This is a genomic window from Streptomyces sp. NPDC048644, from assembly GCF_043199105.1.
Classification (GTDB): Bacteria; Actinomycetota; Actinomycetes; order Streptomycetales; family Streptomycetaceae; genus Streptomyces.
The window spans coordinates 1-115,343 of sequence record NZ_JBICVO010000012.1 but is presented as its reverse complement, the minus strand read 5'-3'; the positions used below and the strand labels follow the sequence as shown (position 1 = coordinate 115,343).

The following is a 115,343-nucleotide window of genomic DNA, read 5'->3' as shown; positions in this document are numbered from 1 at the left end:
CGCGGAGTGCGGCTCGGTGGCGACGCGGTAGACCAGCAGCACTTCCCAGGTGCCGTCGTCCCGGCGCCAGGAGTCCCACTGGGCACTGTCCTTGTCGGCGCCGCGCAGCAGCATGCGCTCGGCGACCGCCTCGCCGAGCTGCGGCCCGGTGTTCTCGCCGGGGCGTCGTACGGGGGTCTTGCGGGCACGCTCGGCCATGAAGGCGCGCTCGGCGAGTACCGGGCCCTCGAAGCGGCGCACCCGCTCGACCGGGATGCCGGCGAGCTGGGCGACTTCCTCCGCGGAAGAGCCGGCTCTTATACGCGCCTGGATGTCCCGCGGCCTGAGGTGGCTCTCGACCTCGATCTCGATCTGGCCGAGACGCGCACGGTCGTTGCGGACGGCGGCGCGCAGCCGCTCGTCGATCGGAAGCGTGTACTCGGTGCTGTCCGCAGCTTTGAGCACCAGCCGTGTGCCGTCGTTGGAGACGGCCACGACACGCAGTTCGGGCATGGGGACCTCCCGGGTGGTGCCTGCCGACGTCACGTGCGTCGCTGCTTCCGCTAGTCGAGTGTGGCCTGCCCGGGTGCAGCCTGCCACAACATTGCCGAGTTGCCCGGCGTGTCGGACCTTGGCCCGTAAACGCCGTGGTGACACGGTTACCTGTTCGCAACGCTCGGTGACCGTACCGCCTGCCCTGGGACCGATCACCCGTGCCGAGCAGCGGCGCCCCAGGGCGGGTGCCGCCTGTAGGGCCCCTTCCCGTGAGTCCGGGCAGCCGGACGGGATCCCGGGGCCAGGGCTCGCCACAGTACTCCATTCGGGCCACTGAGGTGCACCGCCGCGCCGCTGAAGTTCTGGTGCGGAAACGGAGTTGGGTCGCCTTGTCGATCTCTCTACCGCGACCACAGGTGGCAAGGTTCACAGAATCTCCAGATCCGGAACTAATCACTTCGCCTAAAAGTTCCTTACCTGCGCAAGGTGGAGCGAAAATGTCGATCAAGGGCTGGAGATGGACGAAAAAACCGAAAGCGACGCGAAGAAAAAGGAGAAACGGATCGACCTGAGCGTGCCTCAGGTTGCGGGCAGTGCTCTCGCGGCGGCGATCGCCGCCTTCCTCGCGGGTCAGCTCGGCGTCTACGGAACCATCATCGGCGCGGGTGTGGTCAGCGTTGTGGCCACGACCGGCGGCTCGGTCTTCCAGCATCTGTTCCGGCGGACGGGGGAGCAGCTCAAGGAGGCGAAGGTCACCACCCGGCCCAGGCCGCGGCGCACGGCCGACGCCAGCCCCGCCACCCGGGGAGCGCCTCAGGCCGACGCGACGACGGTGCTCCCGACGTTCGACAGGCAGGGCGCCGAGGACGAGGTCACCTCCGTCGCCGCCCGCCGGTCCGGCTCCGGTGCGGCTCCCGGCAACGACCGTACGCAGCTGCTGCGACGCCCCGACGCCACCCGGCCGTCCGCCGAGGACGACGCGGCGACCCGGATGCTGCGGGCCGCCGGCACGGACGCGACCCGCGCGCTGCGGAAGACGGACGGCGCCGACGCGGGCCGCGCCACCGACCGTACGCAGCTGGTGCCGCGGCTCGACGACCACACCATGGCGCTCGGCCGGGCGGACGCCCCGGACGTGCGCGGCGGCGCGGGCCCGGCGGTTTTGGGGGCGACCGATGAGGTCAGCACCGCGACGTACGGCACCCGGCTGCGGGGCTGGCGGCGGCCGGCGCTCGCCACGCTCGGCATCTTCGTGCTCTCCATGGGTGTGGTCACCGGCGTCGAACTGATCACGGGGGAGACCCCGAGCGGCGGTCAGGGCACCACCCTGGGCAACCTCACCCGCACCGGTGGCTCCCACCGGCAGGCCCCCGAAACGCCGCAGACGCCCGACCCGGGACAGTCCGACGGCACCGACACCGGCACCGGACACGGCAGCAGCGGCCCCACCCCGGACCCCAGCAGCTCCGGCGACACCGGCAAGGGAACGGGAACGGGCAGCGGCACCGGCAAGGAGACGCCGACGCCGACCGCCACCCCATCCGACGGCGGCACGCCCTCGACGGGCCCCACCACAAACCCGGACCCCAGCGCATCGACGGGCGACGGCAGTGGCACCGGCGACGGATCCACCGGCCAGAGCGAGCAGGACCGGCAGAGCGACCAGTCCGCCACGCAACCGCCGGCGCCCGACGCCTCCTGACCCGCACCTCTCTGCACTACGGCCGCGGTCCGGCACCCTCTCCGGGTGCCGGACCGCGGCCGTACCGCGTCAGGAACCGAGCACCCGCCGCAGGTAGCTGTTGCCGAACCGGCGCTCCGGATCCAGCCGGTCGCGCACCGCGGTGAACGCGTCGAACCGCGGATAGACGCCCGCCAGGTAGTCGGCGTCGCGGGTGTGCAGCTTGCCCCAGTGCGGGCGACCCGCGTGCGCCGTCATGATCCGCTCGACGGCCGCGAAGTACGCCTGGTGCGGCGTGCCGCGGTACATGTGCACCGCGATGTAGACGGTGTCGCGGCCGGACGCTGTCGACAGCGGCAGGTCGTCGGCCGGCGCGGTCCGCACCTCCACCGGGAAGCTGACCTTGAAGGGGGACCGTTCGACGAGCGTCTTCAGCTCCCGCAGCGCCTCGGCCGCGGCGGACCGGGGCAGCGCGTACTCCATCTCAAGGAACCGCACCCGCCGCGGCGAGGTGAAGACCTTGTACGGGATGTCGGTGTACGTACGGGCCGACAGGGCGCGGCTGGAGACCTTCGCGATACCGGGGACCGCCGCGGGCACGGCCCGTCCGACGGAGCAGGCGACCTGGAAGACCCCGTTGGACAGCAGCTCGTCCTCGATCCAGCCGCTGATCCTGCCGGGCGGTGCGGCCGGGCCCTGGCTGCGGTTGTTGCGCTTGGTGTTGCAGCTGCCGGTGTGCGGGAACCAGTAGAACTCGAAGTGCTCGTTCTCGGCGACCAGTTCGTCGAAGCGGCCGGTCACCTCGTCGAAGCCCATCGGCTCCTCGCGGGCGGTCAGCAGGAACTCCGGCTCCACGGCGAACGTCAGCTCGCTGACCACGCCCAGGGCGCCGAGGCCCAGCCGGGCCGCGTCGAAGACGTCCGGGTTCTCCTTCGCGGAGCAGCGGAGCACCGAGCCGTCGGCAGTGACCAGTTCCAGGGCGGTGATCTGGGCGGCGAGCGAGGCGGAGTCGCGTCCGGTGCCGTGGGTGCCGGTGCTGGTGGCGCCGGAGACGGTCTGCTCCATGATGTCGCCCATGTTGGTCAGCGACAGTCCGTGCGCGGCCAGAGTCCGGTTGAGATGCACGAGGGGTGTGCCCGCGGCGACGGTCACCGTTCCTGCCGTCCGGTCGATCGTGCGCACACCGGTCAGCCGGTCCGGGCGCACCAGCAGTCCGTCGGTGGCGGCGGCCGAGGTGAAGGAGTGGCCGGTGCCGACGGCCTTGACGGTCAGTCCGTCGTCGACGGCGGTGCGGACGGCGGTCGCCAACTCCTCGGTGCTGGAGGGGGTCACGGTGCGGGCGGGGCGGGTGGTGACGTTGCCCGCCCAGTTGCGCCACGGCCCTCCCGAGCCGCGTCCTCCCGAGCCGACGGCGGCGTTGCTGGCTGCCATGGTGACGTCCCCTCCCTCCGCGCGGGCGGTCCCACGGACCGCCGTTGGTGTGAGCTGAGCGCATGATGCCAGTCACCGCAGGCCCGTCCCGGTGAGGTGACGGGAATCACATGATCAAGGAATCGGTGGTAATCGCCCGGCTCCGGGACATGTCACACCGACTGCGCGGCGATTGCGTCCGCCAGGAGGTGGGTGGGTTCACACGGGCTGCCAGGAGGTGGGTTGGTTCACATGGGCCGCAAGGAGGCGGGTCGGGGTGTCGGCGGCTGCGGCGACTGTGATGCCGCGGTGACTGTCGCGTCTCGGGCGGACGTGAGTCCGCAGGAGCCGCAAGGGGGCGGCTGGTTGCTGTCGTCCGCCCGGGGCGGCCGGGTGTGGGCGGTCCGTAACAGTGGCCCGCAAGGAGACTGTTGGTTTACGTGAGCCTCCTGAGGGCGGCTTACTTCCGGTGGTTCTCCAGGAGGCGGCTTGGTTCACGTGGTCCACGCAGCGTGGACCACAAGGAGCAGCTCGGTTCGGGTGGGCCACAAGGAGGCGGCTGGTTTCATGAGGCCGCCCGGGGGCGGGCGGCTCGCGCGCGTGATTACCGCACCCGCTCCCCGTCGGGCCGTTCGTCCTGCGGGGCGGGGCCGCCCCGTTCCGCGATGATGGTGACCGCCGGCTGCGCACCCGCGGCCCCCGGGCGGAGCCTGCGGAATCCGACGAGCGCCACCACCGCGGCGAGCACACCCGCCACGCACGGCACCAGGTAGCCCCGGCCCGCGCCCGCGGCGTCCACGACCCAGCCGCCCGCCGAAGAGCCCAGCGCGACACCCACCGCGAGGCCGGTGCTCGTCCACGTCATGCCTTCGGTCAGCTTCGCCCGCGGTACGTGTTCCTCGACCAGCGCCATCGTCGTCACCATCGTCGGCGCGACCGACAGACCCGCCACGAACAACGCCACCGCCAACAGCGGCAGCGACCCCACCAGTTGCAGCGGCACCATGCTCACCGCCATCACGCACAGCCCCGCCACCCACCGGCGGGACGGATGTCCCTTGAGGTGCAGCAGCCCGAACACGGCGCCCGCCAGGCACGAGCCGAGCGCGTAGACCGACAGCACCAGACTGGCGGCCCCCTTGTGGCCCTTCTCCTCCGCGAACGCGACGGTCACCACGTCGATCGCCCCGAAGATCGCACCGGTGGACACGAACGTCGCCACCAGCACCTGCAGCCCCTTGGACCGCAGCGCCGACCCCTTGGCGTGCTGCTCACGCGGCTGCGGCACCGGTTCCGTCGCCCGCTGGGCCGTCAGCCAGAACACCCCGGCCACCAGGAAGAGGGCTGCCAGCAGCGGCCCGGACTCCGGGAACCACACCGTGCACAGCCCGATCGACAGGATCGGGCCGAAGATGAAGCAGCACTCGTCGACGATCGATTCCCAGGAGTACGCGGTGTGCAGCTCGCGCGGTGAGCCGCGGTAGAGCTCCGCCCAGCGCGCCCGGATCATCGACCCCACACTCGGCACACAGCCCGCGGCGGCTGCGAAGACGAACAGCGTCCAGTCCGCCCACCGTTGCTGCGCGCTGACCAGCAGTCCGGCGACCGCGGCGACTGACACCAGCGTCGCCGGACGCAGCACCGGACGCTGGCCGTACCGGTCCACCAGCCGGGAGATCTGCGGCCCGAACAGCGCGGCGGACAGCGCGAGGGTCGCGGAGAGCGCGCCCGCCAGGCCGTAACGGCCGGTCAGCTGGGACACCATCGTGACCACGCCGATGCCCAGCATCGACAGCGGCATCCGCCCCAGGAGCCCGGCGGCGGAGAAGGACTTGGTACCGGGCGGGCCGAAGATGGCGCGGTAGGGACTGGGCAACGGGGGGCGCTCCGCCGGATGAGGACCGAAGATCGGTAAGGAACGAACAGGGCCGATACAGCTTACGGGGACCGGAGAGCGCCCGCCTCCGATTTTCCGGCCGTCCGCGTACGGCCCGCGACGCCCGCGCAGGCAGCTGCCCCTGCGCCCCGTTCGCACACTCCCGGCCGACGGGGAGCGGGACCTGCCCGCCGTTCCCGGGGGAAGAGTGGGAGGATCGATGGCATGCCCGAACAGTACGATTCCCGTCCTTACGACGCCCTGCTGCTGCTCTCCTTCGGCGGCCCCGAAGGCCCCGACGACGTCGTCCCGTTCCTGGAGAACGTCACCCGCGGGCGCGGCATCCCCCGCGAGCGGCTCAAGGAGGTGGGGCAGCACTACTTCCTGTTCGGGGGAGTCAGCCCCATCAACGCCCAGAACCGGCAGCTGCTCGACGCGCTGCGCAAGGACTTCGCCGGGCACGGCCTGGACCTGCCCGTCTACTGGGGCAACCGCAACTGGGCGCCCTACCTGACGGACACCCTGCGCGCCATGGTGCGCGACGGCCACCGCCGCATCGCCGTCCTGGCGACCAGCGCCTACGCCTCGTACTCGGGCTGCCGCCAGTACCGCGAGAACCTCGCCGACGCGCTCACCACCCTGAAGACGGAGGGCCTGCCCGTCCCGCAGGTCGACAAGCTCCGGCACTACTTCAACCACCCGGGTTTCATCCGGCCGATGGTCGACGGCATCCTCGCCTCCCTCGCCGACCTGCCCGAGGAAGCGCGCCCCGGCGCCCACCTCGCCTTCACCACACACTCCATCCCCACCGCGGCTGCCGACACCTCGGGCCCCCCCGCGGACCACACCAGCGACGGCGAAGGCGGCGCCTACGTCGCCCAGCACCTGGCCGTGGCCCGGGTGATCGCGGACGCGGTGCGCGAGGAGACCGGTATCGACCACCCCTGGCAGCTCGTCTACCAGTCGCGCAGCGGCGCCCCGCACATCCCGTGGCTGGAACCCGACATCTGCGACCACCTCGAAGAGCTGCACGGCTCCGGTGTCCCGGCCGTCGTGATGGCCCCCATCGGCTTCGTCTCCGACCACATGGAGGTCAAGTACGACCTCGACACCGAGGCCACCGCCAAGGCCGCGGAGCTGGGCCTGCCGGTCGCCAGGTCGGCGACCGTCGGTGCCGACCCGCGCTTCGCCGCCGCCGTCCGTGACCTCGTCCTGGAACGCGCCGCCGCCGAGCGCGGTCGCACGCCGGAGCGCTGCGCCCTGGGCGCCCTCGCCGCCTCGCACGACCTGTGCCCGGTCGGCTGCTGCCCGGCGCGCGCCCCCCGCCCGGCCGCCGCCGGCGCCGACTGGCGGGGCCCCGCCGAAGCCCCGGCATAACGGCGCCCTCCCCGGCACCGCACCGCTCAGCCCGAACCCCGCCCGACCACCGCTCGCCCGAGCAAGGAGCACCGTGTCCGACCCGCTGTACGACGAACTTCTCCAGCTGGCACTCGAAGCCGCCCGCCGCGCCGGGCAGTTGCTGCGCGACGGCCGGCCCGCCGACCTCGGCGTGGCCGCCACGAAGACCAGCCCCATCGACGTCGTCACCGAGATGGACCTCGCCTCCGAGAAGCTGATCACCGAATTCCTCGCCGAGCGCCGCCCGCACGACGGTTTCCTGGGCGAGGAGGGCGCCAGCGTCGAGGGCAGCAGCGGCGTGCGCTGGGTCATCGACCCCGTCGACGGCACCGTCAACTACCTGTACGGGCTGCCCTCCTGGGCGGTGTCCATCGCCGCGGAGAAGGACGGCGAGTCCGTCGCGGGAGTGGTCGCGGCGCCCCTGCGCGGCGAGACCTACCACGCCGTGCTCGGCGGCGGCGCGTTCAACAACGGCGAGCGCATCCGCCACCGGCCCGCGCCGCCGCTCTCCCAGGCGCTGGTCGGTACCGGCTTCGGCTACCTCGCCGAGCGCCGCGCCGCCCAGGCCGATGTGGTGCGCACCCTGGTGCCGCAGGTCCGCGACATCCGCCGGGGCGGCTCGGCGGCGATCGACCTGTGCGACGTGGCCTGCGGTCGTCTGGACGCCTACTACGAGCGTGGCCTGAACCCGTGGGACCTGGCGGCCGGCGACCTCATCGCCCGCGAGGCGGGGGCGCTCACCGGAGGCCGGCCGGGCGACCCTCCCTCCCACGAGCTGACCGTCGCCGCGTCGCCGGAACTGTTCGGGACGCTCCAGCCGCTGCTGGAGGACCTGGGCGCCTGGCACGACTGACCGGCACGCGGCACGGCGGCGCCCCGGCACCCTTCACGGGTACCGGGGCGCACTTCCGTATACGGGCCTGTCGTCAGGCGCTCGCGGCGCTGACCTCCACGCCGTGCTCGGTGGCCAGGCGCTGGAGGTCCTCGAGTTCCGCCTGCTCGACCTCCGCGAGGAAGTCGTCGCCCGCCGCGCGAGCACGGTCCAGGTCGGCTTCGGTGTTCCTTATGCGCTGCAGAATTCCTGCGGTGAACGCGTCCATGGTGCGCCCCCTCGTCGTGGGTCGGGTGGCACGGGGTGTGCCGACGGGTGGGTCGATCACGGCATGGTCCCTGCGGACGGGTCGGTGGTGGACGCCGTCCAGGGCGTGATCGCGGGTGTGCAGTCGTCCTCCCCGCGGGCAACCTCAGGGAAACCTCAACCGGCCCGGGAATCCTGCCCATCGGGCCTTCGGCGCCCCTCCGCATCCCCCTTACCGCCGGTTTATGGCTCTTCGGGGCAGGATGGAAGGGCTCTGAGACATTGTTGTGCCCTGCCTGGCGGGGCCCCTGGGGAAGGAATTGCGACGTGCGTGTTCTCGTCGTCGAGGACGAGCAGCTGCTCGCCGATGCGGTGGCCACCGGACTACGCCGGGAGGCCATGGCCGTCGACGTGGTCTACGACGGCGCTGCCGCCTTGGAGAGAATCGCGGTCAACGACTACGACGTCGTCGTTCTGGACCGCGATCTTCCGCTCGTGCACGGCGATGACGTCTGCCGCCGGATCGTCGAGCTGGGGATCGCCACCCGCGTCCTGATGCTCACCGCGTCCGGGGACGTCAGCGACCGCGTCGAGGGCCTGGAGATCGGCGCGGACGACTACCTTCCGAAGCCGTTCGCCTTCACCGAGCTGACCGCCCGGGTGCGGGCCCTGGGACGCCGTACGACCGTCGCCCTGCCGCCCGTCCTGGAGCGGGCCGGAATCAAGCTCGACCCCAATCGCCGCGAGGTCTTCCGCGACGGCAGGGAGGTCCAGCTCGCCCCGAAGGAATTCGCGGTGCTGGAGGTGCTGATGCGCAGCGAGGGCACGGTCGTCTCGGCCGAACAGCTCCTGGAGAAGGCATGGGACGAGAACACCGATCCCTTCACCAACGTCGTCCGCGTCACCGTCATGACGCTGCGCCGCAAGCTCGGTGAACCCGCGGTGATCGTCACCGTCCCCGGCTCGGGATACCGGATCTGACCGCCGATGCCCTCGATGCCTTCCTTCTCGAAAGCGGCGCCCCAGCAGCCGCCCACACCGCCCAAGCCCACCTGGGATCCCAAACCGGTCAACGTCCGGCCCTTCCCCTGGCTGCGCCCCACCATCCGGATACGGCTCACGCTGCTGTACGGCGGCATGTTCCTGATGGCCGGAATCGTGCTGCTGACGATCATCTACATCCTGGCGGCCGACGCCCTGGGCACGGGCAACCAACTGCCCTTCAAGATCGACGGGGCGCGCGATCTGAGCGTCTCCAGCGCCACCTGCCCCGGGCTGTCCGCCGTGGGCACCATCGACCAGCTCAACCACGCGACCGCCGAATGCCTCCAGCACCAGCGCGCGCTCGCCCTCAACACCCTGCTCAACCGTTCTCTGCTGGCGTTGCTGGGGTTGACGATTGTGGCGTTCGCGTTCGGTTATGCGATGGCGGGGCGGGTGCTGTCGCCGTTGGGGCGGATTACGCGGACTGCGCAGCGGGTGGCTGGTTCGGATCTGCATCGTCGGATCGAGCTGGGTGGTCCTGATGATGAGTTGAAGGAGCTTTCGGACACGTTCGACGAGATGTTGGACCGTCTGGATCGTGCTTTTGAGTCGCAGCGGCGTTTTGTTGCCAATGCTTCGCATGAGTTGCGTACGCCGTTGGCGATCAATCGGACGTTGCTGGAGGTGCAGCTTGCGGATCCGGGTGCGTCGCCTGAGCTGACGCAGTTGGGCAAGACGCTGCTGGCGACGAATGAGCGCAGTGAGCAGTTGGTTGAGGGGTTGCTGCTGCTGGCTCGTAGCGAGAACAAGATCGTGGACAAGAAGCCGGTGGATCTGTCGGAGGTGGCGTCGCAGGCGGTGGAGCAGTCGCGGGGGGAGGCGCAGTCCCGGGGTGTGGAGTTCCGTGGGGTGCGTCAGCAGGTCTTCGTGCAGGGCAATGGTGTGCTGCTGGAGCGGATTGCGCTGAATCTGGTGCAGAACGCGGTGCGGTACAACGTGTCGCGTGAGGGTTGGGTGGAGGTTGCCACCGAGCCGCAGCCGGGGTGTGCGGTGCTGGTGGTCTCCAATACGGGGCCGGTGGTTCCGGCGTATGAGGTGGAGAACCTTTTCGAGCCGTTCCGCAGGTTGCGTACGGAGCGGACCGGTAGTGACAAGGGTGTGGGGCTGGGGTTGTCCATCGTGCGTTCCGTGGTGCGTGCTCATGACGGCAGCATTACGGCGGAGCCGCGTGAGGGCGGCGGGCTCACGATGCGGGTCGTCCTCCCGCTGTGACCGCCCTGCCGCTGTGACGGCGGTGCCCCGAGGGGCCCGCCGTGGCGGCTGTGCGGCTGCTGGAGGCGCGGAGCGGCGGCCCCGGCCTCCTCGGACGTTTGTGCGGCCGATCGCCCGCTGAGCGGCCGTACAGCCCTTCGGGGCCGGGTCACGGTTTGACGGGACGGTGGCGCGGCGGTCATCCTTCGCCGAGTTCGCTTTGCGCGGAATTCAGACGCCTTTCCCAGCCGTTCTCCTGTGTGTGATCGCTCACAGGAGCCGCATTCCGGGCATCAACTCTCCGTGATCAAAACACCCGGTGGAAAGCCGGGAAAATCCGGGTTTCCCGGGGCCCTGATCACGGGAAGTACACGTGATGGCATCCGCGCGATGCGACATTCGGACCGTGTACGGTCCTGTTCGCCATCCAAACCGATCACCTCGCCAGGGGTGCGGTTGGGTGTCGATTGAGTAACAGACCTTGATGTGAGGCAAAATCTCCGCCTCAGGTCGGGCACAAGTCCGGCCTCTCACGCGTTACGAGCGCTGAGACACCGCAGACACCCAGAGGGGGAGAGCGACATGGCTACGGATTACGACACCCCACGCAAGACAGATGATGACCTCAACGAGGACAGCATCGAGGAACTGAAGTCGCGGCGGAACGACAAGTCCGCCTCGGCCGTCGACGTCGACGAGTTCGAGCAGGCCGAGGGCCTGGAACTCCCCGGCGCCGACCTGTCCAACGAAGAGCTCGCCGTACGGGTCCTGCCCAAGCAGCAGGACGAATTCACGTGCATGAGCTGCTTCCTGGTCCACCACCGCAGCCAGCTCGCGGCGGAGGACAAGAACGGCAACCCGATCTGCCGCGACTGCGCGGCCTGAGGACCGGTCGACGCCGTGGCAGGCGTGAACCCGTTCCGTAAGGGCCACAAGGGCGTAAGAGGTCCGGCGGCCGGCGCACGATCACGCGAGGAAACCGCGCCCGTGCCCGCCGACCCGACCGCCCTTCCCGCGGAGCGGACGACCGGTGCACCGCAGGAGCGGGGCCGTGTGGCCTCGCTCGCGGTCAGGGTCGGCCGTGGCGCCCGAAAGGGCGGCGGGAGCGCGCGGGCCTCACTCGCCGCCATCGCCGACCGGCTGATCGCCACCGCCCCGCGCATCCCGGTCCGCGACCTCGCCACCCTGCGCGCCCAGTTCCCCGGACTGACCCACGAGGAACTCGCCGACAAGCTCGTCGCGGGCGCCACCAGGGCCACCGCAACGGTCGGCGCCGGTGTGGGCGCCGCCGCGATGCTGCCGGTGCCGCCCGCCATGCCGGCCGAGCTGGCCGCCGAAGTCGTCGGCGTGGCCTCGGTCGAGATCAAGCTCATCGCCGAACTCCACGAGGTCTACGGCCTGCGACCGCAGGGCACCCGCAAGCAGCGGGCCATGGCCTACCTCACGTCCTGGACCGGGGAACGCGGCATCGAGGTCACGAGACCGGCCACGGTGAACGTCGCGCTCGGCGGGCAGATGAAGCGCGAACTGCGCCAGCAGATCATGAAGCGGACGCTGCGCAATCTGCCCAACCTCACCCCGTTCCTGGTCGGCGCCGCGGTCGGCGCGTTCCTGAACCGCCGGGACACCGGAAAGCTCGCGGCGACCATCCGCAAGGACCTGCGCGCCCGGCAGGTGCCGTGGGACGCCCTTCCGGCCGCCCCGCGCACCCCCTGACCGGCCCGCAGGCACAGGACCGGCCGGGATCCGCTCCGCAGGCCGCCGCCCCCGTCCCGGCCCCCGTCCCGCAGGTCAGGCGCGAACGGCTGCCAGGGCCGCCACCAGACGCTCCGGCTCACGCGTCGACAGATACGCGTACGGCGTCGGGTCCGACGGATCATCGATCTCCACCCGCACCGCGGTACGGATGTAGCTGCGCAGCAGCATGAACGCACGGGCGTCGGCCTTGTGCGTACGCCAGGCCGCCGCCTCTTCCGCGTCCAGCGCCTCGGCCGCGCCCAGCGCCGTCAGCGGGATCTTCGCGTCGCCGGCGATCAGCGCGTCACCGACCACCCGGATCCGTGCCGAGCCGTACGTGCTCACCGCCACCGCGGACAGCGCCGCCCCGCCGATCAGCCCGCCGAGCATCGGCAGCGTCCCCACGGGGAGCAGCATCAGGGCGCAGGCGACACCGATCAGGGCGGCGATCACCCACCAGGAGCGGGGCGCGGTGAGACGTTCTTCGTACGGCTGCATGGCACCAGCTTGGCACGGCGGCACGGGCCCCTGACGCGCGCGGGTAGGGTCTGCACTCGTGAGTGGAACTGACGAACCCAGGACGCGGCTGACGCCACCCGAGGACGCCGTCGCCCCGGTCCGGCACCCCGAGGCGCCGGCGCCCGGAGAACTTCTCGGCGCGCACTACGACCGCTGCTTCGGCTGCGGCACAGGACAGCCGCACGGCCTGCACCTGGAGGCACGGGCCGGCGAGGACGTGAGCGTCCGCGCCGAATTCACGGTCAGGGAAGCCCACCAGGGCGCCCCCGGCCTCGCGCACGGCGGCGTACTGGCCACCGCGCTCGACGAGACGCTGGGCGCGCTGAACTGGCTGCTGCGGGTGATCGCGGTGACCGGCAGGCTGGAGACCGACTTTCTGCGCCCGGTGCCGCTCGGCACCGTGCTGTACCTGGACGCACGGGTCACCGCGGTGCACGGCCGGAAGATCTACTCGACCGCCGTCGGCCGGATAGGCGGCCCCGACGGACCGGCCGCGGTGCGGGCCGACGCCGTCTTCATCGAGGTGAAGGTCGACCACTTCATCGACAATGGCAGGACCGAGGAGATCCAGGCGGCGATGGCCGACCCGGACCAGGTCAAGCGCGCACGTGCCTTCGAGGTGAACCCGTGAGCCAGGGACGCAATCCCGTCGACGTACTGCTGCGACGGCTCGACCCCGACGTACCCGTCCCCTCGTACGGGCATCCCGGCGACGCCGGCGTCGATCTGGTGACCTGTGAGGCCGCCGAACTCGCGCCGGGTGAGCGCACGGTGCTGCCCACCGGTGTGTCGATCGCGCTGCCCGACGGCTACGCCGCCTTCGTGCACCCGCGTTCCGGCCTCGCCGCCCGCTGCGGACTGGCGTTGGTGAATGCCCCTGGGACGGTGGATGCCGGGTACCGTGGGGAGATCAAGGTGATCGTGGTCAATCTGGATCCGCGCGAGAGCGTGCGGTTCGAGAGGTTCGACCGGATCGCCCAATTGGTCGTCCAGCAGGTCGAGAAGGTGCGCTTCCACGAGGTGGCGGAACTTCCCGGCTCGGCGCGGGCCGAGGGGGGATTCGGATCCACCGGCGGCCATGCGGCGGTGGGCGGCTCCACGGGCGGGAATGGCTACGCATCGGTCGGTGCCGACCGGGAAGGACAGTGACGTGTTCGGACGTCGCAAGAAGAACGAGGCTGCGCACGAGCCGGCGGAGGACACGGAGCTCGCCGACGGGACGGCGGTGAGCGACGAGGCCGACGGGGAGGACGCGGCTGACGACCAGCGGCTCGCCCTGCCGCCCGCGCCGCGTCCCGACGGGCCCTGGGACGTGTCGGAGGTCAAGGACCCCGCCGAGGGCCGCGTCGACCTCGGCGGCCTGTTCGTGCCCGGCGTCGAGGGCATGGAGCTGCGGGTGGAGGTCGCCGGTGACGCGATCGTCGCCGCGACGGTGGTGCTGCAGGACAGCGCCGTGCAGCTCCAGGCGTTCGCCGCCCCCAAGAACGAGGGGATCTGGGGCGAGGTCCGCGAGGAGATCGCCTCCGGCATCACCCAGCAGGGCGGCGTCATCGACGAGGTCGAGGGCCCCCTCGGGTGGGAACTGCGCGCCCAGGTGCCCGTACAGCTCCCGGACGGGACGAACGGCGTGCAGGTCGTGCGCTTCGTCGGCGTCGACGGGCCGCGGTGGTTCCTGCGCGGCGTCATCTCCGGGCAGGGCGCGGTGCAGCCGCAGGCCGCCGGGGTACTGGAGCACATCTTCCTGGACACCGTCGTGATCCGCGGTGACGCCCCGATGGCGCCGCGTGACCCGATCGTCCTGAAGCTGCCGGACGACGCGCAGATGGTGCCCGACGGCGTGCAGCAGGAGCCGGCCGAAGGGTCGCGCTTCGGCGGCGGCGTCGAGCGCCTGGAGCGCGGACCGGAGACCACCGAGATCCGCTGAACCAGGGCCGCCGAGCGGGACCTGCCGGCCGGCGCGTGGCGCCGCGGGTTCCGATGGCGGGCCGTATCGCACCACGGTCACAGGGGCCGTACTCCCCACGCGGGGGTACGGCCCCTGTTGCTGTTCACGCCTGTTCGTGTCGGCTGGAATTCCCCCTGTGACGACGGCCCGTGCGCCGCCCGCGTGCCGCCGTGAGCCCCTTGTGCGCAGGCGTCCGCGACGGTGTCGGCGCAGGTGGGAGCGGGGGCGTAGGGAAACCGTCAAGGGAACGCCGACCGCCGTATGGGAGGCGTCAACGATGGTCGTGCGCCGACGTCACGGGGGTTTGCTCTAAGGGTCCGAATCCCGCCGTTCCTAGGAGCAAGCGATGGCCGACGTGGCCTTCGTCGTCGTCACGATCGCGGTCTTCGCGTTGGTGGCTCTCGTCGCCAAGGGGGTGACGAAGCTGTGACCGTGGAGAACATTGTCGGCCTTGTCGTGGCCGTCGCCCTGCTCGGCTATCTGGTTCTCGCCCTCGTTTTCCCGGAGAGGTTCTGAGCACCGTATGAGCCCCGTTCTTGCCGGCGTGCTTCAGCTGACAGCGCTCATCGCGGCGTTGGCCCTGGCGTACCGCCCTCTCGGCGACCACATGGCCGCCGTCTACAGCTCCCCGAAACACCTGCGCGTCGAGAAGGTGATCTACCGCTGCATAGGCGCCGACCCGAACGCCGGGATGCGCTGGCCCGCCTACCTGCGGTCGGTGCTGGCGTTCTCCGCGGCGGGACTGCTCTTCCTCTACCTGCTCCAGCGCCTCCAGGGCGTCCTGCCGCTGTCACTCGGCTTCTCGTCGATCAGCCCGGACCAGGCGTTCAACACCGCGGCGTCCTTCGTCGCGAACACCAACTGGCAGTCCTACAGCGGCGAACAGGCCATGGGCCACGTCGTGCAGACCGCCGGCCTCGCGGTGCAGAACTTCGTATCGGCCGCCACCGGGATGGCCGTCGCCGTCGCCCTGATCCGCGGCTTCGCCGGAGTCCGGGCGCGCGTCCGGGGCGGCGCAGCGGACGCCGACGGACGCACCGGTGACCTCGGCAACTTCTGGACCGACCTGGTGCGCGGCGTCACCCGCGTGCTCATACCGATCGCCGTCGTCGGCGCGATCGTGCTCGTCGCGTGCGGCGCCATCCAGAACTTCTCCGGCATCCACGGGCTCGGACAGTTCATGGGCGGCACCCAGCAGACCAACGGCGGCGCGGTGGCCTCCCAGGAAGTCATCAAGGAACTCGGCACCAACGGCGGCGGCTACTTCAACGCCAACTCCGCCCACCCGTTCGAGAACCCCAACGGCTTCACCAACCTCTTCGAGGTCTTCCTGATCCTCGTCATCCCCTTCTCGCTGACCCGCACCTTCGGCCGGCTCATCGGGAACCTCCGGCAGGGCTACGCCATCCTTGCCGCGATGGGCATCATCTGGCTCGGCTTCACCGCGCTGATGATGTGGACCGAGTTCGCGCACGGCGGCCCGGCCCTTCAGGCCGCGGGCGCAGCCATGGAAGGCAAGGAGAACCGCTTCGGCGTCGGCGGCTCGGCGATCTTCTCGGTCGCCACCACTCTCACGTCCACCGGAGCCGTCGACTCCTTCCACTCCTCGTTCACCGCGTTCGGCGGCGGCATCCAACTGCTCGGCATGATGCTCGGTGAAATCGCCCCCGGCGGCGTCGGATCCGGCCTCTACGGCATGCTCATCATGGCGATCATCGCGGTGTTCATCGCCGGCCTGATGGTCGGCAGGACACCCGAGTACCTCGGCAAGAAGATCGGCACCCGCGAAATCAAACTCGCCGCGTGCTACCTCCTGGTCACCCCCACCCTGGTACTCGGCTTCACCGCCGCTTCGATGGTGCTGCCCGACGCCCTGGGCTCGATCCTCAACACCAAGGCGCTGGGCGCAGGACCGCACGGATTCTCCGAAGTCCTCTACGCGTTCACCTCCGGAGCCAACAACAACGGCTCCGCGTTCGCCGGACTCAACGCCAACACCCCCTGGTACAACACCACGATCGGCCTCGCCATGCTGCTCGGCCGCTTCCTGCCGATGGTGTTCGTCCTGGCACTCGCCGGCTCGCTCGCCGGGCAGCGGCCCGTCCCCGAGACCGCCGGCACCCTCCGTACCGAGAAGCCGCTCTTCGCGGGGCTGCTCGTCGGCACGATCTTGATCATCAGCGGTCTGACCTACTTCCCCGCGCTGGCCCTCGGGCCGCTCGCCGAGGGGCTGTCATGACCGCACCCGTGAAACCGGAGGAGCCCGGCTCCATGTCCACCGCAACCCCGACCCGCGCCCCGCACCAGGACGTCTCCGGCGGAAACCGGCCAGGCGGCGGCCCTGTGGGCGGCGGCCTGTTCGACCCCCGACAGCTCATCGCCTCCCTCCCGGACGCGCTGCGCAAGCTCGACCCGCGCGTGATGGTCAGCTCGCCGGTGATGTTCGTCGTCGAGGTCGGTGCCCTGCTGACCACCGTCTTCGCCTGCCTGGCGCCCTCGGACGGCTTCGGCTGGGCCATCGCCGCCTGGCTCTGGCTCACCGTGATCTTCGCGAACCTCGCCGAAGCGGTGGCCGAAGGACGCGGCAAGGCGCAGGCCGACACCCTGCGCAAGGCCAAGACCGACACCGTGGCGCGCCGGCTCAACGGCACGACGGAGGAATCGGTGCCCGGCACCGACCTGCGCATCGGTGACCTCGTGGTCTGCGAGGCAGGCGACATCATCCCCGGCGACGGAGACGTCGTCGAAGGCGTCGCATCCGTCGACGAATCCGCCATCACGGGCGAGTCCGCGCCGGTCATCCGCGAATCCGGCGGCGACCGCTCCGCGGTGACCGGCGGCACGAAGGTGCTGTCCGACCGGGTCGTCGTCAAGATCACGACGAAGCCGGGCGAGACCTTCATCGACCGGATGATCAACCTCGTCGAGGGCGCCGCACGGCAGAAGACCCCCAACGAGATCGCGCTGAACATCCTTCTCGCGTCCCTCACCATCATCTTCCTGCTCGCGGTCGTCACCCTGCAGCCGTTCGCCGTCTACGCGGGCGCACGGCAGTCGATGACCGTGCTGCTGGCCCTGCTGGTGTGCCTCATCCCGACGACGATCGGTGCGCTGCTGTCGGCCATCGGCATCGCGGGCATGGACCGCCTCGTGCAGCGCAACGTGCTGGCGATGTCGGGCCGGGCCGTCGAAGCAGCGGGAGACATATCGACATTGCTGCTCGACAAGACCGGCACCATCACCCTCGGCAACCGTCAGGCCGCCGAATTCGTCCCCGTACGCGGAGCGACAGCCGCCGAAGTCGCGGACGCCGCCCAACTCTCCTCACTCGCCGACGAGACACCCGAAGGACGCTCGGTCGTCGTCCTCGCCAAAGAGGCATACGGTCTGCGCGAGCGACACCAGGGCGAGCTGGTGGACGCCGAGTGGGTGCCGTTCACCGCACAGACCCGGATGTCCGGAGTGGACGTGGACGGCCGCAAGGTCCGCAAGGGCGCGAGCGGTTCGGTCATCGCCTGGGTCCGCGAACGCGGCGGCACCGTCGCCGAGGACGCCGCCCAACTCACCGACACCATCTCGCAGGCCGGCGGCACACCGCTGCTGGTCGCCATGGAGGACGAGAACGGCGCACGGCTGCTGGGCGTCATCCACCTCAAGGACGTCGTCAAGGAGGGCATGCGCGAACGGTTCGACGCTCTGCGCTCCATGGGCATCAAGACCGTCATGATCACCGGCGACAACCCGCTGACGGCCAAGGCCATCGCCGAAGAGGCGGGTGTCGACGACTTCCTCGCGGAAGCCACACCCGAGGACAAGATGGCGCTCATCAAGCGGGAACAGTCCGGCGGCAAGCTCGTCGCGATGACCGGCGACGGCACCAACGACGCGCCCGCACTCGCCCAGGCGGACGTCGGCGTGGCCATGAACACCGGCACCTCGGCCGCCAAGGAGGCCGGGAACATGGTGGACCTGGACTCCAACCCGACCAAGCTCATCGAGATCGTCGAGATCGGCAAGCAACTCCTCATCACCCGGGGCGCGCTGACGACCTTCTCCATCGCCAACGACGTCGCGAAGTACTTCGCGATCATCCCGGCGATGTTCGCCGCGGCCTACCCGGGCCTGGACACCCTCAACATCATGCGGCTGTCAGGACCGCACTCCGCGATCCTCTCCGCGATCATCTTCAACGCCCTGATCATCATCGCCCTGGTGCCACTGGCCCTCAAGGGAGTGCGATACCGCCCGGTCAGCGCCGACCGGATGCTCCGCCGCAACCTGGCCGTCTACGGACTCGGCGGCCTCATCGCACCGTTCCTCGGCATCAAGGCCATCGACCTGCTGCTGTCCCTCATCCCCGGAATCGGGTGACCGTCGTGAACAACTCCGTACGCAGCACCGCACGGTTGGCAGCCGCGGGCCTGCGCGCCCTCCTCGTCCTGACCGTCATCTGCGGGGTGCTCTACCCCCTGGCCGTCACCGGCGTCGCCCAGGCCGCGTTCTCCGAAAAGGCCAACGGATCCGAGGTGCGCTCCGAGGGCAAGGTCGTCGGCTCGTCACTGCTCGGCCAGCGCTACGACAAGGGCCACGACAAGCACGGCAACCCGGTCCCGGACCTCAAGTTCTTCCAGCCGCGCCCCTCAGCAGGGCTGGGCAGCAACAAGGACAACGGCGTCAACACCCGCTACGACCTCCAGGTCTCCGGCGCCACGAACCAGGCCGCCGGCAACACCGAACTGGTCAAGGCGGTCAAGGAACGCAAGCACTGGGTCTCCGTGACCTACGGAGTGCCGGAGGCGAAGGTTCCGGCGGACGCCGTGACGTCCTCCGGATCCGGCCTCGACCCGGACATCTCCCCGGCGTACGCACAGTTGCAGGTGGACCGTGTCGCCAAGGAAAACCACCTCGACGACGCGGCGGTGCGCCGGCTGGTGGCCGACCACACCACGGGACGCGTCCTGGGCTTCATGGGAGAACCGCGCGTCAACGTCCTGGAGTTGAACACCGCGCTGAGGGAGATGGCGCACCAGAAGGGATGACCGGTTCGGCCGGTGCACACCATGGCACGTCGGCTGCGGGGGCAGCCGACTGTCGCCTCCGTGCGGTGAAGCGAACTGCGTTGGAGGGTGAGGGGTGACTTCCCTTGTTGAAAGTTGACGTCGAGGGTTGACGCTGCGGTGGCTTGCGCTTGTGTGCGCTGGCCACCGCAGGCGTTTGGGGCAGGGCTCTGCTGTTACGCCTTTGTTGGTGCTCGTGCGGTGCTCGTGCGGTGCTCCCGTGGTGCTCTCCGGGAGGCGTCTCTGGTCGGCGGTGCGTTCTCGGCCCGCGCTGAGGTGGCTGATCCGGGGGAAAACGATCGGGATTCAGGAGTTATCCACAGGCGTTGCCTGCCGGATCGCGTCGTACGCATACTGACGCAACCAGCAGACGACGCACGGCGATCCGGGACCGCGGGCGACCATCACGGACACCGCCGGAGTGGTTGACGGCTGGTGGCAGGGGAGGGGAGAGCGGCGCGAGCAGGCCGCCGCGCCGGCAGCTGAGGAAAGCGGGGGAGCGGGGATGACGGACGAGAGCAGCGGTAGGGGTGGCGGGCGGCGGGACGGTGGCACCGCCGGGGAGGGGAAGCGCGACGTGGCGGTGGGCTCGGTGGGGGCGGTGTTGGAGGAAGAGGAAGCGGCGGTGTCCGGGCCCATGGTCGTCGTTGAGGATGTGCACCGCAGCTATGGGGGCGCCGCCGGAGCTGTCCATGCCCTGCGTGGTGTCAACTGCCGCGTTCCGAGGGGGGAACTCGTCGCCCTGCGGGGCAGATCGGGCTCCGGAAAGACCACACTCCTCAACCTCGTCGGCGGCCTGGACACCCCCGATTCCGGACGGATCACGGTCGACGGGACGTGCCTGGCGGACCTCGACGAGAGCGGTGTCCTGGAGATGCGGCGCGACCGCATCGGATTCGTCTTCCAGTCCTTCGGGTTGATACCGATCCTCAGCGCCGCCGAGAACGTCGGGGTGCCCCTGCGGCTGAACAAAGTGGCGCCGCGCGAGCGGGAGGAACGCGTCGCCCTGCTGCTCTCGCTGGTCGGGCTCGCCGATCACACGGAACAGCGGCCCGGTGAACTGTCCGGCGGGCAGCAGCAACGCGTCGCCATCGCCCGTGCTCTCGCCAACCGCCCCGCCCTGCTCATAGCGGACGAGCCCACCGGACAGCTGGACGCCGAGACGGGACGCGAGGTGATGGAACTGCTGCGCGCGGTCGTCCGCAGCGAGGGCGTCACGGCGCTGGTCGCCACCCATGACCCCCACCTCATCGTTCTCGCCGACCGTGTCCTGGAACTGAGCGATGGCGTGATCACGGAAGAGGTGGAAGAGGCGGAAGAGATGGGTTGATCACGGGGGAGGGAGGAGGGGTGTGGGGAGGGGGAGCGGAGGGTGAGGGGGTGGGGGAGGGAGGGGGCGGGGCCCCGTGGCCCGTAGCCGTGATGGATATCGGGGAGAATAGGGCGTTCCCAGCGCGCTATACGGCGGCGCTCGTTTTTGTGGCAGGAGATGGCACGCGGTGTCCGAGAAGTGTGAAGCCCCCGTGTCCGGTGGGGGCCGCAGTGAGGTGCAGGCGGACTGCGCGAACTGTTTCGGGCTGTGCTGTGTCGCGCTGCCCTTCGCGGCCTCGTCCGGCTTCGCCGTGGACAAGCCGGCGGGCACGCCGTGCGGAAATCTGCAGACCGACTTCCGTTGCGGCATCCACAGCAGCCTCCGCGAGCGGGGCTTCTCCGGCTGCACGGTCTTCGACTGTTTCGGCGCGGGACAGAAGGTCTCGCAGACGACGTACGGGGGTCAGGACTGGCGGCAGGCGCCGCACACCGCCCGCCAGATGTTCGACGTCTTTCCCGTGATGCGGCAACTCCACGAACTGCTCTGGTACTTGACCGAGTCGCTGGCGCTGCCGCAGGCCCGTACGCTCCACGGTGAGCTGCGGCGGGCGTTCGACGGCATCGATGCCCTCACCCGCAGCAGCGCCGAGACGCTCATCGGGACGGACGTGGCGGAGATCCGTCACGAGATCAGCGGGCTGCTGCTGCGGGTCAGCGAGCTGGTGCGGGCCGGGGTGCCGGGGCGTAAGAAGAACCACCGGGGTGCCGACCTGATGGGGGCCAGGCTGCGGGGCGCGGCGTTGCGGGGGGCCAATCTCCGGGGCGCGTATCTGATCGCGGCCGACCTCAAGGGCGCCGATCTGCGGTCGGCGGATCTCATCGGGGTGGACTTCCGGGACGCCGACCTCAGCGGCGCCGACCTCACCGGTTGCCTCTTCCTGACCCAGTCGCAGCTCAACGCAGCCAAGGGGGACGCGGTGACGAAGCTGCCGTCGGGGCTGAGCCGCCCCGGGCACTGGTCGCGGTGACGGTGCGGTGAGCCGCTGCGGCTGCCACGGACCGCGGCCCGCCGCGCGGTAACGGGGCGCGGGGAAGCGGGGGCGCCGAGGTGGCCGTCACCAGACGTCGCCGTCGCGCCAGTCGTAGGTCAGGCGGGTGTCGAGGTCGGGCGGGACGGCGGTCGGCAGGACGTAGAGGCTGCCGTCCTCGTCGGGGGTGGGGCGGATGCCGTCCGGCGTGAAGGTGGTGGACGGGCCGCGCCACAGTTGCCAGCCGCGGGCGGCGTAGAAGGCGGTGGCTTCGTCGGACGCGCAGCGGGCTCCCAGGTCGTAGCCGCCGCGTACCACTCGTTCCAGGGCTGCCATCAGGGCCGCGCCGTGGCCCCGTCCGCGCCGGTCCGCGCGGACGCCGACGCCCTCCACGTAGCCGCAGCGCGGGGCCCGGCCGTCGTGCAGCAGCCGGCGTTGGACGACGGAGGCGTGTCCGATCAGCTCGCCGTTCTCGTGGATCCTCGCCGTTCTCGTGGATCAGGGCGTGCAGGCCGCCGCAGGCGTGTTCCCAGTCGTCGGCGGTCATGGTGTCGAAGACGTCGTGGAGGAGGGCGCGTGCGGTGCGGAGGGTGGCCGCGTCGAGGTTGGCGGTGTGGGCGATGCGCAGGGTGGCCGTGTTGCCGGGAGACGTGGGGCAGCCGGTGGCCTGCGGACCGACCTGCGGGGATGCCGCTGCTGCGCTCCTCCCCGTCTCCCGCACTTCGACGCCATCCTGAGCGCCCTCGCTCACGGCGGTTCCCTCCGGCTTCATGGTTCTCCCGTCCGTAGCGGCCGGTCGTCGCCGTCGCCTCCGTGGCTGTCCCGACGGCCTGGCGGCGCCCATCGTCCCAGCTCCCCACCCCACCAGGTAGGGCCGCTTCCCACGGACGTGCCCGGTGCGGAGCGGAGCTTCGGCGGCCCCCGGGGCAGCGATGCGTCGCGCTCTCCGTCAAGGGCGCGTCACACATCAGGGTCGCGTCAAAACCCGTCCCCGCCCCGGCCTCCTGGGCGTTTGTCCGCTCCGGGGATAGGTACTGTCGGATCAGGTCCAGCCCGGTGGGGGCGGCCTTCACGTAAGACAATGAGGCCATGGCACGCGGCAAGCTACGGATATATCTCGGCGCGGCACCTGGCGTCGGCAAGACGTACGCGATGCTGTCGGAGGCGCACCGCCGCGTGGAGCGGGGGACGGACCTCGTGGTGGCGTTCGTCGAGCACCACGGCAGGCCGCGTACGGAAGTGATGCTGCACGGGCTTGAGCAGGTGCGGCGCCGTGAGATGGAGTACCGGGGCGCGACGTTCACCGAGATGGACGTCGACGCGGTTCTGGAGCGCAGGCCGGCCGTCGCTCTCGTCGACGAGCTGGCGCACACCAACGTTCCCGGTTCGCGCAACGGCAAGCGGTGGCAGGACATCGAGGAGCTGCTGGAAGCCGGCATCGATGTGATTTCCACGGTCAACATCCAGCATCTGGAGTCGCTGGGGGACGTGGTCGAGGCGATAACCGGCGTCCGGCAGCAGGAGACCGTTCCGGATGAGGTGGTGCGGCGGGCCGGGCAGCTCGAACTGGTCGACATGTCGCCACAGGCGCTGCGTCGCCGGATGGCGCACGGCAACATCTACCAGCCCGACAAGGTGGATGCCGCGCTGTCGAACTACTTTCGCCCGGGGAATCTCACGGCGCTGCGCGAGCTGGCGCTGCTGTGGGTCGCCGACCGGGTGGACGAATATCTTCAGCAGTACCGCGCCGAGCATTCCATCCGTTCGACCTGGCAGGCGCGCGAGCGGATAGTGGTCGGGCTGACGGGTGGCCCGGAGGGCCGTACCCTCATCCGTCGTGCCGCGCGGATGGCGGCCAAGGGCTCGGGCAGCGAGGTGCTCGCCGTGTACATAGCGCGCAGCGACGGGCTGACGTCCGCCTCGCCCAAGGAACTGGCCGTCCAGCGGACTCTGGTGGAGGACCTGGGCGGGACGTTTCACCACGTCATCGGGGATGACATACCGGCCGCGTTGCTGGAGTTCGCGCGGGGGGTGAACGCCACTCAGATCGTGCTGGGTTCCAGCCGCCGCAAGGCGTGGCAGTACGTGTTCGGTCCGGGGGTCGGTGCCACGGTCGCCCGGGAGTCGGGTCCTGATCTGGACGTGCACATCGTCACGCACGACGAGGTCGCCAAGGGGCGTGGGCTGCCGGTCGCGCGCGGTGCCCGGCTCGGCCGGGCACGGATCATCGCCGGCTGGCTGGTGGGGGTGGTCGCTCCGATGCTGCTGTCGCTGCTGCTTGCCAGTGTCGAGGAGGGGCCGGGGCTGGCCAATGACGTGCTGCTGTACCTGTTCCTGACGGTGGTCGCGGCGCTGCTCGGCGGGCAGTTGCCCGCGCTGGCGTCGGCGGCCGTCGGGTCGTTGCTGCTGAACTTCTACTTCACGCCGCCGACGCACACCCTCACGGTCAGCGATCCGGAGAATCTCGTCGCCATCGTGATCTTCTTCGCGGTGGCGGTCTCGGTCGCTTCGGTCGTGGACCTGGCGGCTCGCCGTACGCACCAGGCGGCCCGGCTGCGGGCCGAGTCGGAGATCCTGTCGTTCCTGGCGGGCAGTGTGCTGCGGGGCGAGACGAGTCTGGACGCGCTGCTGGAGCGGGTGCGGGAGACGTTCGCGATGGACGCGGTGGCGCTGCTGGAGCGGCAGAGCGATGTGGATCCGTGGACCTGCGCGGGCCGGGTGGGGGAGACGCCGGACGACAGGGCGCTGCTGCGGCCCGAGGACGCGGATGTCGACATGCCGGTCGGTGACCACATGGCGCTGGCGTTGAGCGGGCGGGTGCTGCCGGCCGAGGACCGCAGGGTGCTGGCGGCGTTCGCCGCGCAGGCCGCCGTGGTCCTGGACCGGCAGCGGCTGGTGGGGGAGGCGGCGCAGGCCAGGGAGCTGGCGGAGGGCAACCGGATCAGGACGGCGCTGCTGGCCGCGGTCAGTCACGATCTGCGGACGCCGCTCGCCGGTATCAAGGCGTCGGTCACGTCGCTGCGCTCCGATGACGTCGCCTGGTCGCCGGAGGACGAGGCGGAGCTGCTGGCCGGTATCGAGGCGGGCGCCGACCGGCTCGATCACCTGGTCGGCAACCTCTTGGACATGTCGCGGCTGCAGACCGGCACGGTGACCCCGCTGATCCGGGAGATCGACCTCGACGAGGTGGTGCCGATGGCGCTGGGCGGGGTGCCGGAGGGCAGCGTGACGCTGGACATCCCGGAGGAGCTGCCGATCATCGCCGTCGATCCGGGGCTGCTGGAGCGTGCGGTGGCCAACTTGGTGGAGAACGCGGTGAAGTACAGCCCGGATGCCACGGGGGTGCTGGTCGCGGCGAGCGCGCTGGGGGACCGGGTGGAGGTGCGGATCGTCGACCGTGGCCCGGGTGTCCCGGATGAGGCCAAGGACCGGATTTTTGAGCCGTTCCAGCGTCATGGTGACGCGCCGCGTGGTGCGGGGGTGGGCCTGGGGCTTGCCGTGGCGCGTGGGTTCGCCGAGGCGATGGGCGGCACGCTCGTCGCGGAGGACACCCCGGGCGGCGGGATGACGATGGTGCTCACGTTGCGGGCGGCGCCGGGCCGCCCGCCGGTCAGGCCGGATCTGCCGGCGCAGGCCGTCACATGAGCCGGGAGGCGGGGCCGGCCGCCGTCTGTTGCGCCGCGGCCGTTGTGGCCGTTCCCATTCTTCGTTCCGCGGGCCGGGCCCCGTGGACACCGATACCGCGAGGAGAACTCCAGTGAACCGGGTGCTTGTGGTCGATGACGAGCCGCAGATCGTCCGCGCCCTCGTGATCAACCTGAAGGCGCGCAAGTACGAGGTCGATGCGGCTGCCGACGGGGCCAGTGCCCTGAAACTGGCTGCCGCCCGCCATCCCGACGTCGTGGTGCTCGACCTCGGACTGCCCGACATGGACGGCGTCGAGGTGATCAAGGGGCTGCGGGGCTGGACGCGGGTGCCGATTCTGGTGCTGTCCGCCCGGCAGACGTCCGACGAGAAGGTCGAGGCGCTGGACGCCGGGGCGGACGACTACGTGACCAAGCCGTTCGGCATGGATGAGCTGCTGGCCAGACTGCGGGCGGCGGTGCGAAGAGCGGAGCCGACGGGTTCCGCGGGGGCCGACGTGATCGTCGAGACGGAGGGTTTCACCGTCGATCTCGCGGCGAAGAAGGTCAACCGGGACGGCCGGGACATCCGGCTGACGCCGACCGAGTGGCACCTCCTGGAGGTGCTGGTGCGCAACGCGGGCCGCCTGGTGAGCCAGAAGCAGCTGCTCCAGGAGGTGTGGGGGCCTTCGTACGGCAAGGAGACCAACTACCTGCGGGTCTACATGGCCCAGCTCCGCCGGAAGCTGGAGAGTGACCCCTCGCATCCGCGGCACTTCGTCACGGAACCGGGTATGGGGTACCGGTTCGAGCAGTGAGGGGCGGCCGTCCGCGGGGTGCTGTGCGCCGCGGGGCCGGGTGGAGCGGGCGTCCGGGCAGTGATCGGGGGCCCGGCGCACCGGTACGCTGGAGTTATGAGTGCTGGGATCCGATCCGAGAAGCCGGCCGGCCGCTTCCGCCGGATGCTCGACAGGCTGTCGTCCTCCGAGGAGGAGCTGCAGACCGCCGAGCTGCGGGAGGATACGCAGGCGACGGGCTGCACCCGTATATGTGACTGCGACGACCGGCAGATCGTGAAGGTCACCGGCACCTTGCGGCATGTGACGCTGCGGCCACGTGCCGGTGTGCCCGCGCTGGAGGCGGAGCTGTTCGACGGCTCGGCCGCGCTCGATGTGGTGTGGCTCGGCCGCCGCTCCATCGTCGGCATAGAGCCGGGCCGCAAGCTCATCGCATCGGGCCGTCTCTCCATGAGCCACGGACGCCGGGTGCTCTTCAATCCGAAGTACGAACTCCGACCGCTCGGACAGGAGTAGCCGGTGACGTCTCACGACCGACCGACCACTGACGCTTTCGCAGAATCCCCGCCCGCCGCCGCTGCGCACACGGATTCCTCCGCAGACCCGGCCGCGGGCGCGGGCACGGCAGGAGCGGACGCCGACGGCAAGGCCGTCACCGAGGCGGCCCTGTTCGAGGCGTTCGGCGGTGTCCGGGGCATGGTGGAGACCGTGCTGCCCGGCCTGCTGTTCGTCACGATCTTCACGGTGAACAAGGACCTGCACGTCTCGGCGATCGCGGCGCTCGCGGTCTCGCTGGTGCTGGCCGCGGTGCGGCTGGTCCGCAGGGACACCATCAAGCACGCCTTCGGCGGGGTCTTCGGTGTCGCGTTCGGCGTCGTCTTCGCGATGATGACCGGCAACGCCAAGGACTTCTACCTGCCGGGCATGCTGTACACGCTGGGTCTGGCGCTGGCGTACATGGTGACGACCGTCGCGGGTGTCCCGTTGATCGGGCTGATCCTGGGCCCGGTGTTCAAGGAGAACCTGTCCTGGCGCACCCGTAATCCCGGCCGCAAGAAGGCGTATGCGAAGGCCAGCTGGGCGTGGGGGCTGATCCTGTTCGCGAAGTGCGCGATTCTCTTCCCGCTGTACTGGTGGGCGGACACCGCTCAGCTCGGCTGGGTGCTGATCGCGTTGAAGATCCCGCCGTTCCTTCTCGCCGTCTACCTGACCTGGGTGTTCCTGGCGAAGGCGCCGCCGCCGATCGACGTGTTCGCGGAGATGGAAGCGGCGGAGAAGGCGGAGCAGGAGGCGAAGGAGCGCGCGAAGCGTGGTCCGGCCGTGGACGGGCTGGTGCAGGGCGCCGCGCCCGGAGCCGCCGATGCGGGGGCCAGCGGGCCGTCGAAGGACGGGCCGCGGCACCGCCGCTGACCGCTCACCACAGTGCCGAAGGGCCCGGGAACCATGAGGTTCCCGGGCCCTTCGGCTTGCCGGGCGGGCGCTGCGCGGTGCGCGCGGGCCCGCCCGTGGCGGTCAGCTTTCCTTGCGGCGGACCGACAGGAGGTCCTCCAGCTGCTCCTCGCGTGACTGGGCCGCGACGAACAGCAGCTCGTCGCCGGCCTCCAGCGCGTCCTCGTTGTTGGGGGTGAGCACCCGCGTGCCGCGGATGATCGTCACCAGGGAGGTGTCCTCGGGCCACTCCACGTCGCCGACCCGGGTGCCGGCCAGGGCCGCCTCCGGGGGCAGCGTCAGCTCGACGAGGTTGGCGTCGCCGTGGCTGAAGCGCAGCAGCCGTACGAGGTCGCCGACGCTCACCGCCTCTTCGACCAGGGCGGACATCAGGCGCGGGGTGGAGACGGCGACGTCGACGCCCCAGGACTCGTTGAAGAGCCACTCGTTCTTCGGGTTGTTGACCCGGGCGACCACCCGCGGTACGCCGTACTCGGTCTTGGCGAGCAGTGAGACGACGAGGTTGACCTTGTCGTCGCCGGTCGCCGCGATGACGACGTTGCAGCGTTGCAGCGCCGCCTCGTCCAGCGAGGTGATCTCGCAGGCGTCGGCCAGCAGCCACTCGGCGAGCGGTACCCGCTCGACGGAGATGGCGGTCGGCGCCTTGTCGATGAGCAGGATCTCGTGCCCGTTCTCCAGCAGTTCGCCGGCGATGGACCGTCCCACCGCGCCCGCGCCCGCAATCGCGACCCTCATGCGTGGGCCTCCTCAGGTCCTTCGGCGAATGCCGCTTCGACGGTCTCGACGTCGTCGACGCGCATCATCACGTGCACCAGGTCGCCTTCCTGCAGGACCGTCCGGGAGGTCGGCAGCATCGCCTCGCCCAGCCGGGTCAGGAAGGCGACGCGGACGCCGGTCTCTTCCTGGAGCTTGCCGATGGTGTGGCCGACCCAGGAGGCGGAGGTGTGCACCTCGGCGAGCTGGACGCCGCCGCTGGGGTCGCGCCACAGGGGTTCGGCGCCGGATGGCAGCAGCCGGCGCAGCATCTGGTCCGCGGTCCAGCGGACGGTGGCGACGGTGGGGATGCCCAGGCGCTGGTAGACCTCGGCGCGGCGCGGGTCGTAGATCCGGGCCGCGACGTTCTCGACGCCGAACATCTCGCGGGCCACCCGGGCGGCGATGATGTTGGAGTTGTCGCCGCTGGAGACGGCGGCGAACGCGCCCGCCTCCTCGATGCCGGCTTCGCGCAGGGTGTCCTGGTCGAAGCCGACGCCGGTCACTCTGCGTCCGCCGAAGGAGGAGCCCAGGCGGCGGAAGGCGGTCGGGTCCTGGTCGACGACGGCGATGGTGTGGCCCTGGCTCTCCAGGGTCTGTGCGAGCGCGGAGCCGACGCGCCCGCATCCCATGATGACGATGTGCACCTTCACCTACCCCGCAGTCCTGATCGTCCCGCTGACCTGCACAAACACCCTGCTCACTCTTCTCTCTCCGGCTGCCGGGCACCAACGGGGCAACGGCGTTCGGCGTTGCCCGGGGGACGAGCTTATGCCGCATCCCCCGTGCCGCCCTCATCCGCGGGGGCGTTCCGTCTCGCGGAAGGGTGGTGTGTGCGGTCGGTGACGTGAGGGACACCCACCGAAGTGATGACGCGGGTTCCGTTTCGGGGTGTCCGGAGGGGGAGGCGGGCCGGGCCTGCGGCGGTGTGTGCGGCGGGCCGGTGCGCGAGGGGGCGGGGGCCATCCGGAGGGCCCGCCGCCGGATGCGCCGCCCGGTGATCATGAGGCAACCTACGCGGTGTGCCCAACCTGCCTCAACAATCCCACCAGCCCCCGCCACCACCGCACATGGTGGTCTGCGGCGACGACGCCCTCGCCCACCGGATCGCCGCGGAGCTGCGGGAGGTCTACCGCGAGCGGGTGACCCTGGTCCTGCCCTCGGGCCGGGAACCGCAGCGCCCGCGCGTGCTGCCCGCGCTGCCGGGACTGGGCCGGGCCACCGCCCTGCTGGGACGCGTCTCGGCGGCGATGGCCCGGACCTCGCTGCTGTCGTCCGACGGGCCGGGGGCCGACGGGGACGAGCCGCCCGAGGAAGCCGTGCGCATCCTGGAGTCGGCGGAGGCGGACGACGAGACGCTGATCGAGGCGCGGATTCCCGAAGCCGGTGCGCTGGCGCTGGTCTACGACGACGACGAGACCAACATCCACGCCGCGCTGCGCGCCCGCCGCCTCAACCCCCGCCTGCGGCTGGTGATCAGGCTCTACAACCGCAAGCTCGGCCAGCAGCTGGAAGAGCTGCTCGACCAGGCCGCTGCGGTGGCCGCTCGGGACGACCCGGAGGGCGCCGGGGCGGTGGACGCCTCCACCACCGTGCTCTCCGACGCCGACACCGTGGCGCCCGCCCTCACGGCCACCGCCGTCGCCGGGACCAGCAAGGTCATCGAGGCGGACGGGCTGCTGCTGCGCGCCGTGGAGCGTCCGCCGGGCAGGCCGGGCCGTTCGGGGCCCGCCCTGTGCACCCTCGCCCTGCTGTCCCCGTCCGCCGACGAGCCGGCGGACGAGGGCGGCGCCCACGGCGGCCTCGGTGCCGACGACGGGCCGGTGATGCTCCCCGATGACGCGACAGCCGCCGCGGCCGTCGCCTCCGGCCGCAGCCCCGTCGTCCTGGAGGCCGTCTCCTACGCCGGGCGGGAGGTGCGTCCGCGTACGCTGCGCGGTCGCGGTGCCCCGCTCGGCTCGTTCTTCTCCCGGCGGCTGCGCTTCTCGCTCGCCGGCATCGTCGGCGCGGTGCTGGCGCTCGCCGTCGCCTCCACCCTCACCACCGGCGAACCCCCGCTGCACGCCGTCTACCTCTCCCTCCTCGATCTGTTCGCCATCAACGACCCGGCGGTCGACGAGCCGCTCGCCCGCAAGGTGCTGCAACTGCTGTCCGGGCTGACGGGGCTGCTGTTGCTGCCGGTGCTGATCGCGGCGGTCCTGGAGGCGCTGGGTACGTTCCGCAGCGCCGCCGCGCTGCGCCGTCCGCCGCGCGGCCTGTCAGGGCACGTGGTGCTGCTCGGCCTCGGCAAGGTCGGTACCCGCGTGCTGGCCAGGCTGCACGAGATGGGCATCCCCGTGGTGTGCGTCGAGGCCGACCCCGAGGCGCGCGGGATCGCGCTGGCCCGCAGGCTGCGGGTGCCCACCGTCCTGGGGGACGTCACCGACGAAGGTGTCCTGGAGGCGGCCAAGATCGGGCGGGCCCGCACCCTGCTGGCCCTGACCAGCGTGGACAGCACCAACCTGGAGGCCGCCCTGTACGCCCGCTCGCTCACCCCGCGGCTGCGGGTGACGCTGCGGCTGTTCGACGACCGCTTCGCCACCGCCGTCTACCGCACCCTGCGCGCCGCCCACCCGCGTGCCCTGACCCGCAGCCGCAGCGTCACCTTCCTGGCGGCGCCCGCCTTCGCCGGCGCCATGATGGGACGTCAGATCATCGGTGCCGTCCCCGTCGAGCGCCGGGTGCTGCTGGTCGCCCGCGTCGAGGCGCGCGGGCACCCGGAGCTGGCGGGCCGCACCGTCGGCGAGGTGCTGCGTCCCGGCCGGCTGCGGGTGCTGGCCGTGGACACCTCGGCACCCGACGACCCCGGGGCCGACGACGCTCCCGCCGCCGAACAGACCGGCCAGGAGCGCGAGCCCGCGCACCTCGTGCACGAGCTGGGCGACGGATATGTGCTGCGGCCCCAGGACCGGGTGCTGCTCGCCGCCACCCGCCAGGGGCTCGGCGAACTGCTGGGCCGGCGCCCGGTCGCTGCCGGGATCCGGCAGGATTGACGGTGTCCCGGTATCCGGGATCCGGCAATCAACGGGTGAGGAGTGCGTGACGTGGTGGACAGGTGCGGGGGCGGCCGGCGGCCGGCCGGCCGGGGTGACGGGCGGCCTGCGGGCGCGGGCGCGGCAGCGTGCGGCGGGATCCGGTGAGCCGCCGTACGGCACCAGGGGCGACCGCCATATCCGCGGACTACCTCGACGGATACGGAGTTCTGCTCGGCGACGTATCGGCCACCGGACGGCCGCTGCGCAGGCCCGAACTGGAGTCGCTGCGTACCCTCGGCGAGCAGGCGGCCGAGGCCGGGCACGGGCTGCGGGAGCTGGTCGGCCTGTACCTCGGCGAGACCCGCAGGCTCTGGGGCACGCTGCCGGGTGTGGCACGCACGGCCGGCGCCGCCGAACGCGCCAGGACCGGCGACGCCCTGCTGGCCGCCGTCGACGCGGCGGTCTCCGCGCTCGGCGAGGGGCACGAGCGCGCCCAGCGGCTGGCGGTCCGTCAGGAAGAGGCCGCGCGCCGGGAGTTCGTCGACGATCTGCTCTACGGGCGCAGCGACCTGGGGCGTCTTGCCGAACGCGCGGAACGGTTCGGGCTGCGGCTCGCCCACGCCCACGCCGTCGCGGTCGCCGACGGCGACGGGCCGTTCGACGACGTGCATCCCGTGGCCCGCCGCGTCGAGCGGGAGCTGATCGGCAGGTTCGGCGACCGCGATGTGCTCATCACCACCAAGGACGGCCGGCTGATCTGCATCGCGGCCAGCGCCGAGAAGTCACTCCTGGACGCCTTCGCCACCCTCGCGCGGGCGGCGGAGAACGGGCAGCGGGGTGCCGGACGGGTCGCCATCGGACGGCCGCACTCCGGCGCGGGCGGCGTGGTGCGTTCTTACGAAGAGGCCCTGGGTGCCCTGGAGTTGGGTGAGCAGCTGGAGCTGTCGGGGCCGGTGCTGCGCGCGGCCGACCTGCTGGTCTTCCCGGTGCTGCTGCGCGACCGGGCAGCCATGGCCGACCTGGTGCGCACCGTGCTGGGGCCGCTGACGCAGGCGCGGGGCGGGGCCGGGCCGCTGCTGGAGACGCTGTCGGCGTGCGCGGCGGCCGGTTACGTCAACGCCGAGGCGGCCCGCCGGCTGTCGCTGAGCGTGCGCACCCTGTCGTACCGCCTGGACCGCATCAAGTTCCTGACCGGCTACGACCCCGCGGACGGGCTGCAGCGCTTCACGCTGGAGACCGCGGCGATGGGCGCCCGGGTGCTGGGCTGGCCCGACAAGCCGCTGTAGGCGTGCGCCCCGCGGGCCGCGGCCCGTCCCGCGCCCGGTCGCCGCGGCGCACTCCGTACGGCGATAGCAGGCCATCAAGAACGCGTAAAGATTGCCGGATTCCGGCAATGTGCCCGCGCCCCCTGTGCTGCCACGATGGATGCATCGACAGCGGCACGGTCATCGGCAGCGCTACGGGGGACGACCATGGGCGACTTTCTGCATGCTGCGCTCGCCTTTCCGGCGGCGCTCTTCAGTTTCGCGCTGGTCATCGTCGCCGGGTACTGGCTGCTGGTGCTGATCGGCGGCGCCGGCGTGCACATCCTCGACGGGGGTGAGGATGGCCACGCCGGCACCGGCGCCCAGGAGGCCGGACTTCCGGTGACGGTGACGCTGTCGCTCGGTCTGCTCATCGCCTGGCTCGTCAGCCTCGCGGGCGCCGCGCTGACCGCCGACCTTCCGCTGCGGGCCGCGTCCCTCGCGGTCGCGGTGGCCGCCGCCTGGGCCGGCACCCGCCTCGCGGCCCGCATCGCCCGCCGCGTGCTGCCGCCCGAACAGGTCGCGTCCCGCGACGACTTCATCGGCCGGATCTGCGTGATCCGCACCGGCCGGGTCGACTCCGGCTTCGGCCAGGCCGAGGTGCGCGCCGATGACGGCGCCACCGCGATCGTGCAGGTACGCACCGAAGAGACCGGCCTCGCCGCGGGCAGCAGCGCCCTCATCTTCGACTACGACGCCGACGGCGAGTTCTTCCGGGTCGCGCCCTTCGACGGCGCCCTCGACCCGCACAAACCCGTCGCCTGAGACCCCGCCCCGGCAGCTTCGCCGGGCCGCCCCGTGCGCCGCACCGCTCGCCGCGCGCCACGCTCACGCGTCGTCAACTTCCCGCACCTACACAGGGATTCACCGATGGATGCCATCACCATAGGAATCGGCGTGACCATCGCCGTCGTCGTCCTCATCGTGCTCGTGGCGGTCTTCGCCGTCACCCGCCTCTACCGCAAGGTCCACCAGGGCCAGGCGCTGATCGTGTCCAAGTACCGCAAGGTCGACGTCACCTTCACCGGCGCCGTGGTGCTGCCGGTGCTGCACAAGGCCGAGGTGATGGACATCTCGGTGAAGACCATCGAGATCGGCCGCACCGGTCACGAGGGCCTGATCTGCAAGGACAACATCCGCGCCGACATCCGGATCGCGTTCTTCGTCCGCGTCAACAAGACGAAGGAGGACGTGGTCAAGGTCGCCCAGGCGATCGGCACCGACCGCGCCAGCCACGACAGCACCCTCCAGGCGCTGTTCAACGCGAAGTTCTCCGAGGCGCTCAAGACCGTCGGCAAGCAGCTGGACTTCCAGGACCTCTACACGATGCGGGACGAGTTCCGTGACCGCATCATCGCCGTCATCGGCACCGACCTGAACGGCTACAGCCTCGAAGACGCCGCCATCGACTACCTGGAGCAGACCCCGCTGGCGCAGCTCGACGCCGCCAACATCCTCGACGCGCAGGGCATCCGCAAGATCACCGAGCTGACCGCGATCGAGCACGTCCGCACCAACGAGTACCAGCGCCACGAGGAGAAGGAGATCACCCGGCAGAACGTCGACGCCCGCGAAGCCGTACTCGAACTCCAGCGCAGGCAGGCCGACGCGGAGATCAAGCAGCACCGCGAGATCGAGATCGTCCGGGCCAGGGAAGAGGCCGAGACCGCCCGCGTCCAGGCCGAGGAGCGGCTGCGGGCCCAGGCCGCGCACCTCAAGACGGAGGAAGCGCTCGGCATCCAGAACGAGAACCGCGAGCGGGAGATCGCGGTGGCCGTCAAGAACCGGGAACGGGTCATCGCCATCGAGAACGAGCGCATCGAGAAGGACCGGCTGCTTGAGGTCATCGCCAGGGAACGCGAGACGCAGCTGACCCGCATCGCCGCCGACAAGGAAGTCGAGGCGGAGAAGCGGGAGATCGCCGACGTCATCCGGGAGCGGATCGCGGTCGAGAAGACCGTCGCCGCCCAGGAGGAGGAGATCAAGAAGCTGCGTACGGTCGAGGAGGCCGAGCGCGAGCGGCAGTCGCTGATCATCCGCGCCGAGGCCGAGGCCCAGGAACGCCTGGTCAAGGACATCAAGGCGGCCGAGGCGGCGGAGCAGGCGGCCACCCACCGCGCCGCCGAGCAGACCACGCTCGCCGAGACCCGCCACCGCACCGCCGAACTCGACGCACAGGCCAAGATCCGGCTCGCCGAAGGCATCCAGGCCGAAGCCGCCGCGGCCGGCCTCGCCGACGTCCAGGTACGCGAACGGAACGCGCAGGCCATCGAGAAGTCCGGGCTCGCCGAGGCGGAGGCGGCCGGCGCGCTTCTCAAGGCCGAGGCGGAAGGCGCCCGCCTCAAGGCGCTCGCGGACGCCGAAGGCACCAAGGCGCAGGCGCTCGCCGACGCCGTCGCCATCGGCGAGAAGCTGAAGGCGGAGGCCGAGGGGCTCACCGAAAAGGCCGCCGCGATGGCCGCGCTGGACTCGGCGAGCCGGGAGCACGAGGAGTACCGGCTGCGGCTCGCCGCCGAGAAGGACATCCGTCTCGCGGACATCGACGTCAGGCGGCAGGTCGCCGAGGCCCAGGCGACGGTGCTGGCCACCGGCCTGGAGGGGGCCCGCATCGACATCGTCGGCGGGGAGAGCGCCTTCTTCGACAAGCTCGCCGGCTCCATCGGCACCGCCAAGGGCCTGGACGCGCTGGTCGACCGCTCCGAGACGGTCCGCACACTCGCCGGGCCCTGGCTCGACAAGGAGCACTCGACGTTCACCGACGACCTGGGCGCGATACTCGGCGGCCTCGGGGCGGCAGGGCTGCGCGATCTGACCCTGGCCGGCGCGCTGGGCCGGCTGATCGCGGCCGGCGGCCCGCAGTCCGGGCCGCTCCAGGGCCTGTTGGACGCGCTGCGCGAGGGCGGCCTGGCCGACACCAGGATCGGCGACCTCGGCGCCACGCTGCCGGCCGCCCGCAACGGCAGTGCGGCGCACGCCTCGTAGCGAAGGTCCGCAGGCGCGGCGGGGGAGCGGGCCGCGGGGCGGCGGCACGCGGCGGGTCAGCCGCGTGCCCGCCGCCCGTACGAAGTCAGCAGGGAGTGGGACAGCACGTGAACACCGACAACGCGCAGCACACACCGTCCGCCACGCAGGCGGCGGACCCGCCGGGCGACGGCGTACCCGACGGCACCTACGAGCTGCTGCGGGACCGGCTCGCCGCAGCCGCCGACGACCTCGCCACCCGGGCCGGGACGCTCAACTCCCGCCGGATCGAGGCATTCGGCACCGCCGCGCAGGAACTCCTGGTCACCGGCAGGCTGCACACCGCCGCGGCCTGCCTGCCCCGCGACCTCGCCCAGGTCGGCGGCCACCTGCTGTTCGGCCACCACCCGCCGGTCACCGACGGCACCCCCACCGCCGTCGCCGACGTCCTCGCCCTGCACCGCCTGACCGGCGACCACATCGAACCCGCGGAGCCCGGCGCGCTGCCCGGCCTCCTCGACGACCCGCGCTTCCTGCACGACTTCGACGAACTGCACCGCTACTACCGCCAGGCCCGCCTGCTCCAACTGCGCCGCACCGACAGCCTGTTGCTCGCCGTCTTCCGCACCGGCGACCGGCCCACCGACCTCCGCGCCCTGCGCTGGCGGATCGCCGCCGACGGCACCCCCGCCTACCTCGACGCCAAGGGCGAACGCGACCTCGCACCGCCGCCCCCGCACGACGTCACCTGGACCCCCGCCACCCGCGACGACCACGTCCCCGGACGCCACCCGCACATCGCCGTCCAGGACACCGTCTACGTCTCCACATCGGGCGGCGCCCTCACCCTCAAGGCCGACAACGACACCGGCACCGCCGACGGCATCCACCGCGAACCCGTCGACGAACCCCTCCAGTCGCTCGCCGACGCCGAGGTGGCGCACGCCCGCGTCGGCCCGCTGATCCTGCTGCGGGTGCGCCCCTACAAGGAGACCGCCGACCGGCACCTCGTCTACCACACCCGCACCCGCACCGCCGTCCGGATCGACGCCATCGGCCAGGCGTGCCGCGCCCTCCCCGACGACCAGGGCATCGTCTTCCCCGGCGGCTACCACCTCACCGGCGGTGCCACCAAAACGTTCGACACCCCCGCCGCAGGGCTGGAGTTCGCCCGCGCGGTCCGCTCCCCGAACGGCGAGGACGTGCTGTACGTCTTCCAGGACCGCGCCGGGGGCCGCACCCTCCTGCTCCCCTACAACGTCATCCGCGAGGAGGCCGCCGCCCCGCTCACCGCCCGCGGCTACGCACTCTTCGACGACGGCACCCTGGCCGTACTGCGCGACGGGGGCCCGGAGCCCGCCCGCGTCCACCCCGTCCAGATCTGGCGCACCCCCTTCACGTCCGACGCCCACGCGGCGGCCGGCCCGCAGGGCGAGGGGCCACTGGCCCGCATCGGCAACGCCGAACTCGTCCGCGGCATCTCCGACATCCTCGCCGTGGCCCGGATGACGGCCACAACGCAGCCGTCCGCCGCCGTCCACGACGCCATCACCGCCGCCGCCACCCGCGCCGCCGACACCCACCACTGGCTCGCCGACCCCGAACTCGGCGCACCCGCCGAGCCGTTGGCGACCGTACGGGCCACCGCATCCCGGATCACCGACGAATTCGCCCGGGTCACCGCGCTCCGCGAACACGCCGCCGCGCAGCTCGCCGACGCCGAGACCCGCACCACCGCCCTGGTCCGCGAAATCCGCGCCGACCGGCCCGACTCCGCCGACACCTGGGTCCGCCACCTCGCCGCGCTCCGCCACGCCCAGGGCCACCTGGAGAGCCTGCGCGAGACCCGGCACATCGACACCGCCAGGATCGACACCCTCACCGCCGCACTCGCCGACGACACCGCCGCCACCGGCCGCCGCGCCGTCGCCTTCCTCAGCGCCGACGACGCCTTCACCGCCACCCACCGCGCCGTCGCCGCCCTCACCGAGCAGGCCGCCGCCATCGGCTCCGCAGCCGACGCCGCACCGCTCGCCGCCCGCATCGACGAACAGGCCGAAGGGCTGCGGATCGTCACCGACGTCGTCGGCACCCTCGACCTCGCCGACACCACCGTCCGCACCGCCGTCCGCACCGCCGTCCTCACCCGCACCGGCGACGTCCTGGGCGCCGTCAACCGCGCCCGCGCCACCCTCGAAGCCCGCCGCCGCACCCTCGCCGACGCCGAGGGCCAGGAGGAGTTCGCCGCCCACTTCGCCCTCATCGGGCAGGCCATGGCGGGCGCGCTGGCCGACGCCGCCACCCCGGAGGAGTGCGACGAACAGCTCGGCAGGCTGCTCCTCCAGGTCGAGAACCTCGAAGCGCGCTTCGCAGGACCCGACGACGGCGCCGCCACCGGCGATGACGACCGCATGGCGCGGATCGCCGCCCGGCGCGAGGAGATCAGCGAGGCGTTCGCCGCCCGCAAACAGGCCAAGATCGACGAACGCGCCCGGCACACCGACCGGCTCGCGGAATCCGCCGACCGGGTCCTGGCCACCGTCACCCGCCGGGCCGGCGCCCTCGCCACCGCCGACGAGGTCCACGCCTACTTCGCCGCCGACCCGCTGGTCGCCAAGGTCCGCGCCACCGCCGAGAAGCTGCGCGCCCTCGCCGACCCCGTACGGGCAGGCGAACTGGAGGGCAGGCTCGCCGCCGCCCGCCAGGAAGCAGGCCGGGCGCTGCGCGACCGCGCCGACCTCTACGACACCGCCGGCACCCTCCGCCTCGGCCGGCACCGCTTCGCCGTCAACACCCAGCCCCTCGACCTCACCCTTGTCCCGCACGAAGGCCGCCTCGCCTTCGCCGTCACCGGAACCGACTACCGCGCACCCGCCGACGACGACCGCCTCACCGCCGACCGCGCCTTCTGGGACCAGCCGCTGGCCTCCGAATCCCCCGCCGTCTACCGCGCCGAACACCTGGCGGCCCTCCTCCTGGACCGGGCCGAAACCGGCGAGGACGGCCGCACCCTGGAGGCGCTGCACGCCGCGGACGCCGACGGCACCCTGGCCGGCCTCGTCGGACACGCCGCCCAGGACCGCTACGACGAGGGCTACGACCGCGGGGTGCACGACCACGACACCACCGCCGTGCTCGCCGCCCTGCTGCGGCTGCGCGCGGACGCAGGACCACTCCGCTTCACCCCGGCCACCCGCGCCACGGCCCAGCTGTTCTGGCACCACGGCACCGACCACACCACCCGCACCCTGTGGACCACCCGCGCGCACTCCCTGGCCCGCGCCCGCGCCCGCTTCGGCCGCCGCGCCGACACCGACGAACTGGCCGCCGAGCTGACGTGGGCCACCGCCCGCTTCCTGACGGACACCGGCCTGCCGCCCGCCGACCCGGCACCCGACCCCCACGACCCGGCAGGACCCGGCGGCTACCTCGTCGACGAACTGGCGGCAGGAAGCCCGCACTTCGCCACCGGAGCCGCCGCCCGCACCCTGCTGGCCGGCTTCCGGCAGGCACTCGGCGGCCCCGGATCCACCGCCGTCAAGGAATTCGCCGAGGACCTGCGCGCCCTCGGCGACGACCTCGCCGCCCGCCACCACCTCGTCACCGCCTGGCTCCGCGGCTACGCCGACGACCGCGGCGCGCCCCACGACGACCTCGCCGAGGCCGCCGCCATCGAACTGTGCGGCCCCGACCTGCCGCGCCGCGACATCGACGCACCCGTCACCACCGTCGTCAGCGGACTGCTCGGCAGCCACCCGCGGATCCACCCCGACGGCACCCTGCCGCTGCGCCTGGACGAATTCCTCGCCCGCACCCGCGCCTTCCGCGCCACCCGCGTCCCCGCCCACCGCGCCTACACCCGCCGCCGCACCGCCCTCCTCGCCGCCGAACGCCGCCGGCTGCGCCTGGACTCCTACCGCCCCCACGTCCTGCCGTCCTTCGTCCGCAGCCGCCTCATCGACGAGGTGTACCTGCCGCTCATCGGCGACAACCTCGCCAAGCAGCTCGGTGCGGCGGGCGACGCGCGGCGCACCGACAGCCAGGGCCTGCTGCTGCTCCTGTCACCGCCCGGCTACGGCAAGACGACGCTGCTTGAGTACGTCGCCGCCCGCCTCGGCCTGGTCCTCGTCACCGTCGACGGGCCCGCACTCGGCCACGGCACCACCTCACTCGACCCGGCCGCCGCACCCGACGCCGCCGCCCGCCGCGAGGTGGAGAAGATCTCCTTCGCGCTGGAGATGGGCAGCAACGTCCTCCTCCACCTCGACGACATCCAGCACACCTCGCCCGAACTGCTCCAGAAATTCATCCCGCTCTGCGACGCGCAGCGCCGCATGGACGGCGTGTGGGACGGCGAGGCGCGCAGCTACGACCTGCGCGGCAAACGCTTCGCGGTCTGCATGTCGGGCAACCCGTACACCGAGTCGGGGCAGCGCTTCCGGCTGCCTGACATGCTCGCCAACCGCGCGGACGTCTGGAACCTCGGCGACGTCCTCACTGGCAAGGAGGACCTCTTCGCGCTCTCCCACATCGAGAACGCCCTCACCGCCAACCCCGTCCTCGCCCCGCTCGCCGCCCGCGACCGCACCGACACCGCCCTGCTGGTACGGCTCGCCCAGGACGACCCGGCCGCCCGCGCCGACCAGCTCACCCACCCCTACGCCCCGGAAGAGCTGGCGCAGATACGCGCCGTGCTGCGCCGGCTGCTGCGCGTGCGGCGCACGGTGCTCGACGTCAACCGCGCCTACCTCGCCTCCGCCTCCCAGGCGGACGCCACCCGCACCGAACCGCCGTTCCTCCTCCAGGGCTCGTACCGCAACACCAACAAGCTCGCGGCGCGCCTGGTGCCCGTGATGAACGACACGGAGGTCGACGCGCTGATCGACGACCACTACCGGAGCGAGGCCCAGACCCTGACCGGCGGCGCCGAGGCCAACCTGCTCAAGCTCGCCGAGATCCGGGGCCGCCTCACCGGCGAGGAGGCCCGCCGCTGGCAGGAGGTGAAGGCCACCTGGCGGGCCCACTGAGGCCCTGGGGCGCCACCGCGTCGGCATCCGGCGGACGACTCGTGCAGATCGTGTGCAGGTGGTGCGGGCCCGGCGGGCTCCCTGCCAGGCAGGGCGGGGACACCCCGTGACGGGCCGCCCACCCGGAAGGGAGGCGGGTGGGCGAGGACCTTGACGAAGGCTTAGCATCCTCTGCGTGTCCAAACTGACCGACGTGCCCAAACGCATCTTGATCGGGCGCGCACTGCGCAGCGACAAGCTCGGCGAGACCCTTCTCCCCAAGCGCATCGCACTCCCCGTCTTCGCCTCCGACCCGCTCTCCTCCGTGGCCTACGCGCCGGGCGAGGTGCTGCTGGTGCTGTCCGTCGCGGGCGTGTCGGCGTACCACTTCAGCCCGTGGATCGCGGTCGCCGTCGTGGTGCTGATGTTCACCGTCGTGGCGTCGTACCGGCAGAACGTGCACGCCTACCCGAGTGGCGGCGGTGACTACGAGGTCGCCAACACCAACCTCGGCCCCAAGGCCGGTCTGACCGTGGCCAGCGCCCTGCTGGTCGACTACGTCCTGACCGTCGCGGTCTCCATCTCGTCCGGCGTGGAGAACCTCGGCTCCGCGATTCCGTTCGTCGTCGAGCACAAGACGCTCTGCGCAATCGCCACCATCGTGCTGCTGACCTTGATGAACCTGCGCGGCGTCAAGGAATCGGGCAAGCTCTTCGCCATCCCGACGTACGTCTTCGTCGCGGGTGTCTTCATCATGATCATCTGGGGCGCGTTCCGCGGCCTGGTCATGGGCGACTCGATGAAGGCCCCCACCGCCGACTACACCATCCACGCCGAACACCAGGGCCTGGCCGGCTTCGCCCTGGTCTTCCTGCTGCTGCGCGCCTTCTCCTCCGGCTGCGCGGCGCTCACCGGCGTCGAGGCGATCAGCAACGGCGTGCCCGCCTTCCGCAAGCCGAAGTCCAAGAACGCCGCCAGCACCCTCGCCCTCATGGGCGGCCTGGCCGTCACCATGTTCTGCGGCATCATCGCGCTGGCCATGGCCACCGACGTCAAAATGGCCGAGTCCCCGGCCAAGGACCTCCTGCACAACGGCGTCCCGGTCGGCTCCGGCTTCACCCAGGACCCGGTCATCTCGCAGGTCGCCGCCGCGGTCTTCGGCAGCGGCTCGTTCCTCTTCGTCGTGCTGGCCGCCGCCACCGCCCTGGTCCTCTTCCTCGCCGCCAACACCGCCTACAACGGCTTCCCGCTGCTCGGCTCGATCCTCGCCCAGGACCGCTACCTGCCGCGCCAGCTGCACACCCGCGGCGACCGGCTGGCCTTCTCCAACGGCATCGTGCTGCTGGCCGGCGCCGCCGCGGTACTCGTCTACATCTACGGCGCCGACTCCACCCGCCTCATCCAGCTCTACATCGTCGGCGTCTTCGTCTCCTTCACGCTCAGCCAGATCGGCATGGTCCGGCACTGGAACCGCCACCTGCGCACCGAGAAGTCCGTCGCCGCCCGCCGCCGGATGCACCGCTCCCGCGCGATCAACGCGTTCGGCGCCACCTTCACCGGACTCGTCCTGATCGTCGTGCTGCTGACGAAGTTCACGCACGGCGCCTGGGTTGCCCTGCTCGGCATGGTCATCTTCTTCGTCACGATGACCGCCATCCGCCGGCACTACGACCGGGTGTCCGACGAGATCGCCGCCGATGACACCCCCGACGACGACGTCGTCCGCCCCTCCCGGGTGCACTCCATCGTCCTGGTCTCCAAGGTGCACAAGCCCACCCTGCGCGCCCTGAACTACGCCAAGCTGATGCGCTCCGACGCCCTCGAAGCGCTCAGCGTCGACGTCGACCCGGCCGACACCAAGGCGCTGCGCGCCGAGTGGGAACGCCGCGGCATCGAGGTCCCCCTCAAGGTCCTCGCCTCCCCGTACCGCGAGATCACCCGCCCGATCATCGACTACGTCAAGTCCCTGCGCCGGGAGAGCCCGCGCGACGCCGTCTCCGTCTACATCCCGGAATACGTCGTCGGTCACTGGTACGAGCACCTGCTGCACAACCAGTCCGCCCTCCGCCTCAAGGGACGCCTCCTCTTCACCCCCGGCGTGATGGTCACCTCCGTGCCCTGGCAGCTGGACTCATCCGAGGCGGCCAAGCTGCGGGCCCGCAAGCGCGCCGAGTGGAACGCGCCGGGTGCCGTCCGCCGCGGCCCGGTCACCCAGCCGAAGAAGGACAAGGCGGCCACCAAGAAGTAGCGGCCCCGCCGGGCGTGCGGCGTCCGCGGCACCGGGCACGGCACGACGGCACGTAGAATCGAAGGCTGTCGTCCCGCCGTACCCGGCCGCGGCCCCGCCGCGCCACCCCCACCTTTGGAGCTTCGCCGCCATGCAGACAGAACCCGAGAAGTCGCTGGTCGGCGCGGAGTACGAGGTCGAGGTCGGTCCGGTCGCGCACGGCGGCCACTGCATCGCCCGCACCGAAGGCGGCCAGGTCCTCTTCGTACGGCACGCACTCCCCGGCGAGCGGGTCACCGCCCGCGTCACCGACGGCGAGGAGGGCGCCCGTTTCCTGCGCGCCGACGCCGTCGAGATCCACACCCCCTCCAAGGACCGCGTCGAGGCGCCCTGCCCCTTCTCCGGCCCCGGCAAGTGCGGCGGCTGCGACTGGCAGCATGCCGCCCCCGGCGCCCAGCGCCGCCTCAAGGGCGCGGTGATCACCGAGCAGCTGGAGCGGCTGGCCGGCCTCACCCCCGAGGACGCCCGCTGGGACGGCACCGTCGAACCGGCCCCCGGCGACAAGGTCGCCAAGGGCGAGGTCCCGGCCTGGCGCACCCGCGTCCAGTACGCCGTCGACGCCGAGGGCCACGCCGGCCTCCGCAAGCACCGCTCCCACGACGTCGAGCCGGTCACCCACTGCCTGATCGCCGCCGATGGCGTCAAGGAACTGGGCATCGAGAACCGCACCTGGCCGCAGATCGCCTCCGTCGAAGCCATCGCCGCCACCGGCTCCCACGACCGCCAGGTCATCCTCACCCCCCAGCCCGGCGGGCGCCTCCCCCTCGTCGAACTGGACAAGCCCGTCTCGGTCCTCCGCGTCGACGAGAAGGACGGCGGCGTCCACCGCGTCCACGGCCGCCCCTTCGTCCGCGAGCGCGCCGCAGGCCGCACCTGGCGCGTCGGCAACGGCGGCTTCTGGCAGGTCCACCCGAAGGCCGCCGACCTCCTCGTCGAGGCCGTCATGCAGGGCCTGATGCCGAAGAAGGGCGACATGGCCCTCGACCTCTACTGCGGCGTCGGCCTGTTCGCCGGAGCCCTGGCCGAACGCGTCGGCGACAAGGGCGCCGTCCTCGGCATCGAATCCGGCAAGCGCGCCGTCGAGGACGCCCGCCACAACCTCCAGGACCTCGACCGCGTCCGCATCGAACACGGCAAGGTCGAGTCGATCCTCCCCCGCACCGGCATCACCGAAGCCGACCTCGTCGTCCTCGACCCCCCGCGCGCCGGCGCCGGCAAAAAAACCGTCACCCAACTCACCGCCCTCACCCCCCGCCGCATCGCCTACGTGGCCTGCGACCCGGCGGCCCTCGCCCGCGACCTGAAGTACTTCCAGGAGGCGGGATACGTGCCGCGGCGGATGCGGGCGTTCGATCTGTTTCCGGTGACGCATCATGTGGAGTGTGTGGCGATTCTGGAGAAGGCGGGCAAGGGGGCCTGAGCTGCGGTTTTGTGAGGGCGAGCTGAGATTCGACGTCTTTCCCTGAAGGAAACAGTTCGAGGCGTGACGGCTTGGCTCTGTGGGCTCTGGCCTCGGCTTTTCCGGCGCAGTGGCTGATTGTCGCCTGGTCTGCGGACGGGGTGTCCTGGAAGTCCTGACGCTGAAACGATGCTCGTTCTGACGGGCTTGCAGGTGGGGTCGTACGTGGGCGCGGGTGGCTTGCAGTGGGCGTGAGCCCTCGTACTGCAGATGTTGAACCAGATCCTCGGCCGTGACGCGGCAGAGGCGCCGCGTGCACACGAGGCAGGCTCGGCGGCAGGTCCGCAGACTCGGCGAGGAGGCGCTGCCCGCGCTTCCGTCCGCCTACGACGACTACGAGGCATTCGACGACCTGCTGGCCGTCGCCGTCCGGGAGGAGCAGCTGGCCCCCGGCTGTCGTCGAGGATGCAGCCAGGTTGGGCCCTGCGCAGGAAGAGTTCTCGCGGGCCTCACCGGCCGAGGCCCGGCGGGCGTGGCAGAGGTGGCAGCGATGCCCGGAGGAGAGGAGACCTGGGGCGGCAGCGGAACTCACGCTGTCAGGAGCGGAGTTCACATCCCCCATTCGAGCCGTACCGGCTCTCGCGCCGTGGCCAGTGCCCCGTCGAAGTCGGCGAGGCGTTCGGCCAGTGTGGCGGTGGCCACGCGTGGCGGGAGGGCAGCCGAGAACTTCAGGCCGCGGACGGCGCGCGGGTCGACGGTGGGCAGAGTGAGGGCGCCCGGGAGTTCGGCGCGGGCGGATTTCCAGTCGGCGGGGGAGAGGTCCTGGCGCAGGCGGAGATGGGTGTCGGAGGGCCGCTGGACGGGATCGGCGAGGTTGCCGAGGGAGGCGGCGAGGGTCGCATTGGCGCGGTAGCCGGCCCAGGTCCACCAGCGTGTGGCATCGGCATCGCGGACCACGAGAGTGCCGGCCGGGTGGACCTCGTGAGGAGCGCGATCGGTGCGCAGCTCGGCGAGGGAAGCGGTGGCACGGCGGGTGAGCCGGACGTCGGGGTCGGTGCCGAGGAGGACGTCGCGCATGGCGCGGGTCACAGCGAACGAGAGGCCGCGGGCCTCGCTGCCCTGCCATTTGGCCACACCGCCGTCCTCGACGGGTTCGACGAAGGCACGGCGGCGGGCCCAGTCGATGAACGTGACCTGCCAACTGCGCCCGGCAAGCAGCAGACGGCGCGGGCCGGGGCGTTCCTCGGTGAGCACGGTGGGGTCGGTGGTGCCGATCTCGGTGCGCCCGGTGAGGACGGTGAACTCGGGCGGCGCGGTGAAGGAAGCGGTGAGTTCCATGAAGTGGCGGCGGCCGAAGTGCTTCTCGGCCTCGGGGCCGATGAAGAGCATGCCATCGTCGCTGTCCAGGAAGCCCTCGTCGATCAGGTGCTTCAGGAGCGGGGCGGCCGACCGATCGAAGGGCGCGAGGCCGTTCCACCGGGCCGGCCAGAGCCGGTCGCCGATGCGGTGCTCCTGCAGGGTGAGCGCGAGCAGCTGCTGGGCGACGAGGTGACGGGGTGACGGTGGCGGCGTGACGGGCTCGACCCAGCCCCGGGCCCAGAGGGTGAGCAGCCCGGCGGCCTGCAGCAACGTCTCGGGCCGGGTGGCGAGGAAGAGGCAGTTGCGAGCGGTGCCGGTGCGGCGGCCGGTGCGGCCGATCCGCTGTAGGAACGAGGCGACGGTGCCGGGGGAGTCGATCTGGATGACGCGGTCGAGGTCGCCGACGTCGATGCCGAGCTCCAGGGTGGAGGTGGACACGATGACGCAGTCGCGCGCCTCGGCGAACGCCTGCTCGGAGCGGGCCCGTTCATCGGTGGAGAGTGAGGCGTGCGAGAGGAACACGGTGACGTCGCGGGCCCGGAGCGCCGCACCGAGTTCCTCGACCTGCTTGCGGGAGTCGCAGAAGACCAGACGCTTCTCGCCGCGGTGCAGGGCGGAGATCACCTTGGCGGCGTTGGCGAGCGAGCCGACGTAGTCGAGTTCGATGTCTCCCGCGGGCCTCGGCAGCGGGGTGTTCCCGGACGTGTCCGGAAGGGTGATGCCGGGCGCGACGACCCGTCCCGGGCGTTCGGCGGGGCGTGCCCCCTGCAGCCATGTGAGCAGTGCGTCCGGGTTGCCGACGGTGGCGGAGAGCCCGATCCGCTGGATCCGGTGACCGGCCAGCCGCTCCAGCCGTTCGAGCACGGCAAGCAGGTGCCAGCCCCGGTCGTCGCCCGCGAAAGCGTGCACCTCGTCGATGATCACGGCACGGACCCGGCCGAGCATGTGCGTGTGGTCGGTCTTGACACTGATCAGCATCGCTTCGAGCGACTCGGGTGTGGTGAGCAGGAAGTCGGGCGACTCGGTGCGGATGCGGCGGCGTACGGACTCCGGGGTGTCGCCGTGCCAGAGCGCGGCGCGGCGGCCGAGCCACTGGGCGTAGGTGTCGACGCGGTGGACGAGGTTGTTGAGGAGGGCTTTGAGTGGGGCCAGGTAGAGGACGGATGTGCCGGTCCAGTGCTGTTCCCGCATGGCGGACAGGGCGGGGAAGGTGGCGGCTTCCGTCTTCCCGCCCGCGGTCGGCGCGAGCAGGATCGCGTCCTCGCCGTCCATCAGTGGTTCCACGGCGGTCTTCTGCAGGGGGCGCAGATCAGGCCATCCGAGAGTGTTGACGATGTGGTGTAGGACGACCGGATCGAGGCGTTCGAGTGGGTCGGCGCCGGGCGGCTGGTCCTGCACGTGGGTGGCTCCCTGCGCTTGGTCTTCCGGGAACGGGAGGGGAAGAGGACAGATCAGAGGTCGAGATCGAGGTCGTCGGCCGACGCGGCCGCCGGTGGCGCGGCGAGGTTGCGTTCGGTGGTAGTGAGATCGCCGCTGCCGAGGGTCAGTTTGTAGTGCATACGCGGATCGAAGTCGTCGAACTGATCGATCCGGTCGAGTATGTCCCCGACAAGCTTCTTCAGGTACAGGCGCGGTGCCACTCCGACTTTCCCGCCCAGCGCCCCGCCCACGGTCCTTGCCAGGTCTGCAAGGTACGCGTCATCGGCGAGCCGCTTGATCCGCTCGGCGGAGTCGGGGGAGGAGACGCCGTCCGCGTACAGGTCGCGGATGGTGGCGCCCAGACCGGTCAGGGACTCCTCGGTGAATCCAGGAAGCCGGATCTGCACGGCACGCGGGTTGTCGAAGCGCGGGTCGGTGGTGAAGTCGGTGGCCAGGCGCTGGGCGAGCGGGGCGAGACGCTGGACGCCCTGCTGTCCGTCGTAGAAGGCGGGCGTGCCGGTGATGACGAGGTAGAGGCCGGGGAAGCGGCCGGAATGAACCTCGTCGATGAGCTGGCGTAGGGAGTTGAGGGCTTTGTCACGGGCGTCGGAGCGGACCCGCTGCAGCGTCTCCACCTCGTCCAGGACGAGGACGAGCCCGGCGTGCCCCGCGTCCTTGAGCATGGTCAGCAGGCCTTGCAGGAAGCCGAAGGCGCCGAAGTGGTCGAGGTCGCCGCGGACTCCTGCGCTGCGACGTGCGGCAGCGGCGACGTGCGGCTGGCCGCCGAGCCAGGCCATCACCGCAGCGGCGGTCGCCTCGTCGCCGGCGTCCAGGGACTGCTTGTACCCGCGCAGGGCGGTGGCGAAGGCGGGGGCCTGGCGGGACACCTCGGCAAGGCGGGCGGTGAGTAGTCGGTCCACGGCCTGCGGCAGTTCGCTCTCGGTCGCGCCGTCGGCGAGCGCGTCCTCCTCAAGGGCGTAGAACCAGGCATCGGCTACGGGCCGCAGGGCGCTGGGCGGGAAGCTTGCGGTGGTCAGGCGTTCGGTGAGCCGCCGGTAGACCGTCTCCAGCTTGTGCAGCGGGGTCTCGGTCTCCGACACCTGTACCTCGGCCACGGCGAAGGTGCGCCGCTTGGCGCGCTCGCCGAGCCAGCGGGTGAAGAAGGTCTTGCCGGAGCCGTACTCACCGCGCACCGCCTTGAACACCGAGCCGCCGGCGGCGACGGTGTCCAGTTCCTCGTCGACTGCCAGCTCGAAGCGGCCCAGGCCGGTGGCGAGCAGGTCGAGGCCGCTCTCGGGGACGGCGCCGCGCCGCAGCGCGTCCACGACGGCGCGGCGGCGTACGGCGCCGACGGGTGCACCGGCACGAGGGGCTGAGGATCCGAACGCGTTCACCCGGACAGTCTCCCATCAGGGAGGTCGCCGGACCGCCGGAATGCCGGCGGACGGATCCGGTTCGTCGTGCTCACGGGGTATGCAGTCCGAACTGTTCGATCAGCTGGGCCCGGTGCAGGCGCAGGGTGCGGTTGTCGGGGAGGATCTCCAGGATCTGGGCGCCGTCGTAGTTGAGGAGCTGGGCCAGGGTCGCGGCGAAACCGGGGGCGCGGCCGGCGGACTGGCCCGCGCGTTCGGCCAGAGCGGTCATGGGCAAAGTGCCCGCTTCGACGAGGGCGACCAGCGCCTTGGGCAGGACGGACGGATCCCGCGGCTTCCGGGCGAGCAGGTCCAGCTGCGCCGCGTACAGCTCGGTGGCGACGAGCCGTTCCACGAGCGCGACGGCAGGCGGCTGGGCCGGGGCGGAGGGTGCTTCGGTCTCCGGTGCGGGGCCGACGGGCTTCTGAGGTGTGAGAGGCGCGAGTTCCTCATCGCCGAAGAGACCGATGACTCCCTCTGTCACGGGCGGGGCGGCCTTCCTGGACTGCTTGGGGCGCGGACGCGACGGCGTGGCGAGGGAGGCAGCGGTGCCGGACGAGGTGACGGCCTCGGCGCCGGATTCCGTCTCGATGCCCGTCTCATCCGACCACCACAGCGGAGCTGGATCGCCCAACTCCCGCCATCCTTCCGGTGGTTCAGTGCCGAAGGGCAGCAGGGCGAGCAGCGGGATGGTGAATTCGGCAAGGGTCGCGCCGCCGTGGTAACCCGCCTTGAGGGCGGTGTACCGGGCGTCGTGGTCGCGCAGAGAGACGATGCGCGAGCCGGGCTCCGGCCAGACCACCCGCGGCCCGGCCAGTGCGATCTCGGCGGGTGCGACCGGGCCGCCGGGGTCGCGGTGGCGGGCCGAACCGATGGTGCCTGCGGGCGCGTCGAGCTTGCTGCCCCGCCGTTCCATGACATGGCCGTGGTCGGAGGTCAGGAGCACGGTCATGCCGTTCGCACGCGCGGCCCGCAACAGCGGCTCGAGACCGCCGACCTCCTTGGTCTGCCAGGCGCCGTCCCCGAGCTTCTGTTCCTTGGCAAGCCGGTCGTCGACGGTGTTGAGGACGACGGCGACATGCATGCGCTCGTCGGCGAGGGCCTCACCGAGGGCGGTGGAGAAGGGCGAGCCGGTGTCGGGGCCGCGCAGGTCGTCCTTGTGGAAGACGGCCGCCGGGGCGCCCTGCCAGCAGGAGTGCTGAGGGAAGAGCCGCTTCTCGTCGTCCTGGTCGCCCTTCATCAGAGTTCCGGTCAAGAGCGAGGTGCGCGAGACAGCGGTGAGTGTGGGCAGCGCTGCTGCCACGGCACGCCGCACAGGTTCGCCGTGAGCCCCGGGAAGCGGGTCGAACTCGGCCCACTGCTCGCGCAGTTCCTGCCCCAGCTCGGCCGCTATGGCCGCGCTCATCCCGTCCAGGAGCAGCAGCAGGACCCGGCGCCCCGGCTCGGCGACGACCGGCGTGATGACTCGCGTCAGGAGGGACTCGACGGTGAGCAGGGAACCGGGGGAGCTGCCGTCCGCCGTCCACACCGCGAGCCGCTCGCTGAAGGCGTGGTCGAGCGTGCGGCGGGTCCGCCGCACCTGGTCGCCGATCCGGCTGTACGCGGCGGCGAGTACGGAGTCGGGGTCGCCGCCCGCCTCCAGGTGTTCCAGGGCGCGGTCGGCCCAGCCGAGTTCGCGGATCTGGCGGTCCGTCCCGTCGTTCACCGACTCGATCTCGTCCGACGGGTTCCCGGCCAGCCACCGTTGCAGCCGTACGGCCATCCGGACCCGCTCGATCCGGGCCCGGGTCTCGCCGTCGCCGGTGGCAAGAGCGTGCGCGCGGAGCGCAGCGACGGAGTCCGTGACCGCCTCGGTGGAGCCGCCGGTCAGCGCGTGACCGGCCTCGGTGAACCGGGCGTCGAGCCCGGCGGGCAGGAGCGGACTGGCGGTGGCGGCTGCCTGCGCCCCGAACTGGGCGACCAGCTGTGCGGCCCGGGTCAGCACCGGGTCGGCGAGACGGCGCTCGTCCCGGTGGACGAGATCGCGTACGTATGCCTCGCCGCTGCGGGCGAAGGAGGCTAGGAGCCGGTCGAGTTCGTCGCCCTGGGCGGGCGGCTGCTCGCCGAGCCACCGTTCGGCCCGGCCGCGCGCGCGGTACAGGTCGTGGTCGGCCTCCGCGTGTCCCCACAGGGCGGCGCAGACCACCGCGTACGCAGCTGCGTCGGGGCCGTGCTCGGCATCGACCAGGGCGGTGATCACCCTGCCTGTGGAGCCGCCCTGTTCGGGTGCGGCGAGGAAGTGGGCGAGGCCGGCCTTCTCCGGTCCGCGTAGCTCGCGCAGGAGGTCCGGGCCGCCAGGGGTGAGGGTCCACCGGAACAGGGCGACGGGGTCGACTCGGTCCGACTCTCCCGGCAGGACGCGCCCCGCCGATGTGTCCCCGCTGCTGTCGTCGAGGCGGAGACGGCGCCGGGTCAGCCGGGTGAGGGCCTCGTCGCGGGAGAGCACGCCTCTGCCGATCGAGCGCCAGCCCCGGGTGCCCGCCGCGTCCAGGAGCGCCTCGGCCGCCCAGGTCTCGCCGCGCAGGCGGGTGTCGAGGCCGCTCGCGCCGAACGCCTCCTGCACGACTTCCCAGTTGTCGACGGACCTGATGCGGCGACTGTAGACGCGGGCGAGCAGACCGGGGTCGAGCTCGGTGTTCTCCCGGTCGGTGAGGACGACGAGGACACGCGGCTCCGGCGGGACCTGCGCCTCCAGGTGGTCCAGGATCTGCTCGTGCACCGCGAGGACGGACGGTGCGACAGCCACCCGCACCTGCGTCCCGCCCACCGTCGGCTGCACGGCAGCCCCGTCCCACTGCGGGGCAGCCCGCAGCAGCATGACGCGGACCGCGCCGTCGCAGAGCTTGCTGCGCGCGGCGATGAACTGGCGGACCGTGCTCACGGACAGCCGGGCGGGATCCGCAGCTGTGGGCCCCGGCCCGGTGGCGGGTGCGATGGTGATCGTGCCGGACATCAGTCGACGACCTTCCAGGTGACCTCGACGGTGGCGTCGGGGTGGGCCACGGCGAGTGCCGCGATCTCGGCCTGCAGCTGCGCAGTCGCCCGGGCGGCCGTCGTCCGACCGCCACCGGAGCGGGCCACCGGGAGGGCCGGATCACGCGGCGTGGGCGGCGGCGTCGGCAGCACCTGCGGATGAGCGGAGCCGCCGTCCAGGGGCACCGTGTCGGAGCTGGGTGCCGGGGCGGTGGGCTGCTGCGGGGCCGGTGGCGGACTCTGCCGGGACCGCAGCAGTGCCATCACCTCCCGGCTGCCCTTCTTCAGCACGGCCGGCAGGTCGGGGTAGTCGCCGGGGTCGCCGGCCGCGGCGTCGCGCACCCGCTCCAGGATCGCCGCACCGTCCCGGCCAAGCGTGTCGGCCAGCTCCAGCTGTTCGCCCCAGCTGGTGTTCTGCAGCGCATCGGCCACTGCCTTGGCACTGGTCAGCGACATGCTGTACCGGTGCGCGGTGAAGGCACCGAGGTCGAAGCCGGCCAGCCGGTCCACCACGGCCTTGGCGCCGAGGTTCTCCGCCCGCACCGCGTCCACCAGCTCCTGGGCCCGCCGGGCGAGCACGAGGCGGGGCGAGGCGTCGTCCAGGTGCAGGAAGCTGCGGTGCTTCTCCAGCTCCGTGACGAGCCGTTCCGCATCGGTGGCGAACGCGTTCGCGGCCTTGCGGATCTCGCCGGCGAACTGGTTCACGATCCGCCCACGCCGCAACTGCGGTGCGGGCGTGCCGAACACCGTCTCGTACCGCTTGCGGGCCTCCGCCCAGTCCGCCTCGGTGGGCAGCGGCTGCTCCCGCAGCGCGTAGTCACGCTTCAGATCGCTCGGCAGCGGTGCGGGCTCGACCGCGACCCCGCCGCGCACCCACACGCGGTCGGACATTTCCGCGTACGCGGCGGCGAGCAGCCGACGCAGCGGCTCGGGCAGGCCGCGCGGGTCGGGCTGGTCGCTCCAGTCGGCGAGCTTGACCAGGGTCGGCTCGGCGACCCCGTCCCGCCGGGCCTGCGCGTTGAAGTGGTCGAGCCAGGCGTTGGACTGCCGGTAGTACGCCTCCTGCATCACACCGAGCTTGAGGCCGCCCGCGATCCGCGCCATGACCTTGCGGTCCTTGGACTCGACCTCCACCTGCCCGTCACGGTCCTCGGCGGCCTTGCGCACGTACTCGAAGACGGTCTTGATCTCGGCGGCCCGCAGCGGCTTCCCGGTGCCTTCCGGATCCAGGTCGGGGTGGGCGGGGAACTGGTGGGCGAGCAGCTTCCCGGACAGCTGACGTGCGGCGTCGTCCATCTGCGCGCCGATCGGCAGCTGCAGGTCCGCCACCTGCTGCTGAGCCTCCAGGTGGTTGCCGAAGCCGAGGTCGACGACGCCTTCCTGCTTCTGCGCGAGTCCGTACGCCTGCTTCAGAGCGCCCAGGACGCGCTCGGTGAGGACCTCCCGCTGCGACTGCAGCATGCCCTTGGCGCGGGCCTTGTCGTCGGCGTTGAGACTGCGCGCGAACTCGGAGTCGAAGCGGGCCTCGTCGGACAGTGCCTTGTCGATGACGACGAGACGTTCGAAGTCGCCGCGGGTGGCGTCGGTGAGATGAGTGGGCAGCCAGGCCAGGGTCCGCGAGTCGCCGCCTGTCTTCTCCTGCAGCGTACGCAGCCGCTGGAGGTCGTCCATCGGCCCGAACTCGCCCTCGTCGTAAGGGAAGTCGACGACGAGCCGCCAGGCGTCCTCCTGGCTGGGCCGCAGCGCCGCGTCGGAGAGCGAGTCGACGTCGGCGACGTTCCCGAAGACCACCTCGACCTGCCGCTCGGTGCCCTTCCACACCAGGTCGAGTGTGTCGTACGGGTCGAACCCGCCGGTGCCGTCGGTGACGCCGAGCGCCTCCTTGAGCAGGGTGCGCATCTTGGTCCGGCGGTTGCCCAGGTTGTTGTGGACCTGGGCGTTGGCGAGCACCGCGTCGAGGTCGACACCGGTCAGTTCGAGGCGGACGACCGCGCCGGGACCGGTGCCGGCGACCTTGATCTCGGGGAAGGTCGCCGCCCATTCCTTCGCCTTCTGCTCCAGGCGGCCGATCTCGGTTCCGGCGATCCGGGTGGTGATGGACCCGTGGTTGAGCGCATTGAGCCGGGCCAGGGTCAGGTCGGACAGGGCGGGGACGCTCGGCGCGAGCGCGGAGAGGAGCAGCGTCTGGATCAGTTGGCTGTCACCGGTGAAGTCCCGGCAACGGGCCTTCAGCTGCGGGTCGTTGATCGTCTCCGGGCGGCGCCTGTACGTCTCCACGTCGTCCTCGGTGACCTGGTTGGTCTTCAGCAGGTACGGGCGCAGCTTCTCGCGGTACAGCTTGTCAGCCGCCTCGAAGTGGACGCTGGTCTCGCCGCTGAACGCCTTGTCGCCGCCGCCGACGATCGCCGGGTACAGATCGCCGAGCGGTACGAGTTGGCCGAGCCGCCAGTCGTCCCGGTGGTCGACCAGGAGCTGGCTCATCAGCTTCAGGCCGGTGCGGGAGCGCTGCAGCGCCCCGGAGATGTGCACCAGGGTGTCCATGAACGCCGGCGGGAAGGGGTACGTGCGCCGGAAGGCGTCCTCGTCCGCGCCGGTGGTGGAGTCCTTGTGGCCGAGCAGGGTCTGCCAGACATCCGGGCCGAGCTTCTTGGCGTCGTCGAAGGCCGCCGCGACCTTCGCCTCGGCCTCGTCGTCGACGGGATGCAGCAGACGGGCCTGCGCGATCGTCGGCAGGTTGCGGTCCTCCAGGACGATCGAGTCGTACCGGCCGCCGTTGAGCTTCAGCGTGTCCTGCACGGCGGCCTCGGCGGCGCCGGACATCTCCTCGCCGACCAGCTCGCGCAGGTCACGCTGGCGGGCGATGAACGAGACGACGGGGATGGCGCGGCGCTCGTCGGCGCCCTCCACGAAGTTGGTGACCTTGCCGGCCTCGCGGCCGAGCGCCTTCTGGTCGTGGATGAGGGTGGCCAGCCACAGGATCAGCTCGTCCATGAAGAGGACGAGGCCGTCGTAGCCGAGGTCCCTGGCGTGCGCGGCGATGATGCCGAGTCCCTTGTCCAGGGAGACGAAACCGTCGGCGTTCTCCGAGGCGTTGCGGGCGAAGGACGGGAAGAGGGTCTTGGTCAGGTCCTGGACGAGCCGGGCCCGCAGCTCCTGCGGGGTGGTCGGGTTGTCCAGGTCGAAGCCCTTGGTGTTCTCGTGCTCCTCCTGTGCGGCGACGGCCCGGTCGAGCAGTTCGGTGGTCCAGGCGAACGCCTCGCCCCATTCGTCGCCTTCGCCGCTGTCCGCCTCGGCGAGCTGCGCGATCACACGGTCGTCGCCGCTGCCACGGCGATGGGCGGCGAAGTCCTCGAAGAGGCCGTCGGTCAGATAGACCTGCGGCAGATCGCAGCCGGGGTGCACCTTGCGTACGTGCTCCACGTACTTGCCGAGAATGCGCTGCTCAAGGGACTTGGCGCCGAGCATGTGGTACGGGACGAGGAGGAACTTGCGATCTCCCGCGTCCAGCCAGGAGTGGTGGGCGCGGACCGGGTCGAGGCCCGTCTTGGAGCGGGCGGCCTGGTGTCCGGAGAGCAGGGCGTAGAGCACCGCCATGAAGTGCGACTTACCGGAACCGAACGAGCCGTGCAAATAAGCAGCCTTGGAGGAGTGGCTGTCGAGCGCGGACTTGATCAGGTCAAGTGCCTCGTCGAAGTTGCCGCGCAGACGGTCGGTGACGACGTAGTCCCGCAGGGCCGCCTCGGCGCCCTCGGGGGTGACGGCCTCGCCGAGCTTCAGCACGAAGTCGGAGGTCGATACCCGCTCCGGAATGTCGATCAGCTCGCGGAGGAGGGGCCGGTCCTCGGGTCGAGGGGTGTTCCTACTCATGAACGCCATGGTGTCTCTGATACTCCTCGCCCGGCCGGTCCTTCAGCTCGATCAGGAACTGAGCTGCCCGATCAATCGTAAAGGGCGGTACTGACAGTGGGCCGTGCGATGCGCGGCAACCGTGCAACACGGCGCATTACGGTTTGGGGTATGGCTACGAAGACGCGTTTTGGCATCAGCATGGACCCGGTGCTGCACGCGGCGGTCAAGAAGCCTCCGAGGCGCTGGGCCTCGATGTCTCGGCGTACGTCACGGCCGCGGTGCGACGGCAGATGGCGGAGGACGAGGTCGTGGTGCGCCGGTTCGCGGGTATCGATGCCGCGATCGCGGCCACGGACGCCGCTCCGGTGCTGTCCGGCGCGGCGGTGGACATCACGGATGAGGACGTCGTGGCCGCACGGGCCGGCATGGCCCAGGCGCTGACCGCGCCGGAGGATCCCGCCGCGTGAACCATCCGGTGTTCGTCTACGACGCGGGAGTGCTCAGCGCCGTCGACCGGCAGGACCGCCCGGCGTAACTCCTGCACCGCGCGCTGCTCGGCCCGGGCCACCCGCCGGTGATCCCGCTGCCCGTCCTCGCGCAGGCGTGGCAGCCCGGGAGGTGGACGCCGCTGACCAGGCTGATCCCGGAGTGCGTGGTCTTCGGAGCCCGAAGTGCCGAGCCGCCGCCGTGCGGCGTGTGCCAGGGCGGACATGTGGCCGATGACGCCAAGCGGGTCGGGCAGCTGCTCGCGCCGGCCGGTCTGTCGGACGAGAACCGCCCCGACGCGGTGGACGCGCTCGCGGTCGTCGTCGCGGCACGCCACCCGGAGGCGGTCGTGGTCACGTCCGACCCCCGGGACCTGTGCGCCTACCGGGACGCTTTGGATCAGGGCGGCGCGGGCGTGCGGATTCTGCCGGTGCGGGAGCTGGCGGGGTTCCTCGCGGGCAAGCGCGTGCTGCTCTGAGCCGTCCGGTTCCCGCCGGGCGTCGGTGAGCGATGCCGGTGTCAGGGGCGGTCCGGTCGGCTCGGGTCCGGGTGGTCGGTCGGCCCGGTCTGTGCCCATACGGTCTTGCCGGGGCCGGTGCGGTCCTCGACGCCCCAGTCGTCGGCGACGGCCGCCACGAGGGCGAGTCCCCGGCCGCCGTCGGCGTCCGCGTCGGCCATGGCGACCGTCGTGGGGTCGGGGCGTCGCGGGTGGGTGTCGGACACCTCCACGCGTACGACCGCGGTCGTGTGCGCGTGCCTGTGGAGGAGGCGGAGCTCGAAGTTCCGTCCCGGTACGCGGCCGTGGCGGGCGGCGTTGGCCGCGAGCTCGGCGACGAAGAGGGCGACGGTGTCGGAGAGCGGGCTGCCGGGCGGGACGCCCCAGTCGTCGAGCCGGGCCACGGCGGCCCGGCGGGCGAGGATCGCGCCGAGGCGGGTGGCGGGGAAGGCGTGCGTGAACTCGCGGACGGCCAAGGGCGGTTGGACCTGCGATGTCTTCATGCGCCCAGCCTTCCGGCGGTGCCTGCCATGCCGACAGGAACGGCACCCATACAGATCCATCTGTACTGGTTCACGCCCTGGACTGGGCGGGTGACTCCGCGTAACCCTGGGCAGCTTGACCGACGCGGGGCACGGAGAGCGGGGCGGCGATGGCGGCGGACCAGGGCGGCAGCGGAACGGCGGCGGGTGGAGAACCTGAACTGTCGGACAGTCTCAAGACATTCGGGGCCGTCTTGAAGGCGCTGCGGGAGGCTGACGGCCTAACCCAGAAGGAGTTCGCACCGCGTGTGCGCTACTCGGCGGCGTATGTCGCGAAGATTGAGCAGGGCAAGCGGTTCCCTCCGGAGAACCTTCCGGACCGGACAGCCGAAGTGCTGGGGCCCGTCGCGGGCAAGGTCCTCGCGGCAGCGGCGAAGAGCCTGCGGAGGAAGGCCGGGCTGGCGTCCTGGTTCCTGCCATGGGCGGGGGTCGAGGAAGAGGCGATCACGCTGTATGCGTATGAGTGCCGGGGGGTTCCGGGGTTGTTGCAGCCGGAGAGGTATATCCGGGCAGTGTTCGACCGCAGGCTCCCGCCTGTCACCGAGGAGCAGCTGGAACGCGAGGTCGCTGCTCGGCTGGACCGTCAGCAACTCCTCACCCAGCGGCCGAACACCGCCTTCAGCTTTGTCATCGAGCAAGCGCTCCTCGAACGCCGCTTGGGAGGAGTCGAGGCCACTCGCAACGTCATCGACCACCTACTTGACGTTGGGAGTCAGCGCAATGTGGAGATCCAGGTGATGCCGCTGCGGCAGGAGGATCACGCCGGCGTCGACGGTCAGATGTACTTGGCCGAGCGGCCTGGCCACCAGTGGATCGGCTACGTCGAAGGCCAGCGCTCCAGCAGCCTGATCACCGCTCCGAACGACGTAAGCGTGCTCCTCCAACGCTATGGCAAGCTGCGTTCCCAGGCCCTGGATTGCCGGGCTACGGTGAACCTGCTGGAACAGATGCGAGGAGCGCTATGAGCACCACGGAAGACCTGGACTGGTTCAAGAGCAGCTACAGCGGAAGTGAAGGCGACAACTGCATCGAGGTCGCGCTGGACGCCGAAGCGGTCCGCGTCCGGGATTCCAAGGACCTCGGCCGCGACTCGTTCGCCGTTGCCGCCGGTGCCTGGGCGGCTTTCATCGCGCACGTGTCGGGTTCCTGACTGTCGTCTGTGAAGCGGCGGATCAGCCGCCTCACAGACGCACTGCTCAGTCGGACTCTGCGGGGGCCGCCGTCTTCTTCTTCTGGGCGGCGGCCTTCTTTGCGCGGGTGGCAGGGGAAGGGCGCCATGCGCGCAACGTGTCGTCGGTCAGGCCGAGTTCGCCCTGCTTCTGCTGCCGGAAGGCGAGGATCTCGGCGGCGGGGGACGCGCCGAACTCGGCGTCGTACTCGCCGTACCACTGGTCCAGCCAGGGCTGGAGCTCAAGGAGCCCGGCCAGGAACGGCACGATCTCCTCGCTGCCGAGACCGGCGGTCTGGATGTACGAGGCGAGCGCGAGCGCCTGCTCCAGGTGGTCCCAGCCGGCCCATCCGTACAGCTCGGGCGACTGAGCGTTCACCGTGCCGTACGAGACGAACCGCTCCTTGGGCACGTCGAGCTTGCCTCGGGCGCGCCAGTAGCTGGGCTTGAGGAAGTCGGCGGACGTGTACTTCGGCGGTACGGGCGTCCGCTCCCGGATCTTCCGCTTGGCAGGCTCGTCCGGCGCGGCGTCCTCCTCCCGCTGGAGATCCCAGACGTGCTCCCAATCGGCACGCTTCTTGAGTGCGGCGGGCTTGTACCGGAGGGCCGAGACGAAGGGGACGTGCTCCTCGGAGAGCAGGTCGCGGACGGTCTTGGCGAGGTCCTGGCGGGGCGCGTAGAGGTCGGCGACGGAGGTGAAGTGCTCGTCGGCGGACAGGGTTTCGGTGAGGCGGGCGAGGGTGGTGACGGTGGGGTTGCCGTTCGCGTCGAACCAGTACGAGCGGTCCTCGATCCGGTCGAGCAGCCAGGACTTCAGCGCCTTCTGCTTCATCGAGTCCCAGCCTTCGGTGGCCCAGCGCCGCTTGTACTCGGGGCGCTCGATCATGCCGATGGCGCGGTTCGACTCGATGACGTCGATGCGCTTCTGGACGAGGGCGCGGTAGTCGTCGGGCCAGTGGGAGGGGATCTCCGTGATGGGCGTGGACCCGTGTCGTTTGAACCACACCTCTTCGACCTCACCGCTGGCTACCCGGCGTGCAAGCACGATTTCAAAAGCCCGCTCGCCGAGGGCGATTTCAGGAACGTCGGAGGTATTGGGTAGATGTAGGGCATCAGAGTGCAGGTTGTAGAGCGAGTAAACCTGCCAGTCCAACTCCTCCTGCAGTGCGATCATGCGGGCTCGGATGCTCTCGTAGTGGGACCGGGCATCGCGGAGTTCGGGCGCTGCGGGAACGGTCTTGGTGACGACAATTCTGGGTGCGGCGGCGGGCAGTTGCTGGGCTAGAGAATCGAGCTTAGTCGCGAGGGAGATGGGATGTTCAGAAGGGATCGGAAATTCCTGAAGCTTGGTTCCGGTGAACTCATAAAACCTTTCCCACTCGTCGTGCATGAAACCGCCGGTCCCTGACTGGCTGCCTTTGTCGTGGCTCACCATTTTGAGCCAGAGCCCGGCTGTGGAGCTATTTAGCAGCCCAAGCAGTTGCAGATACTCCTCTTCTGTCGCCTCTTCCGGAAGTGTGATAACAGGAGCGGATCTAATGAAAGCATCGCGATCACGCCGCAGCGTGAAGCTGCCGTGCGTCGCAACAAATGAGAACGCGATCAGAAATTTTGACCAGTGGCGTTTGCGATTGAAGCTAGAGTACTCGAACCATTCGAGCCCCTGTTCTTCTTGCGTGCCGGAAAGGGCGCGCCTATTGCGCAGGTTAGTGCGATTGGGCCACAGGATGTGTTCGACGGGTTCAGGAATTCCAGCTTCTTTGGTTTCTTCCAAATAGGGGAAAAGAGTGCCGACTCCGTCGGTTTTTGTCCAGTCGCGGATCGAGCTACCGCCGTGGAACGTTCGGATGTGCTCCTTGGGCGTCCTGAGCCTGCGTGCTGCTTCTGTGCCCAGCATGTAGGCGTCGTCTTCACGTGTAACGCAACTGAATCCGATGCTCTTGGCGATCTGCCCTAGAGTCGTCACGCTAGCCCGACCGATGGCAGCTTTCATTTCGAGCCCGCCATCCACCAGAACCCAGGGCTGTTTTCCGAAATTCTGCCCACGCTCGAGATCGTCCACTGAAACCCACCGTCCGGTGCTTCCGGGGCGATCGATTTGGTCCACGATTGCACGCCAGACGGAGCCCTCTGCGGGGACAATTGGTGCCGCAGGCTCGCCCTGCACACTTCGGACTGCGCGAATGGTTGATTGTCGAGTGCCAGTGTGGCCCAGTGGGCGGCCAATGAGGATGACTGTCGGAGTGCCGTGTCCTGGGATGTAGGCGCCCGAAGTGTCGATGACCTCCGTGAGTTCGACGCGGTCTCGGAAGAAGCTCTCAATCAGCTTTGTTCCGAACTCTCGTTTCATGAATGAGTTCGCCGTGATTTGGCCGACAAGGCCGAAGCCTCGACCGGTCTTCTGGTCGCCCCGTACTGCAAGTTCGAAGAATCGCTGCGCGAACGGTACCGACAGTGCATACGTCCCTGCGCAAGCGTCGTAGAGACCCTTGTACAGGGAATTGAGGTTCTTATCCTTAACCGTGATGTAAGGCGGGTTCCCCACCACCACGTGGTACCGCCCCTGCTGCAGAATCCCCGGGTACTCCTGCACGTCCTCCGTCGCGTACGAGAACTCCGCTAGCGGGTCACCAGCCGCACCTTCCTCCCCGAGACCCAGCTGAAGCTCCAACTGCCGGTCCTTGATCAGAGAGTCGCCCACCGCCAGCTGGATCGGCCACTCGAACTCCCGCGCCGCCCCAAACGTCCGCATCCCGCTCGCCGCCATCGCCGCAACAAGCAGCCGGAACCGCGCCACCGCCACCGCGAACGGGTTCAGGTCCACCCCGTGTACCGACTCCAGCGCCGCCCGCACCCGCTCGTACGAACCGACCTCCGGCCGCTCCTCGGCCCACAGCCGCACCAGCCGCCGGAACGCGCCAAGGACGAAGTGCCCCGACCCGCACGTCGGGTCGATCATCTTCAGGTCTTCGAAGCCGAACTCCCGCACCGCAGGCGTCATCGTCCGGTCGAGGATGAACTCCTCGACGAATTCCGGAGTTTGGAGCAGCGCGTACGTCTTCCGCGCCGCCTCGCTCAGGTCCTGGTACAGGTCACCCAGGAACCGGGTGTCCCAGCCCTCCGTGCCGTCCTCGCTCAGCGGGTCCGTGAAGTCGCGCACCAGCACCGACGTGCTGCCGGAGCCATCCTCCGCCTCCACCGACTTCTGCTCCCGCCAGAACGCCAGCAGCGCTCCCGCCCCGTCGTGCGACAGCGGAATTTGGTACAGCGGATTGTGGTCCCGGTCGAACAGCAGCCGCCCCGCCTGCCCCGCGCCCAGTTCCGCGAACGCCGTCTCCAGCCACCCGCGATACGTCGGGTCGGCGTCCTTCGCCATGTACTCCTCGTACCGCGCCTGGGCGACCTCGCGCCCCGCCACGTCCGGCGCCGTGATGTAGGGCTCCGCGATCAGCCGGTTGTCCTCGCTGAACCGGACGAAGACCGTGCCGAGCACCCACGCCACCGCGACCTGGGTGACCCGCTCCCCGAGCCAGGAGTTCCAGGTGGCCGCCGTCCGGCCGAGCTTCTTCGCCTGGTCGTACTCGCCGCGCAGCCGTGCCCCGACCTCGGGAACGGCCTTGACCTGCGCGTCCAGGTCGGTCTCTGCCGCCTTGACCTGCTTCTGCAGGTCACTGAGGAGGCTCTTGCGGTCGATCACGGACTGCTCCCGAAGTTGTGACTGAAAGGCGAGACGAGGATGAGAGAAGAGGCGACGATCCGCCGCACGTCAGCCGTCAGGCGACGTCCGGCGCGAGATGTTTCCGCGCCACCCACGCGTCCGGCACGACGATCCACTCGTCGAACCCGGCCTGGTACGGAACGCTCTGACCGGCCAGCCTCGGCGCCCGCGCCGGGTCGGACTGGGCGACGAGCAGCCACAGCGGGCTGCCGCCCTGCCGGGACTCCTCCGCGAGCCTGCCCAGGAGGTCGAACGCGTCGTAGCGGGCGAGTGCCGCCGTGTCGGTGAGGAGCAGCGGACCGCTACCCTCCGCCAGACGCTCGCGAAGAAGCGGCTCGACGCGCCCCCACGCCTTGTCCGTACGGACCCGCAACTGCTGGTGGGGCCGCGTGCCCGCCTCGGCGGCATCCGCCTTGAGGACGGTCTCCCAGGTCGGCCGAGCAGCCTCGGCGATCACGCCGCGCAGCTCGGCCAGGAACAGCCCGGTCAGCGATACGACCGCCGCCCCGTAGGGCTCGCCGGCCAGCCTCCGTACCGCCTTCTCCGCACCCTGGTGCGGCACGGTCAGGACCCGGAACCCGTCCTGCCCCGCCGAGTGCACGAGCCGCTGCTCGGCCTTCACCGCCGCCGCGACCGCCGCATCCGCGTCGTACTGCGTCGGCGCAGACCGCCGCGCCGCCGAGGCCGCGACACCCCAACTCGCGGACGTCAGCCCGCTGGTGAACTCCCCGGCGGGCCGGTCCGGGACGAGCCGGAGGGTCTTGTCGTAGCGGGTCGCCAGCTTCAGCTCGAAACCGGCCTGCTTCAGCAACCGCACCAGCGCGCTGCCGACCGGCAGTTCGCGCGGGACGAGGGGATCCTCGCCCAGGTCGGGGAAGCGGGTCGCGACCCGCTTGTGCAGGGCGTCGACGGTGAGCCCCGGCTGGCGCTCCTCCTCGACACCCGGCTGCACGGCGACCACACCGGCCTGGGTGATCCGCAGTGCACGTACGAGATCCAGATCGCGTGGATAGATCTCCAGGCGGGGCGTGAGCGCGGCCCCCGGGGAAGCCGCGACCGCGATTTCGGCCGTTCGCCGCTCGTCCCAGCCGAGCGCCCCCGGCGGCTGCCGGACCGCGGCCAGCTTGGTGAGGACGGTGCTCGCCGTCGGCAAGGACTCCAGGCCCGCCAGCTCGTCCGCCTGCGTGCCCAGCTTGAGCGCGTACTCCTGGAGGGCCGGCAGGGTCGGGGTGTCCGCCCCGTCGTCGCTGTCCTCTCCGTCGCGGACGTCGATGACGATCAGTCCGAGCACCGGGTCGGCGCCCTTGGGCAGCCGGGCGTGGAAGTAGCGGAACCGCGGCGGCGTCTCCTCGTACTGCTCCCGGAACTGCTCCCGCTCCACCACCGCACGCAGCAGCGACAGCGCCAGCGCACGACGGTCCCGACGCTTCGCCACCTTGCTGCCCCGCTGGGCGAGCAGAGCGTCGGCGAGTTCGAGCACCGGTACCACCCGGCTGCGTTCGGCGACCAGCTCGATCACCTGCTCGCTCAGCAGCTTCAGCGCGGGATCGTTGTACCAGCGCTCGCGCGATTTCTTCACGATCTGCGGGATACGGCCCACCGTGAGGTCAAGGGCCTTGGCGACATCCGTCTGTCGGACCCAGGGCAGTCCCTCGGGCAGGTCACCGTTCTCATCGGGAAGCCGGAGCAGCAACCGGACGGCCTCGCGCTCCTTCGCGTTGGAGCGGGCGCTGCCGCCCGACGGACGTGGCACCAGGCGGGACGCCAGCGCGTCCAGGCTGAGTGCGCGCAGTACCTCCGGGCCGGTGTCGCCGCCGCCCGCCGCGACCGATTCGGCGACCGCCTGCTCCAGCTCGGTGACCTCCTCGCGGGCGGCCTTGAGCGCCTCCTTGCTCGTCGGCGCCGGTGTCTTGCCGAGTCGCAGGTTCCATTGCTTCTGCCGGTTCTGGATCTCCGTGCGGGTCCGTGCGCCCATGCCCGGCGCGGTCAGGAACTTCCGCACCGAGTAGTCGAGGACGTCCCCCACGGTGTTCAGGCCCAGGTCGAACAGCTGGGACTGTGCCGCAAGGGTCAGGCCTGCCACCGACAGCGGCGTGGAACGGTCGGCACGCTCCGCCTGCTCGTCGCGGATCTCCTCGGCCGAGGTGTCGTCGTCGCCCTGGCCGATCTGCGGCGCAGCGCTTTCTACCGCCACCACCTTGTTGCCGTGCCCGGAGCTCGGCGCCGTCGTCCGCTGGGCGTCCAGGAAGATCGCGTTCCAGGCGCGCTCCATCGGCTTCAGGTCCGGGAACCGGTTCTTCACGTCCCGGGCCAGGGCCTTGCGGAAGAAGGCCACCAGGCCGTCCCGCACCGGGTCGTCGAAGGCGTCGGCGGCCAGCTGCGGGTACGGCCACTCCTTCGGATCGGTCTGCCGGGGCGTGACCGAGCCGTCGCCCCAGCGGGGCAGCTCGCGGGACGCCATCTCGTGCAGCGTGACAGCCAGCGCGTACCGCTCGGCGTGGCCGTCGTACGAACCGCGCGTGATGATTCCGACGAAGGGGTCGAGATAGCCCTCGGTGCCCGCCTCGATCTCCTTCGCGGGATACCCGGCGAGCGAGAAGTCGATCATCACGAGCTGGCGGGTGCCGTTGGGACGGATCCGGATCGCGATGTTGTCCGGCTTCAGGTCCCGGTGCCAGATGCCCTCCGCCTCCAGGTGCTCCACCGCGCCGAACAGGTACTTTCCGTACGTCTCCAGCTGGTCCATGCGGAGGCGGCCGTAGTCCCGCAGCTGACGGGCGACGGTGTCCTCGCGTCTGCGTGCGGCCTTGCCCGTGCTCTCCGTGTCCAGTGCGCGACTGTCGCCCACGTACTCCAGGGCGAGCACCCTGCGGCCCGCGAGGGTCAGCGGCTCCCGCTCGTACAGCGCGATGATGCTGGAATCCCGGTGGATCCGGCCCAGGACGTCGGCCTCCCGGTCGAGCACCACGTGCTTCGCCTCGCTGAGCGCGACCTTGAGCACCGCTACCGGCAGGCTGCCGCTGCGGCGGGGCTCACCGGCCAGGTCACGGACGAGGAACGCCCGCGACGTCGAGCCCGTACCGAGACGGCGCACGATCTCCCAGCGCCCGGCGAACACATCACCGGGCACGACTTCCAGCGGGTCCTTCTCCGGCTCTGACTGTTCCCCGCCGGGTGTCGGGGGCGAACCGTCACCGGCCGAACCGCCGCCCGCCGCGTCGTCGGGGGACACGGCCTTCTCGGCGAACGCCTCCTCGACAAATTCCAGCATCTCCAGGAAGTCGTCGACCGTGGAAAGACGGCGGCTCGGCTCGTACGCGGTGGACGCCTCCACCAGTTCGTCGATATCCGGGTCGAGACCGTCCACCAGCGCGCTCGGTGCGAGTGTCTCGCCCGCCTCCAGACGGGACAGGACCTCACTCTGGGTCGCACCCGGCGCCTGCCCGGTGACGAGCAGATACGTGAGAACGCCGAGTCCGTACACATCGAGCCGGACCGGGTCCGCCTTGGGGATCCGCAGCTCGGGGGCCAGATACGGGTCGGCTTGCTGGGAGACGTGCAGACCGGACACATGGGAGGTGGCCAGCGTCAGTGGCTTGCCCCGGCTGGCGCTGTGCCCGGACGCGATCTGCCAGTCCGCGATCTGCAGCCGAGGGCTCAGCCAGCGCTGCTCCTCGCCCAGTTCGCGCCCGCGCGGACCGCGGTTGCGCGGGATCACATGCACCGCGTGCGCCGACAGCATGCGGTGGTGGAGCCGGTTGGAGTGCGCGGAACGGAGCGTCTCGGCGAGCTGGCGGACCAGCGCGAGCCGGCCGGGCAGGCTGAGGCGCTCGCCGTGCTCCACCAGGTAGTCGTCGAGTCTGAGGGTCTCCGGGTGGTAGTCGAAGAGAATCGTCGGGCCTGCGGGATGCCCCGACGGCAGGTAGCTCTTCAGCTGGACGACGCCCGGGTGCCGGAACCGGCTGAGTACCGTGGCCTCACGCGCGGCGGCCTTCTCCACCGAGGCGCGCTCGGTGTCCGAAGCGCCCCGCTCGCTGAGGAAGACCCGCACCCGCGCTAGATCGTGCAACTGGGTGTGACGTCCCAGGTAGTCGGCCCAGGTCGGACCGGAGTCGAACGACTTCGTCTCCAGGAGATACGACCCCACCTCGTGCTGACGGCGGACGGACGCGATGCCGAGCTGCTTGAGGGCCGCGTCGACCTGGCGCGACATCCCGGCGGTCATCTGCCCCCGGGCGTCCTCCGGCGGAACGGCGAGCATTTCGACCAGCTGCCTGATCTTGAAGACGCCATTCAGGTCGGCGCCCGAAAGGTTCACCCGGAACCTGTCGTCGGTGAAGCAGACCGCCTCACCCACCCAGATCCTCGGCCGCCCGGGGCCACGCCCCACGACGTTCCCGATCAGGCCCGCCAGCTCCTTGGCCTTCTGATTGGTCAGGTGCAGCGGATTGCCGTGCCGGCGCTGGGTGCCGCCGGGTGTCGTCTGCACCCAGCTGTTACCGCCGCCGCTCACCGACCCGTGCCAGTCCTTCAGCTCGACCAGGAACACACCGGCCGGCGCGGTGACCATGAGGTCGATCTCGCGGACGTGCCCGCTGTTCGCCGTGAAGGTGAAGTTCGACCAGGCACGCCAAGGCTCCTCGTTCGGCAGGAACCTGCGGATCGCCTCAAGGCCGCGGCGCTCGTGCTCGAACTCGGACTCGGTGACCGTCGTCCACCGGCCATCCTCCATGTGGCTCCTGCCCTGCGTCAGCTCGCGTACGTATGCGCCGGTCGCATTCCTGCTGGTACGACCCAGACAGCCCGGCTGAATTCCCTGGAAGAAATCCTAGACGGTGACACTGACATCAGGCGGTCCAGAAGTGACAGCGGGCATACAACGGCAGGCCAGAGGGCTGGAGGGGATGCCGGCCGGACTGTCGGGTCGGCCGGTGGCCGAGGTGAGCGGCAGGACGGGCGTCCCGTCGAAGTCGGCGGGGTGTTCGGTGAGCGTTGCGGCGGCTGCGCGGGACGGCGTGGGTGAGGGGCGTGGGCGAGTGGCTGGAACGCGCGGGCCCTGCAGTTCGTCCGAAGACGTACTGGTTGGAACGCATGACTCTCCGATACACATAAGAGATTGAGCGGGGGATCGGGGGGGCAGTGCTGCTTGTCGTGGGGTTACTGAGCGTAGGTGGATGCGTGCTGGTGTCCCGTTGCGGTGGACCGACGCAGTACCACCGGCCCTGCCGCCGCAGGCGAAAAGGACTGTTCTCCCGTTGCCAGGATCACGGCTTCACCCTTGTCACGGTCACCGACCTGGCGGGACTCGCACTGTTCGGTCTGGCCTTCGGAGTGTGGACGCTCTTCGGGGCAGTCGGCTGATGCGGCGCAGCCGCAGCCAAGGAGGGTGGGTCGCGATTCCCTGGTGGGCATGGGGGCTGGGAGGCATGGCAGGGCTCATCGGGCTGTGGCAGGTGGCCCAGCAGTGGCCGGTGTGGACCGGGTTCGGGCTGGCTTCCGCAGCTGTCGGGCTGGCGCTGAAGCCGGGGCGATCGGCCTTGACGGCGCGGGCCGGCCGCTCGGCGCTTGCCGCAGGGCCCGTGCGCTATTCGCTGGCTCATCTCGATTCCCTGGACCCCACGGCGTTCGAACTGGCGGTCTGCTCCCAGCTGCGCAGGGACGGACTGGTTGTGCAGCATGTCGGCCGAGCCGGGGGCAAGGGGGCCGACGTACTGGTCGTCGACGGGTTCCGACGACGGGTGGTCGTGCAGTGCAAGCGGCTGCGACCGGATCGAAGGGTCGGAGACCAGGGCGTCCGGCGGGTCAACGGAACCTACCGCCACTACCACGGTGCCGAATTCGCTGTGATCGTCACCACCGGAGGGTTCACGACAGCCGCGACAGCCAGTGGCCCGCGCTACGGGATCCGTCTGGTCGACCGAGACGCGCTGGAGCGGTGGGCCGACCTGGGGGAGCCGTTGTACCGGATTCTCCTGATTCCCGATGAGCGGGCATGGGGCGGGAAACGAGGCCCCGGATCTCGGTGTGCAAGAAAGTCGCTAGGGCGGCATCCCGTCAGTGAACATAGTAAATCACCTTATATACAGGTAAGTGGATGACCCGAGGGGGAGTATGAACGGCCAGATCGAGTCCGTACGGATTCAGGTGTCCGGGGCGGACCCGCGTCACGCGGAACTGGAGGCGCGAGAACTCCGCGACGTTCTGCGCCGGTTGGACGACACCGAGGTGCGCTTCGCCCCACCGGAACCAGCACACGACGCGGAGGGCTCGAAGGGGCCCGCGCTGCTGACCCCCGAGGTCGTGCTCGTTCTCACGGGAGGATCCTTCACGCTGGCCGGGACCGCCATCAAGGCGTGGGTCGCAGTCCGCAAAAGCCGCAAGGTGCGCGTCCTGCACCCGGACGGCACGGTCACGGAGTTCCAGGGCGGCGTCTCCGGGCGTGAGGTCCGGAAGCTGCAGGACGGCGGCAATAACGGCAATTCGGACCCCGGCCCCGGAGCCGGGCGATGAGCAGAAAACATGCCCTGCTCGTGGGCACCGCCACCCACCAGGACGTGAGTTACCCCGCCCTGCCTTCGGTGCGCGCGGACATCCACTTCCTGGGCCAGGTGCTGGAGATGCCCGCCGTCGGAGGGTACGAGAAGTGCACCCGGGTCGAGGACTCGCCGAAAGAGGCGATCAAGCAGGCCATCGAGGGGTTCCTGAGCGCGCGGGAACCCGATGAACTGGTAGTGGTCTACCTCAGCGGTCACGGGGCGTACGACCGCGAGGACGGTCAGCTGTACTTCGTCACGACGGACACCGAGGCCGGGCGGGAGCGGCAGACAGCCCTCGAAGCAGCCTTTGTCATTGACCAGTTGGAGAAGTGCGCGGCCCTCCGCAAGGTGCTGCTGCTCGACTGCTGTTTCAGCGGCAGCGCGGTGCAGGGCTTCCGCAGCAAGGGGGCACCCGCGACGGCCGCCAAGTTGGTGGTCGAAGCCGGAGGAGTACACGTCATCACCGCCTCCCAGCACTGGGAGAAGGCGTTCACCACGGATGCCGACCAGCCTTCGCAGTTCACCCGGGCGATCGTCGAAGGCCTGCACTCGGGACGAGCGGACCTGGACGGCGACGGGCAGATCTCCGCGAACGACCTGTTCCGCCACATCAGCCGGGACCTGCGGAAAGCACCGGACGGCCGTCGGCAGACGCCGACCCAGTCCACCCTGTCCGTGACCGGCGACATCTATCTCGCCCGCGCCGCCACAGGCCGCCAGATCCCCGCACTCAAGCCACTGCCCGCCGGGCTCACCGCAGTGACCGACGCCGCGGGGAACAAGTCGCCGGCACCGGTCGAGCCCACCGAGGCGGCACACGACGACTCCGCCTTCACCGAGACCGAATGGGCCCGGCTACTGGCCTACTACCAGCAATGCCTGGAGGTGGAGGGCCGCACCGGCGAACTGCTGCCGCTGGCGGGCAGCGACCCACCGCGAACGGTCTGGCCGGCCGGGGAGGAAGCCCTTCTCTCCGGCACGGAATCCAGTGTGCAGGCACCACAGCGCGTCGTGGACCTCGCCGAGCAGGCGCAGGAAGACGGCGCCGACCTCTGGTACGGGTACCCTGTCGCCGTGCTGTACGACGGCACGCGACAGGTGTGTGCACCGCTCGCCATGCGCCGAATCGAAGTCGAACGTGGACCACAGGGGCGCAGCGTCGTCACGCCTTCCGGACCGATCGTCCTGCACCCCGAACTCGTCCTGAACCGCCTGGGCAAGGACGAAGGCCGGGAACTGCTCGCCGCCTACCAGCCCAACTGGCGGCCGGGATTCCGCGAGGACATGATCCGCGACCTGCGCAGCCTGCTGCAGGAACTCGGGCTGCCCGACACTGAACACCTCGATCCCGGGATCCTCGGCGACGGCAGCTCGCTGCGCGCGGCACACGAAGGCGCCCGCAACGTGGCGGTCGTCTACGCGACCCGGTCGGACAGCGCGGCCACAGCGCAGCGGATGAAGGACTACACGACGCTGCAGCGGAGCATCGGGCAGTTCCCGGACACGGCACTCGGAGCGTTCACCGCACAGGGCGAAATGGATCCGAGCGCCGAACAGGACGTACAGATCGTCGCGCCACTGGAACTCAACGAAGGACAGGAAGCCGTCATCCGGGCCGCCATGGTCCGCAGGCTCACGGTCGCCACCGGACCACCCGGCACAGGCAAGAGCCAGCTCATCGTCAACACGGTCGCCACCGCCAGGGCGGCCGGACAGACCGTGCTCGTTGCCTCCACCAACAACAAGGCGGTGGACGAGGTCTGGCAGCGGTGCGAGGAACTCGCCCCGGGGCTTCTCGTGCGGACAGGCGCGCAGTCGGTCGTCGACAAGGAGGTGAGCACACTGGAGGAACTCACCCGCAGCGCCCGGCCCCGGCAGTCCCCCCAGACGCACCGAGGCGAACTGCGGAACCATCTCCGGACACAGGAGTCACTGCGGCACCGGCTCGCAGAGATCGCCCGCCGGGAGCGGGACCTCGCCGACCTCGGCCGGCTGCGTTCCGCCTACGCGGAGAAGCACCACCAGGCCCCCCTGGCACTCGCCACCGCGCTGGGCGATGACGTATCCCTGGGACGGTGGCTGCGCCGGGCCCGTACGGCCGCCCGTCTCGGAATCTTCGGGGGATGGCTGCGCGGCCGGTGCGTGCGCAGGCTCGACCCTGTGCCGGCCCAGGTCGCGGACCGTCAGGACTTCGCCGAACTGCTGATGTTCGCCGAAGCGGAAGCCGACTGGCGGCGGATGCGCACCGCAGCCGAAGCGGCGCCCGACGACACCCAGCTCCACGCCACGCTCCAGGATACCGACCGGCGAATCCGCGAGGCCGCGACAGCATTGCTGCAGTCGTCGGTGGCGGAGCAGGCGATGACCGCCCGCTCTGCCATCCACGAGCGCATCGAGGCTGTGCGGGCCCGATCACCGAGGCAGTGGTCGACCCTGGACCGCATCCTGCCGCAGGTCCCGGGCTGGGCCGTCACCGCGCGGTCCGCACGGCGGTTCCGGGACCGGGCCGCCCTCTTCGACCTGGTCATCGTGGACGAAGCCAGTCAGTGCTCCGCACCGGATGTGCTGCCGCTGCTCTTCCGCGCCCGGCGCGCCCTGGTGATCGGCGACCCCATGCAGCTGCAGCACATCACCACACTGCAGCCACGCCAGGAGGCGGAGGCGCACCGGGGAGCAGGGCTGCGGGCGAGCTGGCTCGACGAGCACCGGCTCGAGCACCGCCGCTACTCCTCCTTCCATGCGGCCGCCCATGCGGCAAGGGAGACGCTGCTGCTCGACGAGCACTTCCGCTGCCACCCGGACATCGTCGGCATCGCGAACCGGCACTGCTACGGCGGCCGGCTGACCGTCCTCACCGACCCCCGGTCGCTGCGGCGCATCGATGGAGTCGACGCCGTGCAGTGGCTCGACGTGAAGGGAACAGCGCGCAGGGGCCACAACGGGTCGTGGCTGAACCAGGAGGAGGCCGACCGCGTTCATCTCTCGGTGGAGCGCCTGCTCAAGCGGCTTCCGCACGGTTCGACCGTAGGTGTCGTCACCCCCTTCCGGGCCCAGAAGGACCTGATTGCCGGCCGCTGGCAGCACGAACCACGGGTCAGGGTCGGGACGGTGCACACCTTCCAGGGAGGACAGCAGGATGTGATCCTCCTGTCCCTCGTCGCGTCCGACCGGATGCGTCCGAGCACGGTCAACTGGCTCTCCCGCGAGGTCAACCTCTGGAACGTGGCCATCACACGGGCCCGTTCGCATCTCATTGTATTCGGCGACCGCGACTTCTGGTCGGTCCGGCCCGGCATGCCGCACGCACTCCTCGACGCGGCAGAAGCCAAGGACGGCCTCCCTTCGCTCGGCGTTCACCCGGAACATTCCGACGAAGACGTCGGCGACCGGCTGCAGTACCTGCTGACGGACGAGATTCCGGGAGTCCTGATCGACCGGAATGCCACGTTGGACGGTTATCCCTACGACTTCGACGTCCGCCGCAGCTCAAAGAGCGTTCGGGTCCGACTCGACCACGGTGCGTCCACCGGCGCAGAGGCCGCACGTCACCTGAGACTCGCACTCGGCCGAACGGCCCTGCTGCCCAACGGCGTGCGGATCCCTGCCTGGCAGGTGTGGGACGGGCGGGTGGAAAAGGTGGTGGGCCGGCTCGACAACTGAAATGTGCAGGGAGGGGCGGGCAGGGCTGCAGAACGGACCGGGACGACCGGGAAGCGCGATACGACTGCGACAGCCGACGCCTGTCCCTATCATCGGACCAGGGGATCTCGGTCTCCCGGCCCGCCCGCCGGAGACCGCTGCCTCGTACGAGCTTCTCCGACGACCGGTTTCTTCGTATTCCGCCAGGAGTTCACTGTGCCGTACACAGCAGAGATCAGCCGCTCCAACCCGGCGAGCATCATCTTCCTCGTCGACCAGTCGACCTCGATGAGCGATCCCATCGGTGGTGAAGTACCGCAGCAGAAGGCCGATGTCGTCGCTGACGCCATCAACCGCCTGCTCACCGAACTCTCCGTCAAGTGCGCGAAGGAAGAGGGCGTACGCGACTACTTCCACGTCGCGGTCATTGGCTACGGAGCCACCGTGGGCTCGGCGTTCGCGGGGCCGCTCGAAGGACGGGACGTCGTCCCCCTGAGCGAGGTGGCGGACAACCCGGCCCGCATCGACGAGCGGAGCAAGAAGGTCCCCGACGGTGCCGGCGGCCTGGCTGAGACCACCGTCAACTTCCCTCTGTGGATGGATCCGGTCGCCCACGGCGGAACCCCGATGAACCGTGCGTTGCAGTACGCGGCGGGACTCGTCGCCGGCTGGACTGAGCGGTATCCGGCCGGATTCCCGCCTATCGTCATCAACCTGACGGACGGCGAGTCGACCGACGGCGACCCCACCGCGGCCGCCGAGGCCGTCACCTCCCACGCCACAGCGGACGGAGCGGCGCTACTGTTTAACCTGCATGTGTCTGCAGCAGGTGGCACACCGACCGCGTTCCCCGACTCGGCGGACACCCTTCCGGACAGCTACGCCCGGACCCTGTTCGGCATGTCCAGCCCGCTGCCGAGCCACATGCGCTCGTACGCGGCCTCGCAGGGGCAGCGGGTCAGCGAGACTACTCGCGGTTTCGTCTACAACGCCGACATCACCACGGTCGTCCAGTTCCTCGACATCGGTACCCGGGCCACCGAACTGCGGTGACGACCTCCACTTCTTGCGTGTACGTCACGCACCTGGTGGCCCCCAAGAAAGGAAGCACGGCAGCGGAATGTGAGGACGCCGTCGCCGTGCTTCCCGGGCATCCGCACGATCACATGCTGCGGGAGCCACTCGCGGCAGGTGTCTGCGACGGAGCCACGGAAAGCGCACTGGCCAAGGACTGGGCCAGGTTGCTGTCCCGCGCCGCGGCCGAACACGCCATGGCGCTGCCGGACGCGCTGGCGGGCGGAACCGCCTTCGAGCAGTTCGCAGCGTCCGTGGTGGCCCGGTGGGATCCCTGGCTGGCCGACTACACACTGGCTCGCCAGGCGGAAGAGCGTCCACTGAAGTGGTACGAGCACACCAAGCTCGCGGAGGGCGCCTACGCGACGCTGCTCATGGTGCGCGTCGACCCGGAGAGCGGTCCTCACGACGGCGCAGCGGTACCGTCCTGGCGGTGGCGTGCCGCTGCGCTGGGGGACAGCTGCCTGTTCCACCTGCGCGACAACCAGCTGATACAGACGTTCCCGGTGTCGGCCATCGAGGAATTCGGCGCCACTCCTGATCTCTTCGGCAGCCGCAACCGTAACGCCGCGCTCATTGCCGACCGCACGAGATTCACCGGAGGGAACTGCCACCCGGGAGACCGCCTGCTTCTGATGACGGATGCCCTGGCCGCTTGGCTCATGTCGGCTCCGGACCAGGCCGACGCCGTCGGCCAGCTTCTCGAGTACGCCGGGCCCGACGACCTGGACGATTTTAACAACTGGCTGAACGGGCTACGGGACAGCCAGCAGTTGCGCAACGACGACGTGGCATTCGTGCGGATCGATTTCGAGGGACGGTGAACATGGGCCCGGCCACCGGTTCGCAGCGCCGGTTCCCCAGCGGCGCCGAGTACGCGGAAGCCCTGCAGCACACCCAGCTGTGCTTCCATCATCCGGAACTCAAGGGCGCCCGGCCCGAGCTGACCGGGTTCGGCCTGCCGCGCCCCATCTCCGGCGCCTTCGCCAGTGTATTCTCCCTGACCTCGCCCTCATCGGGCCGCCGGTACGCGGTCAAGTGCTTCACCCGTCACGTCCCGGACCAGGAACGCCGGTACGAGGCCATCAGCTCCCGACTCGCCCTGCTCGATCCGGCGGAGCTCTCCCAGCCGTGGAACCTCGGCTTCGAGTACCTTCCCGACGCCATCAGCGTCGGGCGGGAACGCTACCCGGTCCTCAAGATGGAGTGGGCTGAGGCCGTCACCCTGTCCTCCTGGCTCGACGACAACCATGCGGACCGGATCGCCGTCGATCGCCTGGCCGACCGGTTCGAGGAACTGACCCGGGACCTGGCGGACCACCAGATCGCCCACGGCGATCTGCAGCACGGCAACCTGCTCGTGGCGAGCGACGACACCTTGCGGCTGGTCGACTACGACGGCATGTACGTCCCGGCACTGGCTGGCCTGGGAGGGACCGAGCGAGGGCACCGGAACTATCAGTCGCCCCTGCGGGGGAACAATGACTTCGGAGTGGATCTTGACCGGTTCTCCGCCTGGGTCATCTTCCTTTCGTTGAAGGCGATCGCCTCCGAACCGGCCCTGTGGTCCCGGTTGCACGAACCCAGCGGCGAGTTCCTCTTGCTCACCGAGGATGATTTCACGAGCCCGGCCGGCTCGGCGCGACTGCAGACACTGCTCACTCATCCCGACCGTATGGTGAGCGGACTCGCCGACCAGGTGCGGACCCTGGCGTGCCAGCCCCTGGACATGGTGCCGCCGCTGACCCTGGCCGTGCCCAGGCAGCGCGCAGCCGCAACGGTGAACACGGACACCACTACTCACAGCGATACCGTCATCACTGGTACGGGCGGTCTGCCCGACTGGATGGCGGGACACGTCGCCTCCAAGGCGACGTCGACGCAGCCCGCGCAATCGGTCGCCTCACCGGACAGATTCCAGGTCAGGACGCCACTGGACGTCGCCGTAGCCGTCGTCTGGCCTTTGATGCTGGCAATGACGGTGCTGGTGCTTGTCGTGGGCCTCTCGACAGCCCCGCTCGGTCCAGCAGTCCCGGTGTTCGCCGCCGCCGCGTTCTCGGTGTTCGGGCGGGCCCGCCGCACGGAGCGGGCTCAGGCATGGGCCGTTCTCTCCGGGCTCACAGCAGAACTGGACCAGCTCGACGACCCGGTCAAGGCCGAGGCGAAGCTGCGAAAGGAGCGGGCGAAGTTCGACGCAGCAGAGACGAAGCGCACCGCCGACCACCCACGCGCACAGTGCAAGCTCACCGCGAGCTACCACGGCGAGATCCAACAGATTGAGAAGCGCCGGGTCCGTAAGCGGCAGGAGCTGGACAAGAAGATCGCTGGGCTTGCGGAGGAGCGAGGGAAGGCACTGAGAACGGCGCTTGCCGCCCGGCAGTCCGCCTACGTGCGGGAGCGTCTTGGACGACGGCTGATCGCCCAGAATCCGCCGCACGGCATCGGGCCGAAACTGGCCGCGCGGCTTGCGGTAGCGGGCATCCGTACCGCAGCCGACTTCACCGGATACCGAGCCGTGCGGAACGCGCACTACAACAGCGTCGGCGCCGAACTGGTGCTCAGCAACGGCCGCCGTATCGACGTCCAGGGCATCGGTGAGGCCAAGGCCGCCGCGCTCGATGCCTGGCGCAGGCAACTGGTCGCCGCTGCCGAAGCCGGTCAGCCCACTGCGCTCACCGCACAGGAACGACAGCCGATCGACCAGGGCATCGAGGCCCGGCGCGCCCGCCTCGCCGCTGAGCTCCGCTCCGTGGACGCGGCAGCTGAAGCCTCACGGACGAAGGCACAGAAGGAGCTGGAGAGCGGCCAGGCGCGGCTCACCCGGGAGAACGCCCTGGCTGGCGACCGGGCCCGTCACCAGCGGCAGGAGTTCAGCTGGCGCGCGGTCACGCTCCAGCAGAACAGTGCGCGCCATGCGGCGCTGAGCTCTGCTGCCGAGACTGCTGAGGCACACTGGCGCAGGCTGTCTCTCGTGCGATACCTGCGATTCCTCTACACCAGTCGCTGAACCGTGCTCCTGGAATGCGCGATGCGGTTACGGTCGACCTCGTGTTACATACGGTCGAAGACGTGCATCGCTTCGGACGCGGGATCGAGTTGGCTCAGACCATGGAGGAGTTCACGGTGAAGTCCGCCAGGTCTGCCGGGTGGATGGCGGTGAAGTCGAGGCTTTGGCCCGGGCGGTGGACGATGCCGTGGGCCCGGACTGTGTAGTTGCCCCGGAGGGCCAGCCTGCAGGGGAGCCCCAGGTCGAGGATTCCGGTGAAGAGCTGACGGTGGTGATTGGGTAGATCGGGCAGGTTCTGCTGGGTCACACAGCGGCCTCGGCGGAGTTGGTGTACAGGCCGGGAACGGTTTCCTCCCATGCGGTACGGATGCCGCGGCCGACCATCTTCTGCAGCCGGGGCCAGGAGGGGGTAAGCAGGTTGCCGTCGAGGTAGCGGACGCAATCGTCGTACAAGTCGGCGTTCAGGGCGATGCGGTACATGCCGAGGCTCACGGTGCCGCTGGTGGGGGCGGTCAGCTCGGACAGGGCGATCGGCAGCTGGTTGGGGTCGGAACCCTGTCGGGACGTCGGGCCTTCGGCCTGCCGGAGTTCGCTCTGCTCTTCCGCGCGGAGTGGTCCTGGACCGTGCGTGTACATGGGCCCGCGATAGGACGCTGGAGGACTGGGGCGCAGGGTTGCGATGGACGGAGCATGGACCCGCGACGCTCATTTGACGCTGGCACCCCTTCTAGGCGTGCCAGGGGATGGGTTAAGTGTTGCCTGACCTGCAGTTTCTCAAGGTGCCCTCTGATCGGACGCCTTCCCGGTGACGCATCATGTGGAGTGTGTGGCGATTCTTGAGCCGGTGAAGAAGGGCGCCTGAGCTGCATCGGCAGGCCGCCGGATGTTGCTTCAGCCCAGGTGAAGCATCATCCGACTGACGGCGGGGAGGCGATCGTGCTCAGCAATCCCGGTGCAGCTCCACGTTGCCCTTCATGAGGTAGAGCCTGTTGCCCTTTTCGCCTGCCTCGGTGGTGAGGCAGCGGTGGGCATCGGCGGCGGATACCTTGACATTCACCGCGTGGGTGCAGTGGTTGTTGAAGTACACGGTGGTGTGGACGGTGCCCTCCTTGTAGTGGAAATTCGCGGTGTCACCAGGGGAATTGCAAGCCACCGTGTAGCCCGTGGCCGCATGGACCGCGTGGGACGTGGCCGGTCCTGTTGAGATGGCGTACGCGGGGCCGGCTATCAGGGTGGTCGCCAACGCGGCACCGAACGCCGCGAGATGCTTCGTAGTCTTCATTTCTCTCCCTGAGCTGTGGGTGGTTGGCGGGGAGAGGACCTGCGTGAGCCCTGGCATGACATGCCTGGCTGAACGTCAACCGCAAGGGATTCGACTGCCGCAGTTGTGTTGCTGACGCCGGTTGTTCGGCACGCAGCGCGAATTGCGCGCACGGCCTCTCTTCACCTGGCACGTTCCATTCGAACTCACTTAATCGACGGGTGAGTTCGGATCAACTGAATCCACCGTAGGGCCAGGGCGCCGCGGGGACGATATCCGTATGGATACTCAGACGCACTTGAGTGGCGGAGTCGACGGCCCCAGCTGCACCACGGGCCGGTGGCGGTGGCCCTGGGGCCCGCCATACTGCAACCGGCGCCCACAGGTCCGTTCTCGGTGCCCGGGAGAGACGGGAAGAGCAACCAGCCATCGCTGCACAAAGTTCTCCGCCCTGTCCTTCATGGACAGGGCGGAGTCGTTGCGGGTACGGACCGCTACTTGGGCTGGAAAGCCTCGGCCTCGTCCTTGCCGCAGGGAAACAGCTGGATGTGTCCGTTGACGTCCTTCAGGCACTTGTCGGCCTGGGTCGAGTGGATGGTGCCGTCGCGCAGGGAGAACTGCTGGGCGGGGTTTCCGCTGCAGTTTGCGATCTGGACGGTTGTGCCGTCGGTGGTGGCGCCCGCGGCGGCGTCCATGCACAGGTTCTTGGTGCGGATGGTGCCGTCGTCGGTGACTTTCCACTGCTGGTTGGCGGCGCCGTCGCAGGGTGCCAGGGCCAGGGGTGTGCCGTCGGATCCGGCGCCGCCGGTGAGGCAGGTGTTCGTGGCGGCGTTCAGCAGGGGGGCGCCCGGGGCGTTCTGGGGGTTCGGAGGGGGCGGGGAGTTCGGCGCGTCGGGGGTGTTCGAGGCGGCGGGGGGTGTTGGGGGAGTGGTTCCGCCGGGGGCGGTTGTGGCGTGTCCGGCGGAGGTGGAGTCCGGGGCGGACATGGTGGTGAAGGTGAAGACGAGGGCGGCGGCCACGACGCAGGCGGCGACCACGGACGCGGCGATGATCGTGGTGCGGCGGCGCGTGGACGGCGGCTTGGCGTCGGGGTTCTCGGGGAAGGAACGGCCGGCGGAGCCCGCGGCCGGCTGGGGCGCCGGGGTGACCGTGACGTCCTTGACGTCGTCCGCGAGGGGCGGGGTGTCCAGCGCCGGGTTCAGCGGATGATGCACGGGCTCGGGCAGCAGCCGGGTGTCGATCAGGCCCCTGGAGTCGATGGTGAACCGCCACCGCGGGCGGTCGCCCCGGCCCAGGACCACCACCGACCACGGTGTCTTCGGGTGGTCCGCCAGGTAGTGGACGCGCTCCCGGTCCCGCCCGCCTGGCATGCTCGCCAGGATCAGCACCCCGCCGGACGGCTGGGACAGCGCCGAGGCGGCGTCGGCCAGGTTCTGTACCTCGGTGGTCCCTATCGGGTCCGCGGTGCCGGGCTTGAAGCCGACCCGGACCACCTGGACACCCCGTGACCACGGGTTGGTGGTCAGCTCGCGGGTCCAGTCCTGGACGAGCGCCCTGGCACGCCGGCTGTCGCCCTCCAGGGCGATGATTCCGCCCGACTTGCCGAGGTTGAGCAAGGCGAAGCCCTGGCTGTTGCTGCCGATGGAGACCAGCTGCGGGTACGGCTCCGGCAGCGACTCGGTGACCTCCGCGGTCTGTACCCAGCGCAGCTGCGCGTACCAGGCACGCGCGTCGTGATCGGCGGTCCAGCCCGCCGGGGGCCGCGCGTCGGGAGTCTTGAGGAGGAACCGCACGGTGTCGGATCCCACGATGACCGCGTGGGCCACCGGGACCTCCCGGTTCTCCCGCGCGCAGGCCGTGGCCATGACGCGCATCACGCGGTCGACCGTCCACAGGCCGTGATCGGCGCGCAGGCCACCCGCCCAAGGGTCGGGTTTCCGCCTACCGAACAACCGGGTAAGCCAGTTGCCGGGGCGAGGACCTCGATCGGCGGGTCGGCTGGGCTGTGTCACCTTCAACTCCTCGACTGGGGCCCGCCGGACGGCAACCGGCTTTCGCGCGGTTTCGCGGGCGTGGGAAGAACGTTGGCCGTCCTGAGCGGGGGTGTCAACGCCGGGCAGGGGGAGAGCTTGGGCCCTTGGGCCCAGCACCGCACCGGAGTTGTGGACCCTACGCGAGTCCGTTCCTAGCATCGACCGCGTCCGCGCCGGGGAGTGCCGGCGTGTGCCGATGCGCCGGGCGATGTCCAAGGCGACCAGCAGAAGGGGTACTTCTCATGGCGAACATGAACGTGACGTACGGGGAGATGCAGGACAGCGCGACCCGTATGCGCAACAACAAGGCCGACATCGACAGCAAGCTCAGCGAGTGCAAGAGCATCGTCGACGACCTGACTGCCAGCGGCTTCGTCACCGACCAGGCATCCGGCAAGTTCGACGAGGTGCACACCGAGTTCGTCACCTCGGCGAACCAGGCCATGGAGACCCTGGACCAGCTGTCGCAGTGGCTGGACAAGGCGGTCAGCGCGATGCAGGACATGGACACCCAGCTGTCCGGCTCCCTGAACAAGAAGTAAGCACGAGTAGTCGGCCGGCAGCCAGAGGGGTCCAGCCATGCCCATGATGATCACCATCGCCCGGCGCCCGGACGTGTCGGCCGACATGGTCGTGGATGCCGATCCCGCCACCGTCGTGCGCGACGTTGTCCGGAAGCTGCTGGCCAGCGTCGATGCCGTGGCGGCCGGGCACCCGGGGGGTGCGGGCATGCCGGAGATCTATCTCGGCGACCAGCTGCTCGACCTCGACCAGCCCCTCTCGCACAGCGGAATCCACGACGGCAGCGTCCTGTGGCTGGACCAGCCGGGCAAGGCCGCGAGAAAGCGGACCGGTCTGGTGACCGTCCGGGCGGTGGCGGGTACGGGAGCGGGGCAGGTCTGGCACCTGGACGCCGGCGAGCATCTGATCGGGTCCGGCGCCAACTGCCGGGTCAGGGTGGGGCGTGACCAGCCGGCCGAAGCCGCCGTGATCCGGGTGTTCCTGGACGCGTCGGTGTACGTCTCCGCGTCGGCCGAAGGCCCCCTCCTGGACCGCGCCCCGCTGCCGGGGCACGAGGTCCGCTGGGAGCCCCGCGCCCAACTCCGTTGCGGGGACACCCTCCTGGAGGCGCAGCCGGTACAGCGCCCGGACGCCATCATCGACCCCTCTCCGGACGGCGAGTACCTGGACTACAACCGTCCGCCGCGGCTGCTCCCGCCGACCAAGCGCACCGCCTTCCGCCTTCCCGCCGAGCCCAAGGCCCCGACGCCGAGCGCGCTGCCGTGGCTGGCGGCCTCTCTGCCCGCGGTCTTCGGCGGGGTGATCGCGCTGGTTTCGAGCAATCCGATGTTCCTGCTCATGGCCGGGATGTCACCGGTGATGATGATCGGGAACTGGATCTCGGGGCGGCGCCAGGGCCGCGTCGGACACCGCAAGAAGCTGGCCGAGTACCAGGCCAAACGGGCCGAGACCGAGCGGGAGATCGCCGTCGCGCTGGACCAGGAGCGCCTGGACCGCCGCGTCGCCGGTCCTGACCCCGGCGAGCTGCTGGCCATCGCGACCGGTCCGCGCGCCCGGCTCTGGGAACGCCGCCGGGTCGACCCCGACCACCTCCTGGTACGGGTCGGCATCGCCGACCTTCCCACCGAGATCGTGGTGGAGGAGGAGGGCGACAACAGCCGGCGCCAGCGCGATCTGCGGGCCGCGCCGGACGTCCCGGCCGCCTTCTCCATCGCGCACGCGGGTGTCGTCGGCGTCGCCGGGCACGAGGAGTGGCCGCGGCAGATGGCCCGCTGGCTGGTCGGGCAGCTGGCGGTGCTGCAGAGTCCGCGAGATGTGCAGCTGTACGTCCTGACCGATCCGGCGGGCGAGCGGCTGTGGGAGTGGGCGGCCTGGCTGCCGCACACCAGGCCGCAGTTGGGGCAGCAGGCCCTGGCGCTGGTGGGCGCGGACGCGCAGACCCTCAGCCACCGGGTCGCCGAGCTGATCGAGCTGATCAACATCCGGAAGCAGGAACGGCTCAACGTCGGTTCAGGGGCGGTGCTGACCGACCCGGACATCGTCGTGGTGATGGACGGTGCCAGGCGGCTGCGGGCGCTGCCAGGAGTCGTGACGATCCTGCGCGAGGGCCCGGCCGTCGGCGTCTACAGCATCTGCGTGGACACCGACGAGCGGACCCTTCCGGAGGAGTGCGCCACCGTCGTGGTCGGCGGCGCCGGCCACCCGGCGAGCCTGCGGCAGCAGCGCGCCGACCAGATCGACGGCATCCTCGCCGACGAGGTCGTGCACAGCTGGTACGAGGCCACCGGGCGCCGCCTCGCGCCGCTGCGGGACGTCAGCAAGAACCAGGGCGAGGCCGCGCTGCCGACGGCCGCGCGCCTGCTGGAGACCATCGGCCTGGAGGACCCCGACGCCGCTGCCATCGCGGGCCGTTGGCGCGCCGGGGGCCGCAGCACCAAGGCCGTCGTCGGCTACTCGCTCGACGGTCCGTTCGCCCTCGACCTGGTCAGCCACGGCCCGCACGGTCTGGTGGCGGGCACCACAGGATCCGGCAAGTCGGAATTCCTCCAGACGCTGGTGGGGTCGCTTGCCGTGGCCAACCGCCCCGACGCCATGACGTTCGTGCTGATCGACTACAAGGGCGGCGCCGCTTTCAAGGAGTGCGTCCATCTGCCGCACACCGTGGGCCTGGTGACGGACCTCGACCCGCATCTCGTCGAACGCGCCCTGACCTCGCTCACCGCCGAGCTGACCCACCGCGAGCGCCTCCTCGCCGCCGCGGGCGCCAAGGACCTGGAGGACTACCTCGATTACGCGAGCCGTCGGCCCGAACTCGCGCCGATCCCGCGCCTGCTCATCGTCATCGACGAATTCGCCTCCATGGCACGGGAGTTGCCGGACTTCGTCACCGGCCTGGTGAACGTGGCGCAGCGTGGCCGTTCGCTGGGCATCCACCTGATCCTGGCGACGCAGCGGCCCTCCGGCGTGGTCTCCGCGGAGATCCGCGCCAACACCAACCTGCGGATCGCGCTGCGGGTGACGGACGCGGGGGAGAGCACCGATGTCATCGACGACCGCGAGGCCGCGAACATCTCCGCGTCGACCCCAGGACGGGCCTATGCCCGCCTCGGGCACAGCTCGTTGATCCCCTTCCAGACCGGCCGGGTGGGGGGCCGTCGCCCGTCGTCGGACCGGACGGACGAGGTGGCCGCGCCGTTCTTCCAGCCGGTCTCCTGGCTGGACCTGGGACTGCCCGCACCGCAGCGACCGCGCACCGCCAGGGAGACCGATGAGGCGACCGACCTCTCGGTGCTGGTCAAGTCCGTCCGCCAGGCCGGTGAGTTGCTGGGTATCGCGCCGCAGCGCCGTCCGTGGCTTCCGCCGCTGCCGCTGTCCCCGGTGGTCGAGCTGGCGTCGGAACCGGTCTACGGCTCCGGGGAGGACCCGGTGTTCTCCTGGGCGCTCCAGGACCTGCCGACGCAGCAGCGGCAGGAGCCGGCGACGGTGGACATGGCCACCTTCGGGCACCTGCACATCGTCGGTGCCCCGCGCTCGGGCCGCTCGGCGGCACTGCGCACCTTCGCCGCCGCCGCGGCCAGTGCCTCCAGCGTGGCGGATCTGCATCTGTACGGGCTCGACTGCGGCAACGGCGCGCTGCTTTCCCTGAGCAGGCTGCCGCACTGCGGCGCGGTGGTGCAGCGCTCGGAGACCGACCGCGCGGTCCGGTTGCTGAAGCGGCTGCACGACGAGGTGCAAAGGCGTCAACGGGTGCTCGGCGAGTCCGGGTTCGCCGATGTGGCCGAGCAGCGGGCGGCCAGGCCGGCCGCCGAACGGCTGCCGCACATCGTGCTGTTGCTGGACCGCTGGGAGGGGTTCATGGGCACCCTCGGCGAGTACGACGGCGGGTCGCTGACCGAACTGATCCAGACCCTCCACCGCGAGGGCGGCAGCGCGGGAGTGCATCTGGTCATCGCAGGCGACCGGATGCTGCTGAGCGGCCGGATGGCGTCGCTGTGCGAGGACAAACTCATCCTGCGGCTCTCGGACCGTACCGATGCCAGCCTGGCCGGGCTCAACCCGCGCAAAATCCCGGAGAACCTGCCGCCGGGCCGCGGATACCGCGCGATCAACGCGGTCGAGACCCAGGTCGCCCTGGTGGCGGCCGACCCGGCGGGTCCGGCGCAGGCCGCCGCGGTGCATGCGCTGGCGGCCCGGCTGGCCGAACGGGAGGCCGCGGTCCCGAAGTCGGCCCGGCCGAACCGCATCGCGGTGATGCCGACCGAGCTGTCCTTCGACCAGGCATGGGAGCAGGTCGGCACGCCGGAGCGGATGTGGGCACTGGTGGGTGTGGCCGGCGACGACATCGAGCCGGTCGGCGCCGACCTCCACGGCGACCAGCCGACCTTCCTCGTCGCAGGACCGTCCCGCTCCGGGCGCAGCACGGCGCTCGGCGTGATGACGGAGTCGCTGCTGCGCGGCGGAACCGAGGTGGTGATCGGGGCACCGATGAACTCCCCGCTGCGCGGCTTCGCCGGCCGTCCCGGTGTCCGTGGCGTCATCACCGATGAGGAGCCCACCGAGGCGCGGTTCGCCGAACTGCTCGACCCGGGCGATGGCCCGGTGGTGCTGGTGGTCGACGACGCCGAGATGTGGCGTGACCTGCCGTGTCGGGACTGGCTGAAGACCTTCGTCCGCAAGGCGTCGGGCAGCGGGCGTGGCGTGATCATCGGCGGGGACGTCGCCACGGTAGGGGTGGGCTTCTCCGGCTGGCAGTCGGAGATCAAGAAGAACCGCCGCGGCGTCCTGCTGTCGCCGCCCAACATGGGTGACGGGGACCTGGTGGGGGTCAGGCTCTCCCGCTCCCAGGTGGCCGCCAAGGTCGTACCGGGCGCCGGCCTGCTGCATCTGGGCAGCGGCAGCCTGATGACCACGCAGATTCCGCTGGCGGCGGCCCGTCCCGCGCCGGCCGCCGACAACCGTAGGGAGCAGTGATGGCAGACCTCGTGGTGAAGGACCTCCAGGGCCTGGTCAGCGACCTCAACGAGCTCATCAGCCAGTTCGAGGGGGCACTCGACTTCCAGAACGACGACAAGGGGCTCTGGGGCCAGCTCAACGCCAATCTCTCGATGGGCGACTTCGCCGACAACTGGACCGTCCACCGGGACGAGATGGTCGCGGACATGAAGAAGTTCCGCGACAAGGTGTCCAAGCTCGACAAGGCATGGACGGACGGGGACCAGCAGCTGCTGGACTCGTTCAAGGACGGCTGAGGCGCGGGCAGGCAGGGGCTGAGGAGAACCGATGTCTATCAGGAAACTCGACTGGTCGCCGCTGGACTTGGACAGGGATCCCGTCCACGCCGACCTCGATGTGGTGCATGAGGCGCAGAAGCGCTACCAGAAGATCGCCACCACCATCGACGACGCCGTCGACAAGCTGGAAAAGATCGTCGACAGCGGCAGCGAAGCCCTCGTCGGCAAGTACGTCCAGGGTCTCAAGAAAGATGCGGGTTCGATCAAGGAGAGCCTGGACAAGGCCGGTGTCCGCTACCACGACGTCGCGAACGAGATCGGGAAGTACGAACCGGATCTGAAGCACGGCCTGGACGAGACGGCCGCCGCCCGCACCGACGCCGAGGAGGCCGAGGGCGCGCAGAAGAAGGCCAAGGCCATGCCGGACCCGCAGAAGGACGACGACGGCGAGATCTCTTCCGAGGAGAAGGACAAGGGCACCGCCAAGGACAAGGCCGCCACGGACGCCGACGGGAAGATGACCGCGGCGAAGAACCGTCTCCACAACGCGGTCGACGCGCTCAACGTGGCAGGCAAGCGCTTCGGTGACGCGGTCAACTGCAAGAAATACGAGGACGGTCTGACCGACTCCACACAGGACAAGATCGACGCCGTGCTGAAGAAGATCGGCAAGATCTTCGGCATCATCGGCATGATCCTCGGTGTCCTCGCCATCCTCATCCCAGGGGTGAACGTCCTGGTCTTGGCCGGAGTGGCGGCCGGTGTGGTCTCACTTGTCGCCAGCAGTGTGCTCTACGCGCACGGCAAGGGCAGCATCGTCGACGTCGTCCTGGGTGCCGTCGGACTCGGCCTCGCCGGACTCGGCGGCATCGCCTCGGTGGTGGGCAAGGGGATCTCCAACGCCGCCAAGAACGCCGCCATCTTCGGCAAGGGGCGCCCCGGTCCGGTCACGACCGGCGGCGGAAACAACATCGAGATGGTGACGCTCGGGGCCGGCGGACGCGGGGTGCCGAACTTCTCCAGGCCGTTCGGTCCCGGCAACACGTTCCGGCCCGTGCCGAACTTCTCCAGGCCGCTCGGTCCCGGCAACTCCTTCCGGCCCCTGGGGACGCCGGGCAACGCGGCCACCAACTGGAAGAACATGACGGAGTGGTTCAACAATCCGGCCGTCAACTGGGCGCTCGGCAAGGGCGGCTTCGTCACCCCCGGGACCGGGTTCTGGTCATCGGCGGGGAGCCAGTTCAAGGACGTCGGCAAGTTCTGGGCCATGCTGAAGAGCGATCCGACGAAGTTCGGCAAGGATTTCACCGGCATCCTCACCGGCATCCAGGGCGCCCGCGACCTGTCGGCCATCGTGCAGGCGGCCAACCTCGGGAAGATCTCGCCCCTCTGGTACGTCTGGGGCGGCGTGAACGGCGCGTTCGGTATGGGCGGTCTGATCTACGGCGGCGGACGCCAGATGGGGTGGATCCCCGATGTCAATCCGCCCGGCGTGGTCGCCACCTGATGAGTGGGAGAAACGAGAGAAACGATGAGTGAGAAGCTCTCGACGCTGGCCCACGCTCCCTGGCACTGGGAATGGGTACCCGACGTCCGGCCCGATGAGGGGGACGACGACCCCTGGGCCGCGCACATAGTGGAACTCTTCACGGACTGGACGTCCGCCGGCCTGGACGCCGCCCGGCAGTCCTGGCCGGCGGACGCCGAGGCGGAGTTCCCTTTCACCGCGGACGCGGTGGGGCACGGCGTCGTCGCATGGCTGCGTGAGCGCGCGGCGCAACTGCCCGCATGGTCGCGGCTCGCGTGGGGCGCGGCGTTCGTGGACGGCGAGCCGCGCTGGGCACCGGTTCCGGTCGTCGTGGAGTTCCGCAGGCCCGAAGCCGATGACCCGAACTACCTCCTGGAGCTGATGGGCGCAGGCGGCGTCGAAGGCGATGACCGACCGCCCTCGGTGGACTACGTGACCACCCTGAGCGGTGACGGGTTCCGGATCTTCGCCCTGGGACGGACGTCCGACGGCGCGGCCTACGGGCGGGTCGGGGCGGCACTGCGCCTCGACGTCCCCCAGGGCGGTGACACGGCGGACGTCGGCGTGGACGTCCTGCTGACGACGCTGGTGTTCGAGATGGGTCTGATGGCCGTGATCGGTTCGGGAATAGAGCAGTTGATGCAGCAGATCGCCGAGGAGAGCGCGCCGCCGCCCGGCGGCGGCCAGGCCAGGCTCGGCTTCCGCGCACCGCAGGGCGAGGTGCAGTCGTGATCGACTTCGAACTCGTGCTGCCCGACGGCTGGGTGCAGATCCCCACCACACCGGACATGACCAGGCTGCGCGGCCGGGTCATCGACGAGCTGATCCGCCACCACTTGCCCGACTCGCTGCCGCGCGACAAGGCGGGCCCGTTCCGCCGCATGCTCCGCAAGGAACTCGTCGCGGCGACCGACGAGGCATCCCGGCAGGGCGCCCGCTCGGTGCTGCTGCCGCTGCGCGAGTTCAACGGCGTCAAGCTGCCGGGGTCGATGCTGGTCACCGTCATCGAGGACGGTGAGGAGGACGAGGACGCGGAAGCCCTGCTGGCCTCCATCCTCGCCGACGCGGGGGACGAAGGGAGTTACCTGGAGATCGGGCAGGCGCCTGCGGTACGCCTCGCCACCGTCGTGGACAGCAGCCCGGCCGGGCGCAAGGCGCCGTCCTGGCGGGTTTCGTACTACGTGTCCAATCCGGACGCGCCCGGGGTGTGGGCGCTGCTGACCTTCACCGTCCTGACCGACGGCGATGTCGAGGCCGAGCCGGTCCAGGCCGTCGTGATGCTCTTCGACATGATCGTTTCGACGATGCGCTGGGCGAACCGGATCGACGCCCCGACCGAGGACGAAGTGCTCGCGGAGCTGGCGGAGTTGTCCCCTTCGGCGGACGCGGGAGTACCGGCCGGGGAAGCCGGGACACCGCATGAGGCGGATATGAAGAGAACATGAAGCCGCATCCCGCACGCTGGAGGGCATGACAGTCGTTGCCAGCTCCTCCCTTGTCCCCAAGAGTGCCGACCGGGTACGCATCGCCATCGTCAGCCCGGACATTCTGGCCCGGATCAAGAAGGAGTTCGCCGACAAGAACCTTGACGTGGAGATAGTCCAGATGCCTTACGTCGAGGTCGCCGTCCGGCCGACGACCGGTGTGCCGGCCGTCGGCCGGACCGTGCTGCACCGGGGGACCGGCGCCGGCTCCCGCCCCGACCTGCCGACGGCTCGCCGGCTGTGCGCGGAGTACCGGCTGAACGTGGTCGGTCACGCCGAACAGCCGGACACGCCGCCCGGTCCGCCGGCACCGCACGGATACGCCCCGGCACCGGCGGAACCGGACGCGGCCGACCCCGCGGCGGTCTCCCTCTCCCGGCGCCAGCACGAGGTGATGGCCCTGGTCTCCCGTGGGGCACGCAACGCCGAGATCGCCGAGCGGCTGCACCTCCGTGAGAAGACCGTGAAGAACCACATCAACCGCATCTTCCGGCAGTTGGGTGCGCGCAGCCGGGTCGAAGCGGTGCTGTTCTGGCAACGCGATCAGCGCAACGGGCTCACGCTGCCCAGCGCCGCACCGCGTCCCGGCGACACCGGACGCGAGCCGGTGGCGTCCAGCGTGTCCAGGAGACCGGCGACGCCGGTGAACTCCATCGCGTCCAACTCCACCAGTATTTCCCGTGCTTGCTCCGCCAGAGCCTCGGCCGAACGCCGGGACTGCCCCAGCCACCGCGTCCTGGCCAGACCGAACAGGGACAACGCCTCGTGGTAGCGGTCCCCGTTGGCCACACACAGGGACAGCGCGTCCTCGAAACACCGCCCCGCCGCCTCGGCATCGCCGAGCCCGTGCTCCGCCAGGCCCAGGTTGATCAGCACATTCGCCTCCAGCAGCGCGTTGCCGCAGCGCCGGGCCGCGGCGAGGCCGGGAGTGCCGTAACGCAGCGATTCCGCGAACTCGCCGTGCTCGGCGTGCAGGCCGCACAGGACGTCGAGGCAGCCGGACTGGTGATACGCGGAGCCGGTGCGGTAAGCCAGCGCCAACGCCCGCTCGGCGTGCCGCAAGGCCGCCGGGTGGTCCTCGGCCTCCCGCAGCGCGGAGGCCAGGTTGCCCAGCAGACCGGTACGCAGGACGTCGTCGTCGAGTTCGTCGGCGAGCCGCAGCCCGCGCTCCAACTGCTCCACGGCGGCGGCGTTCCGCCCCATCCGGGAGTCGGCCACGCCCAGGTGGTTGAGGAGGGCGGCCTCGGCCCGCCGGTTCCCGATCAGCTGGGCGCTGCGGAGACCGATCCGCAGGGTTTCGGCCCAGTCCCGGGCCTGCCCGGCCGCGTAGAAGTAGTCGAAGAGGAGATACGCCAGCTGCCAGGCCGCGTCGTGGCAGCCGATCCGCTGCGCCGCGCGCACGAGCGGGCCGAGGTTCTCCCACTCCCGCGCGCACCAGGCCACCAGCTCCCGCTGGTCCGCGAACCGCGGCGGCTCCTCGCCCACCGCCTCGGTCTCGACGGTGAACGGGAGGGGAAGCCCGTCGGCGGTGTGGTACCGCGCCAGCGCCCGCACGTGCCACCGCAGCGCCCGCTCCAGCGACCGGCGCCGCGAGGCGGCCGGCTCACCGCCCCGGCACACCTCCGCCGCGTAGATCCGGGTGAGGTCGTGCATCACATAGCGGTCACCCACGGCCTCCACCAGATGCTGGGAGGCCAGGTCCCGCAGCACGTCCGTCGCGGCCGACGGCGGTACGTCCAGCAGCGCGGCGGCCGTTTCCAGCCGGATGCTCTCACCCGGGAAGAGGCCGAGGACGCGGAAGGCGTGGGCGGTCTCCGGATGGAGCTTGGCGTAGGAGCAGGAGAGCACTCCGCGCACCGAGGCCAGCTCATCGCCCGGTATCTCCAGCGTGTCGAGCCGGAGCCACACATCCTCCAGGTCGGCCACCAGATCGGCGATCCGCTGCGACGGACCCGCCGACACCTGCTCGGCGACGACGCGCAGCGCCAGCGGCAGATGGCCGCACAGCTCCGCGAGGCGACGGGCCGCCTTCGGCTCCGCGTCGACCCGGGCCCCGCCGATCGCGTCGGAGAGGAGTTCCAGGGACTCATCGGCGCTGAACGGCGACAGCGTGACCCGGCGGGCGGAGTACCTGACCGCGAGACCCCCCAGTCGGTTCCGGCTGGTGACGACGGTGAAGGACGGGCCGCAGCCGGGCAGGAGGCCGTCCAACTGGTCAGCGGACTCGGCGTTGTCGAGCACGATGAACAACCGCTTGTCCCGGACGAGACTGCGCCACAGCGCGACGCGCGCCTCCTCCGACGCGGGAATCGCCCTGGCGTCGAGCGAGGTGAGCAGATGGTGGAGCACGTCCGCCGGTGCACTGGCCGGCCGTTTGGGGTCGAAGCCGTGCAGGTTCACGTACAACTGGCCGTCCGGGTAGGCATCGGCCAGCTGATGACCGCAGTGCACGGCGAGCGCGGTCTTGCCGACGCCGCCGACCCCGACGATCATCGCGATGCGCGACGCCCCGGGCGACGGCGTGCGCGCCGCCTCCAGCACCTGCTGCGCCGCGTCCGTCCGGCCCGCGAACCTTCCCACACCCTGCGGCAGTTGTGCCGGCCGAACGGGCCCGGCGGCCATCGGCACCGACGCGCTCGGACGGTCGGCGAGCAGCGCCCCGTACAGCGCCCTGAGCTCTGCCGACGGATCGATCCCCAGATCATCGGCGAGCCTTTTGCGCAGCTCGTGGTAGTGGGCGAGCGCGTCGGCGGTGCGGCCACTCCGGCTGAGAGCCGTCATCAACAGGGCGCTCAACCGCTCGTGGTACGGGTTTTCCTGCACCTGTCGCCTTAACTGGTCGGCCACCCGCGACGGTTGACCCAGATCCAGCAGCGACTCGGCACGCTCGAGCAGCAGGCTCAGCCGCAGCTCCGACGCCCGTACCCGGTGCTCAGCGGCGAGCGGCCCCGGCAGTCCGCTGAGCGCGATGCCCGGGTACCAATGGCTCAGTGCCCGATCGTAGGCGCTGACCGCCGCGGTCGGATCCTGCTCCGCCCGGCTGCTGCGCGCCTGCGCCGCCAGCCGCTCCACCATGGCGATGTCCAGCCGCGCGGGGTCGAGTCGGAGCGCGTAGCCGGGACCGGAACTGGTCAGCGGCAGCGGCGGATCACCGAGCCCGGCCAGCGCCCGGCGAAGCCCGGACACATAGGTGTGAAGGCTGCCGACCGCGGTGGCCGGCGGCGACTCCCCCCAGAGGCCGTCGACCAACTCGTCCCGCGAGACCACCCTGCCGGTCCGCAGTGCAAGGATGGCGAACGCCGCGCGCTGCTTCGGGGGCCCGAGGGCCAGCTCCCGTCCTCCGGCGTACGCACGAAGCGGCCCGAGCGTCTCGACCCGCAGGTGATCACCGCACGACACCGGCATGGGGACCTCCAGAGGGAGCAGCGCTTGCCCGTACGCCGCCGGGCGGACAAGCCGCGAGCGCCGCGCGGCTGATGGGTCAGGGGTCCGGCCAGTCTCCGGGCTCCACACCCGAATGTTCAAGGCGAGACATCGCCGACCGGGCACATTCGGGCAGGTCAAGCCCCTTGACGGGCAGGGGGGAGGGGCGTACGGAGGGGGCTCGGCGGGTGTCGGTCCGTCTCTTCGGTGCCTCGCCTTGGCGTCCTGGGCGAGGAGGTCGGCAGGCGTCGCAGGCACGCTGCGGCGGTGATGACACCCGCCCCGCCGCGAGCACGGTCACCATTCGGGCACGCAGGAGGGCGATACGGGTTTCTGCGGAAGGGCCCGGCCTGTCGTGCTCGGAAGGCGCTCGGGGTGGTTGCCCGTTACGTCTTGCCGGTTACACATCATGTGGAGTGTGTGGCGATTCTGGAGCGGGCGGGGAAGGGGGCCTGAATCTCAGGTCCGCCGCTCGCGGCCCAGCCGGCTGCGAGCCGCGCGTACACCCGTGCCGCTGTGGTGCGCTGTCCTCAGCGCCTGGCGCCACCTGACCTGATGTCCTGGTTCCACGCATTGCTCCGGCCGTTCGGCCCCGTCTTACAGGCCGTGTCGTAGCAGCGCCAGAACCAGATGCCGTTCTTGCGTCGGCGCAGTTCGATGCTGGTGCCGCCGCAACGGGCGCATTTCGGAGGGCGGGTGAACAGCTCGGCGCGCTCATGTTCGAGCAGCTTGCGGGCGAAGTGGCCGCCTCGCATCGTCACCATGACCTCGCGGGTCCACGACTGGGACAGTGTGTTGAGGCTGCCGATCATCACCGTCTGCTCGTCGATCACCACAAGCTTCTGGTGCATGACGTTGACGGGGATGACCGTGTGGACGACGGCCCGGAGATCCTCGATGAGTCTCTGGTTGTTGGGACGGGCTTGGAGCTGGTCCGTGTCGTCGCGGATGAATACGGTCACGTGCACGCCGCGTTCGGCCGCCTCGCGGAGCAGCGGCAGGATGCTGCGCACACGGTTGGCGACCCATGGTGCCCACAGCCGGATCGACTTACGGGCCGCGCGGATCTCGGCCTCGAACGTGCTGAAGAAGGTCAGCTCGTCGTCCATGCCTGTCACCTCGACGTGCCGGGCCAGGACCTCGGCGAGTGCGGCACCGAACCCGCCGAGGTCACGCGCGTTCTCGTGCGGTGGCGTGATCAGGTGGCTGGCACGTAGCCGTCGTACGCCATGGGTGCCGACCAGGGCGGCCAGATGTGTGAAGGCCCTGCCGTCCTTCGCGGCCTGAATGCGCTCCCAGCTGCCGATGACGTAGAGGCGGGTCTGGACTCGGGTGGCCGCCACGTTGAACAGACGCATGCCGTCCCGTAGCCAGTCCGAGGCGTCCGGCCCTCGGTGCGCCATCGACATCCACAGATCCCGGCCGTCGGCACCCTCGACCGTGTCGAAAACGACGACGGGGAACTCCCGGCCCTGGAAGCGGTGTGCCGTGCCCACCTCCGCCAGTGGGCCGCCGCCGCTCTCCACGTCCCGCAGAGCCTCCAGCGTCGCGTCCGCCTGGACGCCGTAGGGCGTGACGATGCCTGTTTCCTCGCCCTTGCCGCGGTGGTACTCCACGAGGGCTCTGGCGATCAGCGATCCGGCCGGCCACCAGCCGCTGCGGCGGCCCGTCAGGTGGGGCCTGGCCAGTTCGTGCAGCCCGTCGGTGTCGACGACGACGATCTCGGGGTCGTCCGGGGGGCGTTGTGCCGCGGTCTGCTTGCCGCCCTGCAGCATCCCTCCGTATGCGAGCGCGTTGGCCAGGCCCATCACGGCCGGGCCGAAGCGGTGTTGCTCGGTCAGGGTGACGCAGGCCGGATGCCGTTGGGCGTCGGCCGGATCCCGGATTCCGCAGTGTTGGAAGACGTCCGGGAGCAGCCAGCGCTTGACGTCCGGACGGTCGAGATCCTTCAGCTGATTCTCGATGACCGGCCCGAGCTGCATGAAGTCACCGAGCAGGACGGCCGCCCGAGTTGCCTTCGCCGTCGCGAGGATCACCTCGGGCAGCGTCGCCGCGCCCGCCTCGTCGACCAGGACCACGTCGTACGGGCCCTCGAAGACCGCCTTGTTGGTGCGGAACCGGGCGAGGGTGGTGGCCACCAGTTTCGCGCTCTTGATGATCTCGCCCTGGGCGTTGCGGGCCAGACGCTCGTACTCCTCCTGAACCTGCTTGAAGTCCTCCTCCAAGGTGGAGCGGCGGGCCGTGTCGGCTGTCACTCGGGGACGCAGCTGCTCGGCGCGGGCGTGGCGGGCCGGCCAGTCCTGCTGCTCTGCCCGAGCGGTGAGTTCGGCGGCATCCAGAGCACGGACGACGGCCTGCTCCAGCCGTGTGGCCTCCTCGCTGCGGGTGGACACGAGGTCCCGGGCCGAGCCGTGGGCGGACAGTGCCGAGGCGAGTGCCTGCTCCAGAGCGGTGATCTGTTCGGGGGTGTGAGCGATGCCGGTGACCAGCTCCGCCCGTTCCGTCTCCAGTGCGACGACGTGCGCTTCGGCTGTGGCGCGCGCGGCCTGCGCCGTCCGGCGTGCGCGGTCCGCGCCCTCCTCGGTGCCGGCCAACTGCTCGCGGAGCGCCTGCCGTTTCTCCCGGGCACGCCACCGGGCCACGGATCGCTGGGTGTCGAGCTGCCGCAACTTTTCGGACAGCTCGGCGAGGTGGCCATCGGCTGTCAGAGCCTCGGCCTCTTTCCACTGCGCGGCCTTGAGGACGCGGGACTGTTCCTTGCGCAGCCGGTCGGCATCGGCCCATTGCCGGCGGGATTCCTCGGCCCCGTCCCGCCGACGTTGGGCCGCCACCGCTGCCTGCTGGGCCGCCTCCCGGTTCGTCACGGCCTCTTCCAGCAGGGCCGCCGCATTCTCCGCCCGCTCCCGTACGGAGACCGGATCCTGGCCGGGCATGTGCAGCAGCTTCCGGGCATCGGCATACAAGGCCGGGTCGAAGCGGGTGAGGGAGGCGTCCAGTGCGGACAGTTCCGCCGCACGGGTCCGGATGTCCACCAGCGTGGCCTCGATCACGCGCAACCGCTCGGCTGTCTCGGCCAGCCGCTCCCGCACCATGAGCGGCAGTGACACCTCGGCGTTGTCGGCGACCTCCCGCAGCTGCGGCGGGCCCACACGGACGATGTCACCCGGGCCGTGCCGGTTCTCCTTCACCACACCCAGCAGGGCGTTGTCCACGGCAATGTTCGTGGCGGATACCAGCAGTACGCGGTTGCCGCGGGTGATCAGGTCGCCGATGGCACGCTTCAGCACCGTGGTCTTGCCGGTGCCCGGCGGGCCCCACACCAGATGCACGCCCTGGCCGAGGCACGCGCGGTAGGCATCTCCCTGCGCGGGATGGAACCCCGGGGGGTCGGGGTCGGGTGAGGAGGTACCGCCGACCGCACCTCCGGCCAGAACACTCGCCAGCGGGGCCTCGCCCAGCCCGGAGATACCGTCGCGCAGTGCCTCGACGAGGAAGGTCGGCGGTTGCTTGAGCAGCCACAGATACGCGTCCGTCAGATCTGCGAACTCTGCGATCTTCAGTGTGAGCAGGGAGCCGGTTTGCACCGTCTCCGAGACGGCGAAGCCCTCGGTATCGACGCCGTCCGGCTCGGGGCCCGCGAGCCGCAGCGCGTCCAGCTGGTCCGGTCCGATATCGGAACCGCGCAGATCCACCGCGTACCAGCCCCCCCCTTGGTGCGGACCGCGCGCCCCAGACGCTGCCAGCGCGGCTGCCGGCCCGCGCTGCCCATGATCGCGACCAATTCACCAAGAGCCGCAGCGATCTCCTCGCGCCACCCCACCCCCGTCGCCCCCGCTCCCCGTCCGGCAATCTCAGGTCCCCCGCCGACCCTACCCAGCGGCACCCGCGGTGATCCCGCGGTCTCTGTGACGTGCGGCGAATCCCGGCCAGGTGGGCATGTGCGTCAGACCCACCTGGATGGAGGAGAAAGGGACTCGCCCCCGTGAATGTCAGTGCCGCCGCCTACGGTGGAGAACCACATGCCGCCGAGGCGGCAGGGGAGGGGTGAGAGGCATGCGCAGGGTTCCGCCGGAGATGTTCCGATTCACCACAGGGGAAAGGTCCGACCTCTACGGTGCGGTGCTGGGCGCCTTCGGCGCGGCCGGCGAACATCTGGAGACGGCGCTGGGGCTCGACGACGTACGCGAACGGCTGCGGACGGTGGGGTGGTTGGCCGCGGTCGAGGACGAGGAACTGCACGACGTACTGAAGAAGCTCGTGGACTGGGAGCTCCTGGACAGGGTCCACAACCACGCCGAGAACTACCGCACGGCCGAGGAGTACGAGCGGCGCAACCTGCAGTACTCGCTGACCCGCCGGGGCGAGGCCGCGCTCGCCGGGGTGCGGCACGCGCTGGAGGTGCTGGCCTCCACAGGGGCCCTCCAGACGGCCGTACTGGAAGCCATCGCCGACCGGCTCGACGAGCTGTGCCTGCTCTCCGATGAGACCGCCTTGGGCGATCGCCGGATCTTCACCACGCTGCGCGAGCTGGAAGGGCACCTGGAGGCCCTGGTGGAGAACACCAAGGCGTTCAACGCCGAGCTGCAGCGGCTGCTGCGCGCCGAGGGCACCGACCTGGAGGTCTTCCGCGAGGTGAAAGCCGCCACCGTCGCGTATCTCCAGGAGTTCCTGGTCAATCTGGACCGACGTGGGCAGGCCGTCGCCGCGGCCGTCGGCCGGGTGGAGGAGCGGGGTGTGTCGCTGCTGCGGGAGCGGGCCCTGCGCGGCGCCGAGCTGCCGCCGGTGGCCGGCGAGGACCCGGTGCCCGGCTGGCTGGAGAGCCGGCGGGCCCGCTGGGCCGGCTTGCGGGCGTGGTTCCTGCCGGACGACGGGGCCCGTCCCCGCATCGAGCAGTTGCACGACATCGCCCGGCGGGCCATCGTCTCCCTCCTGCAGGTCCTGGAGCGGATCAACGAGTCTCGGCGCCGCTCCTCCAGTGCCGTGCAGGATTTCCGCGAGCTGGCGCGCTGGTTCGCCGCCGCCCCTGGGGAGGAGGACCTGCACCGGCTGTGGTCAGCGGCCTTCGGCCTCGGCCCGGCACGCCACGCCCACCTCGCGCATTCCGACCCGGAGTTGATTCCCTCCGTGCTGCCGTGGTCCCAGGCTCCGCCGGTCGAGGTGTCGGCGCTGCTGCGGACCAGTGGAAGGACCGAGCGGTTCACTCGTACGGCCAAGGTGCGGGACATCGCCGCGGTCAAGGCGGAGCGGGCCGAGCGGGCCCGTGCGGAGCGGGCGGAACTCGCACTGGCCTGGCGGGGTCTGGAGACGGACGGACCCATGCGGCTTTCCTCCTTCGGCGAGCTGGATCCCGTGGTCTTCGAGCGGCTGCTCGATCTGCTGGGCCGTGCTCTGTCCGCCGGTCAGGACACCACCGGGTTGCGGCGCGCGACCACCGGGGACGGCCGGGTGGAGATCGTGCTCTCCCCGCCACCCGACCACCGCACCGCCGTGCTACGTACCGCGAAGGGAGCGCTGTCCGGGCCTGACTACATCGTCCATATCACCGCGACGGACCAGACCGGGGCGTTCTGGTCCGTGCAGAAGCCCGCGCGAGAGGAGGTGGCGGGATGAGCACGCTCGCCAACCAACTGGCGGTCGCCGAAAGAGAGGAAGTGGCCCGGGGCATCCGGCTGTTGCTCGCCCGCCCACTGCTCACCGAGGCGGCCGACCCGGTGGGCTTCGAGCTCGTGCGACGGCGACGCGAGCCGCTGGCCAAGTGGTTCGACTACACCTGCGGCTGGAACCTGGTGGTCGAGCCCCGGCGCGGGTACGCACGCCTCGCCAAGATCCGCACTCACGCCGATTCCTCCCGCCCCGCCCGGAGACAGCGTTCCCACCGGCCTCCCTTCGACCGTCGGCGCTACGTCCTGCTGTGCGTGACCGCAGCCGAGCTGCTGTCCATGTCGATGACGACCATCGGCCTGCTCGCCGGTCGTGTCGTCCAGGCCACGGCAGCCGATCAAGCACTGCCCGCCTTCGACCCGGTGCACCGGCCGGAGCGGATGGCGTTCGTGGACGTTCTCAAGCTGCTGGAGTCGTACGGCGTGCTCCGCGCCGTGGACGGCGCCACCGAGGCGTACGTCGAGTCGGTGGAGGCCAAGGTTCTCTACGGCGTGGACACCACCCTGCTGATGCGGCTGCCCGCCGCGCCCGTCGGTGCCTCCGGGCTTGCCGTACCACCGGACGAGGTGCCCACCGGCTTCGAGGGTCTCCTCACCGGGATCGTGCGGGAGCGGCGTTACGGCGGCGCGGCCGGTGACGGGACGGCGGAGGAGACGCCTGGCGCGGCTGCCGCCACGGAACCACAGCGCAATCTGTGGCTGCGCCACTCGGTGCTGCGCCGCCTGTTCGACGATCCCGTCGTCTACCGGGTGGACCTCACCGAGGACGAGCTGGCTTACGTCACCTCCCTGACCGGCCGCCAGATCCTGCGACGGTCGGTCGAACAGGCCGGCTTCCTCCTGGAGGAACGCGCCGAGGGGTTCCTGCTCGTCGACCCGGACGCGATCGCGACCGACGTCCGCTTCCCCGACGACACGTCCACCGCCCGGGTCGCCGCACTGCTCCTGCTCGAACCGGTCTGTGCCGCGCCCACCGGACTGCTTCCCGAACAGCTTGCCGAGGCCGGCGCGGACCTGCTGCGCCGCTTCCCCCGCTGGGCGAAGGCGTACCGGTCCCAGGACGGTGCGGCCCGGCTGGCTGACGATGCCGTGCGCGTGCTGCGGGACATGGGACTGATCCACCGGACCGGGGGTCGCGTCGTCGCGCGCCCGGCCGCCCACCGCTACCGCGTCGCCGAGGCCACCGGTGCGGACGCGGACAGGAAAGCCGGACAGAGGAACAGCGTGACACGGAGTGAGGCGATGGGCACCGAGGCCCTGGACGGCGGTCCGTACGAAGGGGACGAACAGTGAGTGTGACAGAGCTTCCCGCGCCGCGCCGCGACGAGCCGGCCGAGTCGTCCGGTCCTGCCGCGCCGTCACAGTGGAGCCGCTGGCAGCCGCACCGCGCCGGCATCCTCAACGTCTGGCGTTACTACGACGAGACCTTCACCTTCCACCAGGGCCGCCTGCTGCTGCGGGGCCAGAACGGCTCGGGCAAGTCCAAGGCCCTGGAACTCCTGCTGCCCTTCCTCTTCGACGCCAGCCTGCGCCCCAACCGCCTCTCGACGTTCGGCGGTTCGGAACGCACCATGCACTGGAACCTCCTGGGTGAGGGCGCCTCAGGCAAGACCCGGGTCGGATACGTGTGGCTGGAGTTCCGCCGTGTCGGTGACGACGGCGAGGAACGCTGGTTCGGCTGCGGGGCGCGTCTGCAGGCGAGTGTGCACACCAGCGGAGTGCATACCGACTACTTCACCACCAGTTCCCGGATCGCCCACCCCGGCGGTCTGTCCCTCATCAACGGCGCCGGACAGCCCCTGACCCGCGCTGCCCTCGCGGAGGCCCTGCGCGACCGAGGTGACGTGCATGCCTCGGCCGCCGACTACCGCACGGCGGTACGGCGCGAACTCTTCGTCGGCATGGGGGAACAGCGCTATGAATCGCTTCTGTCCGCTCTCCTCCAGCTGCGTCAGCCCAAACTGTCCGAACGGCTCGACCCCTCCCTGCTCTCCACCCTCCTCTCCCGCGCCCTGCCTCCACTGGGCGAGGGCGAGATCGCCGAACTCGCCGAGGGCTTCGAGCGGCTGGACCGCCAGCGCGAACACCTCACGCGACTCGACGACGAGGTGGCAGCTGCCGAGACCGTTGCGTCCCGGCAACGTGGATACGCGCGCCGGGTTCTGCGCGCTGCCGCGGCCGCACTGATCTCCGCCACCACGGAGATGGACAACCTCACCCGTATCGCCAGGGCCAGTGCCGAGGACCATGCCAGGGCCCGGGAGGAGCGGGAGATGACCGAGGCCCGGCGGGAGGAGCAGGTCAAGCGCGCGCACACCTTGGAACAGACCATCGAGGGCCTGCGTGACAGCGACGCGTACCGGCAGGGTGAGGAGCTCGACCGGCTCCGTCGCCGCGCCGAAGAGACGACGGCCGACGCCCGGCGGCAGCGCGCCGGGGCCCGCACTGGACGGAACCGAGCGGAGGAGGACCAGCGGCGTGCAGATGAGGCCACGGGCCATGCCCGCACGCTCGAAGAGCACGCCTGCGAAGCCGCCGAGGAGGCCCACCGGTCGGCACGAGGAGCGGGTCTGGAGTCCGTCCACCACGAAGCGGACGCGCTGCTCGGCTCCGTACGCCTGCCGTCCGGCGCGACGGATCCCCGGCAGGACACCGTTCCGTCCGAGGCTCCGCCCGCCTCCGACGGGACGGGCGAGAAGCGGGCCCGGCAGGCGCGCCGACTGCTGCGGGGCGCGGTCACCGCCCGACGGCAACAGGTCGATCTCGTCATGGAGGCCATGGACGGGCACGGTCGAGCGGTCCGGGACCGGGGCACCGCAGAGGAGGTGCTGGAACAGACCCGCACCCGGCTTGCGGAGGCGATTGCCGGGCGCGACGCAGCGGCCCATGCCTGGGATGACGCTCTCTCCGCACAGGCGGAGCGGCTGCGCGCCTGGGCCAGGGGGTGCACGGAACTCCTGATCACCGATCCGGAGGAACTGTCGGCCCGCGCGGCGTCCGAGACCGAGGTGGTGGCCCTGGTGGAAGCCGCCGCTCGCCCGGTGGAGCAGGAGATCGCGGAACACGAGGCCACCGAACGCGCTGTACGGCGAAGCCTGCTGGACGAGCGCGACGCGCTGGGGCGGGAGGCGGAACGATTGCGTCAGGAGACCGACCTGCCGCCCTCGCCGCCGTACACCCGCACTGCGGATCGCGCCGCCATGGCAGGCGCGCCGCTGTGGCGGCTGGTCGCCTTCCGCGCGGGTGTGCCACTCGCCGTACAGGCCGGAGTGGAGGCGGCGCTGGAGACGTCGGGCCTGCTGGATGCCTGGGTCGGCTCGGACGAAGGGCTCACCCTGCCTGGTCACGACACCCGTGTTGAGGCCGCCCTGGCCCTGCCCGCTCCGGGGGCGAGCCTGCTGGAGGTACTGCGGCCCGAAGAAGACATCCTGGTCCGGGCAGAGACGGTCTCCCGGCTGCTCGCCGGTGTTGCCTTCGGTGCGTGCCTCCCCGATGGGCATCCGGCCGCCGTGTCAGCCGACGGCGCCTGGCGCCTCGCGCTCGCCACCGGCACCTGGAGCAAGCCGGAGCCCGCCCACATCGGCGCCCTCGCCCGGCAGCGCGCACGACACCGCCGGATCGGCGAACTGACCGACCGGATCGCCGGGACGCAGGCCTCCCTCGCCGCACTCGACGACCGGTTGCACGCCCTCGGCGCCCGGCGCGACCTGCTGGACGCTGAGCGGGCGGCCCGCCCCGACCACCGCGAGCTCGATCAGCGGCGCCGTGCCTGGGACCGTGCCGAGGATCAGGTAGCGGCCCGGGACGACGCTGTACGCGACGCAGTCGGGCGCTTGGAGCGGACCGAGACCGAGGTCACGGCCGCGCTGCGCACGCTCAGTCGTCGCGCGGCGGAGCACGGTCTGCCCACGGACAGCGGCCGGCTGCGCGAACTGTCCCGCGCCATCGACACGTTCCGGGACTCCGCCGACCTCTGGGTGGACGCCCGGCTCCACGCGACGGCGGTCGCCGACCGGGCCCGTCAGCTCGTGGCGCAGGCGGATCGCTCATACCGGGACGCCGAGGAGCAGAACGCGGCCGCGACCATCGCCGAGACCGAGGCCGAGGGGGTGCGGGCCCGCCTGGAGGCGGTGGAGGCCACCGTCGGCGAGGACTACCGGCAGGTGGTCGCGCGTGTCGCCGAGGCACGGACCGAACTGCGTAGGTGCCGTGACGCGGCCGAGCGCGCGGGTGAACTCCTGCGCAGCCTTGAGGGGCGCATCGGGGAACTGCGGGCCGTCAGCCAACGTGACGTCGAGGGACGGGAGCAGGCGGTCATGTCCCGGGACGGTGCAGCACGGCGCTTCCGGCATCTGTGCGCGACCGGACTGGCCGAGGACGCCGGCATCGCCCTCGAACTCGATGCCGAGGGCGGCGCAAAGGCCACCCTGGAAGCAGCCCGCGCGACCGCGGCGAAGTGGTCCGGCGTCCCGCATGCCGCACACAACCTGGGCGATGCCGCCACCCGCCTCTCCGAAGCGGTCCATGAGGCTCGTCGGCACCTCGGAGCCCGGGCCGACCTCGACCTGGAGCCCGACGAGGACGTCCAGCTCTTCACCGCCACCCTGGACGGCGTACGCGTCGGGGCAACGGGACTGCTCACCGCGCTGACGCAGGAGCGCGACCGCAGCCGGGACGACATCACCGGCGCCGAACGGCGTCTGTTCGACCAGATCCTCACCGGTGACATCCGCCGGCACCTGGCCACCCGCATTCGCCAGGCCGGTGAACTCGTCGACCGCATGAACGGTCACCTGGAACGCGTCCGCACCGCCTCCCGGGTCTCCGTCCAGCTCGTGTGGCAGATCCGCCCGGATCTCCCCGAGGGCACCCGCACCGCCCGCGAGCTGCTGCTCAAGGACCCGGGCCGGGTCACCGACAGCGACCGGGAGGCCCTGCACTCCTTCTTCCGCGCGCGGATCGAGGAGGCCAAGAACAGCGACACGGCGGCGAGCTGGGAGGAACAGCTCGGCGAAGTGCTCGACTACACGGCCTGGCACCAGTTCACCGTCCGTCTGGACCGTGCGAACGGGACCGGCTGGCAGCCGTTGACTAAGAAGCTGCACGGTGCGCTGTCCGGTGGAGAGAAGGCCATCGCCCTGCACCTGCCGCTGTTCGCCGCGGTCGCCGCCCACTACGAAGCCGTGCCCCGGGCGCCACGGCCGATTCTGCTGGACGAGGTCTTCGTCGGCGTCGACACCGTCAACCGCGGCCAGGTCTTCGCGCTGCTCACCGCTCTCGACCTGGACCTCATGCTCACCTCCGATCACGAGTGGTGCACTTACGGGGAACTGCCCGGCATCGCCATCCACCAGCTCCTCACGAGCACGGACGACGACGCGGTCACGAGCGCCCGCTTCGTGTGGAACGGCACTGATCTGGAGGCGGAATGACGACCACGGGACCGACCCTGGGGGAGCGCACCCTGCGCCGCCCCGAGCTGCAGCCCCTCTGGCAGACGGTCCACGACCGCCTTTCCTCCGGTCGGCCCGTCACCCGCGTACGCTTCGGCCCGCTCGATGACCCCCAGCGCGAAGCCCTCGCCGACCTCCTCGGCCTGGACCGCCTGCCGGACGTCCGGCCCTCCGTCACCCTGGCCCGCCTGGAGGAGGCAGTCACCGAGCTCAGCGGTCGCACGGTACGTGAAGTCGTCACCGAACTGGTCGGCCCGCCGGCCGACCGCGCGGCCGAGCGGCGCCGTCAGGAAGACGAACGGGCCTGTCTGTGGGCCTGGTTGGATGCCCACGACGCTGTGCGGGCCCAGCCCGCGCTCGCCGACTGGGCCACCTCCTGCCGGGCCACCGGTCTGGTCGACGGCTCTCCGGGACGTACGCGTGCCCTGCTGACCGACGCGCTCGCGGTACTGGCGGCGCTTCCCTCCCATGCGGAGCCGTTGCCGGTCTTCGCCGCCCGGGTGGTGAGAGGTGATTCCCACGCTCTCGATGACGGCACCCGCCTGTCCTCCCTCGTCCTGCGTGCCCTGGCGGCCCTCCACAACACCGACCTGCCGCAGTCTGCCGCGGACCGGCGCGCCCTGTGGATCCGGGCGGGCGTCGCCGACGACGAACTGTCCGCCACTGTGCTCACCGCCGGACTACGACCGGGCGGCGACGGGCCGCTTGCCCTTGTGGCACGTGTGTGTGCCGAGGCCGGGCAGGCCGCCGGCCTGACCCTGGCCCAGGTACGCGCCCCCGGAGGGTTCACGCTCGGCACCCGGCCCGCTCCCGTTGTCCACGCCGTGGAGAACCCCAGCATCATGGCCCTCGCCCTACGGCGGTTCGGCCCCTCCTGCCCGCCCCTCGTCTGCACGTCCGGCTGGCCCAACAGCGCCGCCATCCATCTTCTCCGCCTGCTTGCGGACCACGGTGCGGACCTGCGCTACCACGGCGACTTCGACGGCGAGGGCATCCGCATCGCCGCCTATGTGCTCGACAAGACACCGGCCCACCCGTGGCGCATGACAGCGTCGGACTACCGCGCCGCGGTAGCCCGTATCCCTGGCGGCCCTCCACCAGGCCGCCTCACCGAGGCGCCCTGGGATCCGGAGCTGACCGCGATCATGGCCAGTCACGGCACGGCCGTGGTCGAGGAGTTGGTTGCGGACGTTCTGCTGGATGACCTGGCCGATGCCGGGCGTGCGGGCACGGTCTGAGGGAATCGACCGCTCGTGCGGCTCCCTGGGTCTTGTGCTCCGGCAGGCGTCACAGGCCGTGCTGGTCGATGAGCCGCATGAGATTCCGTTTGCGCTTGTGGGCGGCCCGCAGAGCAGTGAGGTACGACATGAAATCGGCCTCGGTGCCCAGGCGGCGGTGGCAGTCGCGGATGCTCAGCAGCAGGCTGGCCAGCTGCTCGTAGACGGTGTTGCCGGTCTGCTTCGTGAGGGGCTCGGCCAGGCGCAGGTAGACGTCCAGTGCGTCGGAGGGGCGAGAGGTGCGGGCCTGGTCGGCGAGGGCCAGCCACTGTCGGTTGTGGGCGCCGGTCTCGGCTGCGGCCTGCCAGGCGGTGGCGATGTCTCCGTCGTCGAGCAAGGCATCGATCAGGGCGGGTCCGCCGCGCCAGGACTGTTGCCACTGCTGTGCGTCGGCGCGCAGCAGCGCGAGAGCTCGCTCACGTTCTGCCTGCCAGCAGCCGGCCGCCTGCGCCACCGTACGCAGCTGTTGGTACGCGGTCAGGGAGCGGTGAGCGGCGAGGGCGTCGCGGCGCAGGACAACGGCGTCGGAGGGCCGCGCCGCGAGGGTGTAGCGGTCGCAGAGGTAGTCCACCAAGGCGATGCCGGGGGCGTCGGGGCCAGATGCTTCCCTGATGCCGCGCTCCGCCCACCGGAGGGATTCGTCGCGACGGCCGGCGGCGTCCAGTTCGCGGGCGATGATCAGGTGGGTGCTGCCGTCGGGTGCGAGGGCGGCCGCGTGGACGGCGACCACGGTGTCCACATCATCGCCCGCCCTGGCCAGTCGCTCCATCAAATACTTCTCCGCCCACCCGGTGCGGTTGCCGTGCCACGCCTCGACCGCCAATTGCCGTACGGTGACCATGCCTTGCTCGCCGAGGACTTCCGCGTAGTCGAGCGGGTCGAGGCCGGTCAGGTCGTCCAGGTCATTGAGCACCTGCCCGACCAGCCACCGTGCTGTCTCGGTCGGGTCCGGGCGAGCCGCACGGCATGCGTCGAGGTGGGCTTCGGCGAGAGCGGATCCGACGTTGTGCAGGTGTCCGTCGGAGTCGTCGGTGCCGTCCTGCACCTCGCCCAGGAGCCGTATCGCCTCTCGCGACAGGGAGACCGCGTCCGCGGCCCGCCCGGTGGAGGTCAGTGCGGTGAGGGCGGACACCGCCTGTGCGGCTTGTTCGCCGTAGGCGCGGGCATCGGTGTACTCGACGTATCCGTACTGCGCGAAGGGGGAGATGTCGAGGAGTTCGTGGATCCGGGTACGGACCTCGGTCAGGTCTCCGCGGGCGCTCGCCGCCCGCAGCTCCAGGCGGCGGCGTACCTGCAGGTTCTCGGTGATCTGTTCCCGTACGAGATCGAGCAGTTCGTCCTTGGAGAGCCCGGCCAGCCACACGTCCAGCTGCTGAGTACGAGTCCGGGCCCGGTCGCGCTGCTGCGGCAGTGTGTCCTCCCTGGCGAGCACGGTCAGGCCGAGTGCGACCAGGTGCTTGCAGAAGTTGCCTTCCACGCCGTACGGACAGTCGCACTCACCTCCCAGTCCGTCGGGTCCGCCAAGGGAAAGCTCCACCGCATAGGCGGTGGTCCCGTGGACCGTGGCCGTGATCCAGCCGTCGCCAACTTCCATGGCGGTTACCGCGTCCAGGTAGCCTCGGCCTCGCTCGAAGGAGCGCGGACCGGCCAGCGCGCGCAGGTCGTCCGGGCCGAATCCGGTGTTCCGTGTCACACGGTCATTCAACCGGAGGGCGAGCGCGTCGCATTGCCGCATTCAGGGATCTCGGTGGTGTTGCCGGGGCGCGGACGTGGCAGGGGGCGCCGTAAGGGAGTTGTGTCCAGGACCCGCCAGGAACCCGCCCCCTCACCCCTCACCCCGCACTCAACGCCTCAGTAGGCGCCACCCCCGCAGCCCGCATTGACGGGTACACCCCCGCCACCACCCCGATCGCGATCGCTCCGGTTGTGCCGGCGGCTATTGCCGACAGGGGGATGATCGGGGGCCAGCCCTGGTAGGTGGCGTAGGCGAGGGAGGCCAGGACGCCGACGGTGGTGCCCAGGAGGCCGCCCAGGAGGGACAGGGCGATCGACTCGGTGAGGAACTGGCTGCGGATCTGGCCGCGGTGGGCGCCCAGGGCGCGGCGGAGGCCGATTTCGCGGCGGCGTTCCAGTACGGAGATGTACATCGTGTTGGCGACGCCGACGCCGCCGACCAGCAGGGCGACGCCTGCGAGGCCGAGGAAGAGGGCCGAGAAGGTCGCTGCGGTGGCGCGTTTCGCGGTCAGGGCGTCGGAGGGGCGGCTGACCTGGATCAGGCCCGGTGTCTGCGGGTAGACGGTGGCCGCGAGTACTGAGGCGACGTCCTCCACCGAGTCCTCGTGTGCCGTGGTGTAGACGACCGTCGGGTGTCCGTCGAAGTGCAGGACCTTTTTGGCGGCGCCCCAGCCCACCAGGACGGAGCGTTCCAGGTCGGGGGTGAGACGCATCGGGCCGAGGATGCCGACGACGGTGAAGTAGGTGTCGCCGATGAAGACTTGGGGCGGTTCCTGGCCGGGAGTCAGGCGGGGGATGCCGAGTCGGGCGGCGGCTTCGTAGCCGAGGACGACGGTGGGGAAGTTGTCGGTCGTCGCGTTCAGGAATTTACCGGAGCTGACCGTGCCGTTCACTGCGGGCAGCAGGTCGGTGCGGGCCGCGAGCACGGTCAGGCCGAGGCCGTCGTTGGGGTCGGTGCGCTCCGAACGGCGCACCAGGGCATGGGTGTTGGCGACGGCGCTCGCATGGGTGACCGGGCCGATCCGCCGGACCATGTCCGGTGCCTCCTCGGGGATGAGGACGGGCGGTTTCTGGTTGGGGGCGGATTCGGCGCGCAGCGTGTTCGTGCCCAGCGCGGACAGCTGCTGGTCGAGGTGGCGCTGGCTGGAGGCCGGGATGCTGGTCACCAGGATCAGGGTGGCGATGCCGATGGAGATGCCGAGCGCGGAGAGCGCGGCGCGCATCCGGCGGGTGCGGATCCCGAGGAGCCCCAGGCGCAGCACGTCGGAGGGGGCGAGCCTGACCGGGCGGCTGGGGTCGGCGTCCGGGGCGGTCGGTGCGGGGACGGTGTCGGTGCGTTTCACTGCGGGCCCCCGGTGTGCGCTGCCTCGTCGGCGACGATGCGGCCGTCGCGGATCTCGACCCGGCGTGGCAGCCGTTCCGCGATGTCCCGTTCGTGGGTGATGACGGCGATGGTGGTGCCCTCGGCGTTCAGCCGGATGAGCAGGTCGAGCACGGCCTGGCTGTTGGCCGTGTCGAGGGCGCCGGTCGGCTCGTCGGCGAGTACCAGCGCGGGCCGGTTGACCAGGGCGCGGGCGATGGCCACGCGCTGCCGTTCGCCGCCCGACATCTGGTGCGGCAGGTGCCCGACGCGGTGGCCGAGCCCGACCCGCTCCAGCGCGGCGACGGCCAGCGGCCTGCGTTGCCGGCGGGGCACGCCCGCGTACAGCAGTCCGGTGGCGACGTTCTCCGCGGCGCTCAGGCCGTCGGTGAGGTGGAACTGCTGGAAGACGAAGCCGAGCCAGCGTCCGCGCAGCGCCGACAGGCGGCGGTCGGACAGCCGGGCCGGGTCCTCGCCGGCGATCTCCACCGAGCCGCTGGTCGGCAGGTCGAGGGTGCCCATGATGTTCAGCAGTGTCGATTTGCCGGACCCGGAAGGGCCGACGATGCCGAGCAGGTCGCCGTCGGCGATGGTGAGCGAGACGTCGTCGAGCGCCTTGACGCCGCCGTGGTACGCCTTCGTCGCGTTCTTGACGGTGAGGACGGGCGGGCCGGTCCGGCGGTGCGGGGCGGCGGACGACGTGCCGTCGGCGGCCGGTGCGGTGTGCGGCAGGGTCACGACGTGGTCACCACCCGGTCGCCTTCCTTGATGCCCGCACCCGAGACCTCGACCATGCCCTTCGCGAACAACCCGGTCTTGATGGCGGCGAGTTGGCCGCCGGGCCGCTGGAGCGCGTAGCCGCCCTCGCGCAGTGCGAGCAGCGAGCCGACCGGGACGGCGAGCACCTGCTTGCGCTTCTCCGTCGTGAAGGTGACCTGCACGGACGCCGAGCTGATGTCCTTCACCGCGGCGCTGTCCTTCGGCTCGACCGTGACCTGGAGCGTGGCTTCGGACGCCGTGCCCGAGGCGTCGTCGTCGGTTCCGCCCTGCACGGTCTGCCCCACCGAAGTGACCTTGCCCGGCACGGTCTTGGTGTTGGGCAGGGTGAGGGTGACGGAGTCGCCCTTGTGGATCGGACCGGAGTCCTGCGCGTCCACCTTCACCCGGATCGACTTGCGGACGGACGTGACGGTCAGCACCTCCGACGCCGCCGGATCCCCGAGCTGCGCCTTGATGCCGCTGACCCGGTAGGGGCCGGGCAGCACGACGATGTGCCCGGGGACGAGCTTCCCGGTCTCCTGCTGCTTGGTGTCGTGCTGCCAGCGCTTGAGCGCGGCGAGCAGCGCGGGGGTCAGTTCGGTGCCGGGCTCCGTGTCTCCGCTGGGGGCGGTCGCCCGCGGCGTCGGGCCGGTGTCGTAGCCGAGCGCCCGGAGGTTCTCGGCGAGTACGGTCACGTCCCGTCCGCCGGTCCCCGCGGTGCCGAGGGTGCGGAAGAACGGGGTGTCGCCGAAGAACACCATCACGGGTTGGTCGTCGACCCAGTACAGCGGCTTGCCGCGGGATACCGGGGCGCCCGTCTTCGGCAGCCGGGTCACCGCTCCCTTTCCGGTGCCCTTGACGGTCCGCTGCCCGCCGAAGCCGAGGGCGCCGGGCAGCGTCCGGCTGTCGGCGAGGTCCGTCCGCACGATTTTGGTCGTCCCCGCCGAGGGGGCGCCGGCCTTCTTGGGCTGCTGGTCACGGCCGTGCGCGGTCAGCGCCACCGCTCCGGCGGCGCCCCCGGCGAGCACTGCCACGGCCACCGCTGCCACCGCGACCCGCCTGCCCCGGCTGCGGCCGGGCGCCGGAGTGTTGTCCTTACTTGCCACTGAACGCTTCCTTTGTACACACCTTGTCGGCCTTGTCCTGCTCGGCTTCGGAGAGCGCGCTGGGTTTGCTGTCGTTGTACGTCCAGCCGGTCGCGATGCCGTGCTCGTCCTGGAGCATGTGGATGCGCATGCCCTTGTCGGTGAGGCACTTCACGTAGGTGCGGTAGTCGTCCGTGTAGTGCGGGTTGATCGCCGGGTCCTGCTCCGGTGGCCGCCGGGGCAGCTTCACCAGACACGCGTCGTAGGCCGGCTTGTACTTCTTGGCGATCTCCATGCTCTGCATCGGCGCCGCCTGCTTGGCGCCCGCCATTTCGGCCCGCTTGGTGTTCATGGGGACGCCGTGGGACTGGAGGCAGGCGTTGTAGGCGTTGTCGAGCTTGTCGATCTCCTCCTCCGAGCTGTCCAGGCGCAGTTGCGGCCGGCGGGAGTCGGTCTTCGAGGACGCGGACGTGCCGGGCTTGCCGTCCGATGCCGGGCTTCCGGTCTCCAGGGTCGAGACGCCGTCCTTGCCGGCCTTGGCGTCGCCACCGTCGCCCGCACCGCAGGCGGTCAGCACGGTCGCGGCGAGCAGCGCGCAGACGGAGAACGCGGTGGTACGGACCGCGGAAGAGAAAGGTTGGGTCTTCTGCATGCCGCCCAGCATCACGACGACTTGTCAGGAAGCTGTCAGGAACTCATGGCGTGCTCATAGGGGTTGTGCCCGGCCGCCCCGTGCCGCGCACGGCGTTCCTAGACTCACCCCATGTGTGCGCGCGTGGTCGTCGCCGAGGACGACGGAAAACAGGCGGAGCTGGTCCGCCGCTATCTGGAGCACGAGGGCCATGACGTGGTCGTGGTGCACGACGGCGCCACGGCGCTCGCGGAGCTGCGCCGCCGTCCACCGGACCTGCTGATCCTCGACGTGATGATGCCGTTCATCGACGGCCTCGACGTCTGCCGGATCGTGCGCGCCGAGGCGGCACTCGCCGCCCTGCCGGTGCTGATGCTGACCGCCCGTTCCACCGAGGACGACCTGCTGCTCGGCCTTGACCTGGGCGCGGACGACTACATGTCCAAACCGTTCAGCCCCCGTGAACTGATGGCCCGCGCCCGGTCCCTGCTGCGGCGCGGCAGCCGTACGGGCACGGGCGGCAGCGCCGATGCGGCCGTACCGGACCCGGACCCGGTCCTACGGGTCGGGCCGCTGACCGTGGACCCCGGGCGCCACGAGGTGTGGGCCCACGACCGCCGAATCCACTGCACACCGGGCGAGTTCCGGCTCCTCGAAGTGCTGGCGACGCGGCCGGGGCAGGTCTTCACCCGGGCGCAGATCCTGGAGCGGCTGCACGGCTTCGACCGCTACATCACCGCGCGGACCGTGGACGTGCACGTGATGAACCTCCGCAAGAAGATCGAGCAGGACCCGCGCAGCGCCCGCCGGCTGGTGACGGTCTACGGCGTCGGCTACAAGCTCGTCGACGAGGAACCGCCCGCCGGCCGGGAGGACCCCGGGCCCGCCACCGGCCGGAGGGACATCCGTCATGGGCCCTGAGACGAACCGGGGCGAAGCGGCCTCTCACCCCCGCCGCCGCACGGCCCGTTGGCGCATCCTGCCGAGTTCGCTCCGCCGCGAGGTGCCGCTGCGCCGCAGCCTGCTGCTGCGGCTGCTGGCGGTGTCCGTGGTCGTGTCCGTCTGCTCGGTGGCCGCCACCGCCTACGTCGTCGTCCAGATGACGGCCGTCGCGATCCGCCAGGAACAGGGCCAGGCGCTGGCCGACGACGCCAAGACGTACGACGAGCTGCTCGGCTACGCGGCCCGGCACCCGGACTGGTCGGACGCCGCGGGAACCGTGCACGCGCTCGCCCGCAGGACGGGCCACCGCATCGTGCTGACCACCCGCGGCCACCCGCGGCCCGTCGCCGACTCCGACCCGGAACCCGGCGTGCCGTTCCGGCCGCCCGCCAAGCCCACCGCCGTCATCGACCCGCTCGCCGTCGACCCCGACCTGCTGCCCGGCTCGGCGGGCGACCTGATCGACCCGCGCGCGGTGGGGCCGTTCCTGCTGCCCCGCGAGGAACGCGACAGGCTGGCGGGCCTCGCCGCGCGTGTCCAGACGTGCGTGCACGAGACCATGCAGGAGGACGTCCGCGTCGAACGGGAGCCGAGCGGGCGTTCCCGGGTACTGCTGCCGCCCGACATGAGCACTACGGCCCGGTGCAGAACCGAGATCATCGACGAGCCCACTCCCACTGAGAAGAAGGCGCTGTCCGCGCTCGGCACCCTCGTCAATGCCTGCCTCGCCCACCGCGGCGCGCCCGCCGTGACCCTGTCGCTCGACGACAGCGGGAAGCCGGTGGCCACGGGGCGCGATGCCGGCCGGTCCCAGGTCTCCTCGTGCGTCGCCACCAGCCGCGCGGAACAACTCGCTCCGTACGTCGCGCCCGCCGCGCAGCTGTACGTCTCCAGCCCCGGCCGCACCGCGACCACCTTCTTCGCGCTGTCCCCGGCCAACAAGGCGCGGATCGCCGGAGGCGCGGCGCTGGTGCTGCTGGTGACCGTCGCCGTGACCGTCCTGGCCGGCATCCGGCTGGTGCGTCCGCTGCGCGCGCTGACCGCCGCGGTGCAGCGGCTGGAGGAGGGCGACGCGGACGCCCAGGTGCAGGTGACAGGCGCCGACGAGATCGGCCGGCTGTCGGTCGCCTTCAACTCGATGGCCGGGCGCCGCGCGGAGCTGGAACGGCTCCGCAGGGCGATGGTCAGCGACGTGGCGCACGAACTGCGGACGCCGCTGAGCAACATCAGGGGCTGGCTGGAGGCGGCCGAGGACGGCGTCGTCGAGACCGACGACGACCTGCTCGCCTCCGTACTGGAGGAGGCGCTGCTGCTCCAGCACATCATCGACGACCTGCGCGATCTGTCGGCGGCCGACGCGGGCGAGCTGCGGCTGTCGAAGGCGCCGGTGCAGGTCGCGGACGTGCTGGCGCAGACCGCGAACGCCCACCGCGCCGACGCGGACACCAGCGGCGTGACGCTCACCGTCACCGCGGATGACGGGACGCTCGTCGACGCGGACCCGGTCCGGCTGCGGCAGATGACCGGCAACCTGGTCTCCAACGCGATCCGGCACACGCCCCGCGGCGGCACGGTGGCCCTGCGGTCGCAGGTGGCGAACGGGTCCGTACGGATCGACGTGGCCGACACCGGAGCGGGTATCGCGCCGGACGAACTCCCGCACGTCTTCGACCGTTTCTGGCGCGCGGAGAAGTCCCGCAGCAGGCAGACGGGCGGCAGCGGCCTGGGCCTGTCCATCGTGCGCAAACTCGCCGAGATGCACGGCGGCACCGTCACGGCGCGCAGCACTCCGGGCGCGGGCTCCGTCTTCCGCCTCACCCTCCCGCTGCTCCCGGAGGCGGCGAGGGCGGGTGACGGCGGCGGGTGAGGCGGATGAGGCGGCCCGGACGGCACCGTGGGGTCCGTCCGGGCCGCCGCGCGGGCGCGCCGGAGAGCCGGATCAGACGGCCGTGGCGGCCGGTTCACCGACCGGGGAGTGCGCCGCTTCGTAGGCCAGGCCGACGCGCAGCACACCGGCGTCGTCCAGGTAGCGGCCCATCAGCTGCATGCCGATGGGCAGGCCGGCGTGGTCGCGGCCGACCGGGAGGGTCAGCGCGGGCACGCCGGTGATGTTGGCGGGAGCGGTCAGCCGGGAGTAGGCGTCCAGGAGGGTTTCCGTGGTGCCGTCCGGCCACTGGACGCTTTCCTGGCCGATCGGTACGGCCGTCAACGGCACGGTGGGCGCGGCGATCACGTCGACCTCGTCGAACATGCCGGCCCACGCCTGCTGAAGGAGCGTGCGCGCCCGCCGGGCCCGCAGGTAGTCGCTCGCGGCGACGGACCCGCTGCCCTCCAGGAGCAGCCGGACCTCAGGACCGTACAGTTCGGGGACCGCCCGCAGCGTCTTCTCGTGATACGCCGCGGCCTCGGGGGCCAGCAGGCCCCACCCGGTGGGCAGGAGGTACCGCGCCAGCGGGATCTCGACCTCGACGAGTTCGGCACCGAGCCCGGCCAGTCGCGCCAGGGCGCCGCGCACGGCGGTTTCCACCTCGGGGTCGACGCGCTCGAAGTAGTAGTTGACCGGCACGCCGACGCGCACGCCGGCCAGGCCGTCCTCCGGGCGGCCCTGGCGCGGGCGGGGCAGCGCCCGGACGGATGCCGGGTCATCGGGGTCGTATCCGGTGAGCGCGGGCAGCACCAGTTCCGCGTCCCGCACCGTGCGGGTGAGCGGCCCCACGTGGTCCATGGACCAGCCGAACGGGACCACACCGTTCAGGGAGACCAGGCCGTACGACGGCTTGAGCCCGACCACGCCGTTCAGCGCCGCCGGCATGCGGACCGAACCCCCGGTGTCCGTGCCCAGCGCGAAGGTGGCCGCTCCGGTGGCCACGGCGACCGCCGAGCCCCCGCTTGACCCTCCCGCGATGCGGCCGTGGTCCCAGGCGTTGGCGGTCTGCGGAGTGGTCACCCCGAAGGCGAACTCGTGGGTGTGGGCCTTGCCGACGAGCACCGCGCCCGCCTGCGACAGGCGCGTCGTGACGGTGCTGTCCCGCGCGGCGACATGACCGGCCCGCACCCGCGAACCGGCCTCGGTCGGCAGGCCGGCGACGTCGATGAGGTCCTTCAGTGCCACGGGCATGCCGTGCAGCGCGCCCCGGTACCGGCCGGCCGCGATCTCCTGGTCCGCCTCCGCGGCCGAACGCAGCGCACGCTCGCCCGTCACCGTGACGTACGGGTGCAGCACCGGATCCACCGCCGCGATCCGGTCGAGGACGGACTCGGTCACCTCCCGGGCCGTCAACTCCCGTGCCGCCACGGCTTCGGACGCCTCGGCGAGGGTCAGCTCACAGGGACGCATCGGCCGCTCCCTGCCCGCTGCCGTGGCCGCCTTCCGGCCGGACGTCCGTCAGGTCCAGCTCGTGCAGGGGGCTGATGACGGTGTTGAGGTGCTGGGCCACGGCGGCAACGGCGGCCCGGTGCCCGTCCTGCGGATCCGGGACCGCGGGCGGCGCCGGTTCGGCGGCTTCCCCGGACGGGGAATCGATGGTGCGCATGTACGCCCTTCATGTCGGTGCCGACGGGCGGCGTCAGGCGGCCCCCCCGGCAGTAAACGCAACACAATTGTCTTTGCGAGGGTAGGCGGTCGCTCCGCGCGGTGCGGCGGAGGAGCCGCGATGAGCTGCACAGAGCCGTGGCCGGGCCGAATCCCGTGACGGTCGGGCCCGTTCACCTCGGGCACCCCGGACGGGCCGCGCGTTCGCCATCCCGCGCCGCTGCCCGCCACCGCGCGCTACCGAATCCACTTCAGCCAATGTGGTGCGCGCCGGACCCGGGAATTACGGCGGGATCATTCGAATGTATTACCTCCTATATTCGCGTCGAAGGAACGCTCTTTCGAGGGACGGCGGGATTCTGAGCCCGGCGGCTAAGATCGGCGCCACCCCCGGATCTCGTGCAATTTCACGGCCGCGTGCACATGGCCGTCGAGCACGCCGGGTGCGCTGTGTGCGAGTGGCCAGGTGTCAGGAGTATCGGCGCTGGTCAGGAACGAATGACTGGGAGAATATGGTGCATTACGGAAATGGTGTGGCTGCGGACTCGATCGGGGCTGCCGCCTGGGTGAAGGCCAAGGCCAGCGACCCGGTCGGCAACTGCGTGGAAATTGCACGCCTGGATGGTGGCGAGGTGGCCTTCCGGAACTCCCGCTTTCCCGGCGGCCCTGCTCTGGTGTTCACGCGTTCGGAAATGGCGGCCTTCCTCGACGGCGCGCGGAAGGGCGAGTTCGACCGCATGACTGTCTGAAACCCGTTGGGCAGAGTTCGTGGCGGCTGCCCGATTCCTCATGCTGGGATGCTGGCGGGAGTTTCGCCGGTGTGGAGGAGTCAGAGTGATCGACCGCGTCCTGAGTGTTGTCCCGAGCAACAACGGTGTTGAGGAGCAGGCCGAACCGCCGGTCGCCGCAGGCAGGGTGCTCGGCACCCACCTGCGGCAGCTGCGCGAACTGGCAGGCCACCGCCTCAAGGACGTCGTCGACGCCGGCGTGATCGGCTCCTCGTCCACCCTGAGCCGCTACGAGGACGCCAAGACCCCCTTCAAGGAAGAGGTGGTCATCGCACTCGCGAAGTTCTACGGCCGCACGGACGAAGGCGAGTTGGCGGCGCTGCGCGATCTGACGCGGCAGTCCCTGGTCAAGGAATGGTGGGCGTGCTTCCGCGACGTCGTGCCCGGCTGGCTGGGGCGGCTGATCAGCATGGAGTCGGCGGCGCGGGAAATCCGCACCTACGAGGGCTTTTTCGTCCCCGGTCTGCTCCAGACCTCGAAGTACGCACGCGCCGTCATGCGGGCGCCGTACCGCAGGTCGGCCGGCGAGGACCCGGACGAGAAGAGCGAATCGCGGATCAACCGCAGGCTGAGGGTGCGCCTTCGGCGGCAGCGGCTCCTCGACGAGGCCGACGCCCCCGACTACTACGCGCTGCTGGACGAGAGCATCCTCAACAAGCCCACCGGCGGACGGGCCGTGATGCGCGAACAGCTCCGCCATCTCTTCAACTACGCGGAGAACAGGGACCGCATCCACATCCGCGTCCTCCCCTTCACCGCGGCCGAGCACGCCGCCGCGCCCATCTCCGCCATCACCCTGCTGAAGTTCCCGCAGGGCAAGGGGAGCGACATGGCCTACCTGGAGGGCGGCACGTACGTCAGCAATCCCCAGGAAGTCGAGGAGCACAAGGTCGATCTGCTCTACCTGTGGGATCTGGCCGCCGACAAGAAGGCGACCTTGAACATCCTCCAGCACTACATCGACAAGCTCGCCGAGACGGACGAGCCCTAGGGCGTGTTTGAGATGTGGTCACAGTGCCTGCCGTATCAAGGTGAGTTGGACGGTGGCCTCGTAGCGGACGGCGAGCTTGTCGTATCGAGTT

General features: G+C 70.8%; 78 protein-coding genes and 2 pseudogenes (1 of these 80 running past the window's edge). 52 read left to right on the top strand and 28 right to left on the bottom strand.

The window, feature by feature from the left end; genetic code table 11:
- Positions 1-492, bottom strand: partial view of a septation protein SepH gene (gene sepH, locus ACGFNI_RS25505; RefSeq protein WP_393686963.1) — the 5' portion only. Its footprint begins 576 nt before the window's first position; only the first 492 of its 1,068 coding nucleotides appear in the window; it begins with the start codon at positions 490-492; its stop codon lies off the left edge, out of view.
- A 499-nt stretch (positions 493-991) separates the two neighbouring features.
- On the opposite strand from sepH, the gene ACGFNI_RS25500 reads away from it, so the two are divergent.
- Complete coding sequence (locus tag ACGFNI_RS25500) at positions 992-2,176, top strand: hypothetical protein (RefSeq protein WP_393686962.1); 1,185 nt, start codon at positions 992-994, stop codon at positions 2,174-2,176.
- A gap of 69 nt (positions 2,177-2,245) precedes the next feature.
- On the opposite strand, the gene ACGFNI_RS25495 is transcribed toward ACGFNI_RS25500, so the two are convergent.
- Positions 2,246-3,586: a D-arabinono-1,4-lactone oxidase gene (locus tag ACGFNI_RS25495; RefSeq protein WP_393686961.1), complete on the bottom strand. Its 1,341-nt coding sequence runs from the start codon at positions 3,584-3,586 to the stop codon at positions 2,246-2,248.
- Positions 3,587-4,169: 583 nt separating this feature from the next.
- The gene (locus tag ACGFNI_RS25490; RefSeq protein WP_393686960.1) at positions 4,170-5,441 is read right to left on the bottom strand and encodes an MFS transporter; all 1,272 of its coding nucleotides are present in this window, start codon (positions 5,439-5,441) and stop codon (positions 4,170-4,172) included.
- A gap of 225 nt (positions 5,442-5,666) precedes the next feature.
- Here ACGFNI_RS25490 and ACGFNI_RS25485 point away from each other — a divergent pair, with 225 nt between their 5' ends.
- Together ACGFNI_RS25485 and ACGFNI_RS25480 are read left to right on the top strand one after the other, a co-directional pair.
- Complete coding sequence (locus tag ACGFNI_RS25485) at positions 5,667-6,818, top strand: ferrochelatase (protein WP_393686959.1); 1,152 nt, start codon at positions 5,667-5,669, stop codon at positions 6,816-6,818.
- 73 nt (positions 6,819-6,891) lie between these two features.
- Complete coding sequence (locus ACGFNI_RS25480) at positions 6,892-7,692, top strand: inositol monophosphatase family protein (protein WP_393686958.1); 801 nt, start codon at positions 6,892-6,894, stop codon at positions 7,690-7,692.
- Positions 7,693-7,765: 73 nt separating this feature from the next.
- Here ACGFNI_RS25480 and ACGFNI_RS25475 read toward each other — a convergent pair whose 3' ends face one another.
- Positions 7,766-7,999, bottom strand: a complete 234-nt coding sequence (locus ACGFNI_RS25475; protein WP_393687070.1) for a hypothetical protein — start codon at positions 7,997-7,999, stop codon at positions 7,766-7,768.
- A gap of 245 nt (positions 8,000-8,244) precedes the next feature.
- Between ACGFNI_RS25475 and ACGFNI_RS25470 the strand changes: the two genes are divergently transcribed.
- The 4 genes from ACGFNI_RS25470 (at position 8,245) to ACGFNI_RS25455 (ending at position 11,868) form a co-directional block, all read left to right on the top strand.
- Positions 8,245-8,898, top strand: coding sequence for a response regulator transcription factor (locus tag ACGFNI_RS25470; RefSeq protein ID WP_227044348.1), 654 nt, complete (start codon positions 8,245-8,247; stop codon positions 8,896-8,898).
- A gap of 6 nt (positions 8,899-8,904) precedes the next feature.
- Entirely contained in the window at positions 8,905-10,173 is a 1,269-nt protein-coding gene (locus ACGFNI_RS25465; protein WP_393686957.1) for a sensor histidine kinase, read from the top strand.
- A gap of 561 nt (positions 10,174-10,734) precedes the next feature.
- The gene (locus ACGFNI_RS25460) at positions 10,735-11,037 is read left to right on the top strand and encodes a DUF4193 domain-containing protein (RefSeq protein WP_016575747.1); all 303 of its coding nucleotides are present in this window, start codon (positions 10,735-10,737) and stop codon (positions 11,035-11,037) included.
- Between the two features lie 102 nt (positions 11,038-11,139).
- Complete coding sequence (locus ACGFNI_RS25455) at positions 11,140-11,868, top strand: hypothetical protein (RefSeq protein WP_393686956.1); 729 nt, start codon at positions 11,140-11,142, stop codon at positions 11,866-11,868.
- Positions 11,869-11,943: 75 nt separating this feature from the next.
- Here ACGFNI_RS25455 and ACGFNI_RS25450 read toward each other — a convergent pair whose 3' ends face one another.
- Complete coding sequence (locus ACGFNI_RS25450) at positions 11,944-12,387, bottom strand: DUF3093 domain-containing protein (protein WP_393686955.1); 444 nt, start codon at positions 12,385-12,387, stop codon at positions 11,944-11,946.
- Between the two features lie 58 nt (positions 12,388-12,445).
- Here ACGFNI_RS25450 and ACGFNI_RS25445 point away from each other — a divergent pair, with 58 nt between their 5' ends.
- The 9 genes from ACGFNI_RS25445 (at position 12,446) to ACGFNI_RS25405 (ending at position 21,749) form a co-directional block, all read left to right on the top strand.
- Entirely contained in the window at positions 12,446-13,039 is a 594-nt protein-coding gene (locus ACGFNI_RS25445) for a PaaI family thioesterase (RefSeq protein ID WP_393686954.1), read from the top strand.
- Positions 13,036-13,557, top strand: coding sequence for a dUTP diphosphatase (gene dut / locus ACGFNI_RS25440; RefSeq protein ID WP_393686953.1), 522 nt, complete (start codon positions 13,036-13,038; stop codon positions 13,555-13,557). Before ACGFNI_RS25445 ends, dut begins: the two co-directional genes overlap by 4 nt.
- 1 nt (position 13,558) lies before the next feature.
- Positions 13,559-14,332, top strand: a complete 774-nt coding sequence (locus tag ACGFNI_RS25435; protein ID WP_393686952.1) for a DUF3710 domain-containing protein — start codon at positions 13,559-13,561, stop codon at positions 14,330-14,332.
- A gap of 447 nt (positions 14,333-14,779) precedes the next feature.
- Positions 14,780-14,869, top strand: a complete 90-nt coding sequence (gene kdpF, locus ACGFNI_RS25430) for a K(+)-transporting ATPase subunit F (protein ID WP_018543380.1) — start codon at positions 14,780-14,782, stop codon at positions 14,867-14,869.
- Positions 14,870-14,876: 7 nt separating this feature from the next.
- On the top strand, positions 14,877-16,592 hold the full coding sequence (kdpA, locus tag ACGFNI_RS25425) for a potassium-transporting ATPase subunit KdpA (RefSeq protein ID WP_393686951.1): 1,716 nt from the start codon (positions 14,877-14,879) through the stop codon (positions 16,590-16,592).
- A 32-nt stretch (positions 16,593-16,624) separates the two neighbouring features.
- Positions 16,625-18,724 carry a potassium-transporting ATPase subunit KdpB gene (gene kdpB / locus ACGFNI_RS25420; protein ID WP_393686950.1) on the top strand — a complete coding sequence of 700 codons (2,100 nt, stop codon included), beginning with the start codon at positions 16,625-16,627 and terminating at the stop codon, positions 18,722-18,724.
- Positions 18,721-19,392: a potassium-transporting ATPase subunit KdpC gene (gene kdpC / locus ACGFNI_RS25415; protein ID WP_393686949.1), complete on the top strand. Its 672-nt coding sequence runs from the start codon at positions 18,721-18,723 to the stop codon at positions 19,390-19,392. The genes kdpB and kdpC overlap by 4 nt, the downstream gene beginning before the upstream one ends.
- A 655-nt stretch (positions 19,393-20,047) precedes the next feature.
- On the top strand, positions 20,048-20,740 hold the full coding sequence (locus ACGFNI_RS25410; protein ID WP_393687061.1) for an ABC transporter ATP-binding protein: 693 nt from the start codon (positions 20,048-20,050) through the stop codon (positions 20,738-20,740).
- 169 nt (positions 20,741-20,909) lie between these two features.
- A complete protein-coding gene (locus ACGFNI_RS25405) occupies positions 20,910-21,749 on the top strand; it encodes a pentapeptide repeat-containing protein (protein ID WP_393686948.1) in 840 nt (279 codons plus the stop codon).
- A gap of 87 nt (positions 21,750-21,836) precedes the next feature.
- Here ACGFNI_RS25405 and ACGFNI_RS25400 read toward each other — a convergent pair.
- Positions 21,837-22,377, bottom strand: a pseudogene (locus ACGFNI_RS25400) (GNAT family N-acetyltransferase).
- A gap of 461 nt (positions 22,378-22,838) precedes the next feature.
- On the opposite strand from ACGFNI_RS25400, the gene ACGFNI_RS25395 reads away from it, so the two are divergent.
- The 4 genes from ACGFNI_RS25395 to ACGFNI_RS25380 all read left to right on the top strand — a co-directional run bounded on the left by ACGFNI_RS25395 (position 22,839) and on the right by ACGFNI_RS25380 (position 27,579).
- On the top strand, positions 22,839-25,394 hold the full coding sequence (locus tag ACGFNI_RS25395; RefSeq protein ID WP_393686947.1) for an ATP-binding protein: 2,556 nt from the start codon (positions 22,839-22,841) through the stop codon (positions 25,392-25,394).
- Between the two features lie 112 nt (positions 25,395-25,506).
- Positions 25,507-26,190, top strand: a complete 684-nt coding sequence (locus ACGFNI_RS25390; RefSeq protein WP_393686946.1) for a response regulator — start codon at positions 25,507-25,509, stop codon at positions 26,188-26,190.
- A gap of 96 nt (positions 26,191-26,286) precedes the next feature.
- Positions 26,287-26,685, top strand: a complete 399-nt coding sequence (locus ACGFNI_RS25385) for an OB-fold nucleic acid binding domain-containing protein (protein ID WP_393686945.1) — start codon at positions 26,287-26,289, stop codon at positions 26,683-26,685.
- Positions 26,686-26,688: 3 nt separating this feature from the next.
- Positions 26,689-27,579, top strand: a complete 891-nt coding sequence (locus tag ACGFNI_RS25380; RefSeq protein WP_393686944.1) for a DUF3159 domain-containing protein — start codon at positions 26,689-26,691, stop codon at positions 27,577-27,579.
- A gap of 102 nt (positions 27,580-27,681) precedes the next feature.
- Here ACGFNI_RS25380 and ACGFNI_RS25375 read toward each other — a convergent pair whose 3' ends face one another.
- The gene (locus tag ACGFNI_RS25375; RefSeq protein ID WP_393686943.1) at positions 27,682-28,353 is read right to left on the bottom strand and encodes a potassium channel family protein; all 672 of its coding nucleotides are present in this window, start codon (positions 28,351-28,353) and stop codon (positions 27,682-27,684) included.
- On the bottom strand, positions 28,350-29,018 hold the full coding sequence (locus tag ACGFNI_RS25370) for a potassium channel family protein (RefSeq protein ID WP_393687060.1): 669 nt from the start codon (positions 29,016-29,018) through the stop codon (positions 28,350-28,352). Before ACGFNI_RS25370 ends, ACGFNI_RS25375 begins: the two co-directional genes overlap by 4 nt.
- 423 nt (positions 29,019-29,441) lie before the next feature.
- On the opposite strand from ACGFNI_RS25370, the gene ACGFNI_RS25365 reads away from it, so the two are divergent.
- The 7 genes from ACGFNI_RS25365 (at position 29,442) to ACGFNI_RS25335 (ending at position 44,363) form a co-directional block, all read left to right on the top strand.
- Positions 29,442-31,403 (top strand): NAD-binding protein, encoded by a 1,962-nt coding sequence (locus ACGFNI_RS25365; RefSeq protein ID WP_393687059.1) that lies wholly within the window; start codon positions 29,442-29,444, stop codon positions 31,401-31,403.
- 143 nt (positions 31,404-31,546) lie between these two features.
- The gene (locus tag ACGFNI_RS25360) at positions 31,547-32,671 is read left to right on the top strand and encodes a PucR family transcriptional regulator (protein ID WP_393686942.1); all 1,125 of its coding nucleotides are present in this window, start codon (positions 31,547-31,549) and stop codon (positions 32,669-32,671) included.
- Positions 32,672-32,857: 186 nt separating this feature from the next.
- Positions 32,858-33,454, top strand: a complete 597-nt coding sequence (locus tag ACGFNI_RS25355; protein WP_393686941.1) for a hypothetical protein — start codon at positions 32,858-32,860, stop codon at positions 33,452-33,454.
- A 105-nt stretch (positions 33,455-33,559) separates the two neighbouring features.
- Entirely contained in the window at positions 33,560-35,671 is a 2,112-nt protein-coding gene (locus tag ACGFNI_RS25350) for a flotillin family protein (protein WP_393686940.1), read from the top strand.
- Positions 35,672-35,778: 107 nt separating this feature from the next.
- Positions 35,779-40,677 (top strand): DNA repair ATPase, encoded by a 4,899-nt coding sequence (locus tag ACGFNI_RS25345; RefSeq protein WP_393686939.1) that lies wholly within the window; start codon positions 35,779-35,781, stop codon positions 40,675-40,677.
- Positions 40,678-40,852: 175 nt separating this feature from the next.
- The gene (locus ACGFNI_RS25340; RefSeq protein ID WP_393686938.1) at positions 40,853-42,904 is read left to right on the top strand and encodes an APC family permease; all 2,052 of its coding nucleotides are present in this window, start codon (positions 40,853-40,855) and stop codon (positions 42,902-42,904) included.
- Positions 42,905-43,034: 130 nt separating this feature from the next.
- Positions 43,035-44,363 (top strand): class I SAM-dependent RNA methyltransferase, encoded by a 1,329-nt coding sequence (locus tag ACGFNI_RS25335; protein WP_393686937.1) that lies wholly within the window; start codon positions 43,035-43,037, stop codon positions 44,361-44,363.
- A 588-nt stretch (positions 44,364-44,951) separates the two neighbouring features.
- Here the strand turns inward: ACGFNI_RS25335 and ACGFNI_RS25330 are convergent.
- The 4 genes from ACGFNI_RS25330 to ACGFNI_RS25315 all read right to left on the bottom strand — a co-directional run bounded on the left by ACGFNI_RS25330 (position 44,952) and on the right by ACGFNI_RS25315 (position 55,420).
- Entirely contained in the window at positions 44,952-47,099 is a 2,148-nt protein-coding gene (locus tag ACGFNI_RS25330; RefSeq protein WP_393686936.1) for a DEAD/DEAH box helicase, read from the bottom strand.
- Between the two features lie 53 nt (positions 47,100-47,152).
- Positions 47,153-48,514: a BREX system ATP-binding protein BrxD gene (brxD, locus tag ACGFNI_RS25325; RefSeq protein WP_393686935.1), complete on the bottom strand. Its 1,362-nt coding sequence runs from the start codon at positions 48,512-48,514 to the stop codon at positions 47,153-47,155.
- Positions 48,515-48,584: 70 nt separating this feature from the next.
- Positions 48,585-51,524, bottom strand: a complete 2,940-nt coding sequence (gene pglZ / locus ACGFNI_RS25320) for a BREX-2 system phosphatase PglZ (RefSeq protein ID WP_393686934.1) — start codon at positions 51,522-51,524, stop codon at positions 48,585-48,587.
- Positions 51,524-55,420, bottom strand: coding sequence for a phage resistance protein (locus ACGFNI_RS25315; protein ID WP_393686933.1), 3,897 nt, complete (start codon positions 55,418-55,420; stop codon positions 51,524-51,526). The genes pglZ and ACGFNI_RS25315 overlap by 1 nt, the downstream gene beginning before the upstream one ends.
- A 263-nt stretch (positions 55,421-55,683) precedes the next feature.
- Here ACGFNI_RS25315 and ACGFNI_RS25310 point away from each other — a divergent pair, with 263 nt between their 5' ends.
- Together ACGFNI_RS25310 and ACGFNI_RS25305 are read left to right on the top strand one after the other, a co-directional pair.
- Positions 55,684-55,860 carry a hypothetical protein gene (locus ACGFNI_RS25310; RefSeq protein ID WP_393686932.1) on the top strand — a complete coding sequence of 59 codons (177 nt, stop codon included), beginning with the start codon at positions 55,684-55,686 and terminating at the stop codon, positions 55,858-55,860.
- A 107-nt stretch (positions 55,861-55,967) separates the two neighbouring features.
- A complete protein-coding gene (locus ACGFNI_RS25305; RefSeq protein ID WP_393686931.1) occupies positions 55,968-56,357 on the top strand; it encodes a hypothetical protein in 390 nt (129 codons plus the stop codon).
- Positions 56,358-56,398: 41 nt separating this feature from the next.
- On the opposite strand, the gene ACGFNI_RS25300 is transcribed toward ACGFNI_RS25305, so the two are convergent.
- A complete protein-coding gene (locus ACGFNI_RS25300) occupies positions 56,399-56,878 on the bottom strand; it encodes an ATP-binding protein (RefSeq protein WP_393686930.1) in 480 nt (159 codons plus the stop codon).
- Between the two features lie 149 nt (positions 56,879-57,027).
- Between ACGFNI_RS25300 and ACGFNI_RS25295 the strand changes: the two genes are divergently transcribed.
- Positions 57,028-57,882, top strand: coding sequence for a helix-turn-helix domain-containing protein (locus ACGFNI_RS25295; RefSeq protein WP_393686929.1), 855 nt, complete (start codon positions 57,028-57,030; stop codon positions 57,880-57,882).
- Positions 57,879-58,067 (top strand): DUF397 domain-containing protein, encoded by a 189-nt coding sequence (locus ACGFNI_RS25290; RefSeq protein WP_393686928.1) that lies wholly within the window; start codon positions 57,879-57,881, stop codon positions 58,065-58,067. The genes ACGFNI_RS25295 and ACGFNI_RS25290 overlap by 4 nt, the downstream gene beginning before the upstream one ends.
- 46 nt (positions 58,068-58,113) lie before the next feature.
- Here ACGFNI_RS25290 and pglX read toward each other — a convergent pair whose 3' ends face one another.
- Together pglX and pglW are read right to left on the bottom strand one after the other, a co-directional pair.
- Positions 58,114-61,782: a BREX-2 system adenine-specific DNA-methyltransferase PglX gene (pglX, locus tag ACGFNI_RS25285; RefSeq protein WP_393686927.1), complete on the bottom strand. Its 3,669-nt coding sequence runs from the start codon at positions 61,780-61,782 to the stop codon at positions 58,114-58,116.
- Positions 61,783-61,858: 76 nt separating this feature from the next.
- Entirely contained in the window at positions 61,859-66,535 is a 4,677-nt protein-coding gene (gene pglW / locus ACGFNI_RS25280) for a BREX system serine/threonine kinase PglW (protein WP_393686926.1), read from the bottom strand.
- 694 nt (positions 66,536-67,229) lie between these two features.
- On the opposite strand from pglW, the gene ACGFNI_RS25275 reads away from it, so the two are divergent.
- From ACGFNI_RS25275 to ACGFNI_RS25250, 6 genes are all read left to right on the top strand, one after another.
- The gene (locus ACGFNI_RS25275; protein WP_393686925.1) at positions 67,230-67,901 is read left to right on the top strand and encodes a restriction endonuclease; all 672 of its coding nucleotides are present in this window, start codon (positions 67,230-67,232) and stop codon (positions 67,899-67,901) included.
- Between the two features lie 13 nt (positions 67,902-67,914).
- Entirely contained in the window at positions 67,915-68,313 is a 399-nt protein-coding gene (locus tag ACGFNI_RS25270; RefSeq protein WP_393686924.1) for a hypothetical protein, read from the top strand.
- Entirely contained in the window at positions 68,310-71,999 is a 3,690-nt protein-coding gene (locus ACGFNI_RS25265) for an AAA domain-containing protein (protein ID WP_393686923.1), read from the top strand. Before ACGFNI_RS25270 ends, ACGFNI_RS25265 begins: the two co-directional genes overlap by 4 nt.
- A gap of 195 nt (positions 72,000-72,194) precedes the next feature.
- Positions 72,195-73,031: a vWA domain-containing protein gene (locus ACGFNI_RS25260; protein WP_393686922.1), complete on the top strand. Its 837-nt coding sequence runs from the start codon at positions 72,195-72,197 to the stop codon at positions 73,029-73,031.
- The gene (locus tag ACGFNI_RS25255) at positions 73,028-73,876 is read left to right on the top strand and encodes a hypothetical protein (RefSeq protein ID WP_393686921.1); all 849 of its coding nucleotides are present in this window, start codon (positions 73,028-73,030) and stop codon (positions 73,874-73,876) included. Before ACGFNI_RS25260 ends, ACGFNI_RS25255 begins: the two co-directional genes overlap by 4 nt.
- A gap of 2 nt (positions 73,877-73,878) precedes the next feature.
- Complete coding sequence (locus tag ACGFNI_RS25250) at positions 73,879-76,059, top strand: hypothetical protein (RefSeq protein WP_393686920.1); 2,181 nt, start codon at positions 73,879-73,881, stop codon at positions 76,057-76,059.
- A 94-nt stretch (positions 76,060-76,153) separates the two neighbouring features.
- Here the strand turns inward: ACGFNI_RS25250 and ACGFNI_RS25245 are convergent, their stop codons facing one another.
- The 4 genes from ACGFNI_RS25245 to ACGFNI_RS25230 all read right to left on the bottom strand — a co-directional run bounded on the left by ACGFNI_RS25245 (position 76,154) and on the right by ACGFNI_RS25230 (position 79,194).
- The gene (locus tag ACGFNI_RS25245; protein WP_393686919.1) at positions 76,154-76,366 is read right to left on the bottom strand and encodes a hypothetical protein; all 213 of its coding nucleotides are present in this window, start codon (positions 76,364-76,366) and stop codon (positions 76,154-76,156) included.
- Positions 76,363-76,695: a hypothetical protein gene (locus tag ACGFNI_RS25240; RefSeq protein ID WP_393686918.1), complete on the bottom strand. Its 333-nt coding sequence runs from the start codon at positions 76,693-76,695 to the stop codon at positions 76,363-76,365. Before ACGFNI_RS25240 ends, ACGFNI_RS25245 begins: the two co-directional genes overlap by 4 nt.
- A 304-nt stretch (positions 76,696-76,999) precedes the next feature.
- The gene (locus ACGFNI_RS25235) at positions 77,000-77,341 is read right to left on the bottom strand and encodes a hypothetical protein (RefSeq protein WP_393686917.1); all 342 of its coding nucleotides are present in this window, start codon (positions 77,339-77,341) and stop codon (positions 77,000-77,002) included.
- 473 nt (positions 77,342-77,814) lie between these two features.
- Positions 77,815-79,194, bottom strand: coding sequence for a ricin-type beta-trefoil lectin domain protein (locus ACGFNI_RS25230; protein ID WP_393687058.1), 1,380 nt, complete (start codon positions 79,192-79,194; stop codon positions 77,815-77,817).
- Positions 79,195-79,595: 401 nt separating this feature from the next.
- Between ACGFNI_RS25230 and ACGFNI_RS25225 the strand changes: the two genes are divergently transcribed.
- From ACGFNI_RS25225 to ACGFNI_RS25195, 7 genes and pseudogenes are all read left to right on the top strand, one after another.
- Positions 79,596-79,895, top strand: coding sequence for a WXG100 family type VII secretion target (locus ACGFNI_RS25225; RefSeq protein WP_227046039.1), 300 nt, complete (start codon positions 79,596-79,598; stop codon positions 79,893-79,895).
- Between the two features lie 37 nt (positions 79,896-79,932).
- A complete protein-coding gene (locus ACGFNI_RS25220) occupies positions 79,933-84,345 on the top strand; it encodes an FtsK/SpoIIIE domain-containing protein (protein WP_393686916.1) in 4,413 nt (1,470 codons plus the stop codon).
- A complete protein-coding gene (locus ACGFNI_RS25215) occupies positions 84,345-84,623 on the top strand; it encodes a hypothetical protein (RefSeq protein WP_393686915.1) in 279 nt (92 codons plus the stop codon). The genes ACGFNI_RS25220 and ACGFNI_RS25215 overlap by 1 nt, the downstream gene beginning before the upstream one ends.
- A 31-nt stretch (positions 84,624-84,654) precedes the next feature.
- Positions 84,655-86,112 carry a DUF308 domain-containing protein gene (locus tag ACGFNI_RS25210; protein ID WP_393686914.1) on the top strand — a complete coding sequence of 486 codons (1,458 nt, stop codon included), beginning with the start codon at positions 84,655-84,657 and terminating at the stop codon, positions 86,110-86,112.
- Positions 86,113-86,136: 24 nt separating this feature from the next.
- On the top strand, positions 86,137-86,865 hold the full coding sequence (locus ACGFNI_RS25205) for a hypothetical protein (protein ID WP_393686913.1): 729 nt from the start codon (positions 86,137-86,139) through the stop codon (positions 86,863-86,865).
- Positions 86,862-87,578, top strand: a complete 717-nt coding sequence (locus tag ACGFNI_RS25200) for a hypothetical protein (RefSeq protein ID WP_393686912.1) — start codon at positions 86,862-86,864, stop codon at positions 87,576-87,578. Before ACGFNI_RS25205 ends, ACGFNI_RS25200 begins: the two co-directional genes overlap by 4 nt.
- Positions 87,579-87,603: 25 nt before the next feature.
- Positions 87,604-88,134: pseudogene (locus ACGFNI_RS25195) on the top strand (LuxR C-terminal-related transcriptional regulator); the annotation flags it as partial.
- A gap of 26 nt (positions 88,135-88,160) precedes the next feature.
- Here the strand turns inward: ACGFNI_RS25195 and ACGFNI_RS25190 are convergent.
- Together ACGFNI_RS25190 and ACGFNI_RS25185 are read right to left on the bottom strand one after the other, a co-directional pair.
- A complete protein-coding gene (locus ACGFNI_RS25190; RefSeq protein ID WP_393686911.1) occupies positions 88,161-91,022 on the bottom strand; it encodes a BTAD domain-containing putative transcriptional regulator in 2,862 nt (953 codons plus the stop codon).
- Positions 91,023-91,570: 548 nt separating this feature from the next.
- On the bottom strand, positions 91,571-94,732 hold the full coding sequence (locus tag ACGFNI_RS25185) for an AAA domain-containing protein (protein WP_393686910.1): 3,162 nt from the start codon (positions 94,730-94,732) through the stop codon (positions 91,571-91,573).
- Positions 94,733-95,093: 361 nt separating this feature from the next.
- On the opposite strand from ACGFNI_RS25185, the gene ACGFNI_RS25180 reads away from it, so the two are divergent.
- The 4 genes from ACGFNI_RS25180 to ACGFNI_RS25165 are packed head-to-tail and all read left to right on the top strand — an operon-like array spanning position 95,094 to position 103,391.
- The gene (locus tag ACGFNI_RS25180) at positions 95,094-96,650 is read left to right on the top strand and encodes a TIGR02677 family protein (RefSeq protein WP_393686909.1); all 1,557 of its coding nucleotides are present in this window, start codon (positions 95,094-95,096) and stop codon (positions 96,648-96,650) included.
- Complete coding sequence (locus ACGFNI_RS25175) at positions 96,647-97,993, top strand: TIGR02678 family protein (RefSeq protein WP_393686908.1); 1,347 nt, start codon at positions 96,647-96,649, stop codon at positions 97,991-97,993. Before ACGFNI_RS25180 ends, ACGFNI_RS25175 begins: the two co-directional genes overlap by 4 nt.
- Positions 97,990-102,132 carry a TIGR02680 family protein gene (locus ACGFNI_RS25170; RefSeq protein ID WP_393686907.1) on the top strand — a complete coding sequence of 1,381 codons (4,143 nt, stop codon included), beginning with the start codon at positions 97,990-97,992 and terminating at the stop codon, positions 102,130-102,132. Before ACGFNI_RS25175 ends, ACGFNI_RS25170 begins: the two co-directional genes overlap by 4 nt.
- On the top strand, positions 102,129-103,391 hold the full coding sequence (locus ACGFNI_RS25165; protein WP_393686906.1) for a TIGR02679 family protein: 1,263 nt from the start codon (positions 102,129-102,131) through the stop codon (positions 103,389-103,391). The genes ACGFNI_RS25170 and ACGFNI_RS25165 overlap by 4 nt, the downstream gene beginning before the upstream one ends.
- A 49-nt stretch (positions 103,392-103,440) precedes the next feature.
- Here the strand turns inward: ACGFNI_RS25165 and ACGFNI_RS25160 are convergent, their stop codons facing one another.
- From ACGFNI_RS25160 to ACGFNI_RS25140, 5 genes are all read right to left on the bottom strand, one after another.
- Entirely contained in the window at positions 103,441-105,165 is a 1,725-nt protein-coding gene (locus ACGFNI_RS25160) for an SWIM zinc finger domain-containing protein (protein ID WP_393686905.1), read from the bottom strand.
- 97 nt (positions 105,166-105,262) lie between these two features.
- On the bottom strand, positions 105,263-106,507 hold the full coding sequence (locus ACGFNI_RS25155) for an ABC transporter permease (RefSeq protein ID WP_393686904.1): 1,245 nt from the start codon (positions 106,505-106,507) through the stop codon (positions 105,263-105,265).
- Positions 106,504-107,256 (bottom strand): ABC transporter ATP-binding protein, encoded by a 753-nt coding sequence (locus tag ACGFNI_RS25150; RefSeq protein ID WP_393687057.1) that lies wholly within the window; start codon positions 107,254-107,256, stop codon positions 106,504-106,506. The genes ACGFNI_RS25155 and ACGFNI_RS25150 overlap by 4 nt, the downstream gene beginning before the upstream one ends.
- 2 nt (positions 107,257-107,258) lie before the next feature.
- Positions 107,259-108,389 carry a hypothetical protein gene (locus ACGFNI_RS25145; RefSeq protein WP_393686903.1) on the bottom strand — a complete coding sequence of 377 codons (1,131 nt, stop codon included), beginning with the start codon at positions 108,387-108,389 and terminating at the stop codon, positions 107,259-107,261.
- On the bottom strand, positions 108,379-109,020 hold the full coding sequence (locus ACGFNI_RS25140) for a hypothetical protein (protein WP_393686902.1): 642 nt from the start codon (positions 109,018-109,020) through the stop codon (positions 108,379-108,381). The genes ACGFNI_RS25145 and ACGFNI_RS25140 overlap by 11 nt, the downstream gene beginning before the upstream one ends.
- A gap of 111 nt (positions 109,021-109,131) precedes the next feature.
- Here ACGFNI_RS25140 and ACGFNI_RS25135 point away from each other — a divergent pair, with 111 nt between their 5' ends.
- A complete protein-coding gene (locus ACGFNI_RS25135; protein ID WP_393686901.1) occupies positions 109,132-109,920 on the top strand; it encodes a response regulator transcription factor in 789 nt (262 codons plus the stop codon).
- Positions 109,910-111,808 carry an ATP-binding protein gene (locus ACGFNI_RS25130; protein WP_393686900.1) on the top strand — a complete coding sequence of 633 codons (1,899 nt, stop codon included), beginning with the start codon at positions 109,910-109,912 and terminating at the stop codon, positions 111,806-111,808. Before ACGFNI_RS25135 ends, ACGFNI_RS25130 begins: the two co-directional genes overlap by 11 nt.
- A 72-nt stretch (positions 111,809-111,880) precedes the next feature.
- On the opposite strand, the gene ACGFNI_RS25125 is transcribed toward ACGFNI_RS25130, so the two are convergent.
- Positions 111,881-113,278, bottom strand: coding sequence for an amidase (locus ACGFNI_RS25125; RefSeq protein WP_393686899.1), 1,398 nt, complete (start codon positions 113,276-113,278; stop codon positions 111,881-111,883).
- The gene (locus ACGFNI_RS25120; protein ID WP_393686898.1) at positions 113,265-113,474 is read right to left on the bottom strand and encodes a hypothetical protein; all 210 of its coding nucleotides are present in this window, start codon (positions 113,472-113,474) and stop codon (positions 113,265-113,267) included. Before ACGFNI_RS25120 ends, ACGFNI_RS25125 begins: the two co-directional genes overlap by 14 nt.
- Before the next feature lie 511 nt (positions 113,475-113,985).
- Between ACGFNI_RS25120 and ACGFNI_RS25115 the strand changes: the two genes are divergently transcribed.
- On the top strand, positions 113,986-114,222 hold the full coding sequence (locus tag ACGFNI_RS25115; protein ID WP_393686897.1) for a DUF397 domain-containing protein: 237 nt from the start codon (positions 113,986-113,988) through the stop codon (positions 114,220-114,222).
- 85 nt (positions 114,223-114,307) lie between these two features.
- Positions 114,308-115,252, top strand: a complete 945-nt coding sequence (locus ACGFNI_RS25110) for a helix-turn-helix domain-containing protein (protein WP_393686896.1) — start codon at positions 114,308-114,310, stop codon at positions 115,250-115,252.
- Positions 115,253-115,343 lie beyond the last annotated feature (91 nt).

Bases quoted from the DNA above. Each gene is read 5' to 3' on its own strand.
- kdpB (WP_393686950.1), top strand. From the start codon at position 16,625: ATGTCCACCGCAACCCCGACCCGCGCCCCGCACCAGGACGTCTCCGGC.
- ACGFNI_RS25115 (WP_393686897.1), top strand. From the start codon at position 113,986: ATGGTGCATTACGGAAATGGTGTGGCTGCGGACTCGATCGGGGCTGCC.
- ACGFNI_RS25375 (WP_393686943.1), bottom strand. From the start codon at position 28,353: ATGAGGGTCGCGATTGCGGGCGCGGGCGCGGTGGGACGGTCCATCGCC.
- ACGFNI_RS25395 (WP_393686947.1), top strand. From the start codon at position 22,839: ATGGCACGCGGCAAGCTACGGATATATCTCGGCGCGGCACCTGGCGTC.
- ACGFNI_RS25165 (WP_393686906.1), top strand. From the start codon at position 102,129: ATGACGACCACGGGACCGACCCTGGGGGAGCGCACCCTGCGCCGCCCC.
- ACGFNI_RS25270 (WP_393686924.1), top strand. From the start codon at position 67,915: ATGAACGGCCAGATCGAGTCCGTACGGATTCAGGTGTCCGGGGCGGAC.
- ACGFNI_RS25135 (WP_393686901.1), top strand. From the start codon at position 109,132: ATGTGTGCGCGCGTGGTCGTCGCCGAGGACGACGGAAAACAGGCGGAG.
- ACGFNI_RS25130 (WP_393686900.1), top strand. From the start codon at position 109,910: ATGGGCCCTGAGACGAACCGGGGCGAAGCGGCCTCTCACCCCCGCCGC.
- ACGFNI_RS25275 (WP_393686925.1), top strand. From the start codon at position 67,230: ATGGCAGGGCTCATCGGGCTGTGGCAGGTGGCCCAGCAGTGGCCGGTG.
- ACGFNI_RS25295 (WP_393686929.1), top strand. From the start codon at position 57,028: ATGGCGGCGGACCAGGGCGGCAGCGGAACGGCGGCGGGTGGAGAACCT.
- pglW (WP_393686926.1), bottom strand. From the start codon at position 66,535: ATGGAGGATGGCCGGTGGACGACGGTCACCGAGTCCGAGTTCGAGCAC.
- ACGFNI_RS25230 (WP_393687058.1), bottom strand. From the start codon at position 79,194: ATGCGCGTCATGGCCACGGCCTGCGCGCGGGAGAACCGGGAGGTCCCG.
- ACGFNI_RS25205 (WP_393686913.1), top strand. From the start codon at position 86,137: ATGAGTGAGAAGCTCTCGACGCTGGCCCACGCTCCCTGGCACTGGGAA.
- pglZ (WP_393686934.1), bottom strand. From the start codon at position 51,524: ATGTCCGGCACGATCACCATCGCACCCGCCACCGGGCCGGGGCCCACA.
- ACGFNI_RS25495 (WP_393686961.1), bottom strand. From the start codon at position 3,586: ATGGCAGCCAGCAACGCCGCCGTCGGCTCGGGAGGACGCGGCTCGGGA.
- ACGFNI_RS25180 (WP_393686909.1), top strand. From the start codon at position 95,094: ATGCGCAGGGTTCCGCCGGAGATGTTCCGATTCACCACAGGGGAAAGG.
- ACGFNI_RS25265 (WP_393686923.1), top strand. From the start codon at position 68,310: ATGAGCAGAAAACATGCCCTGCTCGTGGGCACCGCCACCCACCAGGAC.
- ACGFNI_RS25235 (WP_393686917.1), bottom strand. From the start codon at position 77,341: ATGAAGACTACGAAGCATCTCGCGGCGTTCGGTGCCGCGTTGGCGACC.
- ACGFNI_RS25210 (WP_393686914.1), top strand. From the start codon at position 84,655: ATGTCTATCAGGAAACTCGACTGGTCGCCGCTGGACTTGGACAGGGAT.
- ACGFNI_RS25365 (WP_393687059.1), top strand. From the start codon at position 29,442: ATGGTGGTCTGCGGCGACGACGCCCTCGCCCACCGGATCGCCGCGGAG.
- ACGFNI_RS25350 (WP_393686940.1), top strand. From the start codon at position 33,560: ATGGATGCCATCACCATAGGAATCGGCGTGACCATCGCCGTCGTCGTC.
- ACGFNI_RS25355 (WP_393686941.1), top strand. From the start codon at position 32,858: ATGGGCGACTTTCTGCATGCTGCGCTCGCCTTTCCGGCGGCGCTCTTC.
- ACGFNI_RS25450 (WP_393686955.1), bottom strand. From the start codon at position 12,387: ATGCAGCCGTACGAAGAACGTCTCACCGCGCCCCGCTCCTGGTGGGTG.
- kdpA (WP_393686951.1), top strand. From the start codon at position 14,877: ATGAGCCCCGTTCTTGCCGGCGTGCTTCAGCTGACAGCGCTCATCGCG.
- ACGFNI_RS25500 (WP_393686962.1), top strand. From the start codon at position 992: ATGGACGAAAAAACCGAAAGCGACGCGAAGAAAAAGGAGAAACGGATC.
- ACGFNI_RS25410 (WP_393687061.1), top strand. From the start codon at position 20,048: ATGGTCGTCGTTGAGGATGTGCACCGCAGCTATGGGGGCGCCGCCGGA.
- ACGFNI_RS25385 (WP_393686945.1), top strand. From the start codon at position 26,287: ATGAGTGCTGGGATCCGATCCGAGAAGCCGGCCGGCCGCTTCCGCCGG.
- ACGFNI_RS25485 (WP_393686959.1), top strand. From the start codon at position 5,667: ATGCCCGAACAGTACGATTCCCGTCCTTACGACGCCCTGCTGCTGCTC.
- ACGFNI_RS25465 (WP_393686957.1), top strand. From the start codon at position 8,905: ATGCCCTCGATGCCTTCCTTCTCGAAAGCGGCGCCCCAGCAGCCGCCC.
- ACGFNI_RS25335 (WP_393686937.1), top strand. From the start codon at position 43,035: ATGCAGACAGAACCCGAGAAGTCGCTGGTCGGCGCGGAGTACGAGGTC.
- ACGFNI_RS25460 (WP_016575747.1), top strand. From the start codon at position 10,735: ATGGCTACGGATTACGACACCCCACGCAAGACAGATGATGACCTCAAC.
- ACGFNI_RS25140 (WP_393686902.1), bottom strand. From the start codon at position 109,020: ATGCAGAAGACCCAACCTTTCTCTTCCGCGGTCCGTACCACCGCGTTC.
- ACGFNI_RS25215 (WP_393686915.1), top strand. From the start codon at position 84,345: ATGGCAGACCTCGTGGTGAAGGACCTCCAGGGCCTGGTCAGCGACCTC.
- ACGFNI_RS25250 (WP_393686920.1), top strand. From the start codon at position 73,879: ATGGGCCCGGCCACCGGTTCGCAGCGCCGGTTCCCCAGCGGCGCCGAG.
- ACGFNI_RS25190 (WP_393686911.1), bottom strand. From the start codon at position 91,022: ATGCCGGTGTCGTGCGGTGATCACCTGCGGGTCGAGACGCTCGGGCCG.
- ACGFNI_RS25290 (WP_393686928.1), top strand. From the start codon at position 57,879: ATGAGCACCACGGAAGACCTGGACTGGTTCAAGAGCAGCTACAGCGGA.
- ACGFNI_RS25175 (WP_393686908.1), top strand. From the start codon at position 96,647: ATGAGCACGCTCGCCAACCAACTGGCGGTCGCCGAAAGAGAGGAAGTG.
- ACGFNI_RS25300 (WP_393686930.1), bottom strand. From the start codon at position 56,878: ATGAAGACATCGCAGGTCCAACCGCCCTTGGCCGTCCGCGAGTTCACG.
- ACGFNI_RS25220 (WP_393686916.1), top strand. From the start codon at position 79,933: ATGCCCATGATGATCACCATCGCCCGGCGCCCGGACGTGTCGGCCGAC.
- ACGFNI_RS25310 (WP_393686932.1), top strand. From the start codon at position 55,684: ATGGCGGAGGACGAGGTCGTGGTGCGCCGGTTCGCGGGTATCGATGCC.
- ACGFNI_RS25240 (WP_393686918.1), bottom strand. From the start codon at position 76,695: ATGTACACGCACGGTCCAGGACCACTCCGCGCGGAAGAGCAGAGCGAA.
- ACGFNI_RS25125 (WP_393686899.1), bottom strand. From the start codon at position 113,278: ATGCGTCCCTGTGAGCTGACCCTCGCCGAGGCGTCCGAAGCCGTGGCG.
- ACGFNI_RS25160 (WP_393686905.1), bottom strand. From the start codon at position 105,165: ATGCGGCAATGCGACGCGCTCGCCCTCCGGTTGAATGACCGTGTGACA.
- ACGFNI_RS25225 (WP_227046039.1), top strand. From the start codon at position 79,596: ATGGCGAACATGAACGTGACGTACGGGGAGATGCAGGACAGCGCGACC.
- ACGFNI_RS25120 (WP_393686898.1), bottom strand. From the start codon at position 113,474: ATGCGCACCATCGATTCCCCGTCCGGGGAAGCCGCCGAACCGGCGCCG.
- ACGFNI_RS25315 (WP_393686933.1), bottom strand. From the start codon at position 55,420: ATGGCGTTCATGAGTAGGAACACCCCTCGACCCGAGGACCGGCCCCTC.